120 protein-coding genes, 2 riboswitches and 2 other annotated features (2 of these 124 only partly in view) are annotated in these 115343 nt (G+C 36.6%); of the genes, 14 read left to right on the plus strand and 106 right to left on the minus strand.

What is annotated here, in order from left to right; translation table 11 throughout:
* On the minus strand, positions 1-712 hold the 5' portion of the coding sequence (locus MKX57_RS14965) for a Glu/Leu/Phe/Val dehydrogenase (protein WP_089986068.1). Its footprint begins 383 nt before the window's first position; the window shows 712 of its 1095 coding nt (coding positions 1-712); it begins with the start codon at positions 710-712; its stop codon lies beyond the left edge, outside the window.
* Positions 713-1101: 389 nt separating this feature from the next.
* Here MKX57_RS14965 and MKX57_RS14970 point away from each other — a divergent pair, with 389 nt between their 5' ends.
* Positions 1102-1338, plus strand: coding sequence for a DUF2627 family protein (locus MKX57_RS14970; RefSeq protein WP_008179922.1), 237 nt, complete (start codon positions 1102-1104; stop codon positions 1336-1338).
* A 46-nt stretch (positions 1339-1384) separates the two neighbouring features.
* On the opposite strand, the gene MKX57_RS14975 is transcribed toward MKX57_RS14970, so the two are convergent.
* From MKX57_RS14975 to nusB, 15 genes are all read right to left on the minus strand, one after another.
* Entirely contained in the window at positions 1385-2113 is a 729-nt protein-coding gene (locus MKX57_RS14975; protein ID WP_342550389.1) for a glycerophosphodiester phosphodiesterase, read from the minus strand.
* Complete coding sequence (locus MKX57_RS14980; RefSeq protein WP_008179917.1) at positions 2106-3677, minus strand: FapA family protein; 1572 nt, start codon at positions 3675-3677, stop codon at positions 2106-2108. The genes MKX57_RS14975 and MKX57_RS14980 overlap by 8 nt, the downstream gene beginning before the upstream one ends.
* A 333-nt stretch (positions 3678-4010) precedes the next feature.
* On the minus strand, positions 4011-4196 hold the full coding sequence (locus MKX57_RS14985) for a hypothetical protein (protein ID WP_008179914.1): 186 nt from the start codon (positions 4194-4196) through the stop codon (positions 4011-4013).
* Between the two features lie 197 nt (positions 4197-4393).
* Positions 4394-5185, minus strand: coding sequence for a sporulation transcription factor Spo0A (gene spo0A / locus MKX57_RS14990; protein ID WP_008179911.1), 792 nt, complete (start codon positions 5183-5185; stop codon positions 4394-4396).
* Between the two features lie 393 nt (positions 5186-5578).
* The gene (locus tag MKX57_RS14995) at positions 5579-6526 is read right to left on the minus strand and encodes a SpoIVB peptidase S55 domain-containing protein (protein ID WP_008179909.1); all 948 of its coding nucleotides are present in this window, start codon (positions 6524-6526) and stop codon (positions 5579-5581) included.
* Between the two features lie 121 nt (positions 6527-6647).
* Positions 6648-8339, minus strand: a complete 1692-nt coding sequence (recN, locus tag MKX57_RS15000; RefSeq protein WP_342550390.1) for a DNA repair protein RecN — start codon at positions 8337-8339, stop codon at positions 6648-6650.
* Positions 8340-8372: 33 nt separating this feature from the next.
* On the minus strand, positions 8373-8822 hold the full coding sequence (gene argR, locus MKX57_RS15005) for a transcriptional regulator ArgR (protein ID WP_008179906.1): 450 nt from the start codon (positions 8820-8822) through the stop codon (positions 8373-8375).
* Positions 8823-8922: 100 nt separating this feature from the next.
* Complete coding sequence (locus tag MKX57_RS15010) at positions 8923-9741, minus strand: TlyA family RNA methyltransferase (RefSeq protein WP_008179905.1); 819 nt, start codon at positions 9739-9741, stop codon at positions 8923-8925.
* The gene (gene dxs, locus MKX57_RS15015) at positions 9741-11642 is read right to left on the minus strand and encodes a 1-deoxy-D-xylulose-5-phosphate synthase (protein ID WP_043990667.1); all 1902 of its coding nucleotides are present in this window, start codon (positions 11640-11642) and stop codon (positions 9741-9743) included. The genes MKX57_RS15010 and dxs overlap by 1 nt, the downstream gene beginning before the upstream one ends.
* A gap of 161 nt (positions 11643-11803) precedes the next feature.
* Entirely contained in the window at positions 11804-12685 is an 882-nt protein-coding gene (locus MKX57_RS15020) for a polyprenyl synthetase family protein (RefSeq protein WP_342550391.1), read from the minus strand.
* Between the two features lie 3 nt (positions 12686-12688).
* Positions 12689-12922, minus strand: a complete 234-nt coding sequence (xseB, locus tag MKX57_RS15025; protein WP_008179899.1) for an exodeoxyribonuclease VII small subunit — start codon at positions 12920-12922, stop codon at positions 12689-12691.
* On the minus strand, positions 12919-14277 hold the full coding sequence (gene xseA, locus MKX57_RS15030) for an exodeoxyribonuclease VII large subunit (RefSeq protein WP_089986072.1): 1359 nt from the start codon (positions 14275-14277) through the stop codon (positions 12919-12921). The genes xseB and xseA overlap by 4 nt, the downstream gene beginning before the upstream one ends.
* Before the next feature lie 231 nt (positions 14278-14508).
* A complete protein-coding gene (locus MKX57_RS15035; protein ID WP_008179894.1) occupies positions 14509-15324 on the minus strand; it encodes an undecaprenyl-diphosphate phosphatase in 816 nt (271 codons plus the stop codon).
* 130 nt (positions 15325-15454) lie between these two features.
* Positions 15455-16309, minus strand: a complete 855-nt coding sequence (gene folD, locus MKX57_RS15040) for a bifunctional methylenetetrahydrofolate dehydrogenase/methenyltetrahydrofolate cyclohydrolase FolD (protein WP_089986073.1) — start codon at positions 16307-16309, stop codon at positions 15455-15457.
* A gap of 31 nt (positions 16310-16340) precedes the next feature.
* Positions 16341-16724 carry a transcription antitermination factor NusB gene (gene nusB, locus MKX57_RS15045; protein ID WP_008179889.1) on the minus strand — a complete coding sequence of 128 codons (384 nt, stop codon included), beginning with the start codon at positions 16722-16724 and terminating at the stop codon, positions 16341-16343.
* Between the two features lie 211 nt (positions 16725-16935).
* On the opposite strand from nusB, the gene MKX57_RS15050 reads away from it, so the two are divergent.
* From MKX57_RS15050 to MKX57_RS15060, 3 genes are all read left to right on the plus strand, one after another.
* Positions 16936-17103, plus strand: a complete 168-nt coding sequence (locus MKX57_RS15050; RefSeq protein WP_083796517.1) for a DUF2197 domain-containing protein — start codon at positions 16936-16938, stop codon at positions 17101-17103.
* Positions 17104-17114: 11 nt separating this feature from the next.
* Positions 17115-17951, plus strand: a complete 837-nt coding sequence (locus MKX57_RS15055) for a MerR family transcriptional regulator (RefSeq protein WP_043990664.1) — start codon at positions 17115-17117, stop codon at positions 17949-17951.
* A 177-nt stretch (positions 17952-18128) separates the two neighbouring features.
* On the plus strand, positions 18129-19298 hold the full coding sequence (locus MKX57_RS15060; RefSeq protein WP_008179884.1) for an MFS transporter: 1170 nt from the start codon (positions 18129-18131) through the stop codon (positions 19296-19298).
* Positions 19299-19391: 93 nt separating this feature from the next.
* Here MKX57_RS15060 and MKX57_RS15065 read toward each other — a convergent pair whose 3' ends face one another.
* The 3 genes from MKX57_RS15065 to MKX57_RS15075 all read right to left on the minus strand — a co-directional run bounded on the left by MKX57_RS15065 (position 19392) and on the right by MKX57_RS15075 (position 20522).
* A complete protein-coding gene (locus MKX57_RS15065) occupies positions 19392-19802 on the minus strand; it encodes an Asp23/Gls24 family envelope stress response protein (protein ID WP_036126940.1) in 411 nt (136 codons plus the stop codon).
* 126 nt (positions 19803-19928) lie between these two features.
* Entirely contained in the window at positions 19929-20255 is a 327-nt protein-coding gene (locus MKX57_RS15070) for a nucleoside triphosphate pyrophosphohydrolase (RefSeq protein WP_090002492.1), read from the minus strand.
* A 102-nt stretch (positions 20256-20357) separates the two neighbouring features.
* Positions 20358-20522 carry a hypothetical protein gene (locus tag MKX57_RS15075; protein ID WP_164908727.1) on the minus strand — a complete coding sequence of 55 codons (165 nt, stop codon included), beginning with the start codon at positions 20520-20522 and terminating at the stop codon, positions 20358-20360.
* 193 nt (positions 20523-20715) lie between these two features.
* On the opposite strand from MKX57_RS15075, the gene MKX57_RS15080 reads away from it, so the two are divergent.
* Complete coding sequence (locus MKX57_RS15080) at positions 20716-21240, plus strand: GNAT family N-acetyltransferase (protein WP_342550392.1); 525 nt, start codon at positions 20716-20718, stop codon at positions 21238-21240.
* A 462-nt stretch (positions 21241-21702) separates the two neighbouring features.
* Here MKX57_RS15080 and accC read toward each other — a convergent pair whose 3' ends face one another.
* The 12 genes from accC to MKX57_RS15140 form a co-directional block, all read right to left on the minus strand.
* Positions 21703-23070, minus strand: coding sequence for an acetyl-CoA carboxylase biotin carboxylase subunit (accC, locus tag MKX57_RS15085; RefSeq protein ID WP_008179874.1), 1368 nt, complete (start codon positions 23068-23070; stop codon positions 21703-21705).
* Between the two features lie 12 nt (positions 23071-23082).
* Positions 23083-23580: an acetyl-CoA carboxylase biotin carboxyl carrier protein gene (gene accB, locus MKX57_RS15090; protein ID WP_008179873.1), complete on the minus strand. Its 498-nt coding sequence runs from the start codon at positions 23578-23580 to the stop codon at positions 23083-23085.
* Positions 23581-23779: 199 nt separating this feature from the next.
* Entirely contained in the window at positions 23780-24334 is a 555-nt protein-coding gene (locus MKX57_RS15095) for a SpoIIIAH-like family protein (RefSeq protein WP_008179871.1), read from the minus strand.
* Positions 24335-24754, minus strand: coding sequence for a hypothetical protein (locus MKX57_RS15100; RefSeq protein ID WP_008179869.1), 420 nt, complete (start codon positions 24752-24754; stop codon positions 24335-24337).
* A gap of 207 nt (positions 24755-24961) precedes the next feature.
* On the minus strand, positions 24962-25873 hold the full coding sequence (locus MKX57_RS15105; protein WP_036126944.1) for a stage III sporulation protein AE: 912 nt from the start codon (positions 25871-25873) through the stop codon (positions 24962-24964).
* A 12-nt stretch (positions 25874-25885) separates the two neighbouring features.
* On the minus strand, positions 25886-26263 hold the full coding sequence (locus MKX57_RS15110) for a hypothetical protein (RefSeq protein ID WP_008179865.1): 378 nt from the start codon (positions 26261-26263) through the stop codon (positions 25886-25888).
* Between the two features lie 5 nt (positions 26264-26268).
* Positions 26269-26478: a hypothetical protein gene (locus tag MKX57_RS15115; protein WP_008179863.1), complete on the minus strand. Its 210-nt coding sequence runs from the start codon at positions 26476-26478 to the stop codon at positions 26269-26271.
* Positions 26479-26570: 92 nt separating this feature from the next.
* Positions 26571-27578: a nitronate monooxygenase gene (locus MKX57_RS15120; RefSeq protein WP_089986075.1), complete on the minus strand. Its 1008-nt coding sequence runs from the start codon at positions 27576-27578 to the stop codon at positions 26571-26573.
* Positions 27579-27784: 206 nt separating this feature from the next.
* Complete coding sequence (gene efp / locus MKX57_RS15125; RefSeq protein ID WP_008179859.1) at positions 27785-28342, minus strand: elongation factor P; 558 nt, start codon at positions 28340-28342, stop codon at positions 27785-27787.
* 17 nt (positions 28343-28359) lie between these two features.
* Positions 28360-29421, minus strand: a complete 1062-nt coding sequence (locus MKX57_RS15130) for a Xaa-Pro peptidase family protein (RefSeq protein ID WP_008179857.1) — start codon at positions 29419-29421, stop codon at positions 28360-28362.
* A 2-nt stretch (positions 29422-29423) separates the two neighbouring features.
* A complete protein-coding gene (aroQ, locus tag MKX57_RS15135) occupies positions 29424-29858 on the minus strand; it encodes a type II 3-dehydroquinate dehydratase (protein WP_036126950.1) in 435 nt (144 codons plus the stop codon).
* Between the two features lie 63 nt (positions 29859-29921).
* Positions 29922-30347: a hypothetical protein gene (locus MKX57_RS15140; protein ID WP_089986076.1), complete on the minus strand. Its 426-nt coding sequence runs from the start codon at positions 30345-30347 to the stop codon at positions 29922-29924.
* Between the two features lie 148 nt (positions 30348-30495).
* On the opposite strand from MKX57_RS15140, the gene MKX57_RS15145 reads away from it, so the two are divergent.
* Complete coding sequence (locus MKX57_RS15145) at positions 30496-31428, plus strand: DUF1385 domain-containing protein (RefSeq protein ID WP_342550393.1); 933 nt, start codon at positions 30496-30498, stop codon at positions 31426-31428.
* Between the two features lie 131 nt (positions 31429-31559).
* Here MKX57_RS15145 and MKX57_RS15150 read toward each other — a convergent pair whose 3' ends face one another.
* The 6 genes from MKX57_RS15150 to MKX57_RS15175 all read right to left on the minus strand — a co-directional run bounded on the left by MKX57_RS15150 (position 31560) and on the right by MKX57_RS15175 (position 38093).
* On the minus strand, positions 31560-32042 hold the full coding sequence (locus tag MKX57_RS15150; protein ID WP_089986077.1) for a hypothetical protein: 483 nt from the start codon (positions 32040-32042) through the stop codon (positions 31560-31562).
* The gene (locus tag MKX57_RS15155) at positions 32042-32248 is read right to left on the minus strand and encodes a helix-turn-helix transcriptional regulator (RefSeq protein ID WP_090002494.1); all 207 of its coding nucleotides are present in this window, start codon (positions 32246-32248) and stop codon (positions 32042-32044) included. The genes MKX57_RS15150 and MKX57_RS15155 overlap by 1 nt, the downstream gene beginning before the upstream one ends.
* A 231-nt stretch (positions 32249-32479) precedes the next feature.
* Positions 32480-33418, minus strand: coding sequence for an alpha/beta hydrolase (locus MKX57_RS15160; RefSeq protein ID WP_089986079.1), 939 nt, complete (start codon positions 33416-33418; stop codon positions 32480-32482).
* Positions 33419-33736: 318 nt separating this feature from the next.
* Positions 33737-34021, minus strand: coding sequence for a hypothetical protein (locus MKX57_RS15165; protein ID WP_342550394.1), 285 nt, complete (start codon positions 34019-34021; stop codon positions 33737-33739).
* A gap of 482 nt (positions 34022-34503) precedes the next feature.
* Positions 34504-37074 (minus strand): vitamin B12-dependent ribonucleotide reductase, encoded by a 2571-nt coding sequence (locus MKX57_RS15170; RefSeq protein WP_089986081.1) that lies wholly within the window; start codon positions 37072-37074, stop codon positions 34504-34506.
* 188 nt (positions 37075-37262) lie between these two features.
* Positions 37263-38093 carry a biotin/lipoate A/B protein ligase family protein gene (locus tag MKX57_RS15175; protein WP_025116068.1) on the minus strand — a complete coding sequence of 277 codons (831 nt, stop codon included), beginning with the start codon at positions 38091-38093 and terminating at the stop codon, positions 37263-37265.
* Between the two features lie 204 nt (positions 38094-38297).
* On the opposite strand from MKX57_RS15175, the gene MKX57_RS15180 reads away from it, so the two are divergent.
* Both MKX57_RS15180 and MKX57_RS15185 read left to right on the plus strand, forming a co-directional pair.
* Positions 38298-38684 (plus strand): rhodanese-like domain-containing protein, encoded by a 387-nt coding sequence (locus tag MKX57_RS15180; protein ID WP_008180167.1) that lies wholly within the window; start codon positions 38298-38300, stop codon positions 38682-38684.
* A gap of 407 nt (positions 38685-39091) precedes the next feature.
* Positions 39092-39168, plus strand: a riboswitch (glycine riboswitch).
* Between the two features lie 163 nt (positions 39169-39331).
* A complete protein-coding gene (locus tag MKX57_RS15185; RefSeq protein ID WP_090002496.1) occupies positions 39332-40669 on the plus strand; it encodes an amino acid permease in 1338 nt (445 codons plus the stop codon).
* A 34-nt stretch (positions 40670-40703) separates the two neighbouring features.
* Here MKX57_RS15185 and MKX57_RS15190 read toward each other — a convergent pair whose 3' ends face one another.
* The 10 genes from MKX57_RS15190 to MKX57_RS15235 all read right to left on the minus strand — a co-directional run bounded on the left by MKX57_RS15190 (position 40704) and on the right by MKX57_RS15235 (position 54184).
* Complete coding sequence (locus MKX57_RS15190) at positions 40704-41666, minus strand: glutaminase (RefSeq protein ID WP_008180161.1); 963 nt, start codon at positions 41664-41666, stop codon at positions 40704-40706.
* An 84-nt stretch (positions 41667-41750) separates the two neighbouring features.
* The gene (locus MKX57_RS15195; RefSeq protein WP_008180159.1) at positions 41751-43166 is read right to left on the minus strand and encodes a M20 family metallopeptidase; all 1416 of its coding nucleotides are present in this window, start codon (positions 43164-43166) and stop codon (positions 41751-41753) included.
* Between the two features lie 22 nt (positions 43167-43188).
* Entirely contained in the window at positions 43189-44412 is a 1224-nt protein-coding gene (locus MKX57_RS15200) for an MFS transporter (protein ID WP_008180157.1), read from the minus strand.
* Between the two features lie 336 nt (positions 44413-44748).
* A complete protein-coding gene (locus tag MKX57_RS15205) occupies positions 44749-46050 on the minus strand; it encodes a hypothetical protein (protein ID WP_089986083.1) in 1302 nt (433 codons plus the stop codon).
* A 144-nt stretch (positions 46051-46194) separates the two neighbouring features.
* Positions 46195-49065: a hypothetical protein gene (locus MKX57_RS15210; RefSeq protein WP_342550395.1), complete on the minus strand. Its 2871-nt coding sequence runs from the start codon at positions 49063-49065 to the stop codon at positions 46195-46197.
* 241 nt (positions 49066-49306) lie between these two features.
* The gene (locus tag MKX57_RS15215; RefSeq protein ID WP_342550396.1) at positions 49307-51643 is read right to left on the minus strand and encodes an ATP-binding protein; all 2337 of its coding nucleotides are present in this window, start codon (positions 51641-51643) and stop codon (positions 49307-49309) included.
* Positions 51634-51792, minus strand: a complete 159-nt coding sequence (comX, locus tag MKX57_RS15220; RefSeq protein WP_031417376.1) for a competence pheromone ComX — start codon at positions 51790-51792, stop codon at positions 51634-51636. Before comX ends, MKX57_RS15215 begins: the two co-directional genes overlap by 10 nt.
* Before the next feature lie 250 nt (positions 51793-52042).
* Complete coding sequence (locus MKX57_RS15225; protein WP_089986086.1) at positions 52043-52426, minus strand: SMI1/KNR4 family protein; 384 nt, start codon at positions 52424-52426, stop codon at positions 52043-52045.
* A 26-nt stretch (positions 52427-52452) separates the two neighbouring features.
* Positions 52453-53400, minus strand: a complete 948-nt coding sequence (locus MKX57_RS15230) for an ADP-ribosylglycohydrolase family protein (protein ID WP_342550397.1) — start codon at positions 53398-53400, stop codon at positions 52453-52455.
* Positions 53401-53995: 595 nt separating this feature from the next.
* Positions 53996-54184 carry a hypothetical protein gene (locus MKX57_RS15235; RefSeq protein WP_342529966.1) on the minus strand — a complete coding sequence of 63 codons (189 nt, stop codon included), beginning with the start codon at positions 54182-54184 and terminating at the stop codon, positions 53996-53998.
* Between the two features lie 329 nt (positions 54185-54513).
* Here MKX57_RS15235 and MKX57_RS15240 point away from each other — a divergent pair, with 329 nt between their 5' ends.
* Positions 54514-55092, plus strand: a complete 579-nt coding sequence (locus MKX57_RS15240; RefSeq protein WP_342529968.1) for a YpjP family protein — start codon at positions 54514-54516, stop codon at positions 55090-55092.
* A 101-nt stretch (positions 55093-55193) separates the two neighbouring features.
* On the opposite strand, the gene MKX57_RS15245 is transcribed toward MKX57_RS15240, so the two are convergent.
* The 45 genes from MKX57_RS15245 to comGA all read right to left on the minus strand — a co-directional run bounded on the left by MKX57_RS15245 (position 55194) and on the right by comGA (position 99273).
* The gene (locus tag MKX57_RS15245) at positions 55194-55820 is read right to left on the minus strand and encodes a hypothetical protein (RefSeq protein ID WP_342529970.1); all 627 of its coding nucleotides are present in this window, start codon (positions 55818-55820) and stop codon (positions 55194-55196) included.
* 297 nt (positions 55821-56117) lie between these two features.
* Entirely contained in the window at positions 56118-56879 is a 762-nt protein-coding gene (locus MKX57_RS15250) for a hypothetical protein (RefSeq protein WP_342550398.1), read from the minus strand.
* Positions 56880-57016: 137 nt separating this feature from the next.
* Positions 57017-57712, minus strand: coding sequence for an Imm3 family immunity protein (locus tag MKX57_RS15255; RefSeq protein WP_107897311.1), 696 nt, complete (start codon positions 57710-57712; stop codon positions 57017-57019).
* Between the two features lie 14 nt (positions 57713-57726).
* Positions 57727-59046 carry a deaminase domain-containing protein gene (locus MKX57_RS15260; protein ID WP_342529977.1) on the minus strand — a complete coding sequence of 440 codons (1320 nt, stop codon included), beginning with the start codon at positions 59044-59046 and terminating at the stop codon, positions 57727-57729.
* Positions 59047-59212: 166 nt separating this feature from the next.
* Positions 59213-59626, minus strand: coding sequence for a hypothetical protein (locus MKX57_RS15265; protein ID WP_107922141.1), 414 nt, complete (start codon positions 59624-59626; stop codon positions 59213-59215).
* 20 nt (positions 59627-59646) lie between these two features.
* The gene (locus MKX57_RS15270; protein ID WP_237068811.1) at positions 59647-59766 is read right to left on the minus strand and encodes a hypothetical protein; all 120 of its coding nucleotides are present in this window, start codon (positions 59764-59766) and stop codon (positions 59647-59649) included.
* A gap of 1004 nt (positions 59767-60770) precedes the next feature.
* A complete protein-coding gene (locus MKX57_RS15275) occupies positions 60771-61277 on the minus strand; it encodes a hypothetical protein (protein WP_141390479.1) in 507 nt (168 codons plus the stop codon).
* A 499-nt stretch (positions 61278-61776) separates the two neighbouring features.
* Positions 61777-62379: a pentapeptide repeat-containing protein gene (locus tag MKX57_RS15280; protein WP_164908728.1), complete on the minus strand. Its 603-nt coding sequence runs from the start codon at positions 62377-62379 to the stop codon at positions 61777-61779.
* A gap of 11 nt (positions 62380-62390) precedes the next feature.
* Complete coding sequence (locus tag MKX57_RS15285) at positions 62391-63548, minus strand: DUF4112 domain-containing protein (protein ID WP_147291920.1); 1158 nt, start codon at positions 63546-63548, stop codon at positions 62391-62393.
* Positions 63549-63643: 95 nt separating this feature from the next.
* Positions 63644-64156, minus strand: coding sequence for a hypothetical protein (locus MKX57_RS15290; protein ID WP_342550399.1), 513 nt, complete (start codon positions 64154-64156; stop codon positions 63644-63646).
* Between the two features lie 286 nt (positions 64157-64442).
* Complete coding sequence (locus tag MKX57_RS15295; protein ID WP_107922137.1) at positions 64443-64967, minus strand: hypothetical protein; 525 nt, start codon at positions 64965-64967, stop codon at positions 64443-64445.
* 199 nt (positions 64968-65166) lie between these two features.
* Complete coding sequence (locus MKX57_RS15300) at positions 65167-65409, minus strand: deaminase domain-containing protein (RefSeq protein ID WP_107922136.1); 243 nt, start codon at positions 65407-65409, stop codon at positions 65167-65169.
* Between the two features lie 444 nt (positions 65410-65853).
* Positions 65854-66237: a hypothetical protein gene (locus MKX57_RS15305; protein WP_107922135.1), complete on the minus strand. Its 384-nt coding sequence runs from the start codon at positions 66235-66237 to the stop codon at positions 65854-65856.
* A 14-nt stretch (positions 66238-66251) separates the two neighbouring features.
* Entirely contained in the window at positions 66252-67061 is an 810-nt protein-coding gene (locus MKX57_RS15310) for a hypothetical protein (protein WP_237068809.1), read from the minus strand.
* Positions 67062-67462: 401 nt separating this feature from the next.
* Positions 67463-67915 carry a hypothetical protein gene (locus tag MKX57_RS15315; protein WP_107922134.1) on the minus strand — a complete coding sequence of 151 codons (453 nt, stop codon included), beginning with the start codon at positions 67913-67915 and terminating at the stop codon, positions 67463-67465.
* Positions 67916-67939: 24 nt separating this feature from the next.
* Positions 67940-68917, minus strand: coding sequence for a hypothetical protein (locus tag MKX57_RS15320; protein ID WP_107922133.1), 978 nt, complete (start codon positions 68915-68917; stop codon positions 67940-67942).
* A 14-nt stretch (positions 68918-68931) separates the two neighbouring features.
* Positions 68932-70485: a hypothetical protein gene (locus MKX57_RS15325; protein WP_342550400.1), complete on the minus strand. Its 1554-nt coding sequence runs from the start codon at positions 70483-70485 to the stop codon at positions 68932-68934.
* Positions 70485-72014 (minus strand): contractile injection system protein, VgrG/Pvc8 family, encoded by a 1530-nt coding sequence (locus MKX57_RS15330; protein ID WP_107922132.1) that lies wholly within the window; start codon positions 72012-72014, stop codon positions 70485-70487. Before MKX57_RS15330 ends, MKX57_RS15325 begins: the two co-directional genes overlap by 1 nt.
* A 33-nt stretch (positions 72015-72047) precedes the next feature.
* Entirely contained in the window at positions 72048-72455 is a 408-nt protein-coding gene (locus MKX57_RS15335; protein ID WP_089986100.1) for a DUF4280 domain-containing protein, read from the minus strand.
* 106 nt (positions 72456-72561) lie between these two features.
* Positions 72562-73119 carry a hypothetical protein gene (locus MKX57_RS15340; RefSeq protein ID WP_036149035.1) on the minus strand — a complete coding sequence of 186 codons (558 nt, stop codon included), beginning with the start codon at positions 73117-73119 and terminating at the stop codon, positions 72562-72564.
* Positions 73120-73143: 24 nt separating this feature from the next.
* The gene (locus tag MKX57_RS15345; protein ID WP_342550401.1) at positions 73144-74274 is read right to left on the minus strand and encodes a pentapeptide repeat-containing protein; all 1131 of its coding nucleotides are present in this window, start codon (positions 74272-74274) and stop codon (positions 73144-73146) included.
* Between the two features lie 31 nt (positions 74275-74305).
* A complete protein-coding gene (locus MKX57_RS15350; RefSeq protein ID WP_107922129.1) occupies positions 74306-75730 on the minus strand; it encodes a hypothetical protein in 1425 nt (474 codons plus the stop codon).
* Positions 75727-76404, minus strand: coding sequence for a hypothetical protein (locus MKX57_RS15355; RefSeq protein ID WP_216604729.1), 678 nt, complete (start codon positions 76402-76404; stop codon positions 75727-75729). Before MKX57_RS15355 ends, MKX57_RS15350 begins: the two co-directional genes overlap by 4 nt.
* A gap of 49 nt (positions 76405-76453) precedes the next feature.
* Positions 76454-77239: a DNA and RNA helicase gene (locus MKX57_RS15360; protein ID WP_107922128.1), complete on the minus strand. Its 786-nt coding sequence runs from the start codon at positions 77237-77239 to the stop codon at positions 76454-76456.
* A 38-nt stretch (positions 77240-77277) separates the two neighbouring features.
* Entirely contained in the window at positions 77278-79866 is a 2589-nt protein-coding gene (locus tag MKX57_RS15365) for a molecular chaperone (protein ID WP_107922173.1), read from the minus strand.
* An 82-nt stretch (positions 79867-79948) separates the two neighbouring features.
* Positions 79949-80644, minus strand: coding sequence for an iron-dependent peroxidase (locus MKX57_RS15370; RefSeq protein WP_096365273.1), 696 nt, complete (start codon positions 80642-80644; stop codon positions 79949-79951).
* Entirely contained in the window at positions 80635-81912 is a 1278-nt protein-coding gene (locus MKX57_RS15375) for a normocyte-binding protein (protein WP_342550402.1), read from the minus strand. The genes MKX57_RS15370 and MKX57_RS15375 overlap by 10 nt, the downstream gene beginning before the upstream one ends.
* Positions 81913-81949: 37 nt before the next feature.
* Entirely contained in the window at positions 81950-83560 is a 1611-nt protein-coding gene (locus MKX57_RS15380; RefSeq protein ID WP_342550403.1) for a serine/threonine protein phosphatase, read from the minus strand.
* A gap of 26 nt (positions 83561-83586) precedes the next feature.
* The gene (locus tag MKX57_RS15385) at positions 83587-84426 is read right to left on the minus strand and encodes a protein phosphatase 2C domain-containing protein (protein WP_342550404.1); all 840 of its coding nucleotides are present in this window, start codon (positions 84424-84426) and stop codon (positions 83587-83589) included.
* Between the two features lie 6 nt (positions 84427-84432).
* Positions 84433-84960, minus strand: a complete 528-nt coding sequence (locus tag MKX57_RS15390; RefSeq protein ID WP_036127052.1) for an FHA domain-containing protein — start codon at positions 84958-84960, stop codon at positions 84433-84435.
* A gap of 34 nt (positions 84961-84994) precedes the next feature.
* Positions 84995-85570, minus strand: coding sequence for an FHA domain-containing protein (locus tag MKX57_RS15395; RefSeq protein WP_089986106.1), 576 nt, complete (start codon positions 85568-85570; stop codon positions 84995-84997).
* Between the two features lie 32 nt (positions 85571-85602).
* Positions 85603-86037: a DnaJ domain-containing protein gene (locus MKX57_RS15400; RefSeq protein WP_036221533.1), complete on the minus strand. Its 435-nt coding sequence runs from the start codon at positions 86035-86037 to the stop codon at positions 85603-85605.
* Between the two features lie 91 nt (positions 86038-86128).
* Complete coding sequence (locus tag MKX57_RS15405; protein WP_008181062.1) at positions 86129-86554, minus strand: hypothetical protein; 426 nt, start codon at positions 86552-86554, stop codon at positions 86129-86131.
* A gap of 227 nt (positions 86555-86781) precedes the next feature.
* Positions 86782-88950, minus strand: a complete 2169-nt coding sequence (locus MKX57_RS15410) for a hypothetical protein (RefSeq protein ID WP_008181059.1) — start codon at positions 88948-88950, stop codon at positions 86782-86784.
* Positions 88951-89525: 575 nt separating this feature from the next.
* Positions 89526-90449, minus strand: coding sequence for a serine/threonine-protein kinase (locus MKX57_RS15415; RefSeq protein WP_107922126.1), 924 nt, complete (start codon positions 90447-90449; stop codon positions 89526-89528).
* A gap of 93 nt (positions 90450-90542) precedes the next feature.
* Entirely contained in the window at positions 90543-92006 is a 1464-nt protein-coding gene (gcvPB, locus tag MKX57_RS15420) for an aminomethyl-transferring glycine dehydrogenase subunit GcvPB (protein WP_008181056.1), read from the minus strand.
* Positions 91999-93345, minus strand: coding sequence for an aminomethyl-transferring glycine dehydrogenase subunit GcvPA (gcvPA, locus tag MKX57_RS15425; RefSeq protein WP_008181054.1), 1347 nt, complete (start codon positions 93343-93345; stop codon positions 91999-92001). Before gcvPA ends, gcvPB begins: the two co-directional genes overlap by 8 nt.
* 25 nt (positions 93346-93370) lie before the next feature.
* Positions 93371-94474: a glycine cleavage system aminomethyltransferase GcvT gene (gene gcvT / locus MKX57_RS15430; RefSeq protein ID WP_089986109.1), complete on the minus strand. Its 1104-nt coding sequence runs from the start codon at positions 94472-94474 to the stop codon at positions 93371-93373.
* A gap of 265 nt (positions 94475-94739) precedes the next feature.
* A riboswitch (glycine riboswitch) is annotated at positions 94740-94833 on the minus strand.
* 144 nt (positions 94834-94977) lie between these two features.
* Positions 94978-95493: a shikimate kinase gene (locus tag MKX57_RS15435; RefSeq protein ID WP_089986110.1), complete on the minus strand. Its 516-nt coding sequence runs from the start codon at positions 95491-95493 to the stop codon at positions 94978-94980.
* A gap of 198 nt (positions 95494-95691) precedes the next feature.
* Positions 95692-96120 carry a competence type IV pilus minor pilin ComGF gene (gene comGF / locus MKX57_RS15440; RefSeq protein WP_089986111.1) on the minus strand — a complete coding sequence of 143 codons (429 nt, stop codon included), beginning with the start codon at positions 96118-96120 and terminating at the stop codon, positions 95692-95694.
* The gene (locus MKX57_RS15445) at positions 96113-96430 is read right to left on the minus strand and encodes a hypothetical protein (RefSeq protein ID WP_089986112.1); all 318 of its coding nucleotides are present in this window, start codon (positions 96428-96430) and stop codon (positions 96113-96115) included. The genes comGF and MKX57_RS15445 overlap by 8 nt, the downstream gene beginning before the upstream one ends.
* The gene (gene comGD, locus MKX57_RS15450; RefSeq protein ID WP_008181042.1) at positions 96423-96863 is read right to left on the minus strand and encodes a competence type IV pilus minor pilin ComGD; all 441 of its coding nucleotides are present in this window, start codon (positions 96861-96863) and stop codon (positions 96423-96425) included. The genes MKX57_RS15445 and comGD overlap by 8 nt, the downstream gene beginning before the upstream one ends.
* Positions 96863-97195 carry a competence type IV pilus major pilin ComGC gene (comGC, locus tag MKX57_RS15455; RefSeq protein ID WP_008181040.1) on the minus strand — a complete coding sequence of 111 codons (333 nt, stop codon included), beginning with the start codon at positions 97193-97195 and terminating at the stop codon, positions 96863-96865. Before comGC ends, comGD begins: the two co-directional genes overlap by 1 nt.
* Before the next feature lies 1 nt (position 97196).
* Positions 97197-98279, minus strand: a complete 1083-nt coding sequence (gene comGB / locus MKX57_RS15460) for a competence type IV pilus assembly protein ComGB (RefSeq protein ID WP_089986113.1) — start codon at positions 98277-98279, stop codon at positions 97197-97199.
* Entirely contained in the window at positions 98254-99273 is a 1020-nt protein-coding gene (comGA, locus tag MKX57_RS15465; RefSeq protein ID WP_008181034.1) for a competence type IV pilus ATPase ComGA, read from the minus strand. The genes comGB and comGA overlap by 26 nt, the downstream gene beginning before the upstream one ends.
* 325 nt (positions 99274-99598) lie before the next feature.
* On the opposite strand from comGA, the gene MKX57_RS15470 reads away from it, so the two are divergent.
* Both MKX57_RS15470 and MKX57_RS15475 read left to right on the plus strand, forming a co-directional pair.
* Positions 99599-100309: a helix-turn-helix domain-containing protein gene (locus MKX57_RS15470; RefSeq protein ID WP_008181032.1), complete on the plus strand. Its 711-nt coding sequence runs from the start codon at positions 99599-99601 to the stop codon at positions 100307-100309.
* A gap of 117 nt (positions 100310-100426) precedes the next feature.
* The gene (locus tag MKX57_RS15475; RefSeq protein WP_004231035.1) at positions 100427-100669 is read left to right on the plus strand and encodes a DUF2626 family protein; all 243 of its coding nucleotides are present in this window, start codon (positions 100427-100429) and stop codon (positions 100667-100669) included.
* Between the two features lie 47 nt (positions 100670-100716).
* Here MKX57_RS15475 and MKX57_RS15480 read toward each other — a convergent pair whose 3' ends face one another.
* Entirely contained in the window at positions 100717-101361 is a 645-nt protein-coding gene (locus MKX57_RS15480) for an MBL fold metallo-hydrolase (protein WP_342550405.1), read from the minus strand.
* 169 nt (positions 101362-101530) lie between these two features.
* On the opposite strand from MKX57_RS15480, the gene MKX57_RS15485 reads away from it, so the two are divergent.
* The gene (locus MKX57_RS15485) at positions 101531-101710 is read left to right on the plus strand and encodes a DUF2759 domain-containing protein (protein WP_008181026.1); all 180 of its coding nucleotides are present in this window, start codon (positions 101531-101533) and stop codon (positions 101708-101710) included.
* 66 nt (positions 101711-101776) lie between these two features.
* Here MKX57_RS15485 and tyrS read toward each other — a convergent pair whose 3' ends face one another.
* From tyrS to rpmG, 5 genes are all read right to left on the minus strand, one after another.
* Positions 101777-102991, minus strand: a complete 1215-nt coding sequence (gene tyrS / locus MKX57_RS15490) for a tyrosine--tRNA ligase (protein ID WP_089986115.1) — start codon at positions 102989-102991, stop codon at positions 101777-101779.
* Between the two features lie 126 nt (positions 102992-103117).
* Positions 103118-103359 (minus strand) — a binding site (T-box leader).
* 128 nt (positions 103360-103487) lie between these two features.
* The gene (locus tag MKX57_RS15495; protein WP_036222318.1) at positions 103488-105383 is read right to left on the minus strand and encodes an LTA synthase family protein; all 1896 of its coding nucleotides are present in this window, start codon (positions 105381-105383) and stop codon (positions 103488-103490) included.
* 279 nt (positions 105384-105662) lie between these two features.
* Positions 105663-105872, minus strand: coding sequence for a YqgQ family protein (locus MKX57_RS15500; RefSeq protein ID WP_008181996.1), 210 nt, complete (start codon positions 105870-105872; stop codon positions 105663-105665).
* A complete protein-coding gene (locus MKX57_RS15505) occupies positions 105865-106458 on the minus strand; it encodes a 5-formyltetrahydrofolate cyclo-ligase (protein ID WP_008181997.1) in 594 nt (197 codons plus the stop codon). Before MKX57_RS15505 ends, MKX57_RS15500 begins: the two co-directional genes overlap by 8 nt.
* A gap of 86 nt (positions 106459-106544) precedes the next feature.
* Positions 106545-106694 carry a 50S ribosomal protein L33 gene (gene rpmG, locus MKX57_RS15510; RefSeq protein WP_008408521.1) on the minus strand — a complete coding sequence of 50 codons (150 nt, stop codon included), beginning with the start codon at positions 106692-106694 and terminating at the stop codon, positions 106545-106547.
* A 149-nt stretch (positions 106695-106843) separates the two neighbouring features.
* Between rpmG and MKX57_RS15515 the strand changes: the two genes are divergently transcribed.
* Together MKX57_RS15515 and MKX57_RS15520 are read left to right on the plus strand one after the other, a co-directional pair.
* A complete protein-coding gene (locus MKX57_RS15515) occupies positions 106844-107296 on the plus strand; it encodes a hypothetical protein (RefSeq protein ID WP_237068805.1) in 453 nt (150 codons plus the stop codon).
* Positions 107297-107299: 3 nt separating this feature from the next.
* Positions 107300-107776 (plus strand): hypothetical protein, encoded by a 477-nt coding sequence (locus MKX57_RS15520; protein ID WP_089986117.1) that lies wholly within the window; start codon positions 107300-107302, stop codon positions 107774-107776.
* A gap of 48 nt (positions 107777-107824) precedes the next feature.
* Here the strand turns inward: MKX57_RS15520 and MKX57_RS15525 are convergent, their stop codons facing one another.
* The 8 genes from MKX57_RS15525 to pstC form a co-directional block, all read right to left on the minus strand.
* Positions 107825-108397 carry an aminodeoxychorismate/anthranilate synthase component II gene (locus MKX57_RS15525; RefSeq protein WP_089986118.1) on the minus strand — a complete coding sequence of 191 codons (573 nt, stop codon included), beginning with the start codon at positions 108395-108397 and terminating at the stop codon, positions 107825-107827.
* Positions 108394-109779 (minus strand): anthranilate synthase component I, encoded by a 1386-nt coding sequence (gene trpE / locus MKX57_RS15530; RefSeq protein WP_342550406.1) that lies wholly within the window; start codon positions 109777-109779, stop codon positions 108394-108396. Before trpE ends, MKX57_RS15525 begins: the two co-directional genes overlap by 4 nt.
* Before the next feature lie 66 nt (positions 109780-109845).
* Positions 109846-110054, minus strand: a binding site (T-box leader).
* A gap of 39 nt (positions 110055-110093) precedes the next feature.
* Complete coding sequence (locus MKX57_RS15535) at positions 110094-111164, minus strand: mechanosensitive ion channel domain-containing protein (RefSeq protein WP_008178332.1); 1071 nt, start codon at positions 111162-111164, stop codon at positions 110094-110096.
* 74 nt (positions 111165-111238) lie between these two features.
* A complete protein-coding gene (locus MKX57_RS15540; RefSeq protein WP_089986120.1) occupies positions 111239-112111 on the minus strand; it encodes a hypothetical protein in 873 nt (290 codons plus the stop codon).
* Positions 112112-112284: 173 nt separating this feature from the next.
* Positions 112285-112944 carry a phosphate signaling complex protein PhoU gene (phoU, locus tag MKX57_RS15545; protein WP_008178334.1) on the minus strand — a complete coding sequence of 220 codons (660 nt, stop codon included), beginning with the start codon at positions 112942-112944 and terminating at the stop codon, positions 112285-112287.
* Positions 112945-112957: 13 nt separating this feature from the next.
* Positions 112958-113791 carry a phosphate ABC transporter ATP-binding protein PstB gene (gene pstB / locus MKX57_RS15550; protein ID WP_008178335.1) on the minus strand — a complete coding sequence of 278 codons (834 nt, stop codon included), beginning with the start codon at positions 113789-113791 and terminating at the stop codon, positions 112958-112960.
* Between the two features lie 12 nt (positions 113792-113803).
* Complete coding sequence (gene pstA / locus MKX57_RS15555) at positions 113804-114682, minus strand: phosphate ABC transporter permease PstA (RefSeq protein WP_036127097.1); 879 nt, start codon at positions 114680-114682, stop codon at positions 113804-113806.
* On the minus strand, positions 114683-115343 hold the 3' portion of the coding sequence (gene pstC / locus MKX57_RS15560; protein ID WP_008178337.1) for a phosphate ABC transporter permease subunit PstC. The gene runs 287 nt beyond the window's last position; only the last 661 of its 948 coding nucleotides appear in the window; its start codon lies off the right edge, out of view; it ends in the stop codon at positions 114683-114685. It lies immediately after the preceding gene.

Consider the following 115343-nt stretch of genomic DNA (forward strand, 5'->3'; position numbering starts at 1 on the left):
CACAAGGTGAGAAAATATCAACTTCTTGCGCGTAGATTTCATCTGGAGCTACTGCAATTGCGTCAAAGTCATTTACAACTCGATCAATTGCTGCCTGATTGATATCTGTTACAACAAGTTTTGCCCCTTCATTATGTAAATACTCACAAAGCTTGTAAGCTACATTTCCTAGACCTTGTACAGAAATTTTTAATCCCTCTAATGATTCTGAACCGAATGCTTCTTTTGCAGCCGCTTTCATACCGCGATAAACACCATACGCCGTTACTGGAGATGGGTTCCCTGATGAACCGAATGCAGGTGAAATTCCTGTTACATAATCTGTTTCCTCATGGATTAAATCCATATCTGTTACCGTTGTACCTACGTCTTCTGCAGTAATATAACGGCCATTTAAGCCTTGGATGAAACGACCTAATGCACGGAACATTTCTTCGTTTTTATCTTTAAATGGGTCACCGATAATGACCGTTTTTCCACCGCCAAGGTTTAAACCAGCTGCCGCATTTTTGTAAGTCATGCCTCGTGCTAAACGCAATGCGTCTTCCACTGCATTTTCCTCTGAAGCATATGTCCACATACGTGCACCGCCTAATGCTGGTCCAAGTGTTGTGTCATGGATAGCGATAACCGCTTTTAACCCTGATGCTTCATCTTGGCAAAATACCAATTGTTCATAATCATACTTTTCCATATACTTGAAGATTTCCATGAAACTCGCCCCTTTGCTTTGGAAAGTGCATCCCCAAATGCCCGTCCCAATCAAGTTTTATCTAACAATTCTTTCCCTTATTGTCCTCTTCTCAGCAAAAAACTGAGCCCCATTTTACAGTAGGTATTTAGACCCTTATACAGGAAGAAAAAAATTGTTTAGTAATGGATAATATTGCTCCACTTATTTTTACAATACTGACAAATTCACAATTTCGCAACTATTATTACACATTCTTATTTAAGTAAGAATTTTCTAAACATTCAGTAACAAAAACCACTTTATGCCCTGCCTAGCTTTGAGGAATAAATATTATATTGATTCCTCCCCTTTCTTGACATTCCCCCATCCACAGGTACAATTAATCATAGGAATAAGGAGGGGTATACATGGCCCGTTTAGCTGCATTTATTGTAATGCTTATTCCTGGTCTTATGGCTGCAGGCGGCATTAAATTTATGCGTGATACATTATTTGGAAAGCTTCTTTCGCCTTTCCCATTTTTATGGCTACAATTTGTAGTGGGTGTTATTTTCTTTGTGATAGGCTTCGGCTTTTTCGCAGGGTTTTTACTACATCGTGACCGCAAAAATGGAAAAGTAGCACCTCGCTTCCAAAAAAAATAAAAATAGCTATCCAAATAAGTCACATGGACTTACTGGATAGCTATTTTTATACTCGCTGCTGTGTAGTGATGACTTTATCAGGATAATCCGTAATCCAACCTAACACAGCATGGTGCGGATTCGTTAAGAACGGTTCATTACCATCAATGGCATAAAAACGACAGGCTTTGCCGCTTGTAACGCATGCCTCTAAATATCTTGGCTTGTAGTACCGTTTATGCATATGAACAGTATCAGCCGCTTTGTAATCAGCTAACATATCCCATTTTAATTTTTTCGTGGCTATAAGAGCAGTTTCAAATTCGGGCCTATGTTTTTTCACCATTTCCAGTAATTCATAATGGAATGATGAGAAGTGGCTTCCTGTTGGTAATGAGAGCCCTTGAAGAAAATCTTTTAGCCCATTTTGATTGTCTAGAATGGTTGATTTTAATTCAATATTTAAAGGGAGCTTATTTGTTTTAGCCCATGCTAAAACTGCATCAAATGCTGGCATTTTAGCCGATGAAAAAAGACGCCTCCAAGGCTTTCCGAGTTTAAAACGCAATAACTCTTCCATCGTACAATCACTCACCAGTTTATTGATACCTACTAATCTTGACAATTGTGGATCATGGTACACAATTGGACATCCCTCTTTTGAAAATTGAATGTCTAACTCAATGCCATCAGCCCCCAACTCCAATGCCTTTTCGAAAGCTTTAAAGGTATTTTCAAGCGCATAGGCCGAAGCCCCTCGATGTGCAAACACTGGAATATAGGACGAATTAGACATTTAACTCACCAAACTCTAGCAGAAATTTCCCATTGGTCATTTTGCTTAATAAAGATGATTTTTTACCAATTTGAATATATGTTCCCGGATGCGCTTCCTTTGTGACAATAATCTCTTCTTTTCCAATATGACGCATTTCGTCCATTATCAGTTTAATTTCACGATCTAATGTAACAGCTTCTGCCTTTAATTTTGTTAAAGCCTGCTTGGTCTCTTCAAAAGACGCGGTTTGTTCTTTAGACATTTGATTGAGGAATGGTAATAAGCTTTTCATTTTGGACTCATGGGCTGCAATTTCTGATTGTAACTCTTTAAGCTGAACAGCTTTTTCCTGCATCATCGAATTATTCTCTTGTTTATTGACACTTTCAATAATCAAATCCGTTCGACGTTCCAATCGGTTACCTGATATGGCAGTGACAATCGTATTTTTAGCTACGGCACGTCCTCCAATAATTTTACCTTTTCGTTCGTCCACGAAAATAGAATGAGCGGAAAGTTGTGAACCTAATGCATAGAAGCCTATATGGATACTATCCGCCGCAAATAAATTTGCTTCGTTAACATGTTTGACAAAAATATTGCCACCCGCTTCCACAACTGTTGAGCCTAGACCAAAAATGCCACCGCGAATATAAACATCGCCTTCAATGGATTTAATTAGTTTGGCACCGCTTACACCTTCAGCACCATCAATAGAAATATCGCCAGTTGCAATAACCGTATAGCCATTTGTTACTGTTCCTTTAATACTAAGAGAACCATTAAATTCTAGATTTCCTGTTTCAACACCCACATCACCGTTAATAGGTAGGTGTCTGTTTACACCAATCATACCTTTCACATCATCTAGAACACCAGCAATTTTCGAGCGGATCACAATTTTCCCGTCCTCTTCCACTTCATATGCTGATTTTGTATCATATCGAATAGGAAAATCTCGTCCTGGTGCGGCAGCCACTACCTCACCTAGCACATTTTTCCCTGGTTTACCTAATGTAGCAGGAATCTTTTCACCTAGCCATGAGCCTTCTGAAATTTCTGAGATAAAATTCATATCAAAGTAATCCGCTTTTCCATCATCACGAATAACCGGTTTTCGCTCCGGTTTAGGTAAGTATGTAATTTGTGCATCCGTGCCTGCTATAGGTGGTTGCCCCTGTGCAATTAAAAATGCTTTTCCTGGTTCAGCCTTCGAAATATCAAAATCTAATATTCCATGCACTATTTCATTTTCCGCAAGTGTTTCTTGTACTTGCTGTGTTAGCTTTTCTTTATGATTTGCCATATATTCGTTTGTTTCATAGATAAAAATAGAGGCTGACATTTTATCACGGGCAATTTCAGCTTCTATATTTGGAAGCCAGCGTCCAATTTCTACTGGACTTGTGTTTTGAGTTGACAGCACATTTTTTAAAATTGAAAAATTAGATAATTTAAGTCGCGGATGACTACGTAGTATGCTATCAAATTCTTTTAATGGAAATCCGGCACTAAAAGTAAGCATAAATACCTTGCCATTCTCTTCAGAAATTTCGAAGTTTTCATTTCGAACTAGAATCAAGCTACCTCCTCCTTCCCTCTATATGTAAGTATATACAATCCACTTACATTTGTTTAGAGACCATTGTCACTAACGAGAAAGAAAATAGTACTACTTAATCATTAAAACATCCAACTATTTTTTATTTACAATAAATATAAATAGGCGTATAATACTAAAAAAATGTTTATCATTTAAGTTTCTTAATAAAATTACCCTTAAATAGAAGGTTATTCTATTAGGATAATTTGAACAAACAGTATTCCTACTCTATATATTATAGGATAGGATCGTCATAAAAATTAAATAATAAAGGTTCTTTAGAACTATAAAATTATCGGATATTAAGGCTCTTTATTCAAGATAGCTCTTTATATTTCCAATTTGAAAGGTCGCACCAAGCTGTCCCAATTCCTCCTTACTCATATATTGCATACTTATTTTACCGTCTAATACGAGTCGGACTTCAAATAAATGTTCCTCTAGTTGTGTAATTTCTAATGAGTCCATTCCATCTAATTGAAAGTTGACACTTTTCATTTTGATCACCTGCTTCTAATTTTATTACCATGCAGTACTCGTTTTCATCAGTATCATCGCTCATAAGATAATAGATACCCATCAAAAAAATACGCCTTTCTAAACAGTGGTCACACTGTCTAAAAATGGCGTTATAAAAACTCGAGGTATAATTGCTATATCAGTTTTTCTATCGTTTATTGCTAAAAATTTTAAGTTTAGCTAGCCATCATGTCGATGCGGATTTTGTCTGCAATCATAGCAATGAATTCACTATTTGTCGGCTTGGATTTCAAGTGATGCACCGTGTAGCCAAACATCGACGAAATGGATTCATAATTACCACGATTCCATGCAACTTCGATAGCATGACGAATTGCGCGTTCAACGCGTGATGGTGTCGTATTGAATTTTTTCGCGATTTCTGGATATAAAATCTTTGTCACAGATCCTAATAATTCAATATCCTCAAATACCATTTGAATGGCTTCACGCAAATAGGAATACCCTTTAATATGTGCAGGTACACCAATTTCTTTAATGATAGCTGTAATCGTGCTGTCTAATTGATGCTGATTTAATTTTTGAGGGACGGTAGGTTGTAAAACGCTTGTCTTTTTAGGAAGTGTCGCCTTCTGTCCAGCACAATGTAAAATCTTCTGCACTAATTGATCAAATTCAAATGGCTTTAGCATGAAATAAGATGCCCCTAAATCTACAGCCTGCTTCATGACATCTTCTTGGCCAAAAGCAGTTAACATAATTACTTGGACTGATGACATTTTCTCATTTTGATACATCGATTCTAAAACAGCTAAACCGTCAAGATGAGGCATGATTATATCTAGAAGTAAAACATCAGGTGTAAATTCCTCAAGCATTTGTAGACAAACTTTTCCGTTTGAAGCCGTAGCAATAATTTCTATTTCGGCATGCCCCTGGAAATATTGCTCCATTGTTTTTAATAACTCACGATTATCATCTGCAATCGCTACTTTTACCTTTGTCATTTCAATTCCTCCTTCTGGACTTGCTTTGAACACTCCAAAGCGTTAACCTAACCCCTAAATGCCGTTTTTGGCACACTGTGGAATTTTCGACATTTTTGTTTAAAAACCTTTTTCATTTCCAAAAATGAGTATGTAGTCCGATACTTTCTTTTAATATCGACAAGTTGTGCTAAATATTGGCAAACTGTCGAAACACTCTTATTACCTATTTTAGATAAAAAAATAAGATAAAACTACAGTTTTTTTAAATATCATGACTCCTTTCGGTTATTATTAGAAATACTTGTTGAATTCAAAGTGTTTTTAACATAAAGATAAAAACCCGCAAGTTTCCAGCGGGCACCTGTTCTGCCTGCGGAAAATGCGGATTTTCACCAAATGCCATCCCACTTTTTAAGAAGACTTTCTTAACATTTCAGCTACTGTTAGAGCTGCTCCCTTTTTCGGCTCCTCCACAAACATATGTGTTACAGCACCGACAAATCGACCGTCTTGAATGATAGGACTGCCACTCATTCCTTGCAAAATTCCACCCGTTTTTTCAATGAGCTTTTCGTCAGAAACTATAAATTCAAGTCGTTCATTTTCAACTTTTGTTATTTCAATGGAAAAAGTTTCGACTTTTCGGCCTTCAATGGCTGTATATATTTCCGCTTTCCCCGTTTTTATATCTTTTTCATGCATAATTTCAATCGCTTTGGGTAATCTTTGTGGATAGCCTTCTTCCCAACGGCCAAAAATTCCATAAACAGTATTTTTATCTATACTACCCAGTCGTTCCTGATGTTTTTCAATGGAGGAAATTTTGTAACCTGGTTGGCCAGGCGTACTTTTACGGATTTGTTGAATTGAAGCTAAAAAAATGGAGCCAGCTCTAAATACAGGGGCCTCTTGTAGGGTTGAATCAACAATTTGATGACCTAGTGCACCATAGTTTTTTGTCTCTGGATCAATATAAGTCAGTGTTCCTACTCCATCTGTTTCATCTTTTAAGAAGGATATGATATGCTCTGCTTCTTGATTTTGTAATTCGAGTGTAACTTGTTTTCCGTCATTATTGATCGTCCATTTCTGTTGGCCTTCTTTAGCCATAGCTTGTTTGGCGTCTGCCAGCGATTTTACAGGTATATCATTAATTTTTTCAATCACTGCGCCACCTTTCATCCACTGATTGGAAGCTAACAGTACATCATGCGCTACGAACACATGTGATAATTGAAGTTGGATTCCAATGGCTTCACCCATCGGTATAAGCTTTTTGGCGGCTAAAGCTTGTATAGGCATCACTAACAAAAAGATGAGCATAGGCAAAATGACTAATTGACGCCAACGACGATTCATACGACACCTCCTTTTCATTTTTGTCTTTTTACTATGTGTTGTTGTGGCGTTCTTATAAGCGGTAAATATTTGTGCAAAAAGAAAAAAACCAGAAACAGGTTTAACTGTTTCTGGTATATGGTTAACGCATTTGTTTTTTACGCTCTTCTGCCATTGTTAATAACTCCGTTGCATGCTGTAGTGTTAAAGCCGTAATTTCTGTTCCAGACATCATACGGCTGACTTCTTCAATTCGTGCCTTTTGATCAATTTCTGATAAAGACGTAAATGTTCGATCATGCTCGACTTCTTTCTTAATGAAGTAATGATGATCAGCCATCGCAGCTACTTGAGGTAAATGTGAAATACATAGCACTTGAGAATTAATGGATACCGCAGCAATTTTTTCTGCAATGGCTTGTGCCACTCTTCCACTAACTCCTGTGTCCACTTCATCAAAAATGATGGATGTGATACCATTAGAAGAAGAGAAAATAGTTTTCAGCGCCAGCATCATTCGTGATAATTCTCCTCCCGAGGCAATTTTCGGTAAGGACTTTGGCGGTTCTCCAACATTGGTAGAAATATAAAAAATAATTTGATCTTTTCCATTTGCATCGAAATATGGTAATTCTTCAAAATTGACAATAAATTTAGCTTTTTCCATATGTAATTCCCGTAACTCTGCCATAATGGCTTCACTTAACTGTTGGGCAGCAGCTTTACGCACAATTGAAAGTTCTGTAGCAAGCTCATTAAGAACCGATTCCATTTCAAGCACTCTTCGTTCTTTCACCTGCAAAATTTCATCGCGATTTAGCAGTTCATTTAACTCTATTTTTATTTTTTCAAAATACGCTAAAATGTCCTCCACAGTCGAACCATATTTGCGTTTTAAATTTTGGAATAGTGCTAATCGTTGTTCTACCTCATTTAAACGCGCTGGATCAAACTCCAATTCATCTAATACATTTTTGACCTGATAAGCCGCATCTTGTAGCGCATAAAAAGCCGATGTCACTGCCTCAGAAGCTTCTTTAAATTGCTCGTCAACTGTTGCTGCATCATCCAAAGCACCCATTGCATTCCCAATCCAATCAAGACCTTTTGATTCTCCCTGAATGGCCTCATAGGCAGCACTAGAACGTTCAAAAATTTTATTATAATTCATGAGACGACGGCGTTCATCAAGAAGTTCATCTTCCTCACCTAGCCATAAATTGGCTTCTTCTAGCTCTTTTATTTGGAATTGATACAAATCAATGCGTTGTGCCATTAATTGTTCATCGATGGAAATCGAGGCTAAGTCCTTTTTCAGCAATCGATATTCTTCATATTGTTCGCTGTATGTTTTTTGAATAGGTAGCAGCTGCTCTTCTGCAAACTGGTCGAGTAAATTGATATGCTGTTTTTCATCCATCAGCTCTTGGTTTTCATGTTGGCCATGAATATCAATGAGACTCCCACCAATTTCTCTCAGTACTGATAATGGCACAAGTTTACCATTTACACGGCAAATACTTTTCCCAGAATCATTTAAATCACGACGTAAAATAACTGTCTCTTCTTCAATCTCAATGCCTGCTTCTTCTAATTTTTTCAGCACAGGATGCGTGGAATTCGAAATTTGAAATAAGCCACCTAATTCAGCCTTTCTTGCCCCATGACGAATAAATTCAGTATTTCCCCGTCCACCAGCAAGTAAATGAACAGCATCAATGATAATAGATTTACCAGCACCAGTTTCCCCCGTTAGTACAGTCAAACCTTCTGAAAAACTCACAGTCAAATCCTCAATGATAGCAAAGTTTCGAATACTAAGCTCTCTTAACACAAATTGTCACCTCTGAATCCATTTCCCCATTTTTTAAAGCATGTCTAGTAAGCGATTTTTAGTATTTTCCCGCTCATTTTCATTTCGACAAATAATTAAAATGGTATCGTCTCCAGAAATTGTACCTAAAATTTCTGGCCAATCTAAATGGTCTAGTAAGGATGCAATCGCATTCGCATTACCTGGAAGAGCTTTCATGACTAAAAAATGCGATGCTCCATCAATGCTTATAAAGGCATCCGCTAATGCGCGATGTAATTTTTGCACTGGGTTAAATCGTTGATCAGCGGGCAAGCTATACTTATAGCGACCGTCCTGTAATGGTACTTTCACCAAATGTAGTTCTTTAATATCTCTTGATACCGTAGCTTGTGTCACATTATAGCCTGCATCTTTTAGGAAATCGACTAAATCATCTTGTGTTTCAATTTCATGATTCGCAATAATATCCCGAATTCGTATATGTCTTTGTCCTTTATTCATCGTAGCCACCTCTAATAAATAATTAAATATGTGTATAATCACACTACCATTTTCAACAAAAAAGCACAAGAAAAAACACGGCTCTATAAGCGAGCACGTGTTATTTTAAAGAATTATGCGCTTCTTCAACGAGTGCATTAAAAGCTGTATATGCAGGAATGTCTTCTTCTCCAATAGGATTCACTAAATGGAATAAAAATTCAATATTTCCTTCCCCACCTGTTATCGGGGAATAAGAAGCATCCTTTACAACAAATCCAATTTCTGTGGCCATTGCCGCTGTTTTTTCTAATACTTCGAGATGGACTTTTTTATCACGAACGATACCTTTTTTTCCAACTTTATCTTTTCCCGCCTCAAACTGCGGTTTCACCAATGCCATCACATCGCCACCTGGTAGCAATACTGTTTTTAACACCGGTAAAATTAATGATAAAGAAATAAAACTAACATCTATTGTAGCAAAATCAGGTAATCCTTCAGATAAATCTGCTGCCGTAGTATAACGGAAATTAGTTTTTTCCATGACGGTAACACGTTCATCTGACCGAATTTTCCACGCTAATTGATTGGATCCCACATCCAGTGCATAGCCATGTCTTGCGCCATGTTGCAATGCACAATCTGTAAACCCACCTGTAGAGGAGCCAATGTCAAGCATTAGCTTCCCTTCTACAGACATATCAAAAATTTGTAGGGCCTTTTCTAGCTTCAGACCACCACGACTAACATATTTTAAATCGGAACCTTTTACTTGTAGAGGCGCATCGATAGCAATTTTTTCTCCTGCTTTATCGATTCGTATTTCATTTGAAAAAACAAGTCCCGCCATAATGGAACGTTTTGCTTTTTCTCTTGTTTCACATAATCCACGCTCTACAAGTAAAATATCCACTCGTTCTTTTGGTTGTTTTGTCATTATTTATTTAAACCTACTTGCTGTTTTTGTTGAAGTAATACTTGCATACGTGCTGCTGCATCCTCTGCTGTCATATGAATTTCTTCGAGCAGTTGATCAACGTTACCATGTTCGATATATTGATCTGGAATACCCATTCGATCAACAATTGCATTGAGATAGCCATGGTCGTGAGCAAATTCTAATACTCCGCTACCAAATCCGCCTTTTAGGACAGCTTCTTCGATGGTTAATATCGGTTTATGATTGGATAAAATTCGGTGTAGCATATCCTCATCCATTGGTTTGATAAAGCGTGCATTGACCACCTCGATATCAATCCCTTGCTGCGCTAACATATCTGCTGCTTGCATGGCCATCGGAATCGTTGTGCCAAATGTCAAAATGGAACCATCTTTTCCTTCTCGTAAAACTTCCCAGCTACCAATTGGTAATGCGACAAGCTCATCATCTAGTGGAACGCCAATCCCATTACCACGTGGGTAACGTAGTGCAATTGGACCACCATCGTACTCAATAGCTGTTTTAACCATATGTTGCCCTTCATTTTCATCCTTAGGCATCATAATCGTCATATTTGGAATATGACGTAGGAAAGCGATATCAAATACGCCCTGATGCGTTTCACCATCTGCCCCAACTAAACCAGCACGATCAATACCGATAAAGACATTTAAATTAGGACGCGCAATATCATGCAACACTTGGTCATAAGCACGTTGTAGGAATGTTGAATAAATCGCTAAAAACGGCTTCATATTTTGTGTAGCTAAACCCGCTGCCATTGTTGCTGCATGTTGCTCGGCAATCCCCACATCGAAGAAACGATTTGGAAAGTCTTGTTGAATACCCTGTAATTTTGACCCGACAGGCATAGCAGGTGTGATCGTCACGACTCGCTCATCTTCATGAGCAATTTTACGAACAGTTTCTGCAATTAAACTACTCCATGCTGGTCCTTTAGTCTCTGACTTCACAAAGGCACCATTTTCAATTTTATAAGGACCTGTTCCATGCCAATTACCGATCGTATCGTCTTCAGCAGGTTTATAGCCCTTTCCTTTTTTCGTAATTACGTGAACAAGGACTGGCCCCTTCACTTTTTTTGCATGGGATAATGTCATTTCCAATGCTTCAAAATCATGACCATCAATAGGACCAAGATATTTAAAGCCTAATTCCTCAAAAAAGACACCTGACACCACTAAATATTTTAAGCTGTCCTTAAGTCGTTCCGCGGTAGAAGCAAGCTTCCCACCTAATACCGGAATTTTATTAATAAGTGATTCTAGCTCTTCTTTGGCTTTTGAATACTCCTTGGCAGTACGCAAACGACCTAAAACACTGTGAAGCGCACCAACGTTTGGAGCAATGGACATTTCATTATCATTTAGGATAACAATCATATTCGTTTTCGCATGACCGATATGATTTAACGCTTCAAGCGCCATACCGCCAGTTAAAGCGCCATCCCCAATAATAGGAATTACATAGTTATGTTCTTTTTTAATATCACGTGCTGCTGCCATACCCATGGCTGCTGATAAGGAAGTCGAGCTATGACCTGTTTCCCATTCATCATGTTCACTCTCCACGCGCTTTGGAAATCCACAAAGCCCTTTGAACTGACGTAGTGTGTCAAATTGACTCGCACGACCTGTTAAAATTTTATGCACGTAAGCTTGGTGGCCAACATCCCACAAAAACTTATCTTTTGGACTGTCAAACATTTTATGCAACATGATCGTAAGCTCGACTACTCCTAAATTCGGGCCGATATGTCCACCTGTGACAGAACATTTTTCGATTAAGAAGGTACGAATTTCTTGCGCTACCTGCTCAAGCTCCTTCTTATTTAAGTTTTTTAAAAAGGATGGACTAGTTATTTTATTTAAATCCACCTTTCTCACACACCTTTTCAATAAAATATTCACCGCATTTGTTTTCACTATTATAGCAGTGTTATCAATATGCTAAAAGTACGAGCACTTCATTGTTTACAATTTGTAAACGTTCCCACCTATTCTAGCATATTCTTTTCCTTCAATGCCTTGATTTTCTCTCAGTTTTTACGATGAACAATATATGCCGCAAAGTCTCGTAATAAGCTAGCATCTATTGGTAATTGATCGAGTGCATTAATAGCATGTTGATAATGCTCAGCAAGCTTTTCTTTCGCTCCATTTAGCGTTAAAAGTGCTGGGTAAGTACTCTTATCACTAGCTACATCTTTCCCAGCCGTTTTTCCTAGTTCCTCTGTTGTTCCTTCGATATCTAAAATATCGTCTTGGATTTGGAAAGCTAGGCCGATGTGATGGGCATATTCCTTCAATGTAGCACGGTCTTGTTTAGATGCGTCTGCTAATACGGCTCCCGCTTCAATACTAAATCTTAATAAAGCACCGGTTTTATTAACATGGACTTGCTCCAGTTCAGTTAAATCAAGCTGACGCTGCTCACCTTCCATATCCAGTACTTGACCACCAACCATGCCCTCAGCACCTGCGGCAACGCTTAACAATTGAACAAGCTCGATCCGCTTTTCAGCCGTTACTTCCATACGGGCTAAAATACCAAACGCCAATGTGTTTAATGCATCTCCCGCCAGTGTTGCAAGTGCTTCTCCATAAACTTTGTGGTTTGTTGGCTTGCCTCTTCTAAAATCATCATTATCCATGCTTGGTAAGTCATCATGGATTAACGAATACGTATGAATGATTTCAATGACAGATCCTGCAATTAAACCATCCTGTAATTTTTTTTGATAAAGCTCCAGGACAGCTAATACAAAAAGTGGTCGAATGCGTTTACCGCCTGCCTTTAATGAATATAGCATGGAGTCCTTTAAATCTACTGGAGCATCAATTTTTGAAACAAGTGCAAACATCGTTTCTTCGATTTGTGGTATGTTGCTTTCGATAAAGTACTTTAATGGCTCATTCATTTCCTAATTCTCTCCCTTTAGTGGATCAAATGCTGTTGTTTCACCTGTCTCTTGGACAATAGATACTAGCTGCTCTTCAGCATGCTGCAGTTTACTATGGCAAAACTTTGATAGCTCCATTCCTTGCTTGTATAAATCAATCGCATTTTCCAATGGTACATCGCCTTGTTCTAGCTGGCGAACTATTTCTTCCAATGCCGTCATAGCTTCTGCGAAAGTTTGTTGTTTTTCTGTCACAACGATTCCCCCTCATTCTTTGGCAAAATATCCTTCACTTCAGCCACAACCTTCCCATCATGGAAAGTCAATGTCAGATGATCCTGCTTCTGCACGTCAGTGGATGATTTAATCATCTGTTGATCTTTATAAGCGACTGTAAATCCTCTTGTTAAAATGGATAATGGATTTAATGCTTCTAATGTTCGAATAGTTGCCTCAAATTGTTGTTGCTGCTTCGCTACATAATACGTTGTAGCACGTGTTAATTGTTGCATGCGCGCTTCTAGCTCCCGTTGATGGAAGGCAAGTGCTTTTTTTGGTGAATGTTGTGCCACCGTACTATGTAATTGCTGAAGCTGAGCACTTTTCTTCATCAAATCTACTTGCATGGCTGTTTGCAATCCTGACTCGAGCTGTGCCAATCTTTCAGTAAACGGTCGATATAGTCTTTCTGGCATTGACAGTGGATAAGACTGTTGGAGCTTATTAAGACGCTGTCGTTCAGCCATAAGTTGCGACCTAACCATTTGATGAATTTGAGATTTTTGGGAAAGTACCCGTTGGAATAGCTCCGCTTGATCTGGGACTGCCATCTCAGCGGCCGCTGTTGGTGTAGGTGCACGTAAATCAGAAACATAATCGGCAATTGTCGTATCTGTTTCATGACCAACTGCGCTAATAATAGGAATTCTACTGTCAAAAATAGCTCTCGCCACTATTTCTTCATTGAATGCCCATAAATCCTCGATCGAGCCTCCCCCGCGTCCAACAATCAACACTTGACAAGTTGCCTCTTGATTGGCACGTTGAATGTTTTGTACAATATTTGGTGCCGCCTGTGCTCCTTGTACAAGTGTAGGGTAAATCAGAATTTCAGCTAGAGGGTAACGTCTCTTTAAAGTCGTACAAATATCTCGAATCGCTGCTCCTGTCGTTGATGTTAGCACACCTATTTTTTCAGGAAACTTTGGAATCGATTGTTTCCATTCTAATTTAAAAAGCCCTTCTTTTTGTAATTGCTCTTTTAATTGATTAAAGGCAACAAATAGACTACCTATACCATCCGGTTGCATTTCTTGGACATATAGCTGATAAGTCCCGTAGCCTTCGTAAACGTTTACATCACCACGGATAAATACTTGCATACCTTCTTTTGGTTCAAATGCTAATTTCGTGGCAGCCGTTTTAAACATCGTGGCAGCAATTCTTGCCCCATCATCCTTTAATGTAAAGTAAATATGGCCAGATTGATGAATTTTTACATTTGATAGCTCACCTTTCACATACACTTCGCGTAGGTGAGGGTCCGCATCGAATTTTCGTTTAATATATTTTGTTAATGCTTTTACAGTTAAATAAGAAGCAGAGGACATGTTTTCGGCTCCTTTACTAAGATCAAGTTTTTTACAAAAACTACACCTATCATAACATTTTTTACTGGTGTTGACGCGTTTAAATGCAGTTTCGCTAGAAAAAATGCCTGTCTTTTTTCTATCAAAAAATAACTATAACATATTCCAACACGTTCTAACTAATAGAAATTGACTATTCAATGAATAACAAAACAAGGTCCCATAACAACAGTTGTAATGAGACTTTACATTTTAATAAAATAATAATAATAATGTTCCTACAATAAAACAGTAGTACGTAAAATAGCTAAGTTTACCACTTTTCATTATGCCCATAAACCAACGCATGGCAAAGTACGTCATAATAAGTGTAGCTAGAAAAGTGGCTGCATAAGGAAGCGCTAACGCACCTTTATTAGGCTCATCTAAAAAATCAGTTATTCCTAATACGACCCCACCTAAGCTTACTGGAATATAAAGCATAAAGGAGAAACGTAAAGCTGTATCCTGTCTCATACCTACTGCAATAGCTGAAATAATCGTCGCACCTGATCGGCTAATACCTGGTGTGAGAGCGACTGCTTGCCCTAACCCGACAATAATGGCATCCTTCGCACTTAAATCGGCATCTTTTTTCTTCCCACGCATATTACGAATCAACCATAAAGCCGCACCCGTAACAAACAACATGAGCGCAATTGTCGTCATACTCACATTGTCTGCAATAACATCACTTAATAATACTCCTAAAACGCCCGCTGGAATAGAACCTATAATGATATACAAGGCAAAACGAAAATCAGCATTGTAGCGCTTCTCACGTGTTTTCAAGTACAAGAAAAAATGGGAAATCAATCGTACTATATCCTCACGATAAATATAAACAATAGCAAGTAACGATGCTGTATTGGTTAGAATGGCGAACGTAAACCCTTGTTCACCAAGCCCTAGTATTTCGCTGGCAATCATCACATGTCCACTTGACGATACCGGAATTGGTTCTGTAAACCCTTGGACAAGACCAATAATGATATGCTTCACAATTAACACAATATCGATATTTTCCATAAAAACCTCCTACTAAGTATGTATGTCCCAAACGTTACATTAGACGTCAAAATTAGCATAAAAGTTCTGGAATCAATCCATAAAAAAAGTCATCTCAACATGATATTGAGATGACTTCATAAAAAGGCTATTAATTAGCAAGCTTATTTTCAGCTGCTTGCACAGTGTTGAATAGTAACATTGTGATGGTCATCGGTCCAACACCCCCTGGTACAGGTGTGATATGAGACGCTATACCATCTACTTCAGCAAAGTTTACGTCGCCGCATAATTTATTGTTGTCATCACGATTAATGCCAACATCAATTACAACAGCCCCTTCTTTCACATGCTCTTTTGTAATAAAGTTTGCACGTCCAACAGCAGCAATTAATATATCCGCTTGTTTTGTAAATGAAGGTAAATCTGGCGTTTTGGAATGAGTATACGTTACCGTAGCATCTTTTTGCAATAGTAGTTGCCCCATTGGCTTACCTACAATATGACTGCGTCCTACGATTACAGCATGTTTTCCTGCAATCTCAATTCCTGAATACTCAAGAAGCTTCATTACGCCAAAAGGAGTACAAGGTAAAAATGTTTCTTGGCCAAGCATCATTTTCCCAACACTGACAGGTGAGAAGCCATCAACATCCTTCTCGACAGCAATTGTCGCAATGACTTTATCCTCATCAATATGTTTTGGAAGTGGTAATTGTACTAAAATACCGTGAATATCTTCACGTTGATTTAATAGTTGAATTTGTGTTAATAATTCCTCTTGCGTCGTTTCTTCAGGTAATTTAATCAGTTCCGAATACATACCAATTGCTTCACAAGATTTTTGTTTATTTCTCACATATGTAGCTGAAGCTTGGTTGTCCCCAACTAACACAACCGCTAAACCAGGTGTTAACCCTTGTTCTTTTAAACGAATTACACGCTCTGCTACAGCATTACGAATTTCTTGACCAATCTCTTTACCATTAATAATTGCACTTGACATAAACCTTCGTTACTCCTTCCAATTCAACACATTATTCTTGTTCTGTAAATTTAGAAAGTACACCATTGACGAATTTAGATGAACTATCATCGCCAAATGTTTTACATAACTCGATTGCTTCGTTTAGCACTACTCTTTTTGGTGTTTCTGGCATGTATAACAGTTCGTATACAGCTAGGCGTAAAACAGTTCTCTCAATTTTGGGTAAACGGGCAAGTGACCACTTTTCAAGATGCTGTTCTAATGTAGCATCAATTTCCTCCAAATGTTCAGCTGTTCCAGTAACAATTTTTTCGTAGAAGGCATTTGTCGGTTGGCCTTTAATATGACCCATTGCTTCTTCAACTGTTAAATCTGTATTGTCTAGCTGAAACAAAACTTGCAACGCTTTTTCGCGTGCTTCATGTCGTTTCATGTAAAGCTCTCCTTCTTAAGTGGCATTAAGGTTTATAATAGCATAAAATCGCCTGAGAAACACGATTTCAAGCAAGTTTTCAATAATCTGAAACCTTTTTCAAGAAACTTTTTGCGCATCTAACAATTCGTCTCGAGCATTCCAAAATGCTTGTTTAATTCACAAAATGTTATAATAAAGAAAATTGAAAGAATCTACAGAGGTGTTCACAATGCAATATGAAGCTATTTGCACGAGCTGTAAAAAACCATTCAAGCTCCAAGAAGGTGAAGCACAATACAAACAAATGAAAGAACGTGAAGCTCACCTATTTTATTGCGAAGAGTGCAAGCATAAAATTCGCTTTGATGCCATCCGAAACTTCTTTAGCTACTACTAGTGGAGGCCATTATGAAGGAACATTATTATACAATCGGTGAGGTTGCCAAACTGTCCAATCTATCCGTTCAAACGTTACGTTATTATGATCAGATCGATTTATTTAAGCCTGCTTATACCGATACTTATACCAATTATCGCTATTATAAAGACAGTCAAATTTTCTATTTAGATATCATTAAATCACTTAAATATATTGGCATTTCGTTAGAGGATATAAAGAAAGCGCTCAAATTAACGTCTGAAGAACTACTTGACTTTTTTGCTCAGCAAGAGCAAAGAATTGATACTAAAATTTCACGCTTGAATGAAGTAAAAAACACGTTATTAAAAACCAAAAAGCAATTACAGGAACAAATCGATATCCCCTTCTTTGGTGAGGTATATATACAAGTAGAGGAAGCCATGCCCATTTTACAAGTGACAACTACCAAATTAACTCCAACTTCTAGTACCAATACATATTACGCAACACTTACAAAAATTATTGAGAAGGAAGGCAGTGTATTAAATAGTCGCTATGGTTGTATATATCCGCTCGCTCCCTATGAAAATGTGAATGCAATTATTTATGACGCCATTTTCACCCCGCTATTAACAGAGCGAGTATTTTCGAAGCTATCGTCGAATATTGAACAAACCATTATACCTGCTGGTACATTTGTCTGTATTGCATTTATCTACCATCCGGATACCTACTTTTCTTTTTATGAAAAATTAAGAAATTATGTCATGGCTCAGTCAGAAGCTTTTGAATCTCAAGTTTATGAACTGTATATGCCCGCAACCCTTACTTTAGAGCATGAAAAGAAATTCATTGTTGAATTAAAGATTCGAAAAATACAATAAAGATACAATCTCCCTTTATGTATAACTGTCCACATTAATTTCCAAACTGATAAAAAATCATCAAATTGAAAACAAATCTTTTGACCCTATAGTTACTATAGGGTTTATCGTAATACATGGAAATATTCTAGTAGAATGTCAATTTCATGTATCGTGAACGAATAAAAGGAGAACATTATGAGCAAGAAGCAAAATATAACATTAGCAATTTTACTATCGAATCTATTCATTGCCTTTTTAGGTATTGGTTTAGTCATTCCAGTTTTACCAACCATCATGAATGAGCTTCATATTTCAGGCTCTGTCGTTGGTTATATGGTGGCAGCCTTTGCTATTACGCAACTGATCGTGTCACCTATTGCAGGTAAGCTAGTCGATAATATTGGCCGCAAAGTCATGATTGTTGCAGGGCTTTTTATTTTTGGACTTTCTGAGTTTTTATTTGGATTGGGACGTTCCATTGAAGTCCTCTTTATTTCTCGAATGTTAGGTGGCGTGAGTGCGGCCTTCATTATGCCAGCCGTCACTGCTTATATTGCCGATATTACAACACTATCTCAACGCCCGAAAGCCCTTGGCTATATGAGTGCTGCAATTAGTACAGGCTTTATAATTGGTCCTGGAATTGGAGGATTTCTAGCCGAATATGGTACACGTGTACCTTTCTATGCGGCCGGTGTCCTTGGCCTTATAGCAGCAATCTTTTCATTGGTATTATTAAAAGAACCAACACGTGCTGGAGATAAGGAAGATACACCAACATCAATTTTAGGGAGTGCCAAGCGAGTATTTAGCCCGCTTTATTTCATTCCATTTATTCTTATTTTCGTCCTATCATTTGGCTTAGCTGCATTCGAATCATTATTTAGTTTATTCGTCGACCATAAATTCGCCTTTACGCCATCAGATATCGCCATTATCATTACAGGTAGTGGAATTGTAGGTGCATTGGCACAATTATTACTATTTGATTGGCTGACAAAGAAAATGGGGGAAATTAATGTCATTCGCTATTCGCTGATCCTCTCAGCGGTCTTAACTTTTGCTATGACTATCGTGAATCATTATTTTGCCATCTTATTTGTCACATTCTTTATTTTTGTTGGTTTCGATTTAATTCGTCCAGCAGTCACTTCTTATTTATCTAAGATTGCTGGCAATGAGCAAGGGTTTGTGGGTGGTATGAACTCTATGTTTACAAGCCTTGGTAATATTTTCGGTCCTATTTTAGGCGGAATATTGTTCGATATTAATTTGAACTATCCATATTACTTTGCCACAATTGTTTTAGTAATTGGTGTCATCCTTGCGTTATTCTGGAGAAAACCAAAGCATATAGAATTATAAACGAACAGCGATACAATATAATATTATGAATGAATTTCCAAATTTAAAAAGGATTGCCCACAGATATGTCATCTACGGGCAATCCTTTTAGTTTTATTCATGTACTACAGTTTCTTCTTTTTCGAAATGAATCGCTGTAATATGCACATTTACTTCTGCAGTTTCGAGTGCTGTCATATTAAAAATAGCTTGGCGTATCTGTGTTTGTACTTCCTTCGCTACCTTAGGAATGGCATATCCATATTTCACAGAGCAAAATACATCAATAGCGATTTCACCCGTTTCTGTTACACCTGATTTAATCCCTTTATTGTGTACCTTTTTACCAAAACGTTCCACGACACCTGTCGCAATATTACCACGTGTTGCAGCAATGCCTTCGACCTCATTTACTGCGATCCCTGCCACAACCTCGATAACCTCTGCCGCTACTTCAATTTTTCCAAGCTCTTCTTTTCCAGAAGGTGTTGGTTGTACGAAAGATTGTCCTACTTTCTCTGCCATACAAATATCATCCTTTCCCTTACACATCACAAACAAATGCTGTACTTACATATATTATACTATAAAAAGGAAGGTTTGGCTGTCGAAAGCCGTTTTAATTTATAAAGAAGCTTCATGAAATGATTATTATTGATCTTCAACATTTATTAAATAAATCCCCTTGTCAAAGCCTCCGCGCTCCATTTTCTTCTGATTACGGAATGCCTCAAGCTCTTCATAGCTCACACCTAGTGCACAAATTGCTGTATATACTAGCTCTAAAATATCTACTAATTCCTCAACCTCATCTTGTACAGTAGTAGCTTCATGAAACTCCCTAGCTTCCTCGAGCATTTTTGCTTTCACTTCCGTTAAAAGCTCAATTGGTTCTAGAGTACGCGCACGATAAGTTACACCTTTCGCATCCATTATTTCTAATATATTATCTCTTACTAGCTTATTATATACAGGCATCTTGATCCCCCTCCTCAACTGCTCGACCCAAATTATACAATGGTATAAACAAAAAACCTCTAACTGCAAAAAAAAGTTAGAGGCTTTTCAAATAACGACCGCTTACTTCACTTTTTCTGCTACACCCAATACTTCGTTCTCTTCAAGGAACTTCGTATTGAATTGTGCTGATTTGAAGACGTCATTGTTCATGAATGCTTGGTGGAATGGAATAGTTGTTGCGCTTAGTTTATTAGGAGTAGGATTTATGTGAATGATGAATCTCATATATGCTAGTCCTTTTTATGCTTTCAAATCAATCATAAGAACGCTCATAGGCGCTACAGTCGCTTTGAACACTTCTACAAGATTTTGCAATCTCCATTTAACTACCAACTCTTACTCTAATATGTTATGTTTTTAAATAAAAAGAATTTTCTGTTAGTAAAGGAAAAGATAGAAATATGATGGGGGAATGAAGATGAAAATTAGAACAGCAACAATTCAAGATGCACAAGGTATTGGAAAGGTTCATGTTGACAGTTGGAGGACAACCTATAAAAATATTGTTCCTGATAGTTTTTTAGATAAATTATCCTATGAACAACGAGAAAAATTATGGGAAAGAAATATCATCAGAGAAGATAATTATGTTCTTGTCGCTGAAAATGAAATTGGAGAAACTGTTGGCTTTGCAGTTGCTTCAACTAGAGAAAAAAACGTTGAACGTAATTCAAGTGACTTAAACTCTATTTACCTACTAGAAGAATATCAAGGCAAAAGGATTGGAAAACTTTTATTGAAAGAGTTATTTATGTATTTTAAACAGAGTGGGTATCAGTCAATATTTGTAGAAGTATTAGCAGAAAATAAAACACGTTTTTTCTATGAATATTACGGAGCGGAATATGTGAAGACGGTGCAAATTAATATTGGTGGAAAAGTGTTAGAAGAATACGTCTATGTGTGGAATGATATTGATAAGGTTTTGGAAAAACTAAAATAGGAACTATGATCAACCATTCGACATTCAAAACAATAGTTATCATACTAAGGGCTTGTGAGTATGATTCAACCTCATTACAATCAAGTCCTTTTGCTATGCTCTCACAATCAAATGTGGGAGAATAATCCACTTGAACAAACATCTACTAAACGTTTAAAAGTTTATATATATTCACTGATTGTCGCTTTACGAACCCCTACAGACGCATTTGCCCTTTCACTATTTACAAAGCACTTTTAATTTCTACACCCTTCTTAGCCTCATGTCATTCAGCTACATCAATCATTAGCTTTGGTGGAGTAAAGAGTATCGTATCTTCCTCTTTAAACGTACCATCAAAGCTTGGTAGCTTTATAGCTTCTGTCATATCTTCTAAATCAAAGTCCCTTGTACGCTGATCTTTTCTAGATAAACAAAAAACCTCTAACTATAAAAGTTAGAGGCATTTCAAATAGCGAACGCTTACTTCACTTTTTCTGCAACACCCAATACATCATTCTCTTCAAGGAACTTCGTATTGAATTGTGCTGATTTGAAAACGTCATTGTTCATCAATGCTTGGTGGAATGGAATCGTTGTATTGATTCCAGGACCAGATACTTCAAATTCACCTAGCGCGCGATTCATTTTCGCAATCGCCTCTTCACGTGTATCGGCATGAACAATAAGTTTTGCCACCATTGAATCATAGTATGGTGGAATTGTATAACCTGCATAGACAGCAGAATCAATACGTACACCATAGCCACCTGGCGTTACATACGTATCCACAGTTCCTGCTGAAGGCATGAAGTTTTTATAGGCATTTTCTGCGTTAATACGACATTCAATAGCCCAACCATTTAATTGAATATCATCTTGAGTGAAAGGTAGTTTTTCACCAGATGCAATTTTTAATTGTTGTTGTACAAGATCTACACCAGAAATCATTTCTGTTACTGGGTGCTCTACTTGGATACGCGTATTCATTTCCATGAAGTAGAACTTGTCCTCTTGATAGTCATAAATGAACTCAATTGTTCCAGCACCTTCATAGTCACAGGCTTGGGCTGCTTTTACGGCAGCTGCACCCATTTCAGCACGGCGTTCAGAAGAAAGAGCTGGAGATGGAGCTTCCTCTACTAACTTCTGCATACGACGTTGAACAGTACAGTCACGCTCGCCTAAATGCACGACGTTACCATAGCCATCCGCTAAAATTTGGATTTCACAGTGACGGAAGTACTCGATGAATTTCTCTAAATATACGCCAGGGTTACCGAATGCAGCAGCAGCCTCTTTTTGCGTAATATCAATACCTTTGACAAGATCTTCTTCTGTACGTGCTACGCGAATCCCTTTACCACCGCCACCAGCAGTGGCTTTGATGATTACAGGATAGCCAATTTTAGCAGCCCATTCTTTACCTGTTTCGATATCTGGCACAATACCAGTACCCGGAACAAGTGGAACTCCTGCTGCTTCCATTGTTGTACGTGCTACGTCCTTGATACCCATAATTTTAATGGAATCAGATGATGGACCGATAAATTTAATGCCAGCGTTTTCACAAGCTTCTGCAAAATCAGCGTTCTCCGATACAAAGCCATAGCCTGGGTGGATACCGTCAGCACCTGTTTTTTCAGCTACACTAAGTAGAGCTGGGAAGCTAAGATAAGAATCTTTTGATAGCTTTGGTCCAATACAGTAGGCTTCGTCTGCTAATTTCACATGTAATGCGTCTGCATCTGCCTCAGAGTACACAGCAACTGACTGAATGCCTAACTCTTTACAAGCACGAATGATACGCACAGCGATTTCGCCGCGGTTTGCAATTAAAACTTTTTTCATGATTTGCACTCCTTACTGAGCTTTTACAAGGAATAATGGTTGGCCGTATTCTACTAATTCGCCATCTTTCACAAGTACTTCAACGATTTCCCCTTGCACTTCTGCTTCAATTTCGTTGAATAATTTCATTGCTTCTACGATACATACAATTGTTTCGTTCCCTACTTTGTCGCCTGCTTTTACGTAAGCTGGTGAATCTGGGTTTGGTGATTGATAGAAGGTACCGACCATTGGAGATACAATTTTATGTAGCGATGGGTCGTTAATCGCTGGCGCCGCTGCAGTAGGTGCTTCTTCCACTTTAGCTGGTGCTGCTACTGGAGCTTCTGCTGGTGCAGATTGTTGTACAACAGGTGCTACTACTTCTTTTTTAGGTGCTACAGTTTCTGTAACAACAATATTATTCTTTTTTAACTTAACTTTTGCGCCATCTACCTCATACACAAACTCGTCAATTGAAGAAGAATCTACTAATTTAATAATTTCGCGAATTTCTTGAATTTTGAACATTTCTAACTCTCCTTATGAAATAAAATCTACTACAATAACTATTTTATATTTTTTCGAATCAATTTGAAATAGTTAAATGAAAATTAAGTAAATATGAACAAAATAAAAGGCTTTCCTTTACTAAGCGAAAGCCTTTTCATAACGCTGATATATAACAACTCTTTTTAAATAAACTAAAAATTTATTATTTTCTATATTTTTAATAATTATTCGCGCTGAACTTTACTTGTACATCATTTGCGCCTTCCATCTCTGTTCTTACTAAATATATAATTTCATTTGCTTGGGATTTTGATAATTCTTCAGCCATGACTGTAACAGAAACTTTTTCTCCTTCAGCACGAACAAATGCATCAGAATAGCCTAATGATTTAATGAGCATTTCAAGCATTGCTTCTGCTGATTCTCGTTTAATAAGACCATCCATCTCATTGAATGCCTCATTTTTTTCGTCAGCGGAAGATTCTTCTGAAGCAATTTTTTGTGTTAACTGCTCACGAAGTTGGCTTCTCTCATCACTAACTTGCATACGCATTTCTTCAAATAAATGACTCGGTGAAGAAACTTCTTGTGTCACATCATTCGTTGCTTTTTGATCTGTAACACCACTTACAGCTGTTTGTTGTAATGTATCATCCGTAAAAATAGTAAGACCATTGAACTGTTTTGCTGGATCAACCAAATAATACACTGAAATGACTGCTACTAAACTTAATAATGTCATAAACCAAACTGTTCTTCTACGTACGCGCATTTACTTTTCCTCCTTATTTTCCATTGGAACGATAATAATTCGATGAATCGGCAACTGCATCACTTGACTGACGACTGCACGAATTTCATTTTTCACAAAGATATCGGATGCACCTTCTGAAACAACTAGCATTCCTGTTACGTTTTTCGCGCCTTGCTCAGTCCCTCGAAAATATTGGCTGAATAGTTTATTGGCATCTTGGTCATCTGTCATCTCTCCATAATAAAAATAGACTTTAACCTCCCCAACACCTTGCATTGCTTTCAGTGTTTGCTCAAGTTTTTCTTCATTCGTGAGCGGTGAACCTTTGTCGTTCGTTGAATTCGTTTGATACATAGGCAAAATGATGAAAATACCAACGGAGGCAGCTACCAGTATTAAAACCATTAATGACGTTGTTTTTTTTCGTGTCTTTTCCACATCACTTGTACATTGCCTCCTTTCATCTTCTCTTTTTCAAGTGTATGTACGCTTGTTTCTTCCTATGAATTGATAAATGGAATCTTTAATAGCAATTGCAAAAATACTAACGTGATGACCAGTTTTGTGAGTGAAATTATTTCCTTATCATCCGTTAGAAACACAAATATCTGACAAACAAAGAGCAATGCCAATAAAAGAATCAATCTATCTCCCCCCTGCCATAACTTGTACGAACACAATGAGGAAAAAACAAGAGAACATAAATGAAAAAGCAATCAAAAATGATACTGCACATAAGGTAAATAGGGATTTACTAATTTGATCTAGTAGTCTACAAATATCATCAAAGGCAATTGGTTCTAAAATAGCCGCAAGCATTTTTAAAGAATAGGCACTGACAACAAGTTGAACAGTTGGAATAAACGATACGGTAATAACTGCGATAAAGGCACTAATGCTAGTAAGGGAGGATGTAAATTGTGTCATATGCTGAAACATTGAAAAGCTATCAACTATAAACGAACCAACCACCGGAATATTTTCTTCAATTAATTTTTTGACTGGCTCAGCTACAGCTGCATTGACGCTAAACGCTGCCACTCCTCCTGCAGTCATCAATAGGACGTAGCAAATAACAGAGGCAGAAACGATACTCATAATGGTAAAGCGAATCAAATCCGCGATCCGTGTAAAAGATATTTCCTTGACAATCACACTACATACATCAAAAACAATGGCTAACAAAACACCAGGAATAAGCCACTTACTACTAATAATTGTGAGAACTTGTACAAAAAACAGCAAAAAAGGCTGCCAGGATGCAATGGCTGTAATACTACTAGATAACATAAAGCTTGAGGTCAAAATAGGATAAAACGCTGTAAATAAATGGGCTAGTCCTTGTGCAATTTCATCAATTAATGTAAAAGATTTAACAACAACTGGTCCTATCGTAGCTAACACAATTAGAAAAAAGAGGATTCTTGTCCCTTTTTCAAATTCTGGTAATATCATGTTGATGATTAAAATCATGATGACATAACTACAAAGCAACAGTGTCATCTTGAGCAAGAGAAAGAATGGGTCGATTAAAAACGATAGTATTTGCTCCTGCAATGGCTCCGCTCCTTAGTTTAGCCTTTGTAAAATGGCCGACACCTCCTGTAAAACAGCCAAAAATTCTTTGAACCAATACAATAAAATAACAATCTTTACCGCCGCAAAAACAATGTTCCCGAGCACCCTATAGTTATGTTCTACAAGCAGCAATGACACCCATTGCCCGACATAGAACATACTTGCACTAATTAAAATAGCCTTTGCATAAGGCAAAAACGCAAGCGTTTCTAAAAGTTGCTTGACGAAGGGCAATAAAAGTGTCGAGAACAGCATGCCAAAAAGCAAAAACGAAAACATCACACTTATTAGCGCGTGGAGTGGCTGTATGACTTCTTTTATCAGCAATAATAAAAGCAGCATGACAACAGCAACGATAACAATTTCCATTTACCCTACCCGGATGATGTCAGCCATTGAAAGAATGTGAGAATTTCGGTAAAAAATAGACGTAAAAATCGGAGTAGTTCTGCTGTCATATATAAGTAGGCAATAAAAAATAGGAAAAATGAAAATTCCTTCTTCCCTGTTTGATCGAAGAAAACATGAAGAAGCGCAACTACTAGTCCCACTCCAGCAACTCTTAATACGTCTTGTAATTCCATTCCTACGCCCCCTCGTGTACAGCAATATATGTCGCTCTACAAAAAAAAAGACCTCTATACAGTTGTATAGAGATCTCTTCTATGTAAAAATTTTATAGCCATTTATCTACGATACTTTTGACCGTACCAGTTTGCTGAACAAGATGGCTATTTTCGCCCATCCACATCGATAAATATTCGGCATTGCCCTGTTCAGCACTTTCCTTACGAATAGTTGTCGTTAAATAATTTTGCAACGGATAGGGTGCAACTGTCGCATCCTTCATACGTCTAGTAAAATCATTTGCTAGACCCCTTGCTGGTTTACCCGTAAATGCGAGTGTAATGGTTGTTTCCTGTTCTTTTGATGCCAGCACCGCATTTTTATAAAGCGGAGAAATTTCACATTCTTCTGCCACCAGTAAAACCGTCCCAACCTGCACTGCCTGTGCACCGCTCTCTAAAGCCTTCTGAATATCCTCCTTCGTCACGAGACCTCCCGCTGCGATAATAGGAATAGCTATGTTCCCCGCTACCTGCTGCAGTAGGTCATATAAAGGAATCAATTGAAGTGGTGCTGTAAAGGAACCTCGATGACCACCCGCTTCTCCGCCTTGTAGGACCACCGCATCCATGCCAGCCTGTTCAACTAGCTGAGCTTCCGCTAATGTAGTAGCTGTACCAATTGTATATACCCCATGTTCCTTTAACTGTTGGAGCACCTCCGCTGAAGGAATACCGAATGTAAATGAGCAGATCTTTACATTCTCCTCAATAACCGCTTGGACTTGTCCAGCAAAAACTTCCTTGGATACAACGCTTTGTACAGGCGATAGTCCAAGCTCATCATAAAAAGGTTGGAGTGCCATGCGGGCCTTTTGTAAAACCTCGATATCAATTTGCGGCTCCTCTTGTACGAATAGATTGACCGCAAAAGGTTTTGTCGTTAGCTTTTTCACTTCCTGAATAAATTGCTTTGTTTGTTCACCATCTAAGTAACCTGCACCTATAGAGCCTAATAATCCTGCCTCGGTACAAGCTGCAACGAATTTAGGTGATGTGACACCTGCCATAGGTGCTTGAATGATTGGTTGTTGACTATCTAGTATTGTTTGTAGCATAACTCTCACTCCTTACGATTATTGTAGACATTTCTCCCAATAATGACCATCTATCTGATGATAGAAACTTGGAGGGAGACAAGAAAAAAAGAGACAGTTTCTCTATCCATTATCACAATGTCCCGATCGTTTAACAAGAAATGTATAAGAAAAAAATAAAAACCTACCCTTTTAATAAAAAAGAGTAGGTTAATGATCATTAATAATTAAGCACGAGAAACGTAAGAGCCTTCTTCTGTGTTAATGATTAGTACATCACCTTGGTTTACGAAGAATGGTACTTGTACAATAAGACCTGTTTGAAGAGTAGCAGGTTTCGTACCACCTGAAGCTGTGTCACCTTTAATGCCTGGTTCTGTTTCAGTTACTTCTAATTGAACCGTGTTTGGTAATTCAACACCTAGCATTTCACCTTGGTAAGATTGAATATGAACTTCCATGTTTTCTTTTAGGAATTTTAATTCATACTCGATTGCTGCTGAAGCTAGTTCAGTTTGCTCGTATGATTCTAGGTCCATGAATACATGGTCGTCACCTTGTGCATATAGATATTGCATTTTGCGGTTATCGATTTGTGCTTTTTCTACTTTTTCACCAGCACGGAATGTTTTTTCATTCACTGAGCCGTTACGTAGGTTACGTAATTTAGAACGTACGAAAGCAGCACCTTTACCTGGTTTAACGTGTTGGAAATCTAACACGCGGTATAATTGGCCATCAACAACAATTGTTAGACCTGTACGGAAATCGTTTACTGAAATCATTTGTGTTCCTCCAAAGTTTATAAAATAATGAGTTCTTTTGACGAATGTGTGAGTAATTCATTCCCAGTCTCAGTGATTAAAATATCATCCTCAATACGGACACCACCGATACCTGGTAAATAAACACCCGGTTCAATCGTCACGGCCATACCTGGCTCTAGCACTGCATCAGAACGCATCGATAAGCCAGGGCCTTCATGTACTTCAAGACCGATACCATGTCCTAAAGAATGACCGAATGCTTCGCCATATCCTTTTTCTTTTAAGTAGTCACGTGCAATAGCGTCCGCTTGAATACCTGTTAATCCAGGACCCACTTTTTCAAGTGCTAACAGCTGAGAAGCAAGGACTGCATTGTACATATCTACTAATTTTTCAGATGGTTCTCCAACAGCCACAGTACGCGTAATATCCGAAATATAGCCATTGTATAGCGCACCAAAGTCTAATGTAACAAAGTCGCCTTTTTCAATCACTTTATCCGTTGCCACGCCATGTGGTAATGCTGAACGAAGACCAGACGCAACAATTATGTCAAACGAAGACTGAGTCGCTCCTTGTTTACGCATGAAAAATTCTAATTCATTCGAAACCTCAAGCTCTGTTTTACCAGGCTTGATGAAGCCTAAAATATGTGTAAATGCGTGATCTGCAATTTCACACGCAGCCTTAATAATATTAATCTCTTGTTCCGTCTTAATCAAGCGAATTTTTTCAATTAGCCCAGAAATCGGCACTAAATCAGCTTGAATATTCGATTTATACAGTTCATATGTGCCATAGCTTACAGTATCTCTCTCAAAGCCCAGTAATTTGATGCCCATATTCTTTACTTGTGTAGCAATTTCTTCAATAATTGTTGCTTCATGCTTAACAATTCGGAAGTCCTGAATTTGCGCGGCAGCTTGTTCTGTATATCGGAAATCTGTAATAAACACAGCATCATTTTGAGACACAATTGCTACGCCTGCTGTCCCTGTAAAACCAGTCATATAGCGGCGGTTATACCCATTCGTAACTAAAATACCATCGATGTTTTGTTCTTGAAGTGCTTTACGTAGCTTTTGTAATTTCAACATAATCAATTCTCCCTCTCGATAAATGTACGTAGTGCCAGTTCATAGCCTTTCGTACCTAGTCCACAAATTTGACCAAGGCAGGCCGGAGCAAGATAGGAATGATGACGGAAAGCCTCACGTTTATGGATATTGGAAATATGTACTTCGATTACTGGCACAGAAATTCCTGCAATAGCATCGTGTAACGCGATGCTTGTATGGGTATATGCACCAGGATTAAAGATGATGCCATCATATTTTTCGTCTTCTGCTTCATGCACCCAATCCACAAGTACCCCTTCGTGATTGGATTGACGAAATTCAACTGTGGCACCTAAAGAAGCCGCAAGATTTTGAACATTTTCTTGAACATCATCCAATGTTTCATGTCCATAAATATGTGGCTCTCTTTTTCCAAGTCGATTTAAGTTGGGTCCATTCAAACATAATAACTTCACGCTTCTATTCGCCTCTTTCTATGTACTTGCCATTTATTTTATCATACACGGCGCATACAGCAACTAATTTACTTTTTGCGCCGTATGCTCCCTCTGATGAAAATTGGCTGTTTCTAACAAGAAGCGTAAAAGGCAAACCACGACAACAATGAATGGGATCGAAAGCTTTTTAAAGGAAGAAAGTTGTAATGGTAAATCTAATGCAATCCATTCTAATAAAATCGTTACAAAAAGCCCTAGCAGTAGCGAAGAAAAGACCGCCGGAATGACATAGACATAGCGCATAGTCATATATACAAACAATCCGATGATGAATAGAAGAAATATAAAGAAGGTCCAGTGAAATAATTTAGAGCTTTCTTCAAACCAGCCCCATTTTTTATAAAAACCAATCGGATGCCATTTAATAAGATTAAAATAATGCAAACCTTTTAAGCACAATGCTAAAACAAGCGCATTTACAAGTGACGTTATTGTCCCTATTTTCACAATATTTCCTCCCTTGCCCACTAATCATTTCCTAAAATGTACGATTAGTGTAGCCATATAGAAAATTTACTATGCGTAACTGTAGAGGTTTTTGACTAAATTTAGTACAATGGTACAGTTGAAATATATAAAGAGAGTGGTGTTAGCCTTGAGCAATTCACCTGTATACGGGGGACAAGCACAATTAGAAGGTGTGATGTTCGGAGGAAAGGATCATACAGTTACAGCCATTCGTCGTAACGATGATTCCATTGATTATTATCATTTTAAAAAAGTACAAAAGCCTATTTTACAAAAGCTTAAAAAAATCCCATTTTTTCGAGGCGTTGTCGCGTTGATTGAATCAGCAGGCTTAGGTTCTCGTCATATGCAATTTGCAGGGGATCGTTATGATGTAGTACCTGGTGAAGAAGAAGATAATAAAGAAGAAGGATCCAAACTTCAAATGATACTTGGCGTTGCTGTAGTAGGTATTCTTTCCTTTTTATTTGGAAAATTTGCCTTTACACTAATTCCAGTTTTTATAGCTGATTTTTTCTCTAAATGGATTGAAGGAAAAACGGGCCAAATTTTACTTGAAAGCGGTATTAAACTACTATTACTGCTCACATATTTATATTTTATCTCGTTAACGCCTCTCATCAAACGAGTATTTCAGTACCATGGAGCCGAGCATAAAGTCATCAACTGCTATGAAGCTGGTTTAGACGTTACAGTTGAAAATGTCCAAGCACAATCACGTCTACACTATCGTTGTGGTAGTAGCTTTATTCTTTTCACAGTTTTTGTCGGCATGTTCTTATATTTCTTTGTGCCAACTGACCCGCTATGGCTACGTATTTTAGATCGTATTTTATTAATTCCAGTAGTACTAGGCATATCATTTGAAGTATTACAGGCAACAAATGCTTGCCGTAATATCCCTGTATTACGATTCCTTGGCTATCCTGGTCTATGGCTTCAATTGCTAACGACTCGCGAACCAAAGGATGATCAAGTGGAAGTTGCCATTGCATCCTTTAATATGCTACTTCAAGTAGAGCAACAGCCAGAAATAGCAGCAACATTAAATCATGATTAAGGAAAAGGCAGTCCCAACGTAAGTTGTTGGAACTGCCTTTTTTATATAGATGCTAGCCTTGCATTTTTCGTTTAAATGCCATAATCGCAGCTCGATAAACCTATCCAAAGGGATGAAACGTACAACTAAACTTACTTGGAAACTTTCCTATTGACTGTAAGGGCAGTAAATATCCCCATCATACTAGGCAGAATACTGAATAATAAAAACAGCCAATTATTTGTTAGGATCGAGATAATGGTAAAAATAAGTAGTGATGCGACATTGATGCATATACCTAACTTCACATAAGAAGGCTTAAAAGGTATTGGTCTGTACATGTTGATAGTCAAAATGAGCCCAATGATCGCCCAGCTCCCTAAGTGTACAAATAAAAGTACAGCTAAAACCATGGCAGTGCTTAATTTAATCCCAAACACTACTAAAGAAAAGAAAATATAAATTGCTGCTAACGTCAAATACCATGAATAAGATTTCGCCTTTTGCCAAATATGGTCGTGTACTTCATCTAAGCCTCTATTTTTCTTCGCTTTTTTCCTTCCGAACCACCAGCCAAGGATGCCAAAAATCATCCCGCCGTACAGTCCAAGAATACCCCCTATAGAAAATTCCATTATGTCATTCCCTCCTCTTCGAAAATAAAAACTTCCTCAATCGTGCAGTTGAACGCTTTTGAAATATTGTAGGCAAGCTCTAATGATGGATTGAATTTTCCCGATTCAATTGCAATAATTGATTGTCGTGAAACACCCACTACCTTAGACAAATCCTCCTGCGTAATCTTTTTCGATTTCCGCAATTCACGAATTCTGTTTTTCATAATGCCTCCTCATTAAATGTAAAGTAAACTGTACATTTAGTAATAAGTAAAGTTTACTTTACATCTTTTATTATGTCAAGCTAGCTTTACAATTTGATTTTCGTTTAAACAATGAGATGTGAGGGGCTTAGCGTAAAAATCCGTTTATTAAAACAGGAAATAAAAAAAGCGTGTTTTGAAAAATCAAAACACACTTGGGATCTCCACACTATTTATTTAGTGTAACCCTTTCTATTTCAACACTTTACTATGAATAATATTTATAATTTTCTGTTGAGCGTCTAGTGCTTCGGGGATGGGCATGACAACAAATACATGGTTCATTTTAGGATAAACAAAGGTTGTAATATCAATCCCTTGCTCGCTTAGTTGTTCATCAAACTTTACTGCATCTGGATATAAACTTTCATGGGTGCCAATAAAATGAGTAATACTCGCTAGACCTTGAAAATCACCATAAATTGGACTAATCAATGGGTCCTTTAGATCCTTATCAGCTGCCCATATCTTTGTGATGACGCTCATTCCTTCACTAGCTAGCATAGGGTCCTTTTCTTCATATTCAGGGATAAGAGGATTTTCTAGACTTAGGTCAACACAAGCCGATAGTAAAATAATATCTTGTGGCTGTGGCAAATGGTTTTGCTTTAAAAGCTGGGCCAAACCAAGTGCTATATTACCTCCTGCAGAATCTCCTATAATCGTTAATTGATTGGAGCTTTCAACCGACTCTAAAATCCTATTATAGAGATGAAGTATTTTTTGGTACGTGTCCTTATGATTAAAATGAGGTACTTTTGGATATATCGGAGCGATAACTTTTGCCTGTAATGCTTGTGCTATTTTATCCATGAACAGCCAGTGTAAATTTAACGGTTGATTCGTCCAAGCACCACCATGAATATAGAGAATCACTTTTTGTTTCGAGGACTTTTGATCATTTAATGTAAAAACTTGCATATCCTCAAAAGTTTGTTCATCCTTAACACTTAAAAATTGAACATCATCCCCAATGACATAAGGCTGATTATTCACAGTTGCTCTTTGCTTGATGAACTGTTTAGCATTTTCAACACTAGAAAAACTCACTTTATTACTCTGGGAAAATAACAACTTTTCAAATAGAACACTTTCTTCAGAACGCTCTCCATTAAAAATTACTACACTCATTACTTTATCCCCTTTCACCATTTTTTTATCTAGCTGGATGTATGAGAACCCTAAATAAACAAGCCTTAAAATCAAATGTCATTAGCTAGTACTTTACAAAATAGGTGTTGTCGTCAAACTTTATTACAATTGACCGGACATTATTTTAATTCCACAAATTGGCGTATACTCCTTCAAATTTGCATGTTAAATATAAAATATCTATCCGCTTCTTTGAAGAAATAAAGCTGGGTTAAAATGAATGAAGTTCCCAAAGCATTTTTGAGAACTTAATTTTGCTTACCATTTATCCGTATGAACCCGAATCAGTATTATTTTTTATTTTTTATTTTTTAGCTCTAATAGTATAGGTACTATATTTAGTAAGATAGAAACAATTGTCAAAAACCATAATGCCCTTCCCATACCTGGTACTACATCCTCTAAAGCTGCCCAATCTTCTACTTTTACCCAGCTAGATACAAAACTATATTCCGAACAAAGTGTCAATGCTGTAAATGATAACCCCATTGCCATCGCTAGTTTATAATCTTTACCTGTTGTATACAAATAAAGATTTATAAAAGTTGCTACTATAGCAATAAGTCCGAATAGTAACCACATTATGCTACCTCCCTTTTCAATATAGACATAAATTGTAATGAGGATGTTCCCAGCCCTTAATTGGAAATTATTATAATTATTGTTGTAAATCCACACTTTCCTGATGCGACTCCTATATATATAAATGTTTGATTGGTAATGATTCTTTCTTGCTTTAATGGAGATTTTACCATAAGGATATATATTCCAACATAATCAGCCTTTCACCAGAAACATTGTTATAAAAGTATTCCACTCTTCCTTTAAGTACAATACTAATCGGCACCAGAACTTTGTCCAAAACCCATTCTTCAATATCCTCACAATAGATGATGAACATTTAGTCGAATAAGTTTTGATTCTACTGGAGTCATATCAGACCTATAATTTTCAGAAAAATATAAAAAAATAACCTCTTACGGCCATAATACCGAAGAGGTTACTTTTAATCAAAATTTATTACCGTTTTCATTCTTTTATTCAAAGCAACAAGAACATAAAATTTACAGGCCGCATTTTAACTGTGCGCCACAGTTTGTACAAGTATTACAGCCGCCCATTTCTTCGACTGTTCCTTTACGACATACTGGACATGTATTTCCTACGTCCGAGCCAATTACCGTCGTGGACTCTAGTGCTTGAATCGTATCAACTAATACGACTGGACGTGTTGTATGTTCTTCTACTAATTCTTCCTCAAATGATAGTTGATCCATATCATTTTCTTCGGCTTTTAGCGTAAGTACCTGTGAATCACGGCTACCATCCACATAGACCGTACCACCTTTAGCGCCACCTTTATATAGTCGCTCATATACTTTTTCAACTTGTTGTACAGTATAGCCTTTTGGCGCGTTTACTGTTTTAGAGATCGATGAATCAATCCATTTTTGAATAATACATTGTACATCCGCATGTGCCTCTGGTTTTAGCTCCATTGCCGTTACAAACCATTCTGGAAGCTCTTGCTCACTAGCCTCTGGATGACGATCTAAATATTCTTTTACAATTTCAGCTTTCACTTCAATGAACTTACCTAGACGGCCAGAACGGTAGTAAGTGAAGGAGAAATATGGCTCAAGACCTGTTGCTACGCCTACCATTGTTCCTGTTGAACCTGTTGGGGCAACCGTTAATAAATGGGAGTTACGGATACCTGTTGCTAAAATTTGCTCCTTGATGTGAGCAGGCATTTTTTGCATGAAGCCTGTTTCTGTGAAAGCTTTACGTAAACGAGCTGTTTCTTCGTCAGTAGCACCTACTAAGAATGGGAAGCTTCCACGCTCTTTAGCAAGCTCTGTAGACGCCTCATACGCGGTTTCAGCAATTGTTTTAAAGATTTCATCGACTAAAGCATTACCTGCTTCAGAACCGTATTCTTTCTCACAATAAATGAGTAAATCAGCTAGGCCCATTACGCCTAGACCAACACGACGCTCACCAAGTGCTTGTACACGGTTTTCCTCTAAGAAGTATGGAGTTGCATCAATAACATTATCCTGCATACGAACACCAACACGAACCGTTTCACGTAGTGCTTCGTAATCTACAGTTTGATTGTCTTTATTCGCAAATTGTGCAAGGTTTACCGCTGCCAAGTTACACACTGAGTATGGCGCAAGTGGCTGTTCCCCACATGGGTTAGTTGCAACAACGCTTTGACCATATGCCTTTGCATTCGTCATATCATTCGCATTGTCGATAAAGAAAATTCCTGGCTCTGCAGAGTATGTTGCACATACGTTAATTAAATTCCACAATTCTTTCGCTTTGATCGTGCGATATGTGCGGATTTTATAGCCCATTTTCTCCCATTCACGAACGTCACCAACATGATGCCATTCTGTGTTGTAAGCATGCATTTCTTCTTTCGAGTATTCTTCAACCGCTGGGAAACGCAGTTCGAAATCAGCATCGTTTTCAACAGCTTCCATAAATTCTTTTGTTAATGTTACGGAGATGTTTGCACCTGTTAAAAACTCTGAGTTATGCACAGTATATGTGCCACCATCACGTAATTTATTTTCAGCCTCACGAATAATGGCTGTATCAAATCCACCTAAACCTTCAATGCTTTTATAGTTTACAATGCCTTGATACATAGCTTCTTCCTGCATAGAAAGTGGCTTGAAGTTTAATTTCTCTTTAGCTAGACGAATGATTGTTTCATCCGTTGTATTTTCAATTAGGTAACGCAGAATACGTGGGTTTTGCATTTTAGAAATAATAAACTCCACAATATCTGGATGCCAATCGGCAAGCATAATCATTTGTGCTCCACGACGTGAGCCACCTTGCTCTACAAGATGTGTTAATTTAGCAATATCATCTAACCAAGAAACAGAACCTGATGATTTACCGTTTACTCCACGTGCCAATGTGTTGCGAGGACGTAATGTGGAACCATTTGTTCCTACTCCACCACCACGGCTCATAATTTCCATTACTTGTTTACGGTGATCACTAATACCTTCACGTGAATCCGCAACAAAAGGCATTACGTAACAGTTAAAGAATGTTACATCTGTTTCAGATCCTGCTCCGTATATTACTCGTCCTGCAGGAATGAACTTTAAGGACACTAATTGCTCATAAAATTTTTCAAACCATTCTTGGCGTTTTTCTGGTGTTTTTTCAACAACCGCCAGTCCTGTTGCATTTCGTTTAGCGATTTGTTCATAAAAAATCTCAAGAGGCTTCTCTAGCACGTCAATTGAACGCGTAATCACACCCGTTTCTTGCTCCTGTGGATCGTCTAAAACGCTACGATAATCTTCCTCAATCAAAATATCAGCTGTTTTTGTAGTCATGTCCAGCTTTTGAATTGTCCCTAAACCACGTGCAGGGAACTTTGGATCAGCTTTTACCGTTAAAACAACAAAGTCACCGGCTTTTAGTGTTTTCTTTTCTGTGTCTTTAAACGAGTAGCGATCGATCATGACAAGTCTTGATACACCTTTGTGCGTGATGTGCATATCAGGCGTTACAGGGTGTACCTGCGGGAATTGTTCGATATCTTTGTTTAACTGTTCAAATTGATTGTTTACATCGGGTTGATGATTTGTGAGTACCATCGTTTTGCCTCCCTTACAAAATAAATACACAATATCATGTGTCGTTAAACACTACATATTGTGTATATGTCTTTAAAAAAGATACTATATATAGATTTTCAATTCAACTCTTGCTTTTTTCAATAGAATCGTAACTACTTGTAATAGCAAGGATTTAACGCTTAAAAATATTTTTTTTATACCATTTTTTACTTTTTGAAGTTCCACTCATCAGATGCATATTTTTTTTCTTCTAATGCACGGACATATTCTAACTGCTCCTCAGAAAGTGTAAATGGTTTTAATTCAATTTGCAACGATTTTGCAAAACCATCTCGAAAAGCAGTCACACATTGTTCAACTGTCACAGGTTCATCCACAAGACTGTTAATCGCTACTGCTTTCTCTGGTAATTTTCTGCGCATACGATCCTTCGCTTCTTCACTCGAAAAATTAAAGACCGATAATAACTTCTCCTGATCTAAATCTAATAAAATGGCACCATGCTGCAATATAACACCTTTTTGACGTGTTTGCGCACTTCCCGCTATTTTTTTCCCTTCAACTACCAGCTCATACCAGCTTGGAGCATCAAAGCATACTGCACTTTTCGGACTCTTTAAGTCTGCTCTTTTCTCCTCTGTATCAGGGACACTAAAATAAGCATCCATCCCTAAGTTATGGAAACCTTGCAAGATGCCTTCACTTAGCACACGGTACGCCTCTGTCACTGACTCCGGCATATTTGGATAGCTTTCTGTTACGATGACACTATATGTGAGCTCATGCTCATGCAGCACAGCTCGTCCACCAGTTGGTCGACGTACAAAACCCAAGCCTTGCTCACGTACAGCATCTAAATTTATATCTTTTTTGGCTTGCTGAAAATAACCGATCGATAATGTTGCCGGTTCCCACTCATAAAAACGAATGACTGGTGGAATTAACCCCTCACTATGCCAATCAAGTAATGCTTCATCTAGTGCCATATTAAAAGAAGGACTACATTTCCCTGAATTTAAAAAATACCAAGTTGTCATATGTTCATCTCCTACAATTTATAAAAATACCTCAGGCCCCACCTGCGGTTCAACCTTAACGAAGATTACGTTACAGTTCAAGTTGTGGCTTTGCAAACGATATCGACGAATTCGCCACAATCTAGTTAATTTTATCAAACTCATTGGACTATCGCTAGCGCATCTTTTATAATAATAAAGAAGATAGAAAGGGGTAAGAAAATCTTGGACATACTTATCACAATCGGTGTCGTTTTAGTAGTCGTAATTGCATACATCGGTATTAATGCACTAAGACTCAAAAAAGCTGTAACCAACTTAACACAAGAACAATTTATTGAAGGCTATCGTAAAGCGCAGCTAATCGATGTTCGTGAACAAAAAGAATTTGATGCTGGTCACATTCTTGGCGCACGAAATGTTCCTTCCACAACATTACGTCAACGTTATAAAGAAATTCGCCCAGATTTACCAGTATATTTATACTGTCAAAATACAGGCCGTAGCTCACGTGCTGCACTATTTCTTAAAAAACGTGGGTACAACCAAATTTACCAACTTCAAGGCGGTTTCAAAACTTGGACAGGTAAAATAAAAGCCAAAAAATATTAATATTTCCCTAAAAAAAGTCGTCTCAAAGAACTAGGAGACGGCTTCTTTTTATACAAAAAATTCAGAGTTTCTACTATATTATATCTATTGCAAAATTTTAAGTGGCTATTTCGTACACTCTTTCATACTATAGTGATCCTCTCTCCCCTCACTTGTCCCACTCCATTTCTTCACATAAACCTTTCGTATTTACCCATTTGCGCATACTACGGAAATCTTTGTATGTCCAAAAATACTAATTATCGTTAGTAATTTTCATTTATTCACTACATTCTTCTATTTTTCTGAAAATAATATAAATTTCTAGTTGAATATTTGTAAAAGCACTGCTAGGATATATAATATCTTAAAATAATATTTATGTTAAAAAATTAATAAGCTATGAATGCTATGGATCAAACTATAGCAGGAGCAGTTCTGGAGAGAGCGCAATTTGCGTCGCCGAAGGGTTCACTATCTCAGGCAAAAGGACAGAGGAGTAATAACAGCTATTTTAAGCGATGCCATACGATGGTTACGAATGATTTCATGAACCATCCGTGATCAAATGGTATTTGTTATTCTGACGTTTTTCCGAGACTAGTGTCACAACTAGTCTCTTTTTTTATTTTTCCAGTCATTTTTTATGCATCTTTGGGGGGATTAACGTGGAACAGCAACAATTAAAACGTGAATTAAAAAATCGCCATGTACAGCTTATTGCCATTGGTGGGACAATAGGAACCGGTTTATTTCTAGGCTCTGGGAAAGCCATTGCATTAGCAGGGCCTTCGATCATCCTTGCCTATTTAATTGTCGGAACGGCACTCTTTTTTGTTATGCGTGCATTGGGCGAACTATTATTATCGAATTCAGGATATACATCATTTACGGATTTTGCCTCCGAATATATAGGGCCATGGGCAGGGTATGTAACAGGCTGGACCTACTGGTTCTGTTGGATCATGACAGCGATGGCGGATATTATCGCTGTAGGGGTTTATACACAATATTGGTTTGATATCCCTCAGTGGGTTCCAGCTATTGGTTGTTTAGTAGTATTACTACTACTGAATTTATTGACGGTCAAACTATTTGGGGAGTTAGAATTTTGGTTTGCTATCATTAAAGTGATTACCATTGTGGCGCTCATTATCCTTGGACTAATTATGTTAGTGACAGGCTTTCAAACAAGCTCTGGGACGGTTTCAGTAGATAATCTTTGGGTCCACGGTGGCCTGTTTCCAAATGGAGTATATGGCTTTTTAATGGCCTTCCAGATGGTTGTTTTCGCTTTCGTCGGTGTGGAATTAGTAGGGGTATCAGCAGCCGAGACTGCAGACCCACAAAAAAACATTCCTTCTGCTATTAATAAAATACCATTTCGAATTCTACTCTTTTATGTAGGGGCACTGTTTGTCATCCTATGTATCAATCCATGGTATGAAATGTCTGCCACAAGCAGTCCATTTGTCCAAGTATTTACGTTAGCGGGCATTCCAATTGCTGCAGGTATTATTAATTTTGTTGTGCTCACTTCAGCCGCTTCTGCTGGTAATAGTGGTTTATTTTCAACAAGTCGCATGCTCTTTAATCTTGGTAAAAATAAACAAGCATCACCTGCTTTTGCTAAGCTCAATAAAAATAGTGTTCCAAGTAACGCACTAGTCATTTCTGCAATTGTTGTATCCGTAGGGGCACTGTTAAGTAAGCTAATGCCAGAGAATGCCTTTAGTATCGTAACGACTATTAGTGCGATTTGCTTCATATGGGTGTGGAGTATTATCATCATTTCTCACATCATCTATAAACGGAAAAATCGTGCCCTACATGAAGCCTCAAGCTTCAAAGCACCGCTGACACCTTTTATTAACTACGTAGTGCTTGCGTTTTTTGCTTTCCTATTAATTGTGATGTTTTTTTCTGAGGCAACACGTACAGCTCTTCTCCTAACACCTATTTGGTTTATTGTCCTATTCATTCTATATAAAATGAAAAAAAGATGACTTCAGAGCTCACTCTGAAGTCATCTTCTACTCGTTAAAAAATGGTCATATCCCATTCTGTCGCTAAATGTTTCAGTAATTGGACACCTGCGACACTATTCCCGATAGGATCGATGGCTGGTCCATAAATACCTATGCCACAGCCAGCAGGGAATGGTGAATCTAACCCTGCATGGCCTGGGACAGCAGTAAGAATGGCACCAGAAACACCACTTTTAGCAGGAAGTCCAATAAATGCCGCAAATTTTCCTGAAGCATTGTACATACCGCATGTTACCATTAAAGCCTTTGCTAATTTTGCCACTTGTTTAGGAAATAACTGTTTCTTTAATAGCGGATGATAGCCATCATTAGCGATAACTAAACCAATCATCGCTAAATCGGATACATTGACTTCAATCGCACATTGCTTTAAGTAAACCTCAAGAGCCGCTTCTACTGGGCAGTCTAAGAAACCAGAATCCATTAAATAGTAGGCTAGTGCTCGATTACGGTTAGCTGTCTGCCACTCAGATTGAAACACTTCCTCGTTGACACTTAATTGCTTACCTATGATTTGCTCTAAAAATTGCAGGATTTTGTCAATCTTCTCCTGTGGTGAATGACCAATCATCATAGAGGAGACAGTAATCGCCCCAGCATTAATCATTGGATTAAAGGGCTTTCCTGGCTGATGACTTTCTAAGCGAATAATAGAGTTGAATGTATCCCCTGTTGGCTCAACATCAACCCTCTCTAATACATAGGGCAATCCTCGATCCATACAGGCCAGTATAAAGGTGATTACTTTGGAAACACTTTGAAGCGTAAATAACTCCGTCGTATCACCAGCTTTAATTTCATGCCCTTCAGTGCCAATAATGGCTATAGCTAATTGATTTGGGTCTTTTTTAGCTAATGCAGGGATATAGTTAGCGCACCGTCCTTCTTTTGCGGCAGAGCGAAACTGTGTGACCGATTGTGCCACAAGCTGATCGTGACTAGGTTGTGTTGACATTACTGTGGACTCCTTTCAAAATGTGCAAAAACAGAGTCTTCATAGTTCTCCTATGAAGACTCTATCCATATTTTTGCTATCCTTTTATAGCTTTGGAGACATTGTCCCCTCCGGAATTAACGATTCATACGTCTCCCCATCAAGACGTTCTTGCCATTCCTTTTTAGCTTCCTCAATCAGTATTGGATTACCCAATAACTCAATAGCTGTACACGCCATAATTTTAGCAGCTTGTAGCATACCTTTATGGGCGATTGGTGTGACACCTTGAGAAACAACTTGCCATGTATGCAGTGGCGTTCCTAATGCCATACATACTGTCGTACATTGAACAGTTGGCACATTCCAGCTAACATCTCCCACATCAGTAGAGCCACCCATGATAAATTCAGGGAGCATTCGAGGAATATGATCAGCAATAACTTTTCCTTGTAATTGTTGAACATCACCTTTATGTAGACCAACTAATGAAGAGGCTTGTACTTCAGGAGAAAACGTATTGAAAATAGCCTGAGCATACTGTTCATCCTCTATTGTATAGTCTGGCATGCCAATTTCAAGTATTTGTTGATACATGGCATCATAAAGTGTCTTATTCGTTATTAAATTAGAGGCAGCACCTTCAAAATCGATTTCTAGGGAAGTACCTGTCATGAGCGTTGCACCCTTCGCTATTTGTTCAACGCGCTGATAGATTTCTTGCACTTGTTGCTTTTTAGGTGCTCGCACTAAATAGGTAACCTCAGCATATGGTTGAACAACATTCGGAGATGTTCCACCAGAGTTTGTAATAGCATAATGCACTCTTGCTTCTGGAATAATATGCTCTCGTAAGTAGTTTACCCCAACGTTCATCAGCTCAACAGCATCTAATGCACTTCTTCCCAGATGAGGAGCAGCTGCAGCATGTGCACTTTTACCTGTAAACTTAAATGTAACAGCATAGTTTGCTAGAGAGCTACAAGTCATCACCGTTGAAAACGTACCAGGATGCCAAGAAATGGCGATATCTACATCATCGAATAAGCCAGCTTTCGCCATATAAGCTTTACCAGATCCATTTTCTTCTGCAGGGCAACCGTAAAAACGGATGGTTGCGGATTGTGGATGTTGCTCTAAATAATCTTTTACGGCAACAGCTGCTGCAAATGCTCCTGTTCCTAATAAATTATGGCCACAGCCATGACCACTTCCCCCATTCTCAAGAGGCTCATGAGTGGTAACACCGCCCTTTTGGCTCAAGCCTGGTAGTGCATCGTATTCCCCTAAAAAGGCGATGACTGGCTTTCCTGACCCAAAAGTTCCAACAAGCGCAGTATCAAGCCCAGCTAAGCCAACCTCAGTTTGAAACCCCTCGTTTTCGAGTGCCTCTTTCATATATTGCATGGATCGTTTTTCTTGAAAATGAAGCTCCGGTACAGCCCAAATTGCATCGCTTAATGCCACACTAGCATCCTTCTTTGCCTCAATAAATGTAGAAATTTTTTCTTGAAAACTCATTATTGTCCCTCCAATTTATTCATTATGCTTTCAATAATGCTCCTTTTTGGTCGTTTAACGTTACAAGCGACACAATACAAATGAGCGCGAATCCAATTAACATCCAAAAGGCTGCATCAAACGAACCATTAAAGGCATCGACCATAAAACCAATAGCCATAGGTGTAACAAACCCCGCTAGCTGTCCGCCTGTATTCGCGATCCCCATAGCTGAGCCTGTTATAGACGAAGGCAATTTCTTTAGAACAATTACGGGTAGTAGCGTAATGACAAACGCAATAAAGATAGAAACAACTGTTTGATAGCCAATAAATAATGTCACCGTTTTCGCTGTAAACATTAAATACAATAAAAGACCGATGACTGCACAGGAAATAGAGCCTAACACCTTTTCCATTCCTCTTGGAAGCTTATCGATAATATATCCGCTACCATACACCCCAATAATCGTTGTAATAGCAGGAATTGTTTGTGCCCAACCAATGGACATTAAGTCTAGTCCACGATTTTTTTGAAGGTAGGTTGGAATCCACGATACTAATCCCCAGTTCACCGCATAAATACAGAAATAAGCAATAATCAAATTCCACATGAGCGGTGTTTTCAGTAGTTCTTTAAAGCTTACCTTAACAGCCGGACTACCTGTCTCAGCAGCATCTACTGTTTCAGCTTTCGGGAGCTGAATGTATTTCCAATATAAATAAGCAATAATCGCTCCAATAGCCCCGATAATGATAAACATCATACGCCAGCCAATCGTTCCTAATAAATAAGCGGCCAACAGCGGTACAATTAGCGAAACAATCCCACCAGAAGTCAGCATAATTGACATCGCTCTGCCTCTTTCTTCTTTCGGGAAAATCGTGGCAATAATCTTAGAGCTAGATGGTTGAAATCCACCTTCTCCGATGCCGAATAAGAAACGAATAACAATCATCGCTGTTAAAGACCAGGCAATAGCCGTAAGTCCGGTAAATATTGACCACATGATGACAGCCATTAGCAAGATTCGTTTTGCGCCAAATTTATCAGCTAGCCAGCCTCCTGGTATTTGCATAATGGCATAGCCTAAAAAGAAAGCGCTTAAAATAATACCCGTCGAAGATGCATCCAGTTGCAAATCGCCTGTAATTGAAACGACTGCGTAGTTCATAATATAGCGATCTAAGTTCCCTAAAGACCAGCCTAAAAATAATAGCGCAAGGATAACATTTCTAGATTTTTTCGTTACTTCATTTGTTGTCATTTATATCCCTCCCATGATCAAAAACCTTCTCTTTATGGCAGTGATTGCATCACCGCTACAGTTGTTCTTTAAGATTCTTGCCCCCTTGCAAATCTAGTAAAATCAAAACCCCTTTTATATACCGACATTTTCGTTATATATTCGTATAATAATCAAAGTACTCCAAAAAAACAATATTTTTTTGAAAATTTCTAATAGATAGTCGCTTCTCTAGCTATGAATGATCGGCTCAAAAAAGCGCACAACTTGTGGACTGGTCTTTGTTTTATCGATCCTAAAATTTTAGAAAAAAAAATGTCCCAAACCACACATTGGTTTGGAACATTTTTTTAGTTTCTAGACAAGCTGATACATTTTGATTGGTCTACCACGCAAATGCTGTAATTCTTCGCCACAAATTCTTGCTAAATCTACACTACATAAATCCGCAACAATACGCTGTGCATTTCTTTCACTCATTTGAAGCTGTGTTGCTAAATCCTTTGTCGTAAAATGCTTCCAGCGCATTTTCTGCACAAGCGCATGGATTTTCATATACGTTTTAATACTAATATTACCTTTTTTTAGCTTTTCTAAAATATCGGGATCTTCTGCTCGGTAAGAATAAGACAACTCTTCCATATTTCCGACCGACTCAATAATCGTACCGTCATCCTGAATCATAACGATATCGATGGCCTCATTTTCCTTGGTCTGCCTTAGCCCTCGATGAGCATGTAGTTCTGCATTGAATACGGTTTGTGCAAAACCAATACCTGCAGTTACTTTTGCTTCCATTTCGATGGATAATTGATACATTTTTTCCTGTAGAAATTTAATTTTCCCTTCAATCGCACCCCTTGTACTAAAAATTGTATATTTTCCATTCCCCTCTTCAATGAGGGAACCGTCAATTTGTTCACAAAGTTGAAGTAGATGTTCCTTAGTACGTAGCTCTAAATATTGGATGCGATACCCTTGCTTCATACGCTCCTTTAACGAATCAAAATCCTTGATTTCAAGCATTACTGCACCAATTTGAGTTTCTTTATAGTAGGATGTTTTAATTTTTTCCGTAAATAGCTGAACTGTATGGTAAATTTCTGTTTTTGTGGGAGATACCCAATAGGAGGGAACTCCTCGATCTTTCAGCTCTTCATCGACAGATGGATAACAAGTGATGGCAAAATCGATCTTTCCCTCCTGCCAAAGTATATAGTGAAAATCAAATAACTCTTTTGGATCAATGGCTACATCAAATTCCTTTAAATACATATGATTGACATTCTTTTGGATCTCCGCTAGACCCTCTGAAGCCATTTGTGAGGGAGAAGGTATAATATCGATACTAACATTTTCAATAAACTTCTTTTGCCGATAGGATTGCTCTAAAAATCCTCTATAAATAGCCGCCTCCGAAAAAATGATATGAGCCAATTTATCCTGTGAAACGTTTGTTTGGCTCGCTATCTTATAGGGGATATAGCCAGAAAACAGCCAGAAATCCACATCTTGATCATAGGTCTCCACAAGATGCTTTGTCTCTGTCGCTATCGTATAAATATATGGAATAAATTCCATATCCTGTTCAATCTCTCTGGCTAAAGCAATAATTCTTTGGACGGATTTGACAGGACCCACAACACCTATTTTATACATCTTTTTGTTCCTACCTTCTTTGTGAAACTGCAATAGTTATGTAAAAAATTTCTTTTCTCTTCTGTTCATAGTATAGCGGACAACCAATTTACTAGACAAATAAAAAATCTATACAGAAAAACCCCGAGTTTCTCGGGGCTTACCTCATTTAATATCCTGTGGATACATGTTTTTATAAAGTAATTCTAATTTTTTGGAAAGCTTCCCATAAGCGGATTGCCAAGCTTTTTGAGCCGCCTCATCACCATCTGCCTTGTACAATGCATGGACGTCGGCAACCTTCTTCAAATCACTTTCGGCCTGTGTAAGCTTCGAATAGTTTTTGACAATCTTTTTATCTTGAGCGCTCAAGGCATCATACTTAGTACGAATATCTTTTACTTTATCCTCTAGACCAGCTATATACTCACCATTGACAAGGAGTGAATTGATCGATTCAATTAATGTCAAAGCCTGTTCATTCGTTTGCTGTTGACCTTGTTGCTTTTCGCTAACCCATCTTTGGATATCTGAAGGAATAAGGCTCACTTGCTTAGATGTAAGTTTTTCAAATGCCTTGATGACAGTGCTTGGGTTAGTGTTAAATGATTTTTCATAGGTCTTCATAAAGGACTCTGCTTTTTTCACATCTGCGATTGCCGCTTTTAAAATATCATAATTCGTAATCAGCTTTTTATCACTTGAGCTTAGGCTACTGTATTGCTTAGACAGAGTATTAATTTTATCAATCGACACTAAATACTGATCATTTGAAACAATAGTAGCTATTTCATCATTCAGTTGCTTTATATTTGGTGCATTTTCATCAATAATTTGATTCTTTAACAGTGCTTCGTATTGCTCTTTTGCTAAATGCTGTTGATTAGCAGGTAATTTAGCATACGCTTTTTGCACAGACTCTATTTTTTTAGCTTGTTTCGCCGCATCTGTTTCTTCTTTAGCGGTTTGAATTTTTTTATAGAATGATTTGACACCTGTAATGTCCTTCTGAGCAGCAGTTAGTAAATAATTATTAGTGACATACTTTCTTGCACCAGATGACAGCTTTTTATAGGATTGTGCTGCCGTATCAACTGCTTTTTCTAATTGATTGAATGTAAATTTAGTGACATCCGCAAATTTAGCAATATCTGCTTTCAAAGCCTCTGCTGCAGCCTTATCAGCCGGTACTTTTCCATCAACAGAAACTTTTGGCGTATTGAGTAAAAACTCTTGAGCATTATAGACAAGCGATTGCTGTAAAGATGTCAATTTATTATAAGCTTTTAATGTATTCGTATAGCTCGAATTCAGTTTGCTTTCAGTTACACCACTGATGCCCGTTAGTTTTTGATAAGCATCCATATCTTTAATCACTTTTTCAGCCGTTTTTAAATCCTTTTGTAAAGTAACAAGGCTGTCATACCCCTCTATTTGGGCTGCCGATGCTTTTGTTAAGCTCTTATATTCTTTTACCATGCGAGCCACATTGTTGACATGACTTTGCCAAGAACTAGCAGATGGATTGATTGGATAAATATCATCCCCAATATAGCTATCGATATCATTGTTTAATGTAGCAATTTGACTTTCTTCCGCACTTTCAGCTGCCGTTAAAAGCTGACCATACTTGTCTGGCACTAATTTTAATTGTTTATACGTTAATTTTTCATAGGTAGAACGAATAGACTTGGCAACCGTTACCTGCTTATTTGGCGTATTATTGGAGGATAATTTATCAAATGATTTAATAAATTGCTCCACTTTTTTAATATCGGCTTTAGCCTCATTGAGAATCGTTAGGTTTTGAACAGCCCCACGATAATTTTGTGATAATTTAGCAATATCTGCCTCAATCGTATTCACGACCCCTTGTAAGGAATCCTTATCAGAAGGAACATACTGTGAAATGCCATTCGAATAAGAAAGTAAATTAACGATTGCCAAATTAAGTCTTCTGACTTCTTTTATTTCCTCAAGATCATTGGGCTCATTTAAAAGGTTTTTAATGCTCGTATATAAAGCATCATTGACATCTAAGCTACGTTGTAATAAATCGAACTTATCGTAGGCCGCTTCAATTTCCTTTATATAGGCAGGCAAATCTTTGTCGCTAATTCCCCCTACCTTGTCCACTTTTTCATTTAACTTATTGATAAGGTCCACATCTGCAAGTGCTCGCTTGAGAACAGCATAATTTGATACATTCCCTTTAGCAGGCTCTGACAATGCTTGATATTTACTTTCTAATGCCTTAATTTTTTCCTCAAACGACTTTATATCAGAAACATTGTATTTGTTATCATTCACTAATAAATTTTTAATATCATTTGATAATGTATCTGTTGGTTCTTTGGATATAGAAATCACTTCAGAACGTGGCGATTCCACAAAAGAAGTGCCTACCTGAGCTTTTACCTTAACAATAATATCTTTGATTCCCTTTTCTATGGCATCTTTCGGAATAGTATAAGTGCTACCTGAAGCTCCCTCAATAATAGTGAAGGAATTTTCACCCTCGCCTAGTTGATAAAACCATTGATAACTATATGTAATTTGACCGCTTGTTAATTTCGCTCCTGCCTTATCCGTTACAGTAACACCCGCTACTTTCACCGTTTCGCCAGGTGCAACAAAATCTGAAGTCGAAAAGCCCTCTAAAGTCGGCTTTGTAATCGCAAGATCCAATTGATTAATGGTTCTTGGCTCACTTTGATATTTTTTTCCATCAGTTGTAGTAGCCTCCACAAAAATGGTTTTACCCGCTGCTTCTACTGGCACCTTTAACGAAGCAGAAGTAGCACCTGCAATCGGTTTATTCGTAGACGTTTTTGAACCATCTTCACTAGCTACCTTTTCTAGATAATACCATTGGTAGGCATTGACTATGGCATTATTGGGTAATTGATGAACCGTTAATGTTTCATTTACAATATTTTGCCCCGTGACCGTCACCGTCTCCGCTGCACTTGCAACAGTTGGTACAATAAGTGCTACGGGTATTGCTGCTGCTGTTAAAAATAATTTTTTATTCAAATCGGTTGACCTCCTCAATCCTTCTATTGAATTATATCGGCCACATCTCCCTGATTTCCTTTATTCAGGGAAAAGAATTCAAAAAAGTGTATATTCTCCTGTATTCTTATCTCTACAATAATAATATTTTGATATTATTTCATACTCAAAAAACAAAAGCCTTCTAATCCACTTTCATAAAAATTATGAAGAGATTAAAAGGTGAAAATTGTAGGCATATAGCGTATTCTGCTTCATCGGGCTATCCTCGAATCATGTAAGTTGGTCGGTTCAGCGTACTATACGCATAAGGATATGGATACTGAGTTTCACTTACGCGAATACGAATCATCATTCCCTCTCCTACTTTGCTATTTAATGCGAACTTCCCATTAAACGCCTGAACCCTCTCTTGCATACCTTGAATGCCCATGGATTCAGTCAGTATAATATCATCTAGATTACACCCCACACCATCATCGCTATACAGAACCTCAAAGCCTTCTTCCGTGCTTTGTAAATGGATGGTAACTGCATTGGCATAGGAATGCTTTAATGCATTGTTTAATAATTCTTGAAACAAACGATAAATCATTAAATTTAAACGTTCATCCTCTAAATAAAGACGATCTATCGTATAAAGCAATTCGAAGTTTGCCCGTTTTTGAACTTTTTGAATAAGCTTCTCAAGTGCAGCATTTAAGCCCAATGTATCTAATAACGGAGGCTTTAAATTTTCACAGTATCCTCGTAAATCATTTAAGGAGGTAATCATATGCTCATGAAGCTTCCCAAGTTTAGTTGAAAAATTTTCTGAATCCTTCATGTGCATCAGGACATCCATTTCTCTTGCGATATGAAGCTGCTCCTGTAAAATCGTATCATGAAGCTCTTGGGCTAACTGATACTTCTCCTCCTCAAAACGAAGCCAAAGTAATTTATTAAGCCAGGGCAGCTGCCGATTATCTGCCTCTTTCATATGCTTTAACTGATCTAATAGGTCCTCGACCATTTTAGTATTTTCAATAAAGTTATTTAAATATAACAGTAACAATTCCAGCCATAGCAATTCCTCATCCTTCAAATAAATAGATTTATTATGATCCACAACAAGAATTCGTTTATAACTTGTATCCTGATGAATAAAGGCTATATAGAAATGATCTGTTTTTTTAATATCCCCTAAACCTAATTGTTCAAGTAAAACCTCATCAATTTGATGTTGATTGTATTCCTTGGATTTGTTCGTTAATGTAACTTGATGTGTTTGAAAATCATACGTGAGAACATAAACACTTTCCATTTCAAGCTGGAGCACCACTTCCTGGACAAACTTCTCCAATAAATCCTCAATCTTCACAACTCTCCCTATACTATCGACGGTAGTATATAAGCGGTGGATATAGTCACCTTTTGTAGAAAACAAAATCTTTCGCTTACGATAATCAACCCGCTCCTTAATGTAAAACAACGCCATTAAGGAGAGAAACGTAAAAAAGAACAGCTCCGTCATACGTGTAATTGATAAATCCGTCAATAAATACAATCCACCCAAAAGCCAAATAGTAAAGGCAAATGAGAAATTAAAATAATAGCGTATACGCGATATAAAGTACTCCATATCAAATATACGTTCTGTGAGTTGAGTGAATAAGAAGCTTAAAGGAATGAGCATTAAAAATAAAGAACATATATCAGCTTCTAGTAATTGTTTATGAAATAGTATTTCAGGTAGTGCATAAAGAAATAAAAACGGCAAAAATGGAATGATAATACTACTTAACAATATTTTTAATTGTGGCGTTTTATATTTGATGTATCCTAGTATTATTATTCCTAGAATCACCAGCAATAAAAAGAAAAAAAGGCTTAAAACAATGAACGAATTTTCAAAATGAGTAGATGGATACAGATTGCTAAAGACACTTAGTACCACACCTGCGATTGGAATAGTATAAAACAAATTAATTTTTTTAGTAAACAACCATTTTAAATCCATAAAATCAAAATATATTTTCAAAAAGTGTAATAGTATAACTAAACAAAGTAGCATGCTGCTTCGATTGATTATTATTCCTAATAGATTTAACCTAGCGGATGCTCCACTACTAACATAAGCTAAGGAAACAGTTAAGATAAAAAGAATCAATAAATTTAAGAGAATTGTATTTTTTTGTTTATAATATAAATATAAAGTGATAAATAATGTAAGAAAGAAGTAACAAAAAGGAACTATTAAAACATAAAAAAATTGTTCAGGTATATCATATAACTTAATATTTAGGTTTATAACAGCCCCATTATCTTTCATTATTTTCAATTCTCTAGCTGCACGAATTACAGGTTCGTACTTTAAATCACGAAGACTATCAATCTGTTTTCCATCAACTTCTAAAATAATATCGCCTTTTTTTATTTTATGTTTTTCAGCCCATTCCTTATAATATGGCTCTATTAAAATCCATTGTCCATCCTCATTCTGAACATCCATACTTAAAACAGGCTTGCTGTATGTAACATTTAGTAAATAAAGCCCAATTACCAAATATGTACTTACAGCAAGCCAAAACCACTTTTTATAATTAAAATTTAATACCAAATTGTGCTTTCTAAACATACATCTTCATCAAACGAATCCAAAATTGCCTTTTGTTCAAGTTCTGTTACACCAACAAGAGAAGCTTTCTTTTCTTTTAACAATGTTACCAACGACGGATTTTGCTCTAAATATTGAACCATGTTAATCATAAAATCGCTCCATTTCATTAGTTTTTGCAGTTACTATTATTATCCAATAAAACCTCTATTATAAGGAATTATTAACCATATTTGTAACTATAAATTGATTATACCATCATTCACCTATAATTCAACATAATTTTCTAAAAAATACAATAATATAATAGAATATGTAATGAAATTGCTTAGTTCTCCATAGATTGACATAGAAAAAGCTTGCTCCTAATGGTAGGAACAAGCTTCTACATTTTTTACTTTTTCAATCCAAAAAACCCTCTTGTAGCCACTTGTTTAAATGGGAAGAGACCAATATAGCATGCTGCGGATTCATATCGCCAACATCTACAACAAAAACCTGACAGGCTTCTTTCTCTAACGCCATTAAAAAGACCATTCCGCCTCCATCATCCCCTATGGCAACATAGCCTTTTGCATATTCCTTCACTTCCCAAGTCTCATTTCTTTCCATTATTTCCTCGGTACCATATATGAAAACACCATTCGTAAATGAAAAACCATTGGACTCTTTCAGGACATTTTTATATTCTTGTGGAAGATGAATAGCCATGGTCTGTTCTATTAGCAAAATTTCATGCTCGTTAGCGGGAGGATTGGCAGTAAAAATATTATGTAAAGGAGACATTTTGTCACCTCCTTTATGAAGATTTTTCATACCTTTGCAAAACAAAACTCATAAAAAGCTTCGATTAAATCATCAATCTCTTGTTTTTTTACTATTGCGTTCAACCAATCTTCTGGAATTCCGTTCATTTGATGACACATACCTGCTAAAGCTCCCGTTATTGCCGCTATTGTATCCGTATCTTCTCCCAAATTGACTGCCTTTAAAATAGCTTCTTTAAAGGTAGATGCATGACCAACACTCCATATAGCTGCCTCAAGTGAGTGGACAATATAACCGCTTGATTTAATTTCATCTTCAGAGATACTTAAAAAGTTCTCATCAAAAATTCTACTGTAGGCGTTTAACTCTGTATACAATTCATGCTGTAAATTATTTTGCAGCAAGTTAAATACCTCATTTAGTGCAAACTCAAGCGAATTGTTTCGGTATAAGCTTAATAATAACTCAATATAAATGATAGACCCTACCATTGAACGTGGATGTCCATGTGTGATCTTTGTATATTGCTGGACCAACGCTTTTCTTTTCTTGAAATCACCTTCATTTATCAATACAAATACTAAAGGCGCAATCCTCATCAGCGTACCGTTACCATTATCAAACTCGCCCGTTTTCCCACAATGCTCAGGCAAAACTCCCTTTTTATAGCTAGACACAGCGTCAGCAGTAGTAATGCCAATATCAAACATTTCCCCAAAAGGTGTCAGATAGCCTTGCTCCTTATATCGTACAAACTTATCCATTAAGCTTCGTGTATCGCCTTTTTCAATCATGTTTTCGACTAAACATAGCGTTAAAGAAGTATCATCTGACCAGGTGCCAGGTGGTTGATTGTAAGTACCATACCCTATCACATCCTCTACATGGAAAGTCCCCCGCTTCTTAAACTCGACAGGTACGCCCATCAAATCACCAATGATCCCACCATATAAAGTGGCAAACAATCGTTCTCTCAACTTTACTTCTACCATAGGATTACATGTCCCCCTTCTCTACCTAGCATACTATAAAGTAGCTAATAACTTTTTACGGTATACCACTATTTCACTAGCAACTTCTCGATGCTCCCAGTCCAGACCTTATGGTTTTAGAATCAAATATTAGATTTTTTACCACAATTCCATTAAGAAAAAACTTGAAAGGAGAATAGCCAGTCAAGGGTTATTAATAAACTACTCAAAAAAGGTCTATTATGGTGATATCTAATTATAATTGATCAGTTTAATATAACGCTATAACACTAATTTCCTAGACTATCTGTATACACACCTTAATTTTAGAAAATATTAAAGAATGATAGGTTTTATTAGAGAATGGCTAGCTTTTCTCATGTTGGCAACGCCATTCATAGAATGACAAAACTTCATTTTTCTATTTCTGCTGGTTTTCTAAATAAGCAAAGAGTAGTTTTCGCCTAACAAATAGTGAATTCTTATAAAGTTCATCCACATTCTATTTACTCTATTTCCACTCTCCACTAACCACTTTCTTATTCTATGTATTTTTAAGTCTGCTAATCTAACGGGACTTGCACGACTCTCATCACTAATTTTTAATGAATAAAATTCAAAACTCCATATACCACTCATTATCTATATATTTTTCTATTAAACCCATTGTTTCAGGTCCATTTTCAGTACAAAAATTTAGTATTTCACCAATCAATAACTTTACTTCTTCTTGTTTTACTTCAAAACCTCTATGTTCATTCCAGTCACAATTGACCATCACACGAAAATAATTATACTCTTCCATTTCATATACCCATAAGAAACTTTAGATTTTTCAAACACTCTATACATACATTGATCACATTTGAGATTAAATTTAGAAGTTCTTGGCCTTCTGCACCTATTATTGGTGCTTTTTCTTTTAGTTATTTATTTACCCGAATACAAATACTGAAAAAAGTGCATATCATTTTTAACTTAATTAAATTTATTACGAATATTATATTTTAATATTATTTTGACAAAATGCTATATTATGGTAAAATGGGGTTTGTTACTAAAAAATGATAAAAAAAGGAGAAGGTTATAAAGAAATTTTTTAAACATTTTTCATCGTTATTAGTTTTAACACTCTTGATTCAGCTGGTATTACCAATATCGAATTTAGCGTATGCTACTGATAAAGATGAACCTATTTATCAAGAAAATTTACATACAACTGATTTGCAATATACACTGGAGGACGACGAGTCACAAATAGAGAACGATGAGTCCCTGTTAGATAATGATTATTCCAGTATTGAAAATTCGATTGAACCACCTAAAGCACGTCTTGTAACATTCTTTTTAAGAGCTTATGTTAAAGCAGCAATTGAAGAAAAAATGGGTGAAGAAATTGAAAAACGCATCGGAGATCAAGTAAAACAAAAAGTCGTCCCACAAATGCAGGACGCGGCAGAGAAAGCTGCCAAAGATTATGGATATACTGATTTTGTTGGAGCTAAAAAGTCAGGAAGTACTGTTAATCAAGGAGAACATATATTTGAAGTACTTGGTCCAAATGGTAATCCAGTATTGAAAGGGCATGTAAACATAAATCCCTCAAGAAATACAACAACGTGGCATTGGCATACTAAAGCAGATAATTTTGAATGGCATCATGGTCAAATTCAGTTGAACCACAATAGTTTACCTAAAAAGTGGGGAAATTAATTATATTTATTAGAATATAAAACTGAAAAATAGGCTACTTATTAGGGACTTCCTAACCGAGTGGCTTATTGTTCAGTTTTTTTATGAAAAAAATTTCTAAATCAATATTCAAGAATTTGAGAAATCCAATGTTTTATATATAATTCCTTTTGCGAGTTTGTAAAATTTATAGGTAGTGAACAAGACTGTAATTTATCAGGTAGAATGTTTATTTTATCTCTAATTAATTCATTATCAATGGATTCTGTATCGATAAAATATAAATAACGACCTTCGATTTTTTCTCGATATACAGACGAACAGTCTAATGTCTTATAAAACCGAGTAGAAAAATTATTGCCATTTAAATTTACGTCGAAATGTGCACGTACACCGAACTGACATCGAATATGTTTTCCTGGAAGTTTGTCTAATTCTTTCTCAAACTCATTTAATTGCTTTTCATTCACAAAATACGTTTCAGTGTAATAGTGTCCATCCAATTCTTTACTAATGTCAGTGTCATATGTATCATATTTAACTTCCATAACTTTACTACTGTATTCCTGTTCTACAGGGGATAAATATTTATCAATGAGATGTTGAATAGCATGATTATCTAAATTATTTCCATAACTTAAAATGGTAAGTTGGTTACGTATTTTGGTTAACCAACCATACATCTCCTGGTTATTTTTTAACATCCACCCAGTACGTGGATTATAAACTAAGTAATTACCTAGATTCATATGTATGCCACTCCTTTAACTTCTTTATAAACATTATACCTAAAAAATTACTTTAATACATATTTTTGAAAAAATGATATGTAATCATAATGTAACTCTTTTAATTCGTTTCGAAAGAAGATCTTTACTAGTGTCTAAACCGAACTCAACTCTTTGATAACAAATTATTGTACGCATCACAGCTGACTAGCTTGATATTGTTTTTTTCTGTGTTTTTGAGAGATTTTTGAAATCATCGGAATTACTTATTTTTTCTATTTCTCTGTAAATATCGCCTCTAACATTTTGAGTTTTATCCTATAAACTCTCTATTGTCCGATTAGATAAACTATTTTCAACAGTACCCTTATCCTCAGTAGGCTTTTTATTCGAGCCATTTTGTGATGGTTGGGTATTAGACGGCTTCGGACTTGGAGTTGTTGTGTTTCTTCCAACTGTTCCTGTATCCTCTATGTTTGTAACGTTTATACCTGCAAATGAAAATTCATCCTGCTGTGATTGTAGCATCTGACGCAGTTGCTGTTTGACTTCGGCTACTTTGGATTGTATCTGGGTTTTCACGTTCACTACTTGCTTTTTGACTTTGTCTACTACACTTCCTACTGGACCTTTCAGCGCTTTTTGAACACCTTCAGTGACACTCTTAACTACCCCGGCACCTTTTTTCACAAATTTTCCACCTGTCGCCGCCCAGCCCACAAACGGAATCATCGCGCCAAAGGAAAGGGCCGCATTGACTTTGTCACCTCTGGCCAGATAAATAATGCCATTCACGCCATCCGCTATTTCACCGACACCTGGGATTAACCCTACAAGATCTAATCCTACTTGTAGCGTATTCAACAGATTTTTAGGTTTTACAGCATTTTTCACTGCTTTGGTCGTTGCTTGCGCAGCTTTTTTCACGACTGGTAGTACCTTTTCCTTCACTACCTGCTTCGTTTGTTTGACAGCGGCCTTTACCTGTTGCTTGGCTTTTGTCACAGCCGCCTTTGCTTTTTTCACAACCTTTTTCGTGGTCAGAATCGCTTTTTTAATGGCCTTCTTCGCCCGTTTCACCAATTTACTCTTGGATAAACTATTTTCAATTTAAGGGGCTTTCGAAAGGTTTAAACTGTTGTTTTACCTATTTTCAATTAAAATAAAAGCCCTAAACCGTATGGTTTAAGGGCTAGAGCTTACCAATAATAATAACTTTAGGAGTTTAACCTAGTTAAAATGAGATTTATTCGTTCAGATAATTCGTCTTGTTCTTCTTCTGTAAGTTGTTCATCAGTTATATCTTCAGCACTAAATTTTTCCAATTCATGTTTAATCTCATTAATATCAAGTACATTTGTTAATTCAAGATTATATAAAGTTTCTGCTAATGTTGTATAAATAATAAATTTTTCACTATTAGTGTTTTTACAGTCCCTATTAAATCGTTGTAACACACCTGAAATAATAGATTCTACATTTTCACTTTTTTTTATATAATTGTCAATAAATTTCCGTACTTCTTCGTTTAGTTCGTTATAATACCAACAAACTCTTTGATAATAAGTTAACGGCTTTTTTTTCAGTTCTTGTAAAACAAAATCTTTCCGGTAAATTAATCTATTTAATTGTTCAATTGTTAAACTATTTTCTTGTTTGATTACGTTAAAATCTAGTTCATTTATTAATTGTTCAATATAATTCATAAAAGAATATAAAACTTTTTCATGAGTTATTATTATTTCTGATATTATTATACAAAACATAGCTTTATCTGTTTCACTTTTTTTTGCTAACATATCATATTCATTTAATGTTCTAGCAATCGCCTCCCCTTTACTCATTTTTTCCTCTATTAAATCATTATAATCTTCTAAAATATATTCTTCATATTCTTCATAACTATAGACCATAAGAACCCTCCTGATTATTTTGGCAATATGCTATTGTCATTATTATGAATTACTTCAATTGTAATATTTAGATATTTTTCATCAAATTGTTTGATTATTAAATTACAGCTATCACATGTATCTTTTTCAGTAAATAACCTTATTGACCCTTTAACCTCATAATTAGTTCCAATTTTATCTGCTAAATCATTTAAAATTTTATATTCAGTATCTACATCTCTTAAAAAACTTTGTCCCGCTTTATTAGGTGCTTCAGTAGCTTGAAATATTGGATTGTCTGTTTTAAATGAAAATTTATCTGTTCCAGGGATTTTTTTAGAGGCATCATGAATTCCACTGTGGGCATAGAAATCTGTTTTATCAATTCCTGATATCTCCACTTTTGCGTATGCGAAATTACCTTGTTCTTTATATTTCTTAGATAATTGTCCCCTCGCTTCTGCCACTTTATCAATAATATGTTGGTCTTCGACAGGGTTAATTTGCTTTGTCGGAAATCTATTTCCATAATTCGCACTGTTTTGTAAGTTATTATTAGGAATAGTATTTGAAGGTTTGTATGAAGATCCACCATTCGGTTTTGTACTAGACACCCCTTTAACTCCCAACACTGACGTGGCTACGCCAAAGCTATCTAACCAATGCTCTTTCGATAGTGGGTCTTTCGGGTTCACCGAACCTTTTACCATGTCCGTCAAGCCTGATGTTGCATAATTTAAAAAATCAGATGGTGAATTGAACATCTTATCTTTTCTACTTTTTGCACCTGACCAAATGCCATCTACTGCACCTAGTGTAAGATAATTTGCAAAATCATATGGGGAGTTAAGTGCTTTATCTTTTCTAGTATCTAAACCATTTTTGAAATCTTTACCAATTTCCTTGAAGCTATTGAATGACTTAACAACTGGATTTTTGATTTCCTTCGCAACCGTTTTGGCAGTTGATTTCGTTTTAATGGCTATTTCCTTCGTTGTTTGTTTAACTTCTTTTACGATTTGTTTTGTTTGCTGGTAGACCTCTTTTGTTTTCGCTGCAGTTTGTTTATAAACTTCCTTGGTTTTACTTACAGTTTGTTTATAAGCTTTTTTAGTTGCTAATACAGCACTTTTTACTACTTTTTTAAATTGCTTCGCTATTTTACTTTTACTTACTTTATTATAGAGCTTACGGGCCTTGGTAAAGAATTTCCCCCACTTTTTCTTCTTCTTTTTCTTCTTCTTTTTTCTTTTTACTCGATTTCTTTTGTTTTTTCTTGGTGGAGCTTTTCTTTTTGGAGGATTTCTTGGAGCTCTTCCCTTTCGATCCTCCGCTCTTTCCTTTTTTCGCTCCACTTGGGGAGCCTACTTTCGGAATCATCCCCAGTAAGCTTCCTGCTAATCCTAATAGACCCATTAGGCATCACCCCACCAACAGGGATCATCCCCATCATGTCTAGGGCGGAATGGAGGTCTGTGAGTAATTCTTAATTAAATCTAAAATTGATTACTTTCAAAATTTTTATATAGGTATATTGAATCTTTCTGCATATTTTAACAATAGGTTATCTCTACTTGAAAAAACATTCTCAATTGAATCATAAGGAGAATCCCCATACTCTTCAATAATGTTTTCATTTAATTCCATCAATACATGCTTAATTTTTTCGTGTACGCTTTGATTACATCTTATTACAATTGCATAGTACCAATCTACTTTACTAAATTTCACTAAAATGAAATTACTAGGGTTTTCCGGTTTTGTCATTATGCGAATAATCTCTGATTCGGATTCAAAATCTTGAATATTTTCAAACTTCGTTTCTCTTGCTAAATTGGTTGGTATTTCCATAATTTCACCTACTTGCTTAACTAGATCGCTTGTATATTCATTTGGAAATTCTAACTCATACTGTACTATAAAATTCTTTTCCACTATTATCACCTATCATTTTATTAATCTTCCATAACTTTACCATTTTTTAATTTATACATATTTTCTTTGGCTTCATAGATATATAATTCAATATTTTTATAATCACTACTAAATGATTTTAGTACATTTTTACAACTCAAGCATACATTTCTTTCTGAGTATAGGTGGATTACACCTTTGCTAACTCTAGTCTTTTATCATAAATCCTACAGTAACCATTCCTTTTACCTGGTCGCTTCTACCAAAATATCGCGTTGTATCAAAGTGTGTCATATTCCTCCGTACGTCTATCGGTATCACCACTATATTTTCCAAGCCTGTTTGTATATCATACGCTACATCACAGCTCACAAATTCTACTCGGCTTGCTCGTATTCCTATCATCTCTATTATTTCTCTGAAATGTGAGTAATGCTATGGCCTTGTCTCAATTCTTAGGGTATGTAAGTGACCTTCTATTTCTCTAAAGTTTTTAAAATACATATGAATGTATACATCGTCACTTTTCCGCATGTGTAGTTCATAGCTGTATGTTCCACTATAAATCTTCATTTTCACTTTATATTTCTGCACTCCGACCATATAAACACGTAAAAATATCGAATATGGTACATCCTTATAATCTATAACAAACTTATCTATTGAAACCTCTATTTCCATTGCCTGTTCTTCCCCTTGTATGCAAGTACTTGTATACAATTTAATACTTAGTACATTAATTAAATAATCGTAATCCGTATTTAAACATGCAAAAAAAGCACTTGTCGCCTGTTATAGACAATCAAGTGCTTTAAGTTTATAAATTTCTAAGTTTATTAATATATTTGAAAGTTTTATAAGTTATTTTTAATCGACAGTATGACATCTTTTATACTACTTGGCAAGTGTAACGTTTAAACCCTTTAGCTTGTTTAATCTCGTGTGTTTGTTGCTAATGCCATCCATAAGTGGTCCTTGTAAGTAAAATGTCATCTCGTCTATTCTCGCTCTTATTGCTTAATTGTTAAAATAGCACTCCTTGATGGCCTAGCCTTCATGAGTTATTAATTCAAATTCAAGGACTTATAGCCCGCCCAATATTATAGCGTATATTGGTAATTTTTTTAATTTCACAAATAGTCAACTACATTTAATATAGTGTCTTTTAACGCAACAAACTTAGTTCATTATAGGGCAATACTTCTTCGTAAATTTCTAAAAATGCTTTTTTTAATTCTAATTCTTCATGTTGAGTTAAATCATCATCATTATCGATTTTCTCAATTAATTCAAAAAATCTACCTAGCTTTATACATAAGTTCGATTCAATATTTTCATTTGTATCGACTTGGTAAATTACATCAGGTAATAAATGGTTACTGGCCTTATAAATCAAAATTCCCATCATCTCATTATTCTGTAAGACAACAGAAAAGTCTGAGATTATCTTTATTTCAATGGAGAGGTTTGCTCTGTCCCATTTTTCAGAATAGGATAGTAAAATATCCTCTTCAATATAGTACTCGGCAAAATCTGATAAATTACATTTGAAATCCCTTTCCTCACTTATTTTGGTGTTCCCATCTCTCTCTTCCAATAAGTTTTTATCCATTTTTTCCATTTTTACTATTATTGGTTCGTTTAACTTTATTACCGCTCCTATAAAATTCAAATCTTCCTTATTAAATAATATAGTTCTCCCTTATATAAATTAGGTTCTGTGAATTATTACTTGCAACATAAACCGAATCGGGATTAGATAATATTTCTAACGCTTTTTCTTTTCCAAGTCTATCATGATAGTTTCTTGCATCCTTTAATTTTTCCTTCATTGGCTTTTTTCTAATATCATTTGCTGTTTTAACTTGGTTTCAAAACCTTTTGGTGTGCCACCTTTAGCCGTATCCTAAAACTATATAAACATAACCACAAAAGAAATCTTGGCAATTGAATTTTCCAACTACCACCATTTTATCATTCATTCAATTTAACTTACTCCAGCCATGAAGTAATTAACACCATAAATATTAGATGAGTAATAAAATGAACTAGCAAATTTTCTATTTCGCTAGTTCATTTCTTATCAATATTGGTTTCCAAAAATCCGAATAAAAATGTTCTCAATTTAATCAAGATTTTTGATAAGTGGTAAAATGGAAATAAGGATATTATTAAAAGTAGTTTTTAATTTCATTCCCTAGATATCTTTTAGTTTCACCATCTATTATAATGTTTGTATTCTCAAAATCCACGCTTTCAATTCCAATTGCATCATTAAATCTTAGTTTTTCAAAAGAACAATCAATAAACTTAACATTTTTAAATACTGATGAGTTAAAGCTCGAACTATCAAAATTCACATTTTTAAATATTACATTTGAAAAAGTCGCATCACTAAAAGAACAATTTCGCATATCTGAGTCAATTATAGTCAATTCAGAGAAAGTGCATTCATAAAAACTAGTTCTAAAAGCATCAATTCCTTCAAAATTTGAATTTTTAAATATAGCATGATCGGAATTCCCTTTTTTGTAAACATTATCTTTGAAAATACATTCTTCAAAAGTACTTCCGCATAAAGAAGCTCCGCTCATGTAAACTTGCGAAAAATCACATTCAATAAAATTCACTTCTAAAAAGCTACTATTATTTAAATCGTAATTTGTAAATATTATATTATTTAAGGAGGTATCCTCATAAAAAAGCTTAGATTTTTCATTTGATAATCCTAGTGAATAATCTGTGTATTTCTTTAATTGTATATATATATCCATCTTTCCCTCCTCTATGGCCATAAAATTATATTATCCTTTAATCCTTCCTTTGAAATTTCACTCAAAAGTTCTGCTCTATGTGCTTCACTCATGTTTGTGGTATCCAATATCACATTTTCATTTTCTGCTAGTGAATCTTTTATACTTTTCATAGATTTTTGCAATGTATATCCTCCTTTTTTAGGTTTGAAATTAGAATTAAATGATTTTACATCCCATGCCTGCCCATCTGCATCGAAAAATTCTGATTTACCAGATGGATCTCTGGTTATTGGCCCTTTCAATTTACCTTTTTCTTCTAACCCCAACCCAATTTTTTGTTCAAGTAATCCTTGATTTATATCGTCTGGTCTTTTAGAACCCGCATGAGCTGGATCATCTGCAAGTTTATCTAGCTCTTCTTTACTTCGTCCTCCAGTGTAATTACCAGATTTATCATATTTATCCGTACCCTTATCCTCAGCAGGCTTTTTATTCGAGCCATTTTGTGATGGTTGGGTATTAGACGGCTTCGGACTTGGAGTTGGTGTGTTTCTTCCAACTGTTCCTGTATCCTCTATGTATCTAACGTCTCCACCTGCTAATGCAAACTTCTGCTGCTGTGGTGGTCGCACCATCTGACGCAGTTGCTGTTTGACTTCGGCTACTTTGGATTGTATCTGGGTTTTCACGTTCACTACTTGCTTTTTGACTTTGTCTACTACACTTCCTACTGGACCTTTCAGCGCTTTTTGAACACCTTCAGTGACACTCTTAACTACCCCGGCACCTTTTTTCACAAATTTTCCACCTGTCGCCGCCCAGCCCACAAACGGAATCATCGCGCCAAAGGAAAGGGCCGCATTGACTTTGTCACCTCTGGCCAGATAAATAATGCCATTCACGCCATCCGCTATTTCACCGACACCTGGGATTAACCCTACAAGATCTAATCCTACTTGTAGCGTATTCAACAGATTTTTAGGTTTTACAGCATTTTTCACTGCCTTGGTCGTTGCTTGTGCAGCTTTTTTCACGACTGGTAGTACCTTTTCCTTCACTACCTGCTTCGTTTGTTTGACAGCGGCCTTTACCTGTTGCTTGGCTTTTGTCACAGTTGCCTTTGCTTTTTTCACAACCTTTTTCGTGGTCAGAATCGCTTTTTTAATGGCCTTCTTCGCCCGTTTCACCAATTTACTCTTGGATAAACTATTTTTTAGCTTACGGGCCTTGGTAAAGAATTTCCCCCACTTTTTCTTCTTCTTTTTCTTCTTCTTTTTTCTTTTTACTCGATTTCTTTTGTTTTTTCTTGGTGGAGCTTTTCTTTTTGGAGGATTTCTTGGAGCTCTTCCCTTTCGATCCTCCGCTCTTTCCTTTTTTCGCTCCACTTGGGGAGCCTACTTTCGGAATCATCCCCAGTAAGCTTCCTGCTAATCCTAATAGACCCATTAGGCATCACCCCACCAACAGGGATCATCCCCATCATGTCTAGGGCGGAATGGAGGTCTGCTTCCTGTGAAGCGACTGACACAGGGGCTTTGATGGACCCTTCCATCGTGACCGCCTGTCCCTGGATATCCGTAATGCCGTCAAACACTATACTACTGGAGCCGCAGGTGAATCGCATGGATTCGGCTGCACTCATGGACACTCGCTTCCCTGCGAAGGTGATCGTGTCATTCGCTTTGACTAGCAGGGAGGGCTTACTATGCACGGTGATGCCGCTGTCCTGATGAAGCTGAAGAAAAACAGCTCCCTCCTTGGCTGTAAATGTCACGGATTGTGGATCTAGCTTCATGTCCTTCCCTTTTGGCGTACCCCAGTAAGACGTTTTCGGATCAGCCGTTTTTGCGCCTCATCCATGCTGAGGTGGACTCGTACCTGATCCTTTTTGACCTCTAATACCTTAAATAAAAAATTGACATTAAACAAATTCTTTTGTTTAATGTCAATTTTATTTCTATCTTAAAAATAATTGGTCCTATATTTAAGTTATAAACCTCATTCTATATTAATTTTCATTTCTAAAAAATACATTGAAATGAAATAGGAGATTTACTTTCTTAAATCATATTGTACTTTAATTATAAGATTTTAGATAATCTACTTCCAACAAACGAATTCCCCCAACCTTTGTTCTCATCAATTGATAAGCTCTTAAAAGGGGTAATATCAGGTAATGGCACCTCATTTTCAATCAAATAATTGATTAAAATCTCTAACTCATCCAAACTATCTTGACCATACTCAACTATTTTAGTATATGCATGACTAGTACCAATATTGTAAATTGATGTAATAACAAAATCAATTTTTTCATCAATATTTTGATATAAGTTATAAAGGTATTCAAAGTTTTTTTCGTCTAAATATTCAAAATCATGCTCTTCATAAAATTTAAACTCCAGCAAATTTTCTGGTATTATTTCAGATATAATACCACTCCAATCATCAATATACTTTACGCTTGTAAAATCCCACAAATATTCTAATACTATTCTCCATTCATCTACATTATAATCCAAATATTGCAAGGTACTTTCTAAGCAGCTAATGCCAAATGAAACCCTACCATTCAACGAGATTTTTTCAAAACTTTTTATATTCATAAAAACACTCCTTTATAAAAAACATAGATCAAAACTGCAATTTTTTTAAACTTACCATTTTATCTGCTAAATCATTTAAAATTTTATATTCAGTATCTACATCTCTTAAAAAATTTTGTCCCGCTTTATTAGATGCTTCAGTAGCTTGAAATATTGGATTGTCTGTTTTAAATGAAAATTTATCTGTCCCAGGGATTTTTTAAGAGGGATCATGAATTCCACTGTGGTCATAGAAATCTTTTTTATCAATTCCTGATACCTCCATTTTTGCGTATGCGAAATTACCTTGTTTTTTATATTTCTTGGATAATTGTCCCCTCGCTTCTGCCACTTTATCAATAATATGTTTGTCTTCAAAAGGGTTAATTTGCTTTGGTAGAAATCTACTTCCATAATTTACAATGTTTTGTAAGTTATTATCAGGATTAGTATTTAGATCCACCAGTCGGTTTTGTACCTCTTAAACTCCCAACACTGACGGGGCAACTGAATGTGGTACATCCCTAAAATCTATAACAAATTTATCTATCGAAACCTCTATTTCCATCGCCTGTTCTTCCCTTGTATTTTCGTTATTTAACACTTAGTACACTAATTAATATTCGTAATCTTTTCAATTTACGTAACTAAACATGCAAAAAGCACTTGTAGCCTGTTATAGACAATCAAGTGCTTTAAGTTTATAAATTTTCTAAGTTGATTAATATTTGCAAGTTTTATAAGTTATTTTAGTATTGACAGTATGACATCTTTTATCACATGGCAAGTGTAACGTTTAAGCCCTTTTAGTTTGTTTAATCTCGTGTTTTTGTTGCTTAATACATCCATAAGTGGTCCTTGTAAATAAATTGTCATCTCGCCTATTCTCGCTCTTATTGCTTTATTGTTAAAATAGTTCCCTTTTAAAAAAGTCTCTAAATTTATTTAATATAGTCTGATCACTATCGAATTTAAATTTCAAGAAATGATCTTCATATGAACCTCCGATTTGTCCATGTACAACAAGTTGTCCTAAACTTCCCAAAGTCACACATATATTAGCATCCGAATCTCGATCTCTAATTTCGATACTCCCTCGCAATTCTGTTATAATAGACTCTATTTTTTCTAGAATCTCTAATAAATCGTCTTTTGAAATACAAAAGTTGGATTTACCTTTAAAACCTTTAGATTCCACCTTAAAAGTCATAGTATGATACTCTTCTTCATTATAAAGGTATTCAATACTAAGCTTTTTATTTTCTGTATCTAGAATGATTGTTTCATTCATATTTCTACCCCCTACTATTTAAATTTAAAGTCATCAAATTTTCCAGTAACTGTATTATAAACAAAGTGAATTTCATTTCCATTTACATTGTTGCTCATTTTTATCCATCCATCTTTCGCTTCCCATCTGCCCTTATCCGACATCTTTATATAATCAGATAAATCTTTTGCTCCTTCTAATGGATTTGAGAGGACTTGTTTCATAGCAAGTTGTTCATCTAGAGTATTAGGTATTGTCCTACCAGTTGAACCTATTCCTTGTTGAACATCCTTATACATTTTAGCTAAATCATTATCTAAAAGGGTATCCTTACCCTTATCATGCTTCTTCACATACTCGCCTAGTTGATCGATTTCTTTTTGGGTTGTCTTTGCATCCTTTGCCTTTTTGCTATTATTGGCAAGATCGTAGGTTTCTTCTATTACCTTTTCCCAATTTCGTACGTTTTCTAATACTTCTTCGCCCTTTTTCACTTTCCTAACAGGGTTAATTAATGAGACTGCTGCTTCAAAATTTTCTTTAATTGGCGCATTTGCATCAGACACTTTGAGATAATCCTCAATAAACAGGGCATATGACATTTTGGAGCCTAGCATCACATAAGGATATAGCCCATCTGGAGTGACAGTTGATTCTGCACTTAAGACCTTGCGTTTATCTGCAAGTGTTGTGATTGGTTCACCATCACTGCCGATAACTCTCGTTTTTCTGTGCTCATCTAATAGGGCTTTTAGTTCGGCTTCACTTGTTATCCTGTTTTTATCCACTGACGCAGTTTTTGCCTTTGTAATTGAACTATTCGTAGGTCTCAAGCTTTTTTGCATCGGGTAACACTCTTTGATAGTACTGTACTGCCTTTATAACATGTTGATTTTGTAAATGTGGGAGCTTTATTTAACACCTGTACTGTAAAGCAGATATTCTCACAGTAAATATAGGCTGTCTTTTTATTTAACCATAACAAAAAACCTTGAAAGGTGGTTAGCCAATCAAGGTTATAATTAATATATCGAAAAGTTTATTTTGCTCTTACTTCAATTGCTCATCACTTCTAACCCTATACATAATTGTTGTGAACAGAAAAATCCACTTTCTAGCATCGATACCTACTAGAACATTTGGTCGTTTTGGCGTCCAAGCAACAATTCCACCTTTAAGCTATCTTCTTATTTCCACAAACAATATTCTTTCTGGATATACTAAATCGTTATGACTATAAACAAAACTATTCATACAACTGTATATATCTTTCTCGTAAAGGTACATTTTCATTCACCAGTAATTCATCTTGAAGGAGTTCTTTTTTATTTGCTAGAATCGAAATGAACAATGCATAATAATCACCTGTAGTTGGAAATGAAAATAATCCATACCCTTTAGAAGAAATAATTTTGTTCACTGCTCTTATTTTTTCTTGTAAAAACTCATACTCATATTCGCCAAGTTGCCCAAGTTCTTTTTGTGAAGCTAACTCGATATCATATTTACTTTCATAATCTAAGATAAAGTTCACTATTTCATAGTCTTCTTCCCCTCTAAAATCAAGATAGAGAAACCTTTTAGTGGACATCCCATGTTCTAATATCCATTGATAAATATCTTCCTTTTTGTCTAAATCATTTAGTCCCCTCAATTCACTCTCATCAAAGATTATAGACACTATATCTTTAAATCCCAATTTCGATTTCCCCCTAAAATGCTTTTAATTTTGAAAAAGTTCTCCATGTTGATTAGGAATATATTCTGGATAATTTTTTCGATAAAAGCTATCGATAATTTTTAATAAAGGATCCCAGTCAGGGTAAGGTTCAGGATCCATTATTTGTATTTTAGCTTCTGGTGTATTCATTAAGAAATCATTGAATTCTTCAGGGATAAGTAATCCATTTTTCTTCCTCACAAAAAGTAAAAACAAAATTTCGTATGGGTAAAATCCATAACCAAAATCTCCAAATTCGATAGATTCCCCTAGCTCTGAAGCAAGTGCCATATGGAATATAGACATTTTGTTAATTAAAGGCTCTATTTCTTCTAATTTAGTTGTTGACCATTGTTTTAATACCTCACTATAAATTTCTAACTCCTCGGGTATTAAGCCATATTCTAAATTAGTTTCTTTCAGCTGCTCTCTCACTACAACATTTAAGTTTTGATTTGTCCCCAAAAAGTTTTTTTCTTTAAATTGGAGGTATAACTCTAAAAGGAACCATGTATGTTTATTAAAATTATTCACATTTATCCAACGACTTTCTAAATGCTCTTCAATAAATTTAAATAATATATCCTCCTCTTTCTCCCAACCAAACATTGTAAAATGAATTAAGGTCATAATAACGTCTTGAAAGGAATATTCCAAAGACATTTTAGGATATTTACTTTTATAAAGGTCTTGCCCCATACATTGATGAAAAGTAATCATCATTATTTTTTTTAGTTCGTGAGAATTTTCTTGATGATTTACTAATACATTCTGTTTCCATTTTGCCAAATAATATGATTTTATTGTTTCTAAATTTATTAATAGAATATGATCCTTTTCAACTTCATTGAGCTCTATAATATGGGTACTTTCCTTTAAACTATCCATATACTCTTCTTCTACTTCCTCAAATTTTATTCCCTTGACAAAATTTTCACAATATCTATTGTATGATAATTTTAATTTTTTAGGGTTTATCAATATATTCACCTCGTTTAATCAAGTTGTTTATTCCAATCTTTTATTTTTAATTCTTCTACGCCAAAGCCTTTTTTCGTAATTTTAATATCTGTTTCTACCCTTATAAAATCTAATTCTAATCCTGGATTCTCCTTTTTAAGTTTCTTAAATTGCTTTTTAAAATCAGAATATCTTGAGTCGTTGCTATTTAACATGCCCTCAAAATACTCTTTTCCACCTAATTTTTGTTTTTCTGAATAACTAAAAATTGCAGAATCTGAAGCCTTTGATTCTATCATAGTTAACTTAGGTGGTGGTCCTTTAGATAAAAACGTACCATCAATACCATTTCTGCCTACTTGGAATATTTCTGATATATCTTCTCCTAATTCATTTTTCTTAGCTACTATTTTAGAAACTTCTTCTCCAAAATCCCCCTTTTCATGTGAGAAATATTTAGTATTATCAATTTTTCTTTCGTAGTCCTTTGCCTCTGTCAAATTAAAATTCTTGCTTAAATCATCCGGAGTATCAAGTTTATTGGCTAATTTATTTCTTTCACGTTGTAATTTTTTTATTTCGTCTATATTTCCTGCTTTCTTCAGATCAGTTATTTGTTGGTCTAATGAATTTATTTCTTTTTTAATTGAATTATTTTTATTAGAATTATTAGACGGCTTCGGACTTGGAGTTGGTGTGTTTCTTCCAACTGTTCCTGTATCCTCTATGTTTATACCTGCAAATGAAAATTCATCCTGCTGTGATTGTACCATCTGACGCAGTTGCTGTTTGACTTCGGCTACTTTGGATTGTATCTGGGTTTTCACGTTCACTACTTGCTTTTTGACTTTGTCTACTACACTTCCTACTGGACCTTTCAGCGCTTTTTGAACACCTTCAGTGACACTCTTAACTACCCCGGCACCTTTTTTCACAAATTTTCCACCTGTCGCCGCCCAGCCCACAAACGGAATCATCGCGCCAAAGGAAAGGGCCGCATTGACTTTGTCACCTCTGGCCAGATAAATAATGCCATTCACGCCATCCGCTATTTCACCGACACCTGGGATTAACCCTACAAGATCTAATCCTACTTGTAGCGTATTCAACAGATTTTTAGGTTTTACAGCATTTTTCACTGCTTTGGTCGTTGCTTGTGCAGCTTTTTTCACGACTGGTAGTACCTTTTCCTTCACTACCTGCTTCGTTTGTTTGACAGCGGCTTTTACCTGTTGCTTGGCTTTTGTCACAGCCGCCTTTGCTTTTTTCACAACCTTTTTCGTGGTCAGAATCGCTTTTTTAATGGCCTTCTTCGCCCGTTTCACCAATTTACTCTTGGATAAACTATTTTTTAGCTTCCTGGCCTTGGTAAAGAATTTCCCCCACTTTTTCTTTTTCTTCTTGCGTTTCTTCTTTTTCTTCTTTTTACTCGATTTCTTTTGTTTTTTCTTAGTGGAGCTTTTCTTTTTGGAGGATTTCTTGGAGCTCTTTCCTTTCGATCCTCCGCTCTTTCCTTTTTTCTTGCCACTTGGGGAGCCTACTTTTGGAATCATCCCCAGTAAGCTTCCTGCTAATCCTAATAGACCCATTAGGCATCACCCCCACCAACAGGGATCATCCCCATCATGTCTAGGGCGGAATCGAGGTCTGCTTCTTCTTCCTGTGAAGCGACTGACACAGGGGCTTTGATGGACCCTTCCATCGTGACCGCCTGTCCTTGGATATCCGTAATACCGTCAAACACTATACTACTGGAGCCGCAGGTGAATCGCATGGATTCGGCTGCACTCATGGACACTCGCTTCCCTGCGAAGGTGATCGTGTCATTCGCTTTGACTAGCAGGGAGGGCTTACTATGAACGGTGATGCCGCTGTCCTGATGAAGCTGCAGAAAAACAGCACCCTCCTTGGCCGTAAATGTCACGGATTGTGGATCTAGCTTCATGTCCTTCCCTTTTGGCGTACCCCAATAAGACGTTTTCGGATCAGCCGTTTTTGGGTTGGCCTCGCCACCTTTTCGTACACTGTGGCGAACAATCGCAGCTTCCTCGCGATGTGTCGGGAAGGCAAGGTGAACATGATCGCCCACCTCTGGCGGACTGTAAAAACCACTATGTCCTTCTGCTGTATATGGCGTAGCCAATGGGAACCAGGTAGCTTCTTCCTTTTTTTGCGCCTCATCCATGCTGAGATGGAGTCGTACCTGATCCTTTTTGACCTCTAACACCTTTCCTTCAATAGCAGTACCTGGTAGAAACGGAATACTTCGTCTGTCTTGACGTATGCCTTTTTTGAACAGCAAATGATATTCATAGGTAAGAATGCCTTGCTTCATTTGGGCGATGGATTTGGCTACCACCAGCTCCTTACCTTGGAGCTGCACACGATCACCTAGCTTCAAAGTCTTTTTAGACTCGATCACATAGGCGACGGTATCCCGCTCCTCTATTGGCTGATCGATGTCATTGTGCTTACTATGTAAAAACTTAGAGCGATCCTTTAAAATCTCATAATTTGTCACTGATAGCTTTTCCATTCGTCCTTCAGGTAGCCCAAACCAGAACTTCGGCTTATCCGCATCCATTGCAGGGATTAGCACTGTCCGAAAATGGGACGCCATACGTTGTAAAAATTGCCAATCCGTCTCTTTATATTGTAATATAAACTGCTTGAGAGGAGTAGCCTTCGACACGGTATCAATAACATCTGCACCTGAATAGTCTTTCAAAACTTTTTTTAACAGTGCCTGATAAGTCATTTTATTATGCTGAAAGGAACGGTATTTTTGTTTACAGTCTAGGGTGAACGTAGATGATACAGCCTCTAGTTCAATTTGATATACTCCCCTCACCATACGTACAGCCATTTCTGTAACCTGACCTTTAAATAGCGTGCGTATTCGTTGCCCTTTATTTTTTTGAAATAGCTCTATTCGATCTGACGGACTAGCAAGTCGCATACAACTGTCTTTCTTTTCAGCAGGAATGAATCCCTTTATAGTTAACCTTGCGTGGTCATTCACTGCCTGTGCTAACGTGAGATGATGCAACGTCTGGACTTCATAGGGGGATACGAGTTCAAGCTCACCGTATCCGATTACTTCCTCGTATGTGTTCACATGAATTCCCTTCTTTCTTCAAGGGACAATGGATTATTCTTGTCCATCATCTTCTACTTTTATCGTTCCACAATACATACACATATTAATAGATTGACTAATTAACGCTGGATGATTTTCAATTAATTGATCATTCTTGCCATTAATCCAGGGCATTGTGATGACAGGTGTACAGGGCATTGGCTTTAAAACACCATTATTGTCAGCAGTGGCTGCCGCAACTATTGGATTTGCTAATGTTTGGCATAAGCCAAATGGTTGAATATTGTCATGAGGCTTAAAATCCATCGTATTCATCTGTGCCTTATTTTTCGTATAAACCCCATGGCTGACTGGCATTTTTAATATACTTGTTTGATCACCTTGTGAGCAGGATAATTTGGCACCAGCTACCACATAGCTCCGTTGGTCGCCGCCCTTTGTCTGTAATTCTTCTGACATCAAAAAACCATCCTTTCTATACGTAAGCTGTTGTAACTTTTACTAAACATAGTTGACGATGGAAAGAAAACAATTATTTCCTCTTTAGTTTTTTTGTCTTTTCAAACTATTTTCCTACTGCGAGAATGTCGTTCCATCTTCCTTCAGTTTGTATTTTCCGTAATCGTATTCCCCTAAAATCTCTGCGCAGAATGCTCTCTGCTAATTCAATATTAACTACTATATAGTTTTCTTTAATTCCCTCAATTTGAAAGATGGGATAAAGGGCTGCTAAATGCTCGTCTATTACTAGCTTTTTTAATGTTCCATCCAGATGAAATTCAGTTTGAGCAGAGAGACAAGGAACCTTTGGAGGAATAACTAGCCAATATAATGTTTGCATTACTTTAGGCATATCCATGAGAACAACCGCTTTGAATGGCATTTGTGGTTCGTATTTTTCCACTAATTGTTTAACCGCATCAGAAAAGAGCATGATTGGCTTTTCAATCAAATCTGTATACACCATCTCGCCTTTCTCTAATACAGGAAATTGGCGTTCGAGCTCCTCTAATTCTTCCATTCTTTCAATTGTTAGTAGCTCTTTTTTTATCACTTGGGCTATACCAACAGGCTCAACAGCATTTGAGATGCGTTCATCCTGAGATAGAATAAAATAGTTCATTTCTCTTCTCCTTTTTCACCATGTCTACTTCCAAATGACACTTGCTGACTGGAATGGATCCAGTTTTAAATATTGCTGAGCCTCCCTAGAAAACATGGCCTTTTCTAAATTGGCCCCTGTAAAATTCGTATTCCTTACATTTGCTCCCATAAAGCTGGCCCCTCGTAAATTTGCTAGCTCAAAATTAGCGCCTTCTAAATTCGCATTTGTAAAACGAAGCGGTAAATAGCCTGGTGATGCCCATTTTTGGCGATCAAGCAAGCCACTCGCTCCCTGTACCTGTTGAAGATTGGCTCCCTGTAACTGACTATTGCTAAAATCGGCCTCATGAATGGCGCTGAAACTCAAATCTGTGTCCATTAGCTGACTTTCCCGAAAATTGGCGCCTATCAACAGACATTCACGCATTTGACAGTTGGTTAAAATGGTTTTCTGAAAAAAGGCATAGCGCATATCCAAGCCCTCATACGTTCCGTCAGCTAAGCGTAATTGATTAAATACCTCATATGGATATTCATCCTCTAGCTTTTCTTCTAACCAAGCTTTTATTTCCTCACTATCCTTCGATGAAAAGTCCTCGCTATAAACTACTTCGTTCATATCCATAAACTCACCAATACGGATTTCGACAGCTACATCCCGCTCCAGTGCTAAATACTCTGGGCATCTGATGATGTCTGGAAGCGCATATCTAGCAAGACTGATTAAATATTGGTGAAAATGATTGGCATCCTGGAGTCTAATGCGATCAATATCTGCTTGCGTAATTGCCCCCATAAAGGTTTTGCTATACAAACTTAGCTCTTGGATGTATTGCTCTAAATAATGATGCACCCAGCTAGCATCATAGGTAGTTAAAAGAGGTTGTAGGTCAAAAAACCATTCGTCGTCCGTAGCCTCTACTAAATAGTGCGGATTTCTCTCCAATAGCTCTGTGCGTAGCATCGAAAATGTAATATGGGCAATTGGTCCTTTCTGGTGAAGCGATTGCTGCTGGGCTAGTTGCTGACATACCTTTTGAAAGGACGACCTAAATTCCTCGGCTAGCTTGTCTTTGGAGGCTTGGAAAAAATCCTCGAGTAGCAAAAGATAGTTCAATCTTCTTTTTTCTACTTCTGTGTCATAAAAATGCTGTAGAATTTCCTGTGCCTGCATTTGTGACTCCTTCTTTCTCTTTTGTTCATCTTTAATTGGCTTTTACTTCTTTTCCAAAAATTTGCACACTGCCATTCATAGTAATTTTACTTTCTTTACATTGTAATGAAATTTCTTCCTCTGCAGACATAAGGATTTTTTTGCTAGCATTCACCGTAATATCTGCCTCAGATATAAGCTTAATCTCTTTTTTGCTATAAATTTCGATACCGTTTGCTTCATTTAAACGAATAAAAATATCGCCATCCTGTGCGGTAATGAGAATTTCTGTTGGACTTAATTTAATCTCTTTACCAAAGGCTGTCCGATAATATTTCGTCGAAGGATCGTCTAGTTTATTAGTGGCCGTTGTATCCAAGTTTTTTCGTATTGAGGTACTAGCAATCCCCTCTTCCTCACGGTGAGAAGGAAAATAGATGTGGACAAAATCATTGATTTCCGGCATACAATACCAGCCACTATGTCCCTCAGCTGTATAGCCCGTTGAGTAAAGGAACCAATGTGCCTTGCCCTTATCCTGCTTGTCATCAATGGCTAAATGTACCTTAATATGATCCTTTGCGACTTCTAACACTTTTCCTTCTAAGGACAAGCCGGAAATATCCGTGTTAAATAGCTCACTTTTTTTCATGCCATTTTTCGTTGACAGTGTATAGTAATGTTTCAGCAAGCCATCCTTCATAGTTGTATATGCTTCATATATATAAAGTGTTTGCTTATTAAATGTAACGTGATCTCCTATCTGAAGTACCTTGTCACTTTCCACCTCGTAGTAAAGGAAGTCATGCTCACCCATTCCTTCATTACCATTCTCTGTATATAGTAGATAGTCTGCTATTTTTTTCCTGGTCGTGTAATGATAATCTTCTAGCTTTCCTTTGGCACTTCCAGCTGGAACACCAAAATGGAACTTTGGCTTGTCAAAGGTAGAAGCAGGCACGAGCCCCGTATTAAAACGAGAGGCTAGTCTTTTTAAAAATTCCCAATCAGTCTCGTAATATTGAAGGGTAAACTTTTCTAATTTAGCACCCTTTGTAGCTTCATCAATAATGTCTAGACCCGGGTAAAAAGGATTTAACAGTTTGAATAATGCCTTATAGGTCATTTCCTTATCCTGATAGGAGCGATTTTTCTTTTTAATATCTAGCTGATGGGTACTAGAAGCCGCTTCGACTTCGATATAATAGATGCCACGCACCGAGCTAACCTTCACATTTAAAATAACACCTTTAAATAATGGAGAAGGGACACCGAGGTGGTTAAGCTGGTTTACTTCAATCGCAGATCGTGCCTCGGTCATTTCGACATATGTATCTCTCGCCTCTTCAGGCACAATTCCAGTAAAACGTAACCTAGCATGTTCGTTCATTTTTTTGGTAAGGCTGAGCTCTTGAATGCTGACAAGCTCAAATGGCGATATTTTTATATGATGATAAGTCGTCACTGCACCACTCATAGAACTGCCCCTCCTTTCTCTTCACTTGAAGCGAATTGTAAGGATTCCATCATGGCTCTCGCGATAGGGCGCCAAGTGTCAAGATCATCCTCCATACAATTGAAGGTGCCAATAAGTGCTCGCCCTTCTACGGAGGCAAAGAACATTAAATTAAAAATCTCCCCATCAATGGCAGGTGTAATGACCTCTAAAAAGCCTACTGTTTTGCCATCGATCGTCAGAACCTCTGTATCTAGCCAATCTGCTGACGGCTGAGCTTGTTCAAGGATGTCCATCATATTTTCTTGAAATCCAGCGACTCCCTCCTCGTTTAATCGATGTGGTGTCAAATTGAAGGCAAGATTGATTGATGAGGAGGTATCTGTATAAATTAGGTTTGGTCTACGCTCAGATGGGTACTTTAAGGACGCTAGTTCAGCAGACATAATAGAAAAAAGCTTTGGCATTCGTATTTTCATTTTGCCATCCAATAATGACTGCTCCATTACTTGTACTTCTTCATCATCAATGGTGATAACATGTTGGTAAATATCGACTTCTTGTAGATCTTCCTGTTCGTCTTGTTCAGGCTCCTGTTCCACTTGTAATGCCGCTTGCTGCTGGGCTAACTCATGTCGTTCCTGATCTCTCATTTCATTTCTTAATGCAATAATCTTTTCATCTAAAAATTTCATCCCACTCACCTTCCGCTTCTTCAACGTATTTTCATCAACTACTTTTCAACTAATCAACGATCATTCGCTTTGGTCGACCTGGACTAGGCATTGGACTAGCCCCAGTTCCACGACCACCATTCTTGGCTTCACCTAATATACGGTATAAATATTTGTGAATTTGACTATTGGAAAATGGTTGAAACTCTAGTTCTAACCGATTACTTATGTACATTTCAATGACATCTCGCTGTACTCGTTCTTCATTTAAACACGCTAAGGCAAATGTTATGTCATAAGTATTGGTTGGACGATTTTTTAATAATTCCTTTGCAAAACATTGTAAAACCTTAGGATGATAGGTACTTTTTTGTACACCTGCATATTCACAGTGAAGATAGTTAACGGTATTGTATTCAGTGGTATAATCCGAAAAATCAATAGGCTCTGATCGCAGTTTTGCTCCCACCTTTAATTTAAAACGCACTATTTCCAATTCATTGGGGGCAAGATACATGGAGTTATCAAGAACAATAGTCGTTGTAAATTGCGTGAAATCCAAATGATTTACTTCTTCAGCAAAACGCACCTTTACTATCATTTCATTTCCCGTTGCCTCATAAGGCAGCTCATAGCTACTATGTAGCATATAGAGTCTTTTATTATGTTTCAGGATGCCCTTGGTTAGAATAATGCTTGTATCTGTTACATGAATATGACAACCTGCTATAATGCCGTTTGAGTATTCCTCGAAATAGAGATCTAAAAACTCTCTCGGGAAATCCCGCAGGTTCTCTAGCATTTCCAGCTTTAAAATTCTTCCTTTTTGAAAATGTGGATATTGATTTGTAAACATCTGTTATTCTCCTCTTTTATTTTTTAGCAGATGCCTACTTACTTTAAACCATCAAAGAAATCTAACTCTGATAGATCCGTTTCAAAGGCAAAGAATTCCTTGCTGCCAATAAACAGCTGCTCCTCTTTCCTAGCCACTGGTACTACATGGAAGCCCCAATGATCCTCTCCTGCGAAGACGAAAAATTTCACTTCACCATTGGCTATTGAATCAGTCTCGTCCTGTGGAATTTTATTGGAATAGAACGACACAATACTCTCATAAAGCACGGGTACAAAATTTTCCTGCCTATTGAAATAGGTGTACTTTTGGGTTGTCTGATGATCACTTCCAGTTAGGAAAAATTCGACCTCTGTGACTCCCCATGGGCGTGAAATAGTTCCATGAATTTGATTTAATCGTTCTAAGCTACTGATAAGAAGTTTTTCTTGCCGGTTATGTGTAAATGCACTAACAGAATAAGGTACTATAGGAGCATTATTCGTAACGGTCGTTTCAATCATGCCAATTTTTTTCGCATTTAAGTAACGCAATGCTCCTCTTAAGCAGGCAAGCTTTAATTCTGGCACTTTCCCTACATTTTCAGCCTTTTGCCTAAACTCAATGCTACGGCCTGGCACAAACTCTTTTAAAGCCTCTCGGAAGGCATCAATTTTACAGGATTGTCCAGTCAGCTTAATAATGGAATATTCACCAAGCATGCCACTTTCATAAAACTCCTCTAAAAATTCGCGTACAATATCGTAAATATCTGCTTTTATAAGATGATTGATTTCTTTAATATTGAAAAAAACATTTGGATAATCGTAAACATCTTTAAATTGATGATGTTCTAATAGTGATAAGCACCAGCGATCTACTGTTGTAATATTCAAATCACTATCCTGCTGTGTATCGCTTTCCGAATAAAAGCGGCTTCTCAAAATACCCGTTTTGCGGAAAAATTCCTTCTTCATTTCCTCTGCCATTTCCCATAAAAAATAATGATTATTGCGAACTCTTAGATACGCATCACGTGTCCGATTTTCATATTCCTTAAAGCGTGTAGGAATGATAGATTCAGCATCCTCAAATGCTTTTTCGAATTGCTTGTAGATGGCCTCTACGCCATAATCATCTACATATCGATAAATATCTTTTCCGGGGATATCAATTAACGCATCAATGTCATACGCATTTTTCCCCCGGCTATAATAGTTCGCAAATACAATTTTCATAAATTGGAAAATGCGGTATGTAATATTATTACCTCCAAAATTGGTATCACCATTTTCATAGGTTGTATGAATATCAATTTTGTAGGAAATGTGGCCGTCCTCTATGCGAAACTTACAGGAAGAGAGGTCTGTCGTTCCCCCACCACAATCAATAACAAGTGCTTTGTATTCCTTACTATCCATAAAGCTTTGATTCTCTATTTGATTGGCGATTGTGTTATATAAAACGGACATCCCTTCATCAAGAGCATGCTCTGTTTCAATTTGATATTCAGGTAATATGGCCTGAAACATATCTAAAAATTGAGTTTTCAGCTTGACAGGACTTGAAATATGCAAATGTTTAAATCGACACTTAAATTGGTGCTCAGCCATACGTATGATATAAAGTAAAAATTCTCTGATGATTTGACTACGCGGGACAAGTGCTGTATTGCCATTCGCATCCATCACTTCTTCTAATTTTGCATAATTACTAACCCAACGCTTGATTCCCTGAAATTTAGTAGCCAAAGATGTATAACTATTTTTTTTCATCACTTTAAGCGCTTCATAGCCAAAATGATAGCTGACATGCTCAGTGTTCGAGCAATCTGCTACTGAAAGCACTGTGGGCACTACTTCAATCCATTCATTTTGATGGAGTGCGTCTGGGAATTGGACAAAATTAATGCTATTAAGCTCAATTCTCTTATTTAAAAGGTCATGGCTACAAGGAGATGAGACATAATCACTATCCAAAAAAACACCGGCAGTTGTATTTGTTGTACCAAAATCAATCGCAAGGATAGCATTTGTCGTCTCTAATTGCTTCATCTCTAAATCTGGTATCGGTACTTTGTAATAATGTAAATTTGTTGGTGGTAGCGGAATTTCCTGATAGTACGTTTTATACATATACTCAGAATCTTGCTTCCGTAAAAAAATAAAGCTATAGTTTTTATTTTTTGTTTCACGTATGCCAAGTGCTTGATCGGCAGTTAAATAATAACTTTGTGGTCTTTCATCATCCTTTACAATATTTAAAATTCCACATAACTCTAGCTGCTCATTCACAAGTAATACATTGGATTCCACTAGAAACCCACCTGTTTCAACTAAATATTGATCAGGTTTATCTATTTTCATACCTTTATAGACATTCATTTTGGCGGGGATTTTAATATCCCCATTATCAGAAAGCGGCGTCTTTAAATATTTTTGCAAAGCCTCTTCTACTCTTTCAAAGCCCCCATCTTGGTTCTCTTTTATGAGAAGATGTTCCTCAGCCCCACGATATCTTAAAATCTTTTCAATTAATTCGTCCCTTGTCAGCGTATTAATTAAACCTGTTATGAGCTTTTCCTTATAACAAATATTTCTAAGCTGAAAGGTTGTCATTTCCATTAGCTCTACACGTGTATAGGTCATATATTTTTTTTCTGAATAACGCTTATTCAAATTCAATTTATACGAGTATTTGGTCGTCACCTATAGCCCTCCCTTGCTCTCTTTAATAAAGAGCTATTCGATCTAGCATCATGGTCTCTTCTAATCCTATAATGCCAAAATGGTATTGCCAATAAACTTCTATATGGTAGCCAACTGGCAGAAAAATCTCTTGAATGAGCTCAACCTTTTTACTATTTTTTTCTGTCTTTTTTTGCTGAATGTAAAGAAGTAACTCAGCTTTTTCCTCGGACTTAACGTAAATGAAACAATTTTTAAAAATATTTTTCAGCGTGTCTTTGATCAGGTATATTTCCTCGCCTGTTTGATAGAGTCTAAGCATGTTTAATGCCACAATTTCTTGTTCCTTTTTAGAAAAAAGCTTGATATGATCGTGAACCCGTTTTCCAAATACATTTGCCTGAATATCCCTCAGGATAAAGCGAATATAAAATTCTTTTTTATTCATACCTTGCATGCGATCAATCTCAGCTAAAAAGTGTAAGGTTATATCTAATAGGCAGTCTCTAAACTCTTTATCTGATGTATGATCAGGATGAAACAGGTCTTTAAAGATTTGAAAATAACGATAATAAGGATTTACTTCAACATGCTGCTCTACTACCTGTGAATTTAATAGCTGTGGACTAAGCTCCATATACGGTGAATAAATTTGAGCTAGGTGAAAGTAAATATCCTTTGTTTGAAAGCCTTCATCTTCTGTTTTAATTAGTAAATCCCAAATATAATTCATAGCCATTTACCCACACATTTATATTCCATAAAATGTCTTTGTATTTCAGCAATCAGGAAGCTTAATACATCATTCGCAATAAAGTCTCTATCTTGTTTAGATAAGAATTGCAATAGCATTGTTTTTTTATAATTGCTTCCTTCTTGTCTATCCATTAAAAATGGTTGAATAAGGTTACGACTCCCTATTGGTTCGTGTTCCTCGAAAACATCAATTTTCACTAGTTCAAGCATATCTGCTGCCTCAAAGGAATTTATCAGCCGAATAATTTCTCCTTTTGTAGAAACGTTTTGATTATTTTTATAAGAAAGCTTGTGCATAAAATAGTCATTACGACTATTTGAAACTAGCGCAAAATTTAATTTGCCAATATGCTCCTGCTCTACTTTAGCAATTTTTAATAATCGCCATTCTCCCGATTGCTCTAGTGGCGAAACAATTGTCAGTTCATGGTCTGAACGTTTTACATACCTAACATTTTCCTCTTCTGTATCGATGACATAGCCATGTTGATTACCCGTTTTTCGTAATGATAAGACATGCTCAAAATTGACTCTATCTATAGCCGGGAATGGAAAACCACTATTCTTCACCACATGGGGTTGAATATTCCAAAGCGGCACCATGTTCAATCGTTTGTATTGCTCATATTCCTCTAAATCAATCGTCACTTCTTCTATTTCCACATCTTCATGTAACGTCGGACAGTCTACAACGATGACATCCAGAAATTTATGAACAAATGGATGATTAATCGTTTTCCAAGGAAGGCCATTTATTTGAAAAATAGAGTACAGCTTTTCGATTTCCTTTACATAACGATTATTCTTTATCAAGCCAACTTGAATCTCAACCTGACCCTCTGACGTCTTTAAACTTCCTCTAAATATTCTTGGCTGTGCAAGTAAATGTTGAATCACATCCGAATTACACGCTAAAAATATAGTCATGAGCATTGCCGGTTCATGCTTTTTAATGGACCCAAGAAGCTTATCCGTGTAGATTTTTTTCTCCTCTATATCTGTTGGACATATCGGAAATAAACAGTCATGGATGGGATCGACATCCTCCCTAGGAAGTAGTGTTGCATAGATATCGTATTTATTCTCTATATCATCCATCTCATTGAAAATACGCTCCTCAAGCTTGCGGTTCATATCCTCTTGATAGTCGATAAGGTTTACAAAGACACCACTTACAATATCCTTTAGTAATTGACGTTGCTCTAAATCTTCTATTTTTCGTAAACGTTCGAACATGAGCTCTTTTAACAATTTACTTTCCTTCTTTCATAAACCCAGAATTGGATTGCTAACTGGCATCAGGTGCTTCATCAATTGGTAAGTCTGCCTCGTTCGGGATAGCATTTTCCGGTGCTTGTCCTTGTGGAATAGGATTCAATTTATCATTTACATTCATAATTTTTCTCTCTAACCCTAAAACCTTTGCCAATAATTCTGTTTCCTGATAAATCTCTTGAGCAAGCGTATAGGATTCTATTGCTTTTGCGTATTCCTGACGGGCATAGCTCTGATCTCCATTCTTTTCCAATCCTTCTGCCTTTAATTCTTTTTGGGCCTTTTCCAATTCTTTTATTTTTTCCTCTGTGTCCTCTATTTTTGTTTTAATCTGTGGCTCGCCAGTAAATGAAATAGACAGTGCTTTTTTTCTAGCCTTTTGGTAGATGGCTAAGGCACCATTGTAATCCTCAGCCTCAAAGCGAAAATCAGCATCTTTGATGGCGTCAACAATCTCAACGATGGAATCCATATTTTCAATTCTTTGCACTACCTCTTCCTTACCGAATCCATTAATGAGTTTTCCTTCTTTTTTTGCTTTTTCATAGTGTTCCAACGCCTCAGCAAATTTTCCAGTTTCCGCTGATTGATCACCATTGATAATGAGTTGTGTCACTCTTAATTTTCTAGCTAGCAAATTTCTATGTATAGGATCTTTCAATTTCTTTGCCGCATTTCGGCCCTCACTATATGCAAGGAGTGCTTCATCATAATTTCCATCCTGAAAATATTGATTGCCGCTCTTTTCATGGTCCTTCATTTCTACTGTCAGCTCAGCAATTTTTTTAGCTTGTTTTGCTTGATAAAAAATGGTGCTACCACCTACAACCAACGCTACTACTAATGCAGCAGCAATCATTTTTATATACTTTTTCTTGTTTTTATTTGTTTCCTGATAAACTTTATTAACAAATACTGCAGCAACCGTATAGTTTTCTACCACTTTTCTTTGTCTACTTAACAAAATTTCTTCCAATAAATCGGTATATTGTTCTGAATCCTTTGCACCTTCAAGTGCATCGGCCATCTCAATCTCACTAACATCTTCCCAGAATCCTGCCGTACAAAGTAATAAGGCATCCCCATCCATGAGCTTCATTTTCTTAGACACAAAAGGTTGAAAATCATTTGGCTTACCAAGATAATTTAGCAAATTCCCTCTCTCTTCATGCTGGCTAATATCTAAGGATCGATTTCGATTGTTCACAATTTCCTGTGCTAAACTTTGGTCCGTGCTTTTGTAGGTTAATGTGCCATTACGGAAATGATACAGTCGTGAATTTCCCGCTACTGCCACAATCATCTTTGAATAATCTGAAACAACTATGACAACACTAGCCTTCAACCTTACACGTAAACTTTGAGCTTGAAGTATATTCTGTGCATGCTTGAGATATTTTTTGATACTTCTTCTCGACATAGTTGGTTTTTCCATAAAACGTTCCAAAATAGCCTTTACCGCAAGCTCGGCACTACTAATTTCCTGATCCGCATCTAAGCCCTTTATGGCTACCCAACAAGCAACATCATCGAGTTCTGTATACGCAAAGTAGTCTTTATTTTGCAGAAAGGACCCAGCTTCAGATAGAAAACTAGTTTTAAAGTCACAATTTTCCTTTCTCATAAGTCTCCTCCTTCTCTATTCCCCCGTCACCATATTTTTTCCAAAATCAAGATGGTCGCATTGTCTTGATTCTTTAGGCGTTTTTGTTCAACGGCTTTTATAATGTTTTGTGCTAAATCATAGGGTGGAGCTTGCTGAGAGAGGATTTTTTCCATTTCAACCTCTGTTAAAGCATCATAGATTCCATCACTAAATAGGCAAACCTTGTCTCCTTTATGTAGTTGAATAGGATTATTTCCTGTATCTAGATTTTTAAAGCCTTCATATCCCAAATAATTTATTAATCGCTTTTTCAAAGGATTTTCCTGCACTTCAAGTTGCGATATTTCACCCGCAATATAACGTTCAGTTAATACCGATTCAAAAATATGTTTTTGGTTAATCGCTAAAAATTCACCGTTTCTAAAAATCGTGATAACACTATCACCTACCGCACCCCAATGTAAGTAGCCATCATTATCAATAATGGCGGTGACTAATGTTGTTCCTCCATTGGAGCCATTCAAGTTTTCTACGATCATATGATTACTCGCCATAGCTGCTTTCTTTAAAAAATCTTGTAGCTGATTGAGGCTACCAAGCTTTTTAAATTCTTCTATAAATGTGGTCACTGCGATCGTACTAGCCATGCGACCATTGGCTAACCCACTAATCCCATCTGCAAGCACCGCCATTGTGCCATGTGCCGTCTCAGCGGTTGAGAAATAATCATCCTGTTCATCCCGCCTTCCTATCGTTTGACCATTTCCAATGTAAATTTTCCCTTTTTCCATTTTTTGAGCAATGATACCTCGTATGATGAGTAAAAAAATAAGTACAACAATAAAAATTAATGCAATTATGTAAGGTACTAGCTTATGGTCCATTCGTCATCATTCCTCACTTTGATTGTTTTCCCATTCAAAGTGGACGCCACAAAGTGGAATAAATAAAAACATACTTCTCCCTAACTGAATAACATCATAGGCTGCTAATTCAGTTGGTGTATAAACCGCTTCATTATTTAGATAAGCTAGTCCTGATGCATCTCCGGGTAGCAAGTAAAAGTTACGTTTTTTAGGATCATATACAATGACTGCATGATTACGCTTAGAGATGGAATTGTCTCCAGCAATTCGAATATGCATGTCTTCTGCTCTACCGATAAAATTCTTTTCCGATAAGATCCGATAATCTCTCCCCATTTGTGGCCCTTCAATACAAACCAACCATCCTGTAACAGGATCAATTCCATCCATTTCTCCTAAATAAGGCAATGTTTTATCATCTGCTTCAGCGACAGGTGTGGATGGGCTATTTTGTCTTTGCTCCTGCTCCACCATGACATTACAGTACGGGCAAATATTACGATGTCTCCTTGAACTAAACATATGACCATTTGTACATCTAATTAAACTCATTCCAAAATCCCCCATCTATGTTACGAATTTTTCTCTATTTCACCAAAATTCGCGTATTTGCTATGTATATCGTATCTCCATTACCTAGTGGGTATGGAATCTCTTGTTTTAATCTATTTTTCACCCGCTTATGCGCCTTTTTTAAACCTACCCCATTAACAGAATCAATATCCTCTACATACCAAATACCAGCTACACAGTTGAGGACCGCATGTTCATAATTAACAAGAGATTCATATTCTGTTCCACTTAAATCAATATCTGCCTTATATTCAGCTGAGCTTTTTCCTATAAGTAATGAAATTTGATCACCAAGCTCCCATTCATCCACTTCAATCCCACTTTCATTAAGGAGAACAAGCTTAGAAATGTCCTTATTTGTCATAGTTTGAGTAATTGCTTTCGCCTCGTATTTGAGAGAACCATAAATAATAGCAAGAATGACCATTACTGTGCCAATAACAAATTTTAAAAGAACCTCCTGATTCATAACAAAAACATATAAAATGAAAAAGAAGGCAATGGTGACAATAATGATATCGATAATTTTTATAAGCATTTTTTTTCTTGCATTTTCACTGTAAGCTTCAGTTGGATATTGATCATACATGTAATCACACTTCCTCACTTTTTACCATTTGATTATTTATTAAAAAAGCGCTCAAATAAATCCGTTGTGTCAAGGGGATTTTTCTTCGCATTTTTATGTAGAGTTGAGGACATTTCTTTTGTTTTCGGATTGAAGCCAAAAAAGTGTTCAAAGTTTTTTTCAATATTATTTATATTAAAATCTGGTTTTTTGTCTGCAGATTGATGTCCATTAGAATGTCTTTCATCCTTTTGCTTCGATTGCCAGCCTGTACCTGGATCATCGAGACTAGCATCATATGACTCTCTCAATGCCGGATCTTTCAGTACTTTATAGGCTTCTGTAGCTTTTAAGAAAATTTCTTCTGATTCTTTGTTTCCCCCGCTTACATCAGGATGGTGCTTTTTGGATAGCTTCCGATAAGCGAGCTTTATTTGATCTTGTGTGGCATTTCTACTAACACCTAAAATTTCATAATGTGTTTTCATCTTTTCAACCCCAATTTAGGATTATTAAAAATTATCTAAGGAACTAAATAAGTTCCTTAGATAATTAGAAGAGTTTTATCAAGCTACAACCTTAGACAGCGTAGCCACCCTCGATTTTTGCCAAGTCTGTTTTGTCTTTCTTTTGCTTAATGAATAAGTAGAATTCACCAATACCTTCTGTATCACCATATCTTTCTGTGTAATCCACAACAAAAGCATTTGGGAAGTGAATTTTTCTTACTACTTGATCCGCTGAGATAACCTCAAGCGTTACTTTACGGTAACAATCTGCTTTTTCAGCAGGTACTAATGACCATAATCCTAATTTCATCGTATCATCAGAATTATCACCATCAGTAGCAGTTAAAATTTTACCTTTTACCTTTAAAGTTGCTCCAACATCTGTAGAGCGAGCATTAGAATCGTTTGGCGTATCTGTCTCATACTCGACAGTCATAATGCTTTCTAACCCTAATTCAATTGCTTCTGATCCTTCTACTTTTAATACAAAACCCATTTTTAGTTCCTCCTAATTTGTGTTGAATGACTCCCATCTTCTCTGATGAATTAAGTTTAAGCATAGCTATCTCATTTCACAGAGCAACGTGTTAAAACAAGCATTGTGAAATATGTAATTTTTCATCTGGATGATGTTAGTCGATTCATATTTATGTTAAAAGATTTATTATTTAATAAATCTTAAACATCCTACGTAAATTTTTAATGATTGAAATAAATAAATTGTTAGGCTTTAACAGCGCTTGTCCCTTTAGTAATCGTGACTTCAAGATTTTTGACATTCCCATTAAATACAAGATCAATTTGACATAGACTTGTTTTCTCATCAATGATGTAGCCGATATCGTCTCCATCATGGATAATAGAGTTTACATGGCCTTTATCATTGAGCCACTTACTTTTTTGACTGCTTGGATTATTACTAAAGAAACGAACAATATTTTCATGTTTAAAGTCCCCTGATTGGAAACGAAGGATTCTTTCAATATACGTACTAACTTGAGTTTTGTAGATTGAATCAAACCCATCTTCTTCCATCGCAAGACTTCTTGCTTTATAGACAGTAATACGTCTAATATCTTTATCCTGTAGTTGAGCATTTTCAGAAGAGAATACAAAACCAAAGCTTCTGCTATTAATAGCATCCTTAATATTATTCGTAAAACCGGAAATCTCTTTTGCCATAGTTGTTACTGCTCTTAGTGAATTATCTCCCGCTTCAATATCGAATCGAACTCCCGGATAATTTCGTTTAACATTTTTAAATGATTCCTTTAAATACTCTGGACATTGGTAGGCAGATACGATACCTGCTGCAACATAACTAGCATCCACATAAACGCCTTCAATCCATAGCTTTAAGATATCTTCTTTCTCTTTTGATAAACGTGCTCCATTTTCAGTAGTATGCATACGTGTATCAATAACGACTCCTGATTTATCTTTAGGAATAATCGTAAAGTTTGGTAAACATGGTATAGCAAACTCACTATAATCCTTTCTAACTAGTACAGAGCATTTATCGATAAGACGATCAATACCAGCTGTTGCAATCCCATTGAAGGTTGTTTCTTCTTCAGCCATAAAGTTAAAGAAAATTTGCACCTTGTAATCTTTTATAGTGTCCAAGAGAATGGATAGTGATTCCATCGTGTTACCCTCTTGCTTGGTCACTTTATCGTTTCCTTTGAATCTAGATCGACTTACTTTCATTTTTCCAGATGCTTCAAGTTCAAGGGCTGGTACAATTCCATACCATACCGTATCTGTAAAGTCATTTTTCGAGTTCACAGTGTTTAAGTAAGTACGTAATCTCGGTAGGTTATTACTTTTTACCAGCATATCTAACTTAGTGTTAGTGACGATTAATGAAGGTTGCATACCCTTGTTTTTAGTTGCATATTGATCAAAATACATTTTGATCCCTAATAATTTTTCAACTAAAGGTTTAACCGTTTTGACAAATTCATCCTTTGCATCCTTATAGAATTCAAGATATGTATTGTAGTTTTGAACTTCTGTTTCTACATCAAATTCAGCTTTAATTGCTGGAAGCGGCGAGAATGTTCTGACGACTAAATCTTTCACATAAGAAGATGGTGATTCAGTTATTGCTTCGTAATCTTCCTCAAATACAGTACTTAAGCCATAATTACTATTTTCCTCAATGACCATTAATTCTGCACTATTTGTTTGTGGTGCCTCAATGATTTTCAATTCACCATTGTCACCAATTGAAAGAGTACCTATTTGTAACTTTTCAGATTCTCCCTCATCTTGACTACCACCCAATAATAATCTTGTTTTAATATCCTCAATTGCTAACGGTAACATCGCCATCACATTGTTATAGTTTCTACTAGCTACTTCAAACATAAGATTAAGCTTGTCACCTGTATCTAATTTCTTAGGGTCGCCTTCATCTAGCTTGTCATATTCACCATACAGGTAATGAATCTCTTTACGTACTTGACGAATGTCATCCATGACTTTTTTAGGAGAGATCATATCAAGTAAATTTTCAAATTTAAAATCTACATTGGCAATTCCTTGACTTCTTTTTGTATCAATGAGCGTAAATAGCATTTTTAAAAAATCATTATTTTGGTCAATTGCTATTTCTGAAATACAATCATCTTGAATTCCTTCTGGCTTTTTTAAGGTATACATGACTTTTTGATTTGCGGCATTGTAAAATGAGTAAACCGTGGGAGAAAACTTATCTAAAAATTCATCGAAACTTTTTACAAGAAGACTTTGATTAATTTCTTTAATTTTTTCATCACTTAGACTATCAATTCCTTTGACATCTCCAACGAGCGTAATTAAATCCAATTTCTCAGGATTTATTTCTTCAAAGAGCATAGTTCGGTTTGTTTGATTAATAATCTCCATTCATTTGGCTGTATAATTCTACAGCCATCCCTCCTTTTAAAACGAATTCGAGTAGGCATAAGCATTAGTAAGTAATTAGAACATACGAGCATAATGAGTACAGGGTTGGATATTGCAAAACCACATCAAATACTATTGTTTTATGAACTAATTATCACTGTTCTACACATAGTAATATAGAACAATAAAACAAAGTAGTTAAAATATACCAACCTTACACAAAGCTATGTAGTGAAATTGAAATTAATTTATAAGAATCTCTATCCAACTTTATGCATCTTTCTTACAAACTTTACTAATGATTAATGTATCACATTGGTAACTATACAATATCTAAAATCAATGTCAATATTTTCTATAGAATATATTGTCACGAAAAACATTTATAAGTATTTTTAGTAAAAATATTACATGGCAATAAATATGATATTTTCATACAATTTATGGCTTTTTTAATACTTTTTTATAAAAAAAACAACTTATGGTCCGTTTTACCTTAGGCCATAAGCTGTTTTATGATAAATACTCAATATAGTAAAAATGGATAAATAGTATGAAGCGAATAGTAAATTTGGTCATTTGGAATCAAAAATCTCAAAATAGTTCTTTTTGCATTTGAACTTTAATTCAATAGCAATCATATTTTTAATAAATCTTAGGGAGGAACACCTTTTTTTAGTTTCTATTTGCAGCCCCCACATAATAGTGAATGACATAAAAATACTTACTTTCGGATTATATTTTCTCACATTCGCAATTTTATCCTCAATTAACCTCTGTGAAACATCTACTGGTATTTTATTCGTTAATGCATAGTATAAGGTTGCCATCAAGCTATAAATATCGGTATAGATTCCTTGTTCTCCTTTCATGGAATACTGTTCAAGGGGAGAATAGCCTGGACTAGTAAATATCGGATATTTTGTTACGGTTTTATAGTACACGGCAGATCCAAAATCTAATAAATGGGGCTGTCCCTTGGCATCAATCATAATATTACTAGGTTTAATATCGCGATGTATGATCCCCTTATTATGTAAATAAGTAATCGCATCTATTAAGGGTAAAAATATATCTTGATAGAGAAGATGTCTCTCACTCAATGAAAATCGTTGTATATATTGCTCTAATAAAACCCCTTCATAATAATCTGTGACTATATAAATGGAACCATTTTCAAAAAAATGATGTCGATATTTAACAATATGTTGATGGTTCAATTGCTGGAGCATGCAAGCTTCACTTAGAAATCTCTCCTTTAATTCCTGAAATTTTTCCTTTGTAGAAGGTAAACGATTGATTACTGATTTGTTATCCAAATCTCGTAAAGCAATCTCTAAAGGGAAAAACTCTTTTATAATAATTTCTTCTCCAGTGCTTATGTATTCGGCTATATAAACAAATGATAATTTACTCGTTGCAAGGAGCCGTTTGATGCTGTATGTATTATTTAATAGATTATTTATTGGTAAACTCAATTCCGCTGATGTTGTTTGCATTTGAATCCCTCCTTCCACAAACCATCTAAGGGAAATTATAACAAAAAAATCATATAAAAACCGCCCACTAAAAAAGTGAGCGGTTTGTCAATTTTAAGCTTTTTGATAACGTAGTACAGGTGTACGAGCCGCACGTGTTTCGTCTAGGCGAGAAACGACTGTAGTATGTGGTGCTTCTTGAACGATGGATGGATTTTCCTCCGCTTCCTTCGCAATTTGAATCATCACATCGCAGAATGCATCTAATGTTTCTTTAGATTCTGTTTCTGTTGGCTCAATCATTAACGCCTCTTCCACATTTAATGGGAAGTATGTTGTTGGTGGATGATAGCCAAAGTCTAACAGACGTTTTGCGATATCTAGTGTACGAACGCCCAATTTCTTTTGGCGATGACCAGATAAAACAAATTCATGTTTACAATGACGGTTATATGGAAGATCGTAGAATGGCTCTAAACGACGCATCATATAGTTGGCGTTTAATACAGCATATTCTGTGACAGCTTTTAGGCCATCTGGACCCATTGTACGGATGTACGTATAAGCACGCACATTGATACCAAAGTTACCATAGTATGGTTTTACTCGTCCGATAGATTGTGGACGGTTGTAATCGAAATGGTATGCTCCTTCTTCCGTTCTTACAAGTACTGGCTTTGGTAGGAATGGAATTAAATCTGCCTTTACGCCTACTGGACCTGAACCTGGACCACCACCACCGTGTGGACCTGTAAATGTTTTATGCAGATTTAAATGTACACAGTCAAAGCCCATATCGCCAGGACGTGCTTTACTCATAACGGCATTTAAGTTGGCACCATCATAGTACACTTTACCGCCAACAGAGTGGATAAGCTCCGCCATTTCGATGATGTTTTCTTCAAATAAACCAAGTGTATTCGGGTTTGTTAACATTAAGGCAGCAGTGTCAGGACCTACGACTTTTCGAAGGTCTTCAATATCAACTAAACCAGTTTCATCTGATTTAACTGTAATTGTTTCAAAGCCTGCTACTGTTGCTGAAGCTGGGTTAGTTCCGTGAGCAGAGTCGGGAACGATAACTTTGTTACGGTGACCTTCTCCATTTGCTTCATGGAAAGCGCGGATCATCATTAATGCTGTCCACTCTCCATGTGCCCCTGCTGCTGGCTGTAATGTCACTTCATCCATACCAGTAATTTCTACTAATGACGTTTGAAGATCATAAAGAAGCTCCATGGCACCTTGTGCTGTTGACTCATCTTGTAGTGGGTGCACATTGGCAAAGCCAGAAAGACGAGCTACCGCTTCATTAATTTTTGGATTATATTTCATCGTACATGAGCCAAGTGGGTAGAAGCCAGAGTCTACACCATGATTTCTACGAGAAAGTGCTGTGTAGTGACGCATGATATCAAGCTCAGATACTTCAGGTAATTCTGCTGCCTCTGTACGTACTAAATTAGCAGGTAATATATCTGTTAGATCTACTTCAGGTACATCAAGCGCTTCTAAACTATAGCCAACGCGACCTTCTTTTGAAATTTCAAAAATGAGTGTTTGATTTTCGTTATGCATGAAGAGCCCCCATTTCTGCAACTAGTGCATCAATTTCTTCTTTTGTGCGTAATTCAGTCACTGCAATTAGCACATGATTTTTAAGAGAGTCATAATTTTGACCTAAAGGATATCCACCAATAATACCTTTTTCAATTAAGCCTTTATTGATTTCCTTCACACATTTATTTGTTTTCACTACGATTTCATTAAAATGTGCACCTTGGAATGCTACTGTAAAGCCTGCTGCTTCAAAGGCATTTTTTGCATAACGTGTTTTCGCAATATTTTGTGTAGCCATTTCGCGAATACCTTGTTTCCCTAGAGCTGTCATCGCTACAGAAGCTGCAAGTGCAAGAAGTGCTTGGTTCGAACAGATATTAGAAGTTGCTTTATCGCGACGGATATGTTGTTCACGTGCTTGTAGTGTTAATACATAACCACGACGTCCTTCACCATCTACTGTTTCACCAACAAGACGACCTGGCACCTTACGCATTAATTTAGTTGTCACTGCAAAGAAACCACAGTGTGGACCACCAAATGCTTCAGAGATACCGAAAACTTGTGCATCACCTACACAAATATCAGCTCCTAGTTTACCTGGAGGAGTTAAAATACCTAGGGCAAGTGGGTTAGACGATACTACGAATAAGCTTTTTGCTTCATGTGCTATATCACCAATTACTTGAATATCCTCAACTTGACCAAAGAAGTTTGGATATTGAGCAATAACTGCTGCCGTATTGTCGTCAATTAGCTCTTTTAAAGCTGCAATATCAGTCACACCATCTTTATGTGGAATTGTTACGATTTCAATAGATTGACCATAGGCATATGTAGCCACAACATCACGATATTCTGGGTGTACCGTTTCAGATACTAAAATTTTCTTACGACGTGTATGTCCAGCTGCCAACATTCCTGCTTCAGCCAATGCTGTACCACCGTCATACATAGAAGAGTTGGCAAGATCCATACCAGTAAGCTCTGCAATCATAGTTTGGAATTCAAAAATAGCTTGAAGCTCACCTTGTGAAATTTCAGGTTGATAGGGTGTATAAGCTGTATAAAACTCTGAGCGAGAAATAACATGATCCACGATCACGGGCTTGTAGTGGTTATAAACGCCTGCACCTAAAAACGATGCATTCGCATTTGTGTCTTTGTTTTTAGCAGCAAGTGCCGATAACTCTTTTAATAAAGCAGATTCCGATTTTGCTGCCTTGATGTCATAAAGGCCTTTAAAACGTACTTTCTCTGGAATATCCTCGAATAATTCATCAACTGAGGATACACCGATTACGTCTAACATTTCTTTTTGATCTTGCTCCGTCATTGGTAAATAACGATGTTTCATAAATGTAGGTCCCTCTTTTCAGCTATTATTTTGAACGCTTGTAAAACGGTGTTTCAACTGTAATCACTTTTAGTTGCTTACCACGGATTTCAATTTCTAATTCATTTCCGATAGTTGCGAATTGACTGTCAATTAACGCGTGACCAACATTACGTTTTGAAGAAGGAAGCTGTGTTCCTGTTGTAACTTCACCAATTTCCTGACCATCTTTAAACACTTTATAGCCATGGCGTGGAATCCCTTTATCGATCATTTCAATGCCAACTAGTTTGCGTGGAAGACCATTTTCCTTCTGAGCTACTAATGCATCATGACCAATAAAATCTTCTTTATTTAATTTCACAGCAAAGCCAATACCTGCTTCAAGAGGAGAAATGGTTGCTGATAATTCTTGACCGTAAAGTGGCAGACCCGCTTCAAAACGTAGTGTATCTCGACATCCTAGACCTGCAGGAACAACACCTTTGTCTTGACCAGCATCTAAAATTTTACCCCATAGCGCTTTAATATCTTCTGGTGCTCCATATAATTCGAAGCCATCTTCTCCTGTGTATCCACTACGAGAAACTAACACCTTATGTCCTGCAACTTCTACATTCCCTTGGAATCGGAAAAATTTAATGGCACTTACATCAGTTGAAGTTAGGGATTGAAGAACCTCCTCTGCTAAAGGTCCTTGTAGGGCAATTTGTGCATAGGCTTCCGATTGATTGTCAATCGTCACATCATATTGATGTTGATTTTCCAGCATCCAATCATAGTCTTTTTCGATATTTGCTGCATTCACGCATAATAAATAGTGGTCATCAGCTAGCTTATACGTTAGTAAATCATCGACAACACCGCCGTCCTCATAGCACATTGCTGTGTATTGTGCCTGGCCAGTAGCTATTTTTGAAACATCATTGGATAAAAGATTTTGTAAAAAATCTAATGCATCGGGACCGGTTACTAAAATTTCACCCATATGGGATACATCAAATAATCCCGCACGATTACGTACTGCATCATGTTCATCTTTAATAGAGGAGAATTGAACTGGTAATTCCCATCCACCGAAATCAACCGTCTTAGCACCGTATTTCGCATATTCTTCAAATAGAGGTGTACGTTTTAATTCATTCGTCATTCTTTTTTGCCCCCTTATTGTTAGTTACATTTTTACTGGTAGTAGTTCGTCTGCTTTTTGTATGGGTACAATCATGACTTAGCAAAGTAAAAAGCTTCACGGAGTACCTAAAGACATAAAAAAAGACAGACGAACCCCTTTTCGGGATTCTCTGTCCTTGCACCTGAAAGTTACACCAGACTAACTCGCATGGTTGATACTGCCAATTAGTCGGCTTTCCCCTTTGGTGGCTGCTATTGTTATACTACAGCTCTCTCCAGAGTTGCGTCTTATACGAGTCCTTTTACCTGAGAGATTCATAGCCATTGCTACTTGCTCCTTCGGTGGCGTTTAATTACGCTCTCTCCCCGTATAATCATCCGCCCAAGATACATCTTGGTACTATTTAGTATTCAATGAACATTTAGTTACTTATTTGTCTATATCCTAACATTAAATGCATTGAAAAGGCAATCATTTTTTAAAAGATAATAAAATACGAACATTAGCAAGATTCGTATCTCTCATCGTTCGCTTTTAAGCCTTTTTACTTGGAACACTAAATACTCTAAAATTTGACGAATGGTTCTGCCCTCTGTCAGGACCTGAATATGCCCTGCATCACGATAAAACTTTCTTCTGTAATGATACAGACTTTCTAGCTCTTCTTTTGTTGAGCTTTGTACGATTGGTCTGTTAGGATCATGCTGAACTCGTTTATAAATATCTTCAAACGAAGCATCTAAAAAAAATACTAAGCCACTACGTCTCATAATTTTTCGATTTTCAGCATTCATCGCAACTCCACCGCCCGTAGAAATGATACAAGCCTCATCGCGGAAACTTTTCAAAAATTCTGTTTCTATTTTTCGAAAATGGGCCTCTCCGTACTTTTCAAAAATCTGCGGGATGGACATTCCTTGCTGTCTCACTATTTCATGATCCATATCATAATATGGCATCTTTAATAAAAAGCTTAAACGTCTTCCTAAAGCACTCTTTCCACTACCCATAAAACCAACTAAATATATTTTTCGCAATTCGAATCACCTTCTTATAACTACGATTCTACACTGTCTGACAAAATTTGTCCCAATAAATTTATCGTAGCTTGAACATTCAATTTTTCGAGCCCATCATATGTTTGAAATTGCATTTCATATGACATACAATACGCAAGAAGAAAAGTAGTTACAAGAAATAATAATGCAATTGCGATTAAAAAAATAGCCCCACTGTCATTTTTCAATAATTGGCACATAGAAGGTTCTCTCCTTTTGCATACCACTAGGCATTTCCACCGCTACCGTCAGCACATTTCCGCTATAAGTGAACTGACATTTATTGATGCCATTTAGCATGGGAACATGTCCTCCATTTACTTGTTCACGAATGGTATTACGATAGCAATCAATATAATGGACAGATTCTGTGGTCTGGAAAGTGATTCTTTTGTGATCATCCCGCACGGAGAACGTTAAAATATCCTTTAGCCCTTTATTTAAATCATACACAAACTGCTCCCATTTCGACTGTTCATCCGTTTGCATAGTTGAGGTCATTTCAGCATACCACAGCATAATTAGGACAAAAAGATGAGAAATAAGCACAAACACCATTAATTGAAACATTGCTTCTAGTAAGGTATAGCCCTTCTCATTATTCATCGACATTTCCTGTAAGGGGAATACATTTTTGGCGTGGCTTAAGTATATTGTGAAAACGAACACAAATTTCTTCACCATTAAACATCCATTGATACTCAACCTGTTCAATAATTCTTGTGCCCTCAGTTTGTTGTACAGCTTGAAATAATTTCAGGCCCTCATACGCCGTTTCAGCTGCAATCATTTCCATTTTTTTATTCATAAGATTCGTTTTCATCGTATAGGTAATAGGCAATAAGGAGCTGCAAAGTAACATCAAGATGCCCATTGCCAAAATCGTTTCAACAAAAGAATAGCCTGACTCATTCAATTCTCGCTCTCCCTCGCCCTAATGTAATGATTACCTTTTTCTTTCCCTGTGGCGTTTGAAACGCGATGGTGCCAGCTGACCTGACATTGCCATTAACATTATAAACAATCGTATAAATAGAGCTCTCATCAGGCAAAAATTCGACTCCTTTAGGGAATGGACGTTCATATAGATTGGAAAAAGCATCTTTTTGAATAACGTAGCGCCTTGTAGAGCTTTCGAATTTAATCGCGATATATTGTCGCTGGTTCATGCTATAGGTTTGAATATACTGAATGTCTAGTTGAATTTGAGTAAAAAAACGCTCTAATTCCTTTGACTCCGCTAATTGTAAAGAGAATTTGCTAACAATGGCTGTTAAACTCATAACAAGAAATAAAACTATTAGCATTTCGAGGATCGTAAAGCCCAATTCATTTTGTCGCTCTCTCATTAGCCATTCGTACCTGCACCGACATTTGCTAACCGTACCTCTCCCTTAGTCGTAATAACTATTTCTTCTTTATTAGGACAAGTTGTTTCATTTTCTTTCAAATAGCCTTCTTTTACTAAATCCTCTAAAGTTGGATATGCCATAAAATCCACTCTATAGGCTTCTACTTGCCCCTGTACCATATTAATATAGGCAGCACAGCCCTTCTCATCAATCGTAGCGAAGTGCTTCGTAACATTTGGAATTGTAATTAAAATAAGAATAGAAATGATTAACAAAACAATGAGCATTTCGATTAAAGTAAAACCATTTTGTTGTTTAATATGTTTCATCTTAGTCCTCCAAAACTAATTCAATCATATGATAAATTGGTAATAGTAAACTGACATAGGCCGCTAAAATACATATAGCAATTACAATAAAGAAGCTTGGTTGGATGAAGGCGAGCACCTTCTGCAATAGTTGCTCCTGTTTTTCCAGTAATAGTTCGCTATATAATGTAAGTTCCTTCCCTAAGTAGCCACTTTGTTCTCCATGTTCTACAAAGGTAGCAAAATCCTTATGAAAAATAGACACCATTTGAACGGCTTGAGTCAATGACTCTCCAAAGATGACCCTTTCTTTAATACGCAGAGACAGATGCTGTAGAAAAGGTTGAAAGGATTGTTCTTCTAAAATTTGAAGACTAGCCTGCAATGAAAACCCACTCTGTAGTAAACTCCCTAAATAGGCAGCAAATTGCCTTGTCCATGAGAGTCGGATATAGATTTGAAAAAGTGGAATTTTTAATAGTATTGATAGTCGTACGGGAATGGGCTGGCGTTTGAGATAGAGGTGTAAAACCAATAAACTGACTATTACAATCAAAGCTGTTACCATCACAAAATCGGGGACATGCAGTAATAGTTTAGATAGCGCCACACTTGTCTTCTCACCTTCAATCGAGCGACTTGATACCATTTGTTCAATATTAGGTAAGAAAATTGTTCGAAATACAAAGAATAGCAACAATAAAAATAAAATTAGCATGACAGGATATACAAGCAATTTAATTAACTTTTTCTTCGTCTGCTCACCGACAATCATTTGCTTTGCCACACCTTTTAATACTTCAAGCAAATGCCCATTGTTTTCTGCCACTTTGATGGCTACTAAATGATGTTTAGCTAACTGCAATGTTTCTAAAATGCTTGTTACGCCTTCTCCTTGTCTAAGTTTTTCATCAATTTGTTGCTGAATTTCCTCATGAACATCTATATGATGAGGGAGTAGCATCGAGATAGCCTGTGGAAATAAGTAGCCCTCCTGCATTAATACAGATAAACGTTGAATAAATTGCGCTTGCTCTTTTACACGCCATTTTGTAGCTCTGTTGTAATATAATTGAAATTTAGCGATGTATGTTTGTAACTGCATAATGGCTCTCCACTAATTCTTTTTGTCCCTTTATGGTTAATTCGTATGGTAGCTGAAAATTCCCCTTATTTAAAATAGCGGTAATGGCCTGATTGAGATGAATATCCGATAAAATTTCGTACAACGCACGACGATCATCCTGTAAGGCTGATGAATGAAAAAGGACTTGGGCAACAATACCAATGATCGTTTGCTGAAGCTCATCTATCGACACCCCTAAGTCCATTAAACGGTAAAGACAGCTAATCGAATCCTTCGCGTGGATGGTTGAAACAACTAAATGGCCCGTCAAGCTTGCCTCGATGGCAATTTTTGCTGTTTCTTTATCTCGAATTTCCCCAATCATGATCACATCAGGTGAATGTCGCAAAATTGCTTTTAACCCCGTAGCGTATGTAACGCCTGCTCGTTCATTCACTTGAATTTGAAGTAAATTGGCTTGGTTATTTTCTACTGGGTCTTCCAAGGAAATTACATGCCTATTTAATTCGGTAGAACAATAATGGATTAAAGAATAAAGTGAAGTGGACTTACCAGATCCTGTCGCCCCTGTAAAAAACAAAAGGCCCTGACGATTCTGTACTAGTTCCATTAATTTGTAGGCTGAGCTTTTAAAAAAACATAAGGAAGTTAGTGGAAAAGAATGATTTTGGAGAAGTAAGCGGATAATGAGGCTTTCTTTTAAAAATACGGAAGGCAGTGTAGATACTCGAAAGGCATATGACTGTTGCTCCATCGCCTTTTGGAATGAGCCGCTTTGAGGTTTACGTCTCTCACTTATATCTAATTGCGCCAGAAACTTATAATAGGATATCATCCGTTCCGCCAGATCGTTTGGTAGTTCACCCGCATGAAGAAGCTTGTCATATTTCCGAAAATAGATCCGATAATTTATATTGCTTGGCACCAATAATAAATCGGTTGCCCCAAAATGATAGGCTTTTAGTAAAAGTTGCTCACATTTTTGTTCAACGACTATTTCAAAATTCTGCATATATGCACCCCTCTTCTAGTTCATTCGAATATGACCGCGTATTCGTTATTTCCTAGTATAAATAGGATCTTCCTACGAAGAAAGCCCTTTTCTGAAAATAAAAATTTGTTATAAAATTTCCTATCATTCATGTTTTTTGCTATAAAAATGTGGATAAAGTGCAATTTCCCACTAAAACAGAAGATAAATACATGAAAAAATTAATATTTATGCTGAAATGAACTGTATCTTTTTCAATAATGGAATATAATAGAATGAACATGATTATTTTCCTAACACTTGGTAGACGAACATAATTTTATAAAAAACTAATGAGGTGAAGCATATGATCCATCCATTGAAAATTACCAGCACTTTAGCTGATGAAACAAGATACTCTATTTATGAGTACATATTGCAAGAGAAAAAAACAGTGACCGTCCAACATATTGCTGATCAGTTTGGCATCCATCCAAATGTTGCTCGACTTCATTTAACAAAGCTTTCAGAAATTAATATTATTTCCGCAGACTATGTGAAAACGGGTAAAGGTGGTCGACCTGGCCGGGTGTATAAGGCTTCAGAAAAAGGTGTATCATTAACTTTCCCAAGACGCGACGAAGATCGTTTACTGAAATGGACGATTCAATTAGTGGAAGAGCTTGGACCATCTGTCTTAGAAAAATGTCAGGAAATTAGCTATCAAGATGGTTATCAGCAAATGAAACAAAATATAAACGCTGAATTGACAATCAATAATTCCCTTTCCTTCGACGAGAAGCTTCAACTATTAACTGACAATGCCGCATTAATTGGCTATGTTCCACAAATTCAACAAACAGAGCGTGGCAAAAAGGTGATATTCTCCATTTTTAATTGTCCATTCCAAGAGCAACTTACAACATATTCGGATATTGTCTGCTCATTACATGAATCCTATTTAAAAGGGCAGTTAGATGCATTATTTTCAAGCAATGAATTTGTGCAAATTGAGAGTATGATACATAATTGCGATTTATGTAAATATGAAATAAACGTGACAGAAATCGATAGCTAGTTAAAAAATCCATTCGTTTGTCACAAAGACGGAGAAGTTCCAGTTTACAGACACCTTTCCTATCATTTATAATGAGTAAGAGATTATTGTGTCGTGGGCAAAAGGAGGGGAAATTTCATGGATAATATGTATAAAGTTATGGCATTCTGGACAGGTATTTTTGCCGTTATGTTCTACCTTGGTGGTATGAACGAGGTATCGCTATTATTCTTAGGTAATACAGGTTTATTCTTATTATTAGGCTTCTTAAACCTTTCAGAACGTATGTACATGTACATTTTCGGAGCATATTTAACTGTATTCTTCGCTGGCTTCACGTACTATACAACATTCATTCACGTACCTGGTGGCGGTCATTAATACAACTAAAAAAGCGTATCTCATCAACGAGATACGCTTTTTTTATTTTAAAATCCATTTAAAAACGGGTTTGTTTCCATTTCTGCACTGACAGTTGTATAATTTCCATGACCCGGATAGATGATTGTATCCTCAGGTAATGTTAATAATTTGTAATGAATAGATGCTAATAATATTTTGGTGGACCCACCAATTAAATCCGTCCGCCCTACACCTTGTTCAAATAATGTGTCTCCCACAATCGCAAAGCCATCATTTTCAAATACATAGGAAATGCTACCAGGTGAATGTCCTGGTGTAAATACAGCTTGAAACACAAAGTTGCTCATTTCAAATTGTTGCTCTTTTTTAATGATCGTGTCTTGATCTGGTGCAGCTACCCTATAGTCTGGTAATGCAGCATATTTACTAGAGCCATTCTTTTCTGGATCTCCTAGCCAGCTAACCTCTTTTTCATGAATCCATACAGGTACATTAAATGCTTCCCGTACGGCATCCACTGCACCAATATGGTCAAAATGTGCATGCGTTAAAAAAATGGCTAACGGTTTTAAACCATTGCTACGGATTGTTTTAATAAGACGCTCCGCTTCTTCACCTGGATCAAATACGATACATTCTTTGTCTTTATTCGATACGATATAGCAATTCGTTTGGACTGGACCAAGAGAAAAACTACGTACGTTCATCATAGATATCACCTCATTTCTCTATTATACAGGCTTTGCCACAATTTGACGATAAATGTTCATAGTTTGCACTATATTAGTTCTCGACAAAAACAGGTAGAACGATTACAATTAAGGAGGAATATTGTTTACGACATTCATTTTCTGATGTCGAAAGGAGTGTCTATTTTTAATGAACTTATTAATGGTTATTTTTGGTCTAGTTTCAATTTTTGCTGTATATGGTACATTCCAAGCAATTAAAGAAAAGAACCTTTTAAGCGTTGTTTTCAACTTATTAAGTGCTGTCGTCTTTGGATGGTTTGTCATTATGACAATCGTTCATGGCGGGTATCCACCAAAATTACACTAAAATTTAGACAGAAAAAAGAGCAGTCTCTATGTGAGATTGCTCTTTTTTCTTGGACATCATCCCATTTTACTTATTCAATTTTAGAAATCTCTTCTTACCAATTTGCAGGACATCCTCATTCATTAATACTTGAGATAGATCATCCACAGCAATTTTTTCTCCATTTAATGAAACCCCATTTTGTTTAATGAGCCTTATAAAATCACTTTTACTTTGAATAAATTGGATAGAAATTAATTGTGGAATGATATCCTCTATTCTTTCTTTATCAATTTCAAGTAGCAATACAGGAATGTTAGCAGGAATCATCTTCTTCTGGAAAGCAGCTTCAAAATAAGATTTTGCATCCATCGTAGCTGCATGACCATGATATAAAGCTGTCACTATTTCTGCTAATTGTAGTTTTATATCACGTGGGTTCTCTCCGTTTTGTAGCCTTTCTTGAACGGCTTGCACTTGAAGTGGATGCTCATCTGTCGCTAATTCAAAATATTTGATAATGAGCGAATCTGGTAGTTCCATAATTTTTTTAAACATAACTTCAGGCGCTTCATGGACACCAATATAATTCCCCAAGCTTTTACTCATTTTTTCAATACCATCTAATCCTTCAAGTAATGGCATAAAAATAGCAATTTGTTTTTCTAGCCCTCTATGCCTTTGTAAGGTGCGTCCCATGAGAATATTAAACGTTTGATCGGTTCCCCCTAATTCAATATCAGCCTTTAATTCTACAGAATCATACGCCTGCATGAGAGGGTAGAAAAATTCATGTAGGCCAATTGGTATTTGGTGATGGTACCGCTTTTGGAAGTCTTCACGCTCCAAAATACGGGCAACAGATGTAGTAGCAGCCAGCTGGATGACTTCTTCAAACGTTAATTTTGCTAACCATTCACTATTGAAACGAACAGTCATTTTTTCCTCGTCCAACACTTTAAAAATTTGCTCACAATACGTTTTGGCATTTTCCTTCACCAATTCATCACTTAACGCTACACGTCCCTTAGATTTCCCGGTAGGATCGCCAATACGGCCCGTAAAATCACCAATGACAATGACTGCATGATGCCCTAGGTCCTGCAGCTGTTTAATTTTTCGCAATACGACTGCATGGCCTAAATGAATATCTGGTGCAGATGGATCGAGCCCCAATTTAATCGTTAAGGGCTTTTGCTCTTGAAATGAGTGCTCCAATTTTTTTAGTAGCTCGGGTTCATCAACAATTTTGTCAGTCCCCTTTTTAATAATGGCTAACTGCTCCTTTGGTGTTAAAAACATACAAAACATCTCCTTGTAATATTAAAAAGTTAATATTGCAAGATCTATAAGAGTTCTTGACAGGATTACTGTCGCCCAATTTGGCACTAGACGTTCAGATGCAAAAAAACGCCCTTAGGAATAAATCCTAAGGACGTTAATGAACGTGGTACCACCTTTTTTCGAGAGCTACTCAAATAGCACTCCTCCATTAGTACAGCCGCAGCAATACTATTGCAATGATTACGGATGCAAACCCGTCGTAGCCTACTAAAATTTCGGTACGCAGCTCCAAGATGTATTCACTTTAATATCCCTTGCGCCTCTCAACGACCGGCTACTCTCTGTCAGTTTTTATTAAAGTTACTTGTTCTTTTCCATGCCTTTAACTCTTATACTCCGAAATGTGAAAAACAAATCTTCGTTATGCAGATATTTACACTAATTATAATCACTTCAACAAATTTGTCAATTGCTCAAAGTAAAAGAGAGATCTCATGGCGAGATCTCTCTTTGTTTACTTAACGGATTCTTGTTTTAAATTACCTGTCTTTTCATCATAGAAACGAAGAAGGTCTCCATTGATGATGGCGTCAGAATTTTCGAGCTCCATTGTTGCACGATCAGCGTATGGCTGACATGGCTCCCCATCTATTTCTTCGCCAGTTGATTTATCATAGCAAGCCTCTCCCGCATACACATATTTATCTGTGATAAAGCGTCCGTCACGGAACACTACAAAGTTTTCATGTTCTGGAGAGAATAAATCCGCACCCATTTGCATATCTTTTGACGTTTCAATGCCAAGTAGGTGTAAAATTGTTGGACGTAAATCCATTTGTCCTGCCATTTCAGTCATCTCTTTACCATCGTCAGATCCTGGGATATGGATGAATAAAGGTACTTCCTGTAGCAATGCATTATCAAATGGTGTAATTTGTTCTTTTCCTAAATACTGTGCCATCGCTTTATTATGGTTTTCTGAAATACCGTAGTGGTCACCATACATAACGATAATAGAATTATCATAAACACCTTGATCTTTCAGTTGTTGGAAGAAATCTTTTAAAGCTTCATCCATATAGCGTACTGTTTGGAAGTAACGATTTAATGTACCTGAGTTTGAATCATATTCAGGAATCATAATATCTTCCGGATCCAATGTAAATGGATAGTGATTCGTTAACGTAATAAGTCTTGAGTAGAATGGTTGTGGCATATCTTTCATTAATGCTGCAGATTGCTCTAAGAATGGCGTATCTTTCATTCCCCAGTTCACAGCTTGCCCTTCTTCTACTGTATAAGAATCGATATCATAGAACTTATTGATTTTTAAAGATTGATACATAATGTCACGGTTCCAGAATGATTTATTATTCGGGTGCATGACATTTGTAAAGTATCCATTTTCCCCAAGGCGCTCTGCCATTGAGTTATACGTATTTCCACCATGTGTGAAGAATACTGCTCCACGTCCTAAACCAAATAGTGAATTTTCTACGATAAACTCAGAGTCAGATGTTTTTCCTAGACCTGTTTGGTGATAGAAGTTACTGAAATAATACGTATCTTTATCTTTTGTTAAAGAGTTTAAGAATGGCGTAACTTCATGACCATTCATGTCATTGTTAATGACAAAGTTTTGTAAAGACTCCATAGACACAACAATTAAGTTGCGGCCTTTATATTTCCCAAACATTTCTGGGTTGACTGCTGCCTGATTAGAGCGAACATAGTTGTTTACTTCAACTAATTCACTACCGTCCGCTAACGCACGTTGGGCAGAGGATTTTGTTTGAATATAAATATCATACAAATGGTAATTGTACGTACCAATGTTTTTTACAAGTAATTCGCGGTCAAAACTACGTGTTAATAATTGTGGACGCTCTGTTTCAGCTAAACCTAAGTTTAAGAATGACATAGCGATTGCCAGCACAAAAAATGCACGGCGGAATTCCACATTAACTTTAAACGAATTTTTCATTTTTGGTATAAATTTATTCGCTAAGATTAAAATAAGTACATCAACAAAATACAATACATCCCATGGCTCTATTATGGCAGCTACAGAAGTTCCTAAGTCACTAAAGTTACTTGTTTGGAATAATACAGGTAGTGTAATAAAGTCATTATAGAAACGATAGAACGCTACATTTCCATAAAGGACTATTGATAAAATAATGCTGACTGTAATTAAATAACGATTTCTAGCCTTTGGTGATTTAAAGAAAAGTGCTAAACCATACGTAAATAGCAAGAAACTTAATGGGTTAATAAACAAAATAAATTGTTGCATTGCATTTTCAATTTTCATCTCAAAGCTCGTGTGGTAAACAATGACCGTTTTGATCCAAGTTGCTATAATTGCTAGTATCATAAATGAATGTTTAGGCCACTTTATTGATCTCATTCCTAACATCCTCCCTACTTCCTTACAAAAAAATAATAATTTTTTACATTTTGTTACGGAAACAAAATATATCTTAATCCATTTTTTACAGATAATCAACACATATCTTTTGGAAATTTTACTCTCATCGCTCGTATATGCACCAGATATCTATATATACGTTTTACATTGTAAAAAGTTTCGTAAAAACATAAAAACAGCGGAAATCCACTGTTTTTAAGAATATTACATACATGTTACATTAATTTTACAATACCCCATTACATTATATTTCAAACATTACTTTTTATTCTCTTCTATACGAAGTCTTGTTGTTTCTTGTCGAATTAGTAATAATGCCATTTGGTAATCTTTTATGTCTAGTACATTCGCTTTATAGAGCTCTTTTATTTCATCCTCCATTAACATCAAATCACCAATAGGGTCCCGTGTATAAATAAAAGTACCATACGTTTTCAAGAGTTCATAAATATCTAACATTTTATCCATTTTCGTTCGCTCCTCGATGTGCTAGACAGTCAATACGTTCTGTCGGTGTCACTATGATGTCTACAGGGCAATCATGTTCTTCAGTAGGAACACGATTAACGATCTGCTCGTCAAAAAGTAATGACATCAATTTACCCTTTTTATAGTTTAATACATAGCGATCATAATAACCACCGCCATACCCTATTCGATAGCCTAACCGATCAAAAACAACCCCTGGTACTAAGATGATATCCATCTCATTTGCGTCAACTAACTCACATCGTTCAGGAATAGGCTCACGCAAATGCATATATACTGTTTCGAGCTGAGCAAATGATTCAATGGCGTAAAATGTCATTTCTCTTGTTTTGGGGTGGCACTTTGGCACAGCGACCTTTTTCCCAAGCTGCCATAGTTCTTCAATTAAAAGAATGGTGTCGACTTCTGGCTGATTTGAAATGGTAATGCCGATCGTATTTGCTTCTATTATATATGGTTCCTGTAGCACTCTTTTCACTACAGCTTTAGATTGTCTGCGATAAACTTCATCATTCATTATCGCAAGTGTTTCTCGTACCTTGTTCCGTAATGTTGTTTTATCCATGCAGGCTACCTCCTATATAGTAAAACTTCAATCATTCATAAAATGTAGAAAGCCAAAACCACTTGTGGTTTTGGCTTAATGAGCGATTACTTAGTTTCACGGTGAAGAGTGTATTTCTTCTCGCGAGAGCAATATTTTTTAAGTTCAAGACGCTCTGGATTGTTACGCTTGTTCTTTTTAGAAATGTAGTTACGTTCGCCGCAATCTGTGCAAGCTAAAGTAATGTTTACGCGCATCATTAACCCTCCCACTCTATATCAAGAATTTAAATTTGAGCATGATTTATACGACTAACCTATTATAACACAAACTGAAAAAAAATCTACCTTCATTTCATATTAAGTTTGCATATGGTAAAATATCTTATAATTACATACTACACGAGGTGAAGCTATTGGATTTATCCATCATACTAATGAGTTTCGGGATTCTTTTGATTATAGTATCGTTCTTTTTCAAAAATAGCTCGAAAAAAGTCGAGAAGGATGTCGAAGAATTATCTATCTCCATATTCCAAGAAACGAATAATTTAAAGCGCCGTTTAAAAATTGTAGAGGAAGAGCTACTATTAGAACCAGAGTTTCAAGTAAAATCAAAATCAACACCTAGTCCTAGCATACAAAACCCTAAAGTTCAACAAGTTATGCAAGCTGTCCAACAAGCCGCACAAGCTTCAAAAGTAACGCCTAATCCATCACAAGCAAAGCCGATTCATCAAATTATCGTAAGTCAGGTGCTGGAATTGAATAAACAAGGACTTTCTGTAGGAGATATTAGTATCCGTTCAAATTTAACAGAAGAACAAGTTCGTCAAGTGATTGCAAATGGGGGTCGTTAATTTATGAACAAGTCTTCCATCCGCTCATTTGGCGTAGCCATTTTCCTAGTCGGTGCCATACTTGCTCTTGCAAGCCGCTTCGATGTGAACATTGGGCTCCCTGAAAAAGATTCTTCCAATCAGCAGCAGGTTGAAGAATTGCAAAATAAGCTCAATCAGGCTAATCAAGAAATTGCTGCGTTAAAAAAACAAGTACATACTACTGAAGAAACTACTACTGCTGATTCTTCAGAACCGTCTGTTAAAGAAGATACCAATGCGGATGATACAACAATGACATTGCAAATATATAGTGGGATTACACCGTATATTGTGGCCCAAAAGCTAGAGGATGGTGGCATTATTTCTAACAGCGTAGAAATGGAGTTACTACTCGCAAACGCAAAATATGCACGAAGCTTGCAAATTGGGTCCTACGAAGTCAATTCCTCCATGTCTTTAGAGGAAATTGCGAAGTTAATTACAGGTAAAAAGCAATAAAGAAAAGCTGTCGCCACATCCAAATTAAGGAGGCGACAGCCTTTTTATTTAAGCAATACTTTCAAAGAAGGCTTGCATCATCCTACTTCCTTCTTTCGTGCCGATTGATTCAGGATGAAATTGCAGACCGTAAAGAGGATATTTTTTGTGTTGGATAGCCATAATCTCTCCGTCATCACTCGCTGTTGCGATAATGTTAAAATCACTGTGTAATGAAGGTTCTTCAATAACTAGAGAATGATAGCGCATTACTTGAATATCTCCATCTAATTGTGCAAATAAACCTGTTTGTTCATATTGTAGAGGTGACAGCTTGCCATGCATGATCGTTTGAGCCTGCACGATGTTTGCTCCAAATGCGAACCCAATGGATTGATGTCCAAGACAAATTCCTAATATAGGAAATTTTTGATATAGCTCCTCGATCACATTAACCGTGATACCTGCTTCGGCTGGTGTTCCTGGACCGGGAGATAAAACAATAGCTTCTGGTGACATTTTTTGAATTTCTTCTATTGTAATTGCATCATTCCTCACGACTTTAACGTTTTTCCCAAGCATACTTATTTGTTGAAATAGATTGTAGGTAAAAGAATCATAATTATCAATTATTAAAATCATTTTTTTACCTCCAATAGTGCTCGGGCTTTATTAAGTGTTTCTTCATATTCAGATAATGGGACCGAATCGTGAACAATACCCGCTCCTGCCTGTACATGAGCTTTCTCATCTTTAATGATCATGGTACGAATAGCAAGGGCTAAATCCATATCGCCTGTCGTAGATATATAACCAACAGCTCCCGCATAGACGCCACGCTTTACAGGCTCTAATCCATTTATAAGCTGCATCGCACGAATCTTTGGTGCTCCTGACACTGTACCCGCAGGTAAACAAGCACGAAGGACATCCAAAACATGGAGATCTTCTCGTAGGTCCGCTACTACCTCAGACACAATATGCATGACATATTTATAGCGTTCAATATTCATGAATTTCTTCAGCTTTAAAGAACCCACTTTTGCAATTCGGCCAAGATCATTGCGGCCTAAATCCACTAGCATACGATGTTCCGCCACTTCTTTTTCATCCTCCAATAGGGCATTTGCAATGGCTTCATCCTGCTCCATTGTCTCACCACGAGGCTTGGTGCCTGCGATTGGATTTGTCGTCACCTGCCGATTTTTAACCTTTACAAGGCTTTCTGGTGATGTTCCTAAAATAATATAGGATCCATAATCCATGTAGAACATATATGGAGAGGGATTGGATGTGCGTAATTGCCGATATAGCGCAAAAGGTGAGCCTGTAAACGAGGCTGAGAAGCGCTGTGATAGCACAATTTGGAAAATATCCCCTTTTAATATATGCTGCTTTGCACGCTCCACTAATGTGACAAATTGCTCCTTTGATATCATTGGCTTAAAATCAAGACTATCTACCTTCATGGCATCAAATGTTGTCCCCATATAAAGCTGCTGCTCCATCGTTGAAATAGCCTCTTCCATTTCCTCTAAGGAACGCCCTTCTTTAAATAAATCTATTGAAGCCAATGTAAGTTCCTGTGTCACATGATCAAATACAATAAATGTATCATAGAACAAAACATGAACATCCGGCATGGCTAATTCATCCTGTAAATATTCTCCTATTTCTTCTGTATAAAAAGCTGTTTCATATCCAAAGAAACCAATGGCGCCTCCAAAAAAGTGGAATGGATAAGTTTCTTCATGGAATGGCATCACTTGCTTTAAATAATCGAGCACATTCCCATTCGATTTTTCCTTTTCCTCCCCTTTAAGAAAGGTATACGCATCATTATTTCCTTTTAATTCAGCCACTGGATCCACTGCAATAAAGGAGTAACGTCCACTTTCCTCATGCTTGGCTGACGATTCGAACAACATTTTATGCTGCCCTCTCAATGATTGATAGACAGAAATAGGGGTCATCATATCTCCCTGTAATACTTTCATGGCATACTTTCTAAGCTCAACTGTCATTCTCTTCTCTCCTTCTCTATGCTCTGCTCTTCTACACCAAATGCATATAAAAAGGCCTTTCCATCACAAAAGGACGGAAAAGCCGTGGTGCCACCTTCATTGGTCTACTAAGTAGACCCTCTCTAAGCCTTATAACGTAGGCATACGCTAATCCATACTGCCATTCTGGATTAGAGCTCCGAAGTCCATTCACCATTTATTTGTACTAGTTTCCACCAACCACTAGCTCTCTATGACAAATACTAATAGCTACTACTCTTCATCAGCGCTGATTGCTAGATTATATTGTAATGCAAACTATCTTACAATTCAATTTATTTTTTCCTTCTTGGTTCCTCATCCTCATCTGGGGATGCTAAAGTAATGGATAGCTCCTCCACGATTTGGCGGATGGCAAAGAAGATTTCCTGGCGTACTTCTAGCATGACGGCTGTATCATTTGTAGCGACGAAGAAACGAATAAGCACACGATAACTATCATGATGAAATTCATCGATATAAACATGGATCATGTCTTTCTCTGTGTTAGCATGTAAATAAATTTCCTTATGAATAGCCGTTAAGGCACTGCGTAATATGTCTTCTTCATTGGTAGCAGCTACATATAAAAATTGTTCGCATTTACGCTTTTCTCGTCTCGATAAGTTGTAAATAGGACGATTAACCAAATAAGAGTTCGGCACATAGACAAGCCCTTTATCCCCTGTTTGAATTAACGTACTGCGAAGATTAATATCCTCAATGGTTCCTTCAATTTTTTGATCTTCGGTCGCAATCCAATCCCCAATTTGAAAGGGATTGTCAAGCGCCACGGACATACCGCCAAACACATGGGCTAATGTATCGCGAATCCCAAAAGCAATCGCTACTCCTGTTAAGCCAATCCCTGTTAAAAAGCCATTCAAATTAAAGTTCCAAAATGAGGCAATTGTAAACATGGCAAAAATCATAATGAGTACTTTACCAATTCGTAGGAAAAAAGGTAATAGTACATTTTGGTCCTCTTCACTTGTTAATTGAAGTGGCTGCTTTGTATAGAAATTTAAAACATCATATACGCCCTTAAAAGCAAAAAACACCATAATAGACAGTATAAAATTTTTCGTTGATTTATGCGTAAATAAAGGAACTTCTATTAAATAAGATAAGCTTAGCACAATGACTGCCGTCATAAATGCATAGCCAATGGCTTTACTAAATTGTGCAAGCACATTTGCTTGGAAATTTCGTTGACGATTTCTTAAAAAGATGACCAGACGATTAATTATTTTTTTTATGATGAATCGTTGAATCAGCCAGCCAACTATACAAATAATGATTGCTATTAAAACATCCATCCAAGTAGGGACTGTAAATTTAGGTAAAATCCAATGTAATGAATCCATGTATGTCTCCTTTTAATACCTATGTATCTCCAATAAAAAGGAGCTGACCTTCCGTAAAGGTTAGCCCCTTTCTGTTATTGTATTGCATCATCCGCAAAAAAAGCCTTATTGGCAAACCAAAATTGTTGTTTATTAAAATTATCTTCATGCATTGCAATGACAGAAAACTCAGCAAGGTATTTTCGTTTCATTTCCTCTAGCATCGCTTTTGCTTGCTTACTGACAAGATGCTGTCCATCTATAGGAGTGCCCTCTGTAAATATAATGACTTCCGCTTCAGAGCCAAGTTGATTTTCATGCAGTAATGATCTGACAAACTGTAGAACAGGTAAAAGCTCAGCTTCGCCTTTAGCTTTATATTCAATAAAGCTCTTAAAATCCGTTAAATTTAAATGACCATTTTCAAAGCGATAGTGAACATCGATTTGCTGACCATAAGGGATAATATATAAATCGCGATTTTCGCGATGGGCATCCATAAATAACGGTAATATCATGCTTTTACACAGCTCAGAATAAGCTTCCATCCCAGTCGTCTGCTCTAAACAAATAATCATGGGCCCAGGATCCTGTTTATAGTCATGAAAGGGTACATAAAAAATATTGCCATTCTTTGTTGTTTGCTGTTTAAGCTTTTGACGTCTCAGCTCTGACCATTTCCGTTCGTAATACAAACGCTGCTCCTTACCATTAGCCATTCTCTCAGCCTTCTCAATAGCAGGAATATTTTCCCGAATTTCATGCAGAATGTCTGCCAATTCTAGTGCAAATGCTGCCATATTTCGTAATGGTTCACTCTTAAAAAAATAGTCGATAAAATAATGTTGTTCCCTTTTGCTTAATTCCTCAAGATGTAAGTTTTCATAGAGAAATCGTAAATAATTACGTTGTTCTAGTGACAAATCTTGATCGAATTTTTCTATGAGTGATTCTATCGGGTCTTTCACGAAGCAGCACCTCCTAAGCACCACATTTTTTTGGATATTGTCTATAGTATAACCAAAAATTTTTTTTGACAATACAAAACACTCGCTATATAGACGCCACATAAAAACACAATGTTGCTGCTGCTAATCATTTTTTTCAAAAGAAAAGAAGAGCTAGCAAGTAGCTCTTCTTCCTAATTATTTAATTCATAATGCTTGCCTTTCACTAAGTAAAAAAGGTGTTCAGCGATATTAGTAGCATGATCGGCAGAACGCTCTAAATATCGGCAAATAAATGTTAGATGAGTAATTTGAGAAATATGTGCGGGGTCTTCAACGCCTGCACGTAGCAAGAGTGTAACCGTAGCTCCATATAAATCATCCACATAATCATCTAGTTCAGCGATTTCTTTAGCACGAACAGTATCTTCCTCTGTAAAGGCCTTCATGATGCTCTCTAGCATTTCTACAGTTTTATTGCACATCGTTTGTAGATTTGTCATAGGGAACACAATCGGTTCTTTTCCAATTCGAATCGCTTCTTTGGCGATATTCACCGCATAATCGCCCACTCTTTCCATATCTGCTGCTGCTTTCACAAGGACCATGAGACGACGTAAATCGGTTGCTACAGGTTGTTGTTTAGCAATCATAAGGATTACATGGTCATTTATTTCTTCTTCAAGCCGGTTTATGATTAAATCGTCTTCAAGTATTTTCAAAGCTTTTTCTAAATTCTGTTCCACTAACGCCTCAAAGGACGTTTTTAAGGCGAAAATACTGCTATTGGCAAGTGCCATAAATTGCCCCTGAACTTCTTTTAACTCCTGTTCAAAACGTTCACGTACTACCATCGATTGCTCCTCCTTAGCCGAAACGTCCTGAAATATAATCTTCCGTACGTTGATCTGATGGTGTTTGGAAGATGATATCTGTTTTATCGTATTCTACAACTTCTCCACTCAGGAAGAACGCTGTACGATCAGAGATACGTGCAGCTTGCTGCATATTATGGGTCACAATGATAATGGAATAGTCTTTTTTCAACTCTTGCACAAGCTCTTCCACTTTTAGTGTAGAAATAGGGTCTAATGCAGATGTTGGCTCATCCATTAGAATGACATCTGGTTCAATCGCTAAGCATCTTGCAATACAAATACGCTGTTGCTGACCACCAGATAAACCGTAGGCATTTTGATTTAAACGATCTTTGACCTCATCCCAAATGGCAGCCCCTCTCAGAGACTTTTCAACTATTTCATCTAAAATCTTTTTATTTTTAATGCCATGAATTCTTGGTCCGTACGCAATATTATCATAAATAGATTTTGGGAACGGATTTGGCTTTTGGAACACCATTCCTACGCGTGTTCTTAATTCCTCTACCGTATAGTTTTTATTTAAAATATTACGCTCACGGTATAAAATTTCACCAGATGTACGAACGCTAGGAACAAGCTCTACCATTCTGTTTAATGTTTTTAAATACGTAGATTTACCACAGCCAGAAGGCCCGATAATTGCCGTCACTTCATTTTCATAAATACTTAAATTAATATCTTTTAGGCCTTGATGATCACCGTACCATAAATTCAAGTTACGTGTATCATAAACAATATTTTTCGCTATATCAGCGGAAGATTTCGTCGTCGCTTGATTCAATTTGACAATTGTTTTTTCCTCTTTAAAATCCAGTACCATAAGGTCACCTCATTAATAACGTTTTTGGAATTTATTTCGAATAAAGATGGCAATAGAGTTCATCAATAGAAGAACAGTCATAAGCACTAAAATACCAGCTGCGGCCACATACTGAAATGCTTCTTGCGGACGTTTTGCCCAATCATAGATTTGCATCGGTAGGGCTGTGAATTGGCTTAGTAAACCATTCGGTAAAAATTGTAAAATAACTGGAATTCCGATGACAACAAGTGGCGCTGTCTCCCCAATGGCACGGGACATAGCCAAAATACTTCCTGTCAAAATACCAGGAATAGCGGCTGGAAGAACCACTCGTAAAATTGTTTGCCATTTTGTTGCGCCCATCCCATATGAAGCTTCACGTTGTTCATTGGGTACTGCACGAATGGCCTCCTGTGCCGCTACAATAATAACAGGTAAAATTAATAAACTCATTGTTAAGCCAGCAGCTAAAACACTTTTGCCTAGTCCCATCATGCGTACAAAAATAGTTAAACCTAGTAATCCAAAAACGATGGAAGGTACACCTGCTAGATTTGAGATATTCATACGAATAAAGTCGTTAATTCTATTTTTCTTGGCATATTCCTCTAAATAGATTGCCGTACCTACACCTAAAATAATGGATACTGGCGCTACAACTGCCATTAACCAAAGTGAACCTATTAGGGCCGCTTTGACACCTGCTTTATCTGCAAAACGTGATGCAAAATTCATTAAGAAATCAATATTTAAATAATCAATTCCTTGTGTCACAATGCGGTAAAGCAAAATAGCTAAGGTAACAAGCGCAAACGTAGTAGCTAAGAAAAATAAGGTTTTCCAAACTTTATTGAATGTAATACGCTTTGTCATTCGTTTCATGACGACTGTGTCATCCATATAGCGCATCTAGTAAACCTCCCTGAAGCGTTTCGAAATATAGTGTGCAAGTAAATTCATTACTAGCGTAAAGATGAATAGTGTAAATCCAACAGAATAGATTGAGTAGTAAATAGTTGTTCCATAACCTGCATCACCTGTTGAAACTTGTACGATGTATGCTGTCATTGTTTGGATAGAATCCGTAACATTGAGATCAAATTTCGGTGTTGATCCGCCTGCAAGCGAAACAATCATCGTTTCTCCAATTGCCCGGGAAATAGCTAATACTATAGATGCGATAATGCCGGAAAGTGCAGCAGGTAGTACTACTTTAATCGCTACCTCAAATTTTGTTGCACCTAGAGCTAAAGCCCCTTCGCGCATACTATTGGGTACCGATGACATGGCATCCTCAGATAGAGAAGTGATCATTGGTAAAATCATAATCCCTACAACAATCCCTGGGCTCAGTGCATTAAATAATTTAAGTCCAGGCACAATTTCTTGTAATAAAGGTGTGACAAACGTTAAAGCAAAGAAGCCGTAAACGATCGTCGGTACACCCGCTAAAACTTCTAAAATAGGTTTCACGGTACGTCTTGTTTTTTCACTTGCATATTCACTTAAATAGATAGCTGAAGCAATTCCAAATGGTACGGCTACTACAACTGCAATAAGTGTCACTTTT

Source organism: Lysinibacillus sp. FSL M8-0216, from assembly GCF_038595555.1.
Classification (GTDB): Bacteria; Bacillota; Bacilli; order Bacillales_A; family Planococcaceae; genus Lysinibacillus; species Lysinibacillus fusiformis.

Coding starts and splice junctions, on each gene's coding strand:
- MKX57_RS14970 (WP_008179922.1), top strand. CDS start 1,102: ATGGCCCGTTTAGCTGCATTTATTGTAATGCTTATTCCTGGTCTTATG.
- MKX57_RS14975 (WP_342550389.1), bottom strand. CDS start 2,113: ATGTCTAATTCGTCCTATATTCCAGTGTTTGCACATCGAGGGGCTTCG.
- MKX57_RS14985 (WP_008179914.1), bottom strand. CDS start 4,196: ATGAAAAGTGTCAACTTTCAATTAGATGGAATGGACTCATTAGAAATT.
- spo0A (WP_008179911.1), bottom strand. CDS start 5,185: ATGACAAAGGTAAAAGTAGCGATTGCAGATGATAATCGTGAGTTATTA.
- MKX57_RS14995 (WP_008179909.1), bottom strand. CDS start 6,526: ATGAATCGTCGTTGGCGTCAATTAGTCATTTTGCCTATGCTCATCTTT.
- argR (WP_008179906.1), bottom strand. CDS start 8,822: ATGAATAAAGGACAAAGACATATACGAATTCGGGATATTATTGCGAAT.
- MKX57_RS15010 (WP_008179905.1), bottom strand. CDS start 9,741: ATGACAAAACAACCAAAAGAACGAGTGGATATTTTACTTGTAGAGCGT.
- MKX57_RS15020 (WP_342550391.1), bottom strand. CDS start 12,685: ATGAATGAGCCATTAAAGTACTTTATCGAAAGCAACATACCACAAATC.
- xseA (WP_089986072.1), bottom strand. CDS start 14,277: ATGTCCTCTGCTTCTTATTTAACTGTAAAAGCATTAACAAAATATATT.
- MKX57_RS15035 (WP_008179894.1), bottom strand. CDS start 15,324: ATGGAAAATATCGATATTGTGTTAATTGTGAAGCATATCATTATTGGT.
- folD (WP_089986073.1), bottom strand. CDS start 16,309: ATGTCAAGTGCAATTATTAATGGTAAAGAGATTGGTCAAGAAATTCGT.
- nusB (WP_008179889.1), bottom strand. CDS start 16,724: ATGAAACGACATGAAGCACGCGAAAAAGCGTTGCAAGTTTTGTTTCAG.
- MKX57_RS15050 (WP_083796517.1), top strand. CDS start 16,936: ATGCAATATGAAGCTATTTGCACGAGCTGTAAAAAACCATTCAAGCTC.
- MKX57_RS15055 (WP_043990664.1), top strand. CDS start 17,115: ATGAAGGAACATTATTATACAATCGGTGAGGTTGCCAAACTGTCCAAT.
- MKX57_RS15060 (WP_008179884.1), top strand. CDS start 18,129: ATGAGCAAGAAGCAAAATATAACATTAGCAATTTTACTATCGAATCTA.
- MKX57_RS15065 (WP_036126940.1), bottom strand. CDS start 19,802: ATGGCAGAGAAAGTAGGACAATCTTTCGTACAACCAACACCTTCTGGA.
- MKX57_RS15070 (WP_090002492.1), bottom strand. CDS start 20,255: ATGCCTGTATATAATAAGCTAGTAAGAGATAATATATTAGAAATAATG.
- MKX57_RS15075 (WP_164908727.1), bottom strand. CDS start 20,522: ATGAGATTCATCATTCACATAAATCCTACTCCTAATAAACTAAGCGCA.
- MKX57_RS15080 (WP_342550392.1), top strand. CDS start 20,716: ATGAAAATTAGAACAGCAACAATTCAAGATGCACAAGGTATTGGAAAG.
- accC (WP_008179874.1), bottom strand. CDS start 23,070: ATGAAAAAAGTTTTAATTGCAAACCGCGGCGAAATCGCTGTGCGTATC.
- accB (WP_008179873.1), bottom strand. CDS start 23,580: ATGTTCAAAATTCAAGAAATTCGCGAAATTATTAAATTAGTAGATTCT.
- MKX57_RS15095 (WP_008179871.1), bottom strand. CDS start 24,334: ATGCGCGTACGTAGAAGAACAGTTTGGTTTATGACATTATTAAGTTTA.
- MKX57_RS15110 (WP_008179865.1), bottom strand. CDS start 26,263: ATGGAAATTGTTATCGTTGCTGTTGTCATGCTGCTTTTATTATTGCTG.
- MKX57_RS15115 (WP_008179863.1), bottom strand. CDS start 26,478: ATGGAATTACAAGACGTATTAAGAGTTGCTGGAGTGGGACTAGTAGTT.
- MKX57_RS15120 (WP_089986075.1), bottom strand. CDS start 27,578: ATGCTACAAACAATACTAGATAGTCAACAACCAATCATTCAAGCACCT.
- efp (WP_008179859.1), bottom strand. CDS start 28,342: ATGATTTCAGTAAACGATTTCCGTACAGGTCTAACAATTGTTGTTGAT.
- MKX57_RS15130 (WP_008179857.1), bottom strand. CDS start 29,421: ATGTTGAAATTACAAAAGCTACGTAAAGCACTTCAAGAACAAAACATC.
- MKX57_RS15150 (WP_089986077.1), bottom strand. CDS start 32,042: ATGGAATTTTCTATAGGGGGTATTCTTGGACTGTACGGCGGGATGATT.
- MKX57_RS15155 (WP_090002494.1), bottom strand. CDS start 32,248: ATGAAAAACAGAATTCGTGAATTGCGGAAATCGAAAAAGATTACGCAG.
- MKX57_RS15160 (WP_089986079.1), bottom strand. CDS start 33,418: ATGAGTGTAGTAATTTTTAATGGAGAGCGTTCTGAAGAAAGTGTTCTA.
- MKX57_RS15165 (WP_342550394.1), bottom strand. CDS start 34,021: ATGTGGTTACTATTCGGACTTATTGCTATAGTAGCAACTTTTATAAAT.
- MKX57_RS15170 (WP_089986081.1), bottom strand. CDS start 37,074: ATGGTACTCACAAATCATCAACCCGATGTAAACAATCAATTTGAACAG.
- MKX57_RS15175 (WP_025116068.1), bottom strand. CDS start 38,093: ATGACAACTTGGTATTTTTTAAATTCAGGGAAATGTAGTCCTTCTTTT.
- MKX57_RS15190 (WP_008180161.1), bottom strand. CDS start 41,666: ATGTCAACACAACCTAGTCACGATCAGCTTGTGGCACAATCGGTCACA.
- MKX57_RS15195 (WP_008180159.1), bottom strand. CDS start 43,166: ATGAGTTTTCAAGAAAAAATTTCTACATTTATTGAGGCAAAGAAGGAT.
- MKX57_RS15200 (WP_008180157.1), bottom strand. CDS start 44,412: ATGACAACAAATGAAGTAACGAAAAAATCTAGAAATGTTATCCTTGCG.
- MKX57_RS15205 (WP_089986083.1), bottom strand. CDS start 46,050: ATGTATAAAATAGGTGTTGTGGGTCCTGTCAAATCCGTCCAAAGAATT.
- comX (WP_031417376.1), bottom strand. CDS start 51,792: ATGATTAACATGGTTCAATATTTAGAGCAAAATCCGTCGTTGGTAACA.
- MKX57_RS15225 (WP_089986086.1), bottom strand. CDS start 52,426: ATGTCTCCTTTACATAATATTTTTACTGCCAATCCTCCCGCTAACGAG.
- MKX57_RS15230 (WP_342550397.1), bottom strand. CDS start 53,400: ATGGTAGAAGTAAAGTTGAGAGAACGATTGTTTGCCACTTTATATGGT.
- MKX57_RS15235 (WP_342529966.1), bottom strand. CDS start 54,184: ATGGAAGAGTATAATTATTTTCGTGTGATGGTCAATTGTGACTGGAAT.
- MKX57_RS15245 (WP_342529970.1), bottom strand. CDS start 55,820: ATGAATCTAGGTAATTACTTAGTTTATAATCCACGTACTGGGTGGATG.
- MKX57_RS15255 (WP_107897311.1), bottom strand. CDS start 57,712: ATGGTCTATAGTTATGAAGAATATGAAGAATATATTTTAGAAGATTAT.
- MKX57_RS15280 (WP_164908728.1), bottom strand. CDS start 62,379: ATGGATATATATATACAATTAAAGAAATACACAGATTATTCACTAGGA.
- MKX57_RS15290 (WP_342550399.1), bottom strand. CDS start 64,156: ATGAAGCTAGATCCACAATCCGTGACATTTACAGCCAAGGAGGGAGCT.
- MKX57_RS15295 (WP_107922137.1), bottom strand. CDS start 64,967: ATGAATATAAAAAGTTTTGAAAAAATCTCGTTGAATGGTAGGGTTTCA.
- MKX57_RS15305 (WP_107922135.1), bottom strand. CDS start 66,237: ATGAATGAAACAATCATTCTAGATACAGAAAATAAAAAGCTTAGTATT.
- MKX57_RS15310 (WP_237068809.1), bottom strand. CDS start 67,061: ATGCAAAAAAGCTTGAGACCTACGAATAGTTCAATTACAAAGGCAAAA.
- MKX57_RS15325 (WP_342550400.1), bottom strand. CDS start 70,485: ATGGGTCTATTAGGATTAGCAGGAAGCTTACTGGGGATGATTCCAAAA.
- MKX57_RS15335 (WP_089986100.1), bottom strand. CDS start 72,455: ATGTCAGAAGAATTACAGACAAAGGGCGGCGACCAACGGAGCTATGTG.
- MKX57_RS15340 (WP_036149035.1), bottom strand. CDS start 73,119: ATGAACTATTTTATTCTATCTCAGGATGAACGCATCTCAAATGCTGTT.
- MKX57_RS15345 (WP_342550401.1), bottom strand. CDS start 74,274: ATGCAGGCACAGGAAATTCTACAGCATTTTTATGACACAGAAGTAGAA.
- MKX57_RS15350 (WP_107922129.1), bottom strand. CDS start 75,730: ATGAGTGGTGCAGTGACGACTTATCATCATATAAAAATATCGCCATTT.
- MKX57_RS15355 (WP_216604729.1), bottom strand. CDS start 76,404: ATGAAATTTTTAGATGAAAAGATTATTGCATTAAGAAATGAAATGAGA.
- MKX57_RS15360 (WP_107922128.1), bottom strand. CDS start 77,239: ATGTTTACAAATCAATATCCACATTTTCAAAAAGGAAGAATTTTAAAG.
- MKX57_RS15365 (WP_107922173.1), bottom strand. CDS start 79,866: ATGACCTATACACGTGTAGAGCTAATGGAAATGACAACCTTTCAGCTT.
- MKX57_RS15370 (WP_096365273.1), bottom strand. CDS start 80,644: ATGGCTATGAATTATATTTGGGATTTACTAATTAAAACAGAAGATGAA.
- MKX57_RS15380 (WP_342550403.1), bottom strand. CDS start 83,560: ATGAGAAAGGAAAATTGTGACTTTAAAACTAGTTTTCTATCTGAAGCT.
- MKX57_RS15385 (WP_342550404.1), bottom strand. CDS start 84,426: ATGGACCATAAGCTAGTACCTTACATAATTGCATTAATTTTTATTGTT.
- MKX57_RS15390 (WP_036127052.1), bottom strand. CDS start 84,960: ATGAGTTTAATTAGATGTACAAATGGTCATATGTTTAGTTCAAGGAGA.
- MKX57_RS15395 (WP_089986106.1), bottom strand. CDS start 85,570: ATGTATGATCAATATCCAACTGAAGCTTACAGTGAAAATGCAAGAAAA.
- MKX57_RS15400 (WP_036221533.1), bottom strand. CDS start 86,037: ATGAAAACACATTATGAAATTTTAGGTGTTAGTAGAAATGCCACACAA.
- MKX57_RS15405 (WP_008181062.1), bottom strand. CDS start 86,554: ATGGGTTTTGTATTAAAAGTAGAAGGATCAGAAGCAATTGAATTAGGG.
- MKX57_RS15410 (WP_008181059.1), bottom strand. CDS start 88,950: ATGGAGATTATTAATCAAACAAACCGAACTATGCTCTTTGAAGAAATA.
- MKX57_RS15415 (WP_107922126.1), bottom strand. CDS start 90,449: ATGCAAACAACATCAGCGGAATTGAGTTTACCAATAAATAATCTATTA.
- gcvPB (WP_008181056.1), bottom strand. CDS start 92,006: ATGCATAACGAAAATCAAACACTCATTTTTGAAATTTCAAAAGAAGGT.
- gcvPA (WP_008181054.1), bottom strand. CDS start 93,345: ATGAAACATCGTTATTTACCAATGACGGAGCAAGATCAAAAAGAAATG.
- gcvT (WP_089986109.1), bottom strand. CDS start 94,474: ATGACGAATGAATTAAAACGTACACCTCTATTTGAAGAATATGCGAAA.
- comGF (WP_089986111.1), bottom strand. CDS start 96,120: ATGAATAATGAGAAGGGCTATACCTTACTAGAAGCAATGTTTCAATTA.
- comGD (WP_008181042.1), bottom strand. CDS start 96,863: ATGAGAGAGCGACAAAATGAATTGGGCTTTACGATCCTCGAAATGCTA.
- comGC (WP_008181040.1), bottom strand. CDS start 97,195: ATGAAACATATTAAACAACAAAATGGTTTTACTTTAATCGAAATGCTC.
- comGB (WP_089986113.1), bottom strand. CDS start 98,279: ATGCAGTTACAAACATACATCGCTAAATTTCAATTATATTACAACAGA.
- comGA (WP_008181034.1), bottom strand. CDS start 99,273: ATGCAGAATTTTGAAATAGTCGTTGAACAAAAATGTGAGCAACTTTTA.
- MKX57_RS15470 (WP_008181032.1), top strand. CDS start 99,599: ATGATCCATCCATTGAAAATTACCAGCACTTTAGCTGATGAAACAAGA.
- MKX57_RS15475 (WP_004231035.1), top strand. CDS start 100,427: ATGGATAATATGTATAAAGTTATGGCATTCTGGACAGGTATTTTTGCC.
- MKX57_RS15480 (WP_342550405.1), bottom strand. CDS start 101,361: ATGATGAACGTACGTAGTTTTTCTCTTGGTCCAGTCCAAACGAATTGC.
- MKX57_RS15485 (WP_008181026.1), top strand. CDS start 101,531: ATGAACTTATTAATGGTTATTTTTGGTCTAGTTTCAATTTTTGCTGTA.
- tyrS (WP_089986115.1), bottom strand. CDS start 102,991: ATGTTTTTAACACCAAAGGAGCAGTTAGCCATTATTAAAAAGGGGACT.
- MKX57_RS15495 (WP_036222318.1), bottom strand. CDS start 105,383: ATGAGATCAATAAAGTGGCCTAAACATTCATTTATGATACTAGCAATT.
- MKX57_RS15500 (WP_008181996.1), bottom strand. CDS start 105,872: ATGGATAAAATGTTAGATATTTATGAACTCTTGAAAACGTATGGTACT.
- MKX57_RS15505 (WP_008181997.1), bottom strand. CDS start 106,458: ATGGATAAAACAACATTACGGAACAAGGTACGAGAAACACTTGCGATA.
- rpmG (WP_008408521.1), bottom strand. CDS start 106,694: ATGCGCGTAAACATTACTTTAGCTTGCACAGATTGCGGCGAACGTAAC.
- MKX57_RS15520 (WP_089986117.1), top strand. CDS start 107,300: ATGAACAAGTCTTCCATCCGCTCATTTGGCGTAGCCATTTTCCTAGTC.
- MKX57_RS15525 (WP_089986118.1), bottom strand. CDS start 108,397: ATGATTTTAATAATTGATAATTATGATTCTTTTACCTACAATCTATTT.
- trpE (WP_342550406.1), bottom strand. CDS start 109,779: ATGACAGTTGAGCTTAGAAAGTATGCCATGAAAGTATTACAGGGAGAT.
- MKX57_RS15535 (WP_008178332.1), bottom strand. CDS start 111,164: ATGGATTCATTACATTGGATTTTACCTAAATTTACAGTCCCTACTTGG.
- phoU (WP_008178334.1), bottom strand. CDS start 112,944: ATGGTAGTACGTGAACGTTTTGAACAGGAGTTAAAAGAAGTTCAGGGG.
- pstB (WP_008178335.1), bottom strand. CDS start 113,791: ATGGTACTGGATTTTAAAGAGGAAAAAACAATTGTCAAATTGAATCAA.
- pstA (WP_036127097.1), bottom strand. CDS start 114,682: ATGCGCTATATGGATGACACAGTCGTCATGAAACGAATGACAAAGCGT.